Raw genomic sequence first — 89,989 nt, 5'->3', positions numbered from 1 at the left:
CCCACCCCGCGCGAGCTGGCCGCCTGGCTGGCGCTGCACGATGCGCCGGACGCCGCCCCGGCCGTTGCGCCCGATGGCGCCGGTGCGTCCGCGTTGTTGCACCTGGGCGGCGCGCCTGGCGCGCCCATGGTGTTCCTGGTGCACGATATCGGCGGGCGCGCCAGCGCCTATGCCAGCATGGCGGCAGCGCTGGTGCGCCATGGTTACGCCGTCGCCGCGCTGCAACTGACCGGGCACGAGGCGCACATGCCGGACAGTTTCGAGGCCTTGCTGGCGCGCGCGCTGGCGGCCATCCGGCAGCGCCAGCCAGCCGGACCGTATCGCCTGGCCGGGCATTCCTACGGCGGGGTGCTGGCCGCGCACCTGGCGGGACGGCTCGAAGCGCTCGGCGAGCGCGTGGCTTTCCTGGGCGTGCTCGATACCGTGCCGCCGCCGCCCGGCGAGGCGCCGCTGGCGGCGGCCGCCGATCCGCTCGAGCGCTGCATGTATATCGCCGCCGCCTGTGCCCAGGCGGCCGGCGCGCGCGCGCCGTCGTTCGAGCGGGCCGATTTTGCGGCGCTGCCCGATAGTAGCGGGCGCTGGCGTGCGATTGCCGATGCCCTGGCGCCGCTGGAGCTGTGGCCTGGCGTCGATGCGGTGGCCGAACTGGCGGCGCTGGACCGCGCCTTCGCGCTGCTGGCCCGCCTGCCGGCGCCATCGCTGCCGCTGCTGCGCACTGCGCCGGAAGTCTGGAATTGCGCCGCCCATGCCGACGATTTCGCACCCGCCTGGGCTGCCAGCAGCGTGCAGCCGGTGTGCTCGCATCGCTGCGCCGGCGACCATGTGTCGATGCTGGAAGGGGCCAGTGGCGCGGCGCTGGGCGCGGCGCTGGCGGCGGCGATCGCGCGCGGCGACAATATTGTTGAGTTATCAGGGAGCATCGATTGAATACTATCCATTCTGGCCTGGCGCCGCTGGCCGACGACCAGCGGCCCTTGCTGTTTTGCCTGCCTTTTGCCGGTGGCGGGAGCGGCGTTTTCCGGCAGTGGCCGGCCGCGCTGGAGGACCTGGTGCAGGTTTGTCCGCTGCTGTTGCCGGGGCGTGAAGCGCGCATGGGCGAGCCGGCGGTGGGACAGATGGAGGCGCTGGTGCCGACGCTGGCGAGCGCCCTGGCGGCGCTCTTGCGACCACCCGGGGCATTGCATGCGCGGCGCTGGTCGATCTATGGCCACAGCATGGGCGCGGCGATTGCCTGGGAGCTGGCGCTGCGGCTCGAACGCGAACCGGGCATGGCGCCGCCCGACTGGCTGATCGTCAGCGGACGCGGCACGCCCGGGCTGGCGCGCCAGCGTGCGCCCCTGCATCAGCTCGATGACGCGGCGTTTCGTCTGGCGCTGGGACAGATGGGTGGCACGCCGCCCGAAGTGCTGGCCGAAGACGAACTGATGGCCTTGCTGTTGCCGATGCTGCGCGCCGATTTTCGCCTGATTGAAACCTGGCAGCCGTCAGCCGGTGCGCTGGCACGCACGCGCATCCTGGCGGTGGGCGCCGATGACGATATCGAGTCGGTGCGGGCGCGGCTGGAGGGCTGGCATGGCCGCAGCGAGCGCGGCGCGCGCATCGTCGAGCTGCGCGGCGACCATTTTTCCATCGTCCGCCAGCCCGCCGCCTTGCTGGCGCTGATACGCGACGCGCTCGCTTGCCCGCCATGAGCGGGCCGCTCGACATCGACATTGAGCTGATCGCCCTCGACCAGTTGCCGGCGGCCGATGTCGCGCGCGCGCTGGCCGCGCTGCCGGCGCAGGAGCAGGCGCGCGCGGCGCGCTACCAGCGTGCGGCGGACCGCGCCGCCTTTGCCAGTTGCCGCATGGCCGTGCGCCGCCGGCTGGGGCAACTGGCCGGCATGGCGCCATCGGCGGTGCCGATCGTGGCCGACCGCCTGGGCAAGCCGCGCTGCGCGCTCGACGGCCTGCCGCATTTTTCGATTTCGCACAGCACCGGCCTGACGGGCATGGCCGCCGTTGGCTGGTGTCGGCAGGAGCTGGGCATCGATATCGAACGCGTGGCCTCGCCCGGCGGCGATGACGAGGGGCTGGCGCGGCTGATCCTGTCGGCGCCGGAACAGGCCGCGTACCTGGCGTTGCCGGCGCCACGGCGCAACGACTACCTGATGCGCCAGTTTAATGCCAGGGAAGCGGTGCTGAAAGCCATGGGCTGCGGCATGCACGTCGAGCCGCATCTGCTGCGGCCGGCGGGCGCCGGTTTTTTGGCGCCGGCCTGGGACGAGCGGCCGGCGCAGCAGTGGCAAGTCCGCCAGCAGGACCTGGCCGAGCACTGGCTGCTGTGCGCCGCAGCGCAGGCGCCGGCGTTGCGGCTGCACCTGACCTGGATTACTGGAATGCCACTTCGGCAAAGCTCCTGAGCTTGCGGCTGTGCAGCCGGTCCACGCCCTGGCGGCGCAGCAATTCCACGGCGCGGATGCCGATGCGCAAGTGCTGGTCGACCCGTTCGCGATAAAAATGATTGGCCATGCCGGGCAGCTTGATTTCGCCGTGCAGCGGCTTGTCGCTCACGCACAGCAAGGTGCCGTACGGCACGCGGAAACGGAAACCGTTGGCGGCAATCGTGGCGCTTTCCATGTCGAGCGCAATCGCGCGGCTCTGGCTGAAGCGGCGCTCGGGCGTGCGCTGCGGCAGCAGTTCCCAGTTGCGGTTGTCGGTGCTGGCCACGGTGCCGGTGCGCATGATGTGTTTCAGGTCCAGCCCCGTCAATTGGGTGATTTCGGCCACCGCCGTTTGCAGCGCCTGCTGGATTTCGGCCAGTGGCGGGATCGGCACCCACAGCGGCAAGTCTTCGTCGAGCACATGGTCTTCGCGCACATAGGCGTGCGCCAGCACGTAGTCGCCCAGGCTTTGCGTGGTGCGCAGGCCGGCGCAGTGGCCCAGCATCAGCCAGGCGTGCGGGCGCAGCACGGCGATATGGTCGGTGATGGTTTTCGCATTGGCCGGGCCGACGCCGATATTGACCATGGTGATGCCGCTGCCGTCGGCGCGCAGCAAGTGGTAGGCCGGCATCTGCGGCAGGCGCGGCGGCGCGGCGCCCAGGGCGTCTTCCACGGCCACCGACTGTCCCACGCGGCGCGTGACCACATTGCCCGGTTCCACAAACGCGATATAGCCGTCCTCGTCCGATGGGGCGCCGGCGTCGGGCGCGCGCCGCATCATGGCGTGGCCGAGGCGGATGAATTCGTCGATATAGAACTGGTAATTGGTAAACAACACGAAGTTCTGGAAGTGTTGCGGCGAGGTGCCGCTGTAGTGGCGCAAACGCTGCAGCGAATAGTCGACGCGCGGCGCCGTAAACAAGGCCAGCGGCTGGGCTTCGCCATGCGCCGGTTCATGGGTGCCGTTGGCGATGCCGTCGTCCATTGCCGACAGGTCGGGCAGGTCGAACAGATCGCGCATGGCCAGGCGCCGGCCGGCATCCATATTGCCTTCGATATGGTCGTGTTCGGCAAACGAGAAATGCACGGGAATCGGCTGCGCGCTGACACCCACTTCGAGGGTGACTTTCTGGCCGTTGTTATGGTTTTTCAGCAGCAGCGTGAACTGGTCGAGATAGTAATCGGCGAACAGGTCGGGACGCGTCAACGTGGTTTCAAACACGCCGGGGCCGGCGACAAAGCCGTAGGCTAGCGGCGAATCGGCGCGCGCCACGGTTTCGGTCTGGATGCGCACGAAGGGGTAGCAGCCGCGCACCCGTTCCTGCAGGTTTTCGCCGGCGACAAAGCGCTGCAGCGCGTCGCGCAAATGATCGATGCTGGCGCGGTAGATGGCTTGCACCTGTTCCAAAGCCAGGCGGGGGTCGTCAAAACGGGCGGAGGCGATAAAGGGGGGCGTATGCAAGCGGTGCTCCTGTGAGGTTGGTACATGGCATTGTAAGGCAGGCACCGCATTTGCGGGATGCGGCAAAGGCTTAAAAACGGCGGGCCGCAGACGCGGTGCCCAAGTTGGAGCCTTGAGCCGCAGCATGTGTTGCTGGTGTGCGTATCGTTCAGGGTTTAGAGTCGAGCGTCGAATTAATCTCTTTGAAGTTCTTTAGTCATCAACACATAAGGCACGCCATACATGTCGGGTAAATGGCGTACTACTTCAAACCCGGCACGTTGATACAGGTACTGAGCAGCTATCATTACCGGCGTGGTGTGCAGTGCGATCACATCGGCCTTGTCACGTTCGGCACGGCGAATACATGCGTTCAGCAAAGCGTGGCCTGCGCCATGGCCGCGAGCTTTGGGAGCGACAGACATGAACCGTACCATTGGCCATTGAGGAGCAAAAAAGTCAGGCTTAGGTTGATGCGGGCCGACGTACCCTACGGCGCCTACTATTTCCCCATCCAGTTCAGCCACGACAATTTCGGTGTAACTGGCGTTTTCGGTAAGAGCTCCAAGTCGCGGGGCTAGTTGATCCCATCCCGGTGTGACGGGCGCTAGCTCGTACCAGGCATCTCGCACTACTTGGTCAACAGCTAGCTTGTCAGTATCAGCGTATTTTCTAATTGTAATGTTCATGGAATGGATCGAGAAAAATCTTGCTTTGACAGTAAGACTGGATTGAACAATGTCGGCTTTTGGCCGGCCCCCCCCCCCCCGCCGTTCGGCCCAGCATAGCAGGTTGTCAGATGGAAAATCCAGCGCGTCCCACGCCAGGCTGGATTCGCCCCATTGCAGTCATTCAGTTTGCCAGTAGTCGACTGCTGCGGGAGGCGCTCATTAAATCGGGTTTTATCGGACTAGTGCCAAGCGGTAAAAGCGGTCCGCTCCACTTTCTGGTAGTGGGTCCGGGCCACGAACCCATCCCAAAGACTCATACAGGTGAACCGCAGCTCCCATGTCGCCCCAAGTTTCGAGTTGCAGTTGAGTGAAGTGATGGATAACGGCCTGTGCTATTGCCGCGCTCAGCAGCGTTCGGCCGATGCCCTGTCCTTGCATGCTCGCATCGACGTGGAAGCCGAACAGCTTGGCGACAGACCCCTCCATGCGCTGAATTGCAAGGCAGCCGACCAGTTTGCCATCTACCTCTGCCACCAATTCGATTTCGTTCGGGGTGTTGGCCAGGCCAAGCGCACCAATGGCAGCATCCAGGGTGTCAAAATCCGCGATTAAACCGAAAGAAGCTAATGATTTCTGTACTACCGCCTTGGCAACAGAATTATCGATGGGAAGAGCTTTACGGATTGACATTGCTACCTCTTGAGTAATTCAGAGCAATGATTCTATGCGAGAGCTTCGCGTCAGCCGAGTAAGCGCCATTCTTCCCATCCATCACGGACCGTCTGGTATTGGCCGATTGCTGTCAATTGTACTCGACGAAAAACTGGCGCCTGCCGACCTGGCCGCTGTTGTTCCGAAGCGGCCATTCGACTCACCTAACCTTGGAGTCGAGAGGCTATTGTTCGTACACTGCGTCGCATAAACAGACCACGCAGTAATTTTAGTACGACCCAGTTTGCAACGAGTAAAGGTACTACAAGAAGTGAAAAACTGCGAAGGGACGTCCATAGCGTCCAATACGCACCCGCCCAGATACATAGCCAAGTCAGCAACAACAAGATGAACGACCAGTTTCGTCCTAACTCTCGAGTAGCCTGGTGAATCACGTCCGCCTGAAGCGGTCGTGGCAAAGAGTCCAACTCTCGACAACGACATAGGAGAGGGATGCGTGCAGGGAACGGCTTCTGACGCATCAACGTATCCAGTTGCGCTTGTTCAATGATGGCGTCGCCCAACGCATTTGCCTGGTCTTTCGGTAACATGACTCTCCAATCTTGAGTTCGTTTCGTTAAAGCGGGCGTTCATACAATTGAAGCGGGAATTCAAGTTCCGCTGCTGGCCGAAGACTGCCTATTCCTCTTTCGGTACTGGGGAGCGTAGCATTGGTTCAATATCGTCACCAGAAAGCAGGTCAGACATATCTTCTGGCGATAGCCTCTTCATTTTTGCCTCCAGCTTTCTGTCATGGCTTCGGTCATCAGGGTCCCAATTTTTATGGGCTTTGCGAGCATACTGCTGGACGAAGCGCCCCATTTCGGCTGCTAGTGGAGATTTTGTACGCTTGGGGAGCATAAGTTTAGGTCAGTTTTAGGCTGGACTCAAGCGCCGGCTACAACACGCTACCCCAAATGCTTACAACGACTGTCAGGCAGTACGATCAGTGAAGGTCTGGGGCCAATGATATAGTGGCGGGAATGTATACACTGAAAGAAACTGCCATGAAAAACGATGCTGCCGTTCGCCCGCAGGCAAGCCAGGCACCTGCCAGGCTCAGCAAAGGGGACTTCGTCACCGCGCTGCGCAAACTGCTGCAAGAAGCGGGAAAGGCCGGCGAAACCAGCGTGGACGTACGCGCTGCGACCCTGCATACCGACGTTGGCGTTTATCCGGCGCGCGGCCACTCGATGCCGACCTGTTGCACCGTGATGTATGAAGAGATGCAGCCGGGTGACGAGATACTGCTGACGCCAGCTGGCGGCAAGGGACCTACGCTGCTGGTACGGTATAAATTCCCACGCTGAAAATCGCTGTCTTCCGCCTGTACGCCCTGGCCGAGTTGGCGCTACCGTTGCCGGTTCAGCTGTCCGGGCTGCGGTGGGCCTTGCGCCCCCCAATCAACAGCAGATCCTGGGCGCCATCCTGCGCCAGTTCGATGATATCGCCGGTCTCGGGGGACACCAGGCGGGTTTTGCCGGTCGGCACCAGCCGGGTGGCGCCGATGTCCGGCATGACCATCGTCCAGTCCTTGCCGTCGAAGCGCAGTTCGTAGCGGTTGGCGAAACGTCCCTCGAAGCGGTCGAGCTGGTAGATGCCGAGGTGGCGTGTGGCCGTTGCCAGGTCCAGCGGCGCCGTATGGGCCAGGCGAGGTTTGAAGTCTGGCCAGCCGTAGGCGGACGCCACTGCCTTGACGATCTCGCCGCCAAGATAGCTGCCGTTGTCGCCGTCGGTCATGACGACGACGCCGTTGCCGCTGTCGAGATACATCGCGTAGGTGCTCTTGAAGCCGGTGTTGCCGCCGGCATGCATGAAGCGTTTGTGCTCGCCATCGCCGACCACGAACAAGCCCTGCGCATAATTGTTCAGCGCCGGCGTCAGCAGGTCGCGCGCCTCGGTGGCGCTCAGAAAGGCCGTACCGGTTTTCCACGACTGCTGGACAGCGATGGCGAAGCGCGCCAGGTCGCTGGCCGTGGTCCACAGCCCGGCGGCCGCCAGTTCCGGATAGACGAAGGCTCCGCCTTCGACTTCGCTGCCATCGGCGTAGTGGCCGTGCGCGCGGTTGTGTTCTGCCGCCGGCAATGGCTGCGCGAATGTGCTGCGCCGCATCCCCAGCGGTTGCAGCACTTGCTGGCGCATCAACTCCGCAAAAGGCGTGTGCAGACATTGCTGCATGGCCACTTGGGCGATGGTGTAGCCGCCGCCGGAATAGGCATAAGCGGCGCCCGGGATGGTCTGGATGGCGACCGCCGGCGTGAGCGACGGCGGCTCGCCCTTGATGACCTGAAGGTCCGTAGGGATCGCCTGCGACGGTGGATAGCCGGGAAAGCCGGACACGGTCGCCCCTGCGCTGTGATTGAGCAAATTGCGCAAGGTCACCGGATGCCCGGGGCTTTGCTGTCCGGCGGGCAGGGTCCACGGCTGCAGGCAGGCGTCCACCGGAACATCGAGCTGGAGCTTGTTGCTGCGCGCCAGACGCTGCGCCAGCGCGCCGGTCACGCCCTTGCTGATGGAGGCGGCCTGATACAGCGTGTCGGTGTCGGTGTCGGTCGCAGGTGCGGACGGTTGCCGGTACACACCGGCCCAAACGATCTTGCTGTCGCCGATGACCGCCAGGCTGACGCTGGAGACCTGATAGCGGCGCAGGCGCTGCCCGATATCGAAGGTCTGCGCCGGCTCGCCTGCGATGTCCACCCGCTGCCGCAGCCCGCCGGCGATACGCCCGGCCATGTCGGGCTCGCCCGCGTGGGCGGGGCTGCTACCTGCCGCCACCCCCAGCAAGGCTCCCAGGCATAGCGCGCGGCCTGAAGCATGGACTGGCAATAGCCATGGACGAAAGCGCATAAGTTTCCCTTCACTGATTCGATGGGCTAATGTTATCGAGCATTGCACGAGGCTCCCTGGATTTGCGACGAACAGTGGAAAGCTTGGTCCAGGCTGTTTGTTTTCACCAAAATCGCTACGCGGCGCCAGTATTCCCAACAAAAACAGATGGGTAACAGATTCTCAACCGTAACCGCTGGCGTGAGTGATCGCTTTTTGCCTGTTGCTTTGAAAAGCTACTGGGTAATGCATATTTCAATGCAGAAAATGTACAGGAAAGTTGTATGCAGTGGTCATGCTGGGCTCGCTTAAATCACCGTAAGTTTCATGCCCGGTCCTGGCGGAAGCAGCTTTTTTGCCCAGTACGTGAGCGCTCACGTGACCTGGGCTCTAATAACGGCGTGGGCGTTTCCGCTCGTCCGGAAACTAAATTGGGGGCGGTGTGGTATCTGGCCGCAATTTTGTCGTGGCCGCATCGGCCGGATTGGCAGGTGCCATGTCCTCCGCCGCCGCGAGGTCGGCGACGCGCTGCGGTGCGCGCGGCACCGTGGCGGTGACACATTGGTTCAGCGGGCCTTGCTCGGTGGCGCGCCGGTAGCATACAGTCAGCAGTTCCTTGGGCGACGATGGCGCTGGCAGGGTAGCTATGTAAATCGTCGTCGCGTCGCCCCAGGAACACGAATAATTGCCAGGGATACGGACGCATTTTCCAGTCAGGAGGCCTGCTTCCTCCTCTCTCGAGGCCGGTGCGTCGGGCTTGCGCGCCGCTGCGGGCAGACGAGTCAGCAGGGTGCGCAACATCGGTCGGCCATCGATCAGCGCGACGTGGAAACCAGCCCTGCGCAGCAGCGTAATCAGGCCTGGTCCTAAGGGGCCGTCGGCGAAGTGGTCGGCGCCGATGGCGTAGAACGGCAGGCGCTCGGTCGCAAGTACCGCCGGAAGTTGTGCGACCCAGGCGCGGTTGCGCTCGGCGATCAAGAAGTGGTGCTTGATCAACTCGTCGCCAGACCAGCGTCGTTCGGCGTGCGCCATGTCCGGCCTGGCCGTGCCGGTCGCTGGTGCCAACCCGAGCGTATCTCGGATGTCGTCCAGGCTGGCGCGGTAGAGGGCATCGATGTAGCGGTAGAGTCCGCGCAGGCCGCTCTCCGGTTGCAGCATCGGCACCGCAACAGCCTGCGGCCGCCAGCCGTCGAGTAAGCTTCGGATCAGGGTGCTGCGCTCCGCCGGCGCCAGCGCGCAATAGGCATTGTAAAACGTCGCCGTATCGTCAATCGAGCGCCATGGGCGCGGCTTCTCGATCATCAGGCGTCCCGATTGCGAAGGTAGCGGGTTGACTGTCGTCGCGTTTTTGGCGGGGCTGCCGGCGGGCTGCTCATAGACCCGTCCAGACCACGCTTGCAGCAGCAGTTCGAATCGCATAAAGCGGCCCAGGTGCTCGATCTCCGTGTTCAGCGGCATGACACGCTCCAACACAGGGTCTGGGTGAGCGCGCAGGGCAGCGTTCAGCTCCATATCCATCGCGCCCTCATCTGGCCCTTCGACCGCACAGTGTCGTTGCTGGTAATCGTAGTCGAGCCGCGCACTGGCGGCACGTTCGAGCAACAATTCCGAAGCGGCCGCGAAGGCTTCACGAATTGGCCCATTAAAATACGGATCTTTTTGCATCGGCGTGCCGATATGGCTTTCTGGCAAAAAAAAGGCCAGCTTGCCATCCTTTTCGACGGCCAACAGGCGAGCGCCAGGCTCCGCTTGCGCGGCCCCGGCTGGCGCGCCGCAGACGGCGCCCGCCAGCGTAAAAACGCCCAGCATTGCACGGAAAAACGATGTGGGCAGGCTCAGGAGCGACATTGAGTTTCCTATCATTCGTGGTGGCATGCTCTTGTCCTCCATGCTTCATGCTGGCGCGCAGCGGATCGAGCAACTACTCGAGATCAGTTCAGCGCGCATGCCCGGAGTCAACGGCCAGCTGCGTCCATACGCTTCCAGCGCTGTACGTTCCAGCATGACGCGGATACGGAACAACTGCTCCTTGGTCTCGATCGGAACAGGCAACTCATTGGGCATCACCGGAGCGCTGGCGATTTCCCGCACCACGCCCCGGGAAATACCGAAGGTCTGAAAGGGAAAGGCGTCATACATGACAACCACGCGCGCGCCGGGCTTGACCATTCATCAATTATCGAAATATGGGATCAGGAGTGAGGTTAATTAATAGAAAACATTTTTTAAAAATATATCACAGTGGAAATATTAAATTTATTGCTTTTGTAACGTTGTGTTTCGTAAAGATTATATTGCAAGGTTCTTCGGATGGTCCCACACGGCCAGACGCTGTATCGATGGATTGCTTTGCACTGGAAGAGACATGCAGGCAGTTGATACAACAACGCGTCATCTTGCGGTCATGATCATGGGCTATCCTCGCTCCTCATTCCCGATGTGTGACCGCTCCGCTTGCCGCCCCTTCCGGGCGGTTTTTTTGGTTCTGTCGCATAAAAGTGGTAACTTTCGCAACTCAAATTCAAGGAAGCGTGCTCGCTCATGAAAAACCTCAAACTCGGCGCACGCCTGACCCTGGGCTTCGGCCTGCTGGTCGCCATTATCCTGCTCACCACGGCGCTCAGCCTGACGCGCCTGTCGAACCTGAACGACGGTGCGCACCACATCACCGACAACCTCTATCCCAATGTGCAGGCAGCGGGAACCCTGTCGTACACGGTGATGGATATCGCCCGCATCACGCGTAATTTGATCCTGCTCAACGACGACAAACAGATGGCGAGCAACAAGGCCGCGCTGGAGAAGGACCGGGAGGTCATCAATAACTTGACCGACTTGCTCGAAAAACTGGTCGATTCCAACAAAGAGCGGGAGTTGCAAACGGCCGTCAAGAACACAGGGGTGGCCTATATGGCTTTCACCGACAAGGTTGTCGCGCTCGCCATGGCCAACAAGGCCGGCGAGGCGACGACCCTCTTGTACGGCCCCGAGTACGCCACGCAGGGCGCCTACCTCGCCGCGCTGAAGGACATGACAACTTTCCAGGAAGAAAGCATCAAGCAGGGTGGAGTCCAGGCCACGGCCGTCTACCAGCAGGGTGCGATGACCGTAGTCGCTTTTGCGGTGCTGGCGGTCCTCGCCAGCATCGTTGGCTGCTACCTGATCACCCGCTCCATCACCAAACCCCTGCGCCAGGCCGTCAATGTGGCGGACCGGGTTGCCGAGGGCGACCTGAGCGTGCCGATCGTGGTCGACTCCCGCGACGAAGTCGGCCAGTTGCTGACCTCGCTGCAGCACATGCAGCAGAGCCTCATCAAGACCGTCGCCAACGTGCGCAGCAACGCCGAAGGCGTCTCCTCCGCCAGCGTGCAGATCGCGCAGGGCAACCAGGACCTGTCCGGCCGCACCGAGTCTCAGGCCTCGGCGCTGGAAGAAACCGCCGCGTCGATGGAGCAACTCGGCTCAGCCGTCAAAAACAACGCCGACAACGCGCGGCAAGCCAACCAGCTGGCGCAAGCTGCGAGCACGGTCGCGATCCAGGGCGGCGAAGTCGTCGGCCAGGTGGTTGAAACCATGAAGGGTATCAACGACAGCTCCAGGAAGATCTCCGACATCATCGCCGTGATCGACGGCATTGCGTTCCAGACCAACATCCTGGCGTTGAACGCGGCGGTGGAGGCCGCTCGCGCCGGCGAACAGGGCCGCGGCTTTGCCGTGGTGGCGAGCGAGGTGCGCAGCCTGGCCGGACGTTCGTCGGATGCCGCCAAGGAAATCACGTCGCTGATCTCCGCCAGCGTGGAACGTGTCGAACGGGGCTCTGTGCTGGTCGACAAGGCCGGTGCCACCATTGCGGAAGTGGTGGGCTCGATCCGCCGCGTGACCGACATCATGGGCGAAATCAGCGCCGCCAGCAGCGAGCAGAGTTCGGGCGTGGCGCAGGTCGGTGAAGCCGTCACGCAGATGGACCATGCCACCCAGCAGAACGCCGCGCTGGTGGAGGAAATGGCTGCAGCTGCCAACAACCTCAAGAGCCAGGCCGAAGACATGGTCCAGGCCGTGGCCTTCTTCAAGCTGACGCCGGGCAGCCACACAGCCGCTGCCGCTCCGGTGCGCCGGCCTGTGGTGTCCGCACCGGTGCGCAGCAGCCCCACCCCCGCCCCCGCCGCATCCGGCCTGGCCAAACCGCGCGTCGCCGCAGCACCGGCCAGCAAGATCGCCCCGCTCCGGAAAGCGCCCGCCGCCACCAGCAAACTGCCAGCGCCGGGCAAGCCCGCGAAGAAGGACAGCGACGGCGATTCCGGCGAATGGGAAACGTTCTAGGCGCTTTCGGCATGGAGGCGACATTCGATCCCGGCCAGGAAAGTTCTGCCGGGTTTGCCGGCCCAACCTGTCGTCAGCATCAGCGAATTTTCTGGCGATAGCTGGCATTTGTCCGCTGATTATTCACCAGGGGCCACTTGTTTTGCTTTTCATTGCCCTGCCGCCGTGCTGGTTTGACCAGCTTGCTGCGTAGTGGGAAGCGCAAGGCGGGCGGGGCGCAAACCTCGGCAGGCTTGACGAATCCAATTAGAATTGCTATTCTATTTGCCATGGTCAGACTAGCCAAGTTCAACGAAAATCATTTTATCGACAGCGCCATCACGGTGGCCGCCCAATGCGGCGTGGCGGCCGTGTCGATGTCGGCCATCGCGGTCAAGGCCGGCGCGCCGATCGGCTCCGTGTATCATCGCTTCGATTCGCGCAACGCCATTCTGGCGCGTGCCTGGCTGCGCGTGAAAAGCGACTTTCGCGAGGAGGTCGCCAGCCTGTGGGGCGAGGGCGACACCTGGGCCGGCGTGCATGGCCTGCTGGACTGGTGCCGCCGCAAGCCCGTCTACGCGCGCTTTTTGTTGCAATGCGAGGACAGCCCCGATTTCAACGGCAGCCTGGACGAGCAATTGCAGGCCGCGCTGGAGCAGGAGCAGGCCGCGCTCGACGCCTGTTTTGCGCGCTGCGCCGCCGCCATGCCCGGCGCCGCCGGCAGCGACACTGAAGTTGACCACCTGGTGCTCAAGTTCGTGCTGATCGACGCGCCGGTGGCCGTCGTCAAACCCTACCTGACGCAGGAACGCGCGATACCGGCCAGCGTCGACGCCATGCTGCGCGCCTCGCACGACGCCGTGCGCGGCTGGGCCGCCCGCACCACACATTAATCAATATAAAGAATCCATACCATGCGCTATTCCACCCAGCTTGAACACGGCAAGAAAATTCCCCTGCATGACGAAGAAGGTTTCGCCGGCATGCGCGCGGCCGGCCGCATCGCCGCCGACACGCTCGACTACATTACGCCTTTTGTGAAACCCGGCATCTCGACGGCCAGGCTCGACGCCCTGTGCGAGGAATTCATGCGCGCTGCCGGCGCCATTCCCGCCACCATCGACTACCACGGCTACAAGCACGCCAGCTGCATTTCGGTCAATCATGTGGTCACGCACGGCATTCCGTCCGAGACCAAGATCCTGAAAGTGGGCGATATCCTCAATATCGATGTCACGCCGAAATTCCATGAATGGCACGGCGACACCAGCCGTACCTTCAAGGTCGGCGCCGTGTCGATCCTGGCCAACCGCCTGGTCAACACCGCCTATGAGGCGATGATGGTCGGCATTCACACCGTGCGTCCGGGCGCGACCCTGGGCGACGTTGGCGCGGCCATCGAAGCGGTGGCCAGGGCGCAGGGTTTTTCGTCGGTGCGCGACTTTTGCGGCCATGGCGTGGGCAAGGTCTTTCACGACACGCCGCAAGTGCTGCATTACGGTAAAGCCGGCACTGGCATCGTGCTGGAGCCTGGCATGATCTTCACCATCGAGCCGATGATCAATGTCGGCAGCTACCAGGTGAAAGTGCTGCCCGACAAATGGACCACCGTCACCAAGGACCGCTCGCTGTCGGCCCAGTTCGAACACTCGCTGGCCGTGACGGAAACCGGTTTTGAAATCTTTACCTTGTCGGCCTTGCCAGGCGCCCAGCCCTGATGCTCAGGGCTTGCCCTGCGCCACCGCCTTGACGGCGCGTTCTTCGCCCATGGCGGCGGCGATTTTCCAGCGCTGCATGGCGCTGGCGTGGTCGGGGCGTTTCAAGCCCGCGCCTTCCCAGTCCATCAGCCCCAGGTGATAGATGTCGCCGGCGCTGCCCTTGTCGGCGGCCATGGTGAACCATTTGCGCGCTTCCTTGTGGTTCACTGGCGTGCCTTTGCCCATCAGGTTGTACAGGCCCAGCAGGTGCATCGCTTCCGTATTGCCTTTTTTCGCAGATTGCTTCAGCAGCGCCAGCGCGCGCGGCATATTGCGCGGTTCCTGCCAGCCTTCGGCCAGCATCACGCCCTTGGCCGCCAGCGCATAGCTGTCGTTCTTGGCCAGCGCGCGCGTGATCCACGGCTTGGCGTCGGCGTGCCTGGCCTGGCGTTCCTGCGCCGTGGGAGCAAGCCGGTCCGGTTTTTTCGGCAAGCCTTCGCCCATCAGTGTCATCCAGCCGTACAGGCCGTAGGCGTCGGCATTGCCCTTTTTGACCAGCACGTCGAGCATGGCCAGCGCCGGCACTTTTTCGCCGTTCTCATACAGCTTCAAGGCCTTGGCCGCGCTGGCGTCCTGCGGCACGCTGGCCACATGCGGCGCCACTGGCGTGGACGCAATGGCCGGCACAGGCGCCGTGCTGGCGCGCTGGCGTACCGGCAAGCCATAGCCGGCGCCCAGCGCCACGGCCATGGCCGGCGCCAGCACCAGGGTATAGGCCAGCTGGTGGCGGCGGCCCCTGCCGGCGATTGACATTGCCCGTTCGGCCGGCTGGTCGCCGCCCAAGGCCTCGGCCAGCACTGTCTTGACCTGGTGCTTGAACAGCAGCCAGGCGGCGCCGCTGGCCAGCAGGCCGGCCGCTGCAGCCATGCCGCGGCCAAAGAAAAACCAGACACCGATGGTGGCAACGAGCGCGGCCAGGGCACCTTTCCACCAGAACTGCTTGGCCAGCCGCGTGTACACCTGGCGCAGCGCGCCCAGCACGCAGGTGCGCACATTGCTGGCGTAGTCGGCCGAGACTACTCCGGCGTGGGCGTGATTGGTCTCGCCGCTGAGTACCGCTTCGATCACGTCGGCGTTCAGTTCGGACGCGGCCACGTCGCGCAGCGGCGCGAGCAGCCCTTGTATATCGGCCGAAAACAGGCCATCGTCCGCGCTGCCGGCCAGCGCGTCGCTGAGTGCCTTGAGGTCGCCGCGCAGCAGTTTTTCGACGATATCGTCGAGGGTGAGCCAGCGCAAATCATTGCCGTAGGCCACCAGGTGATGCGCCTGGCCATTGCAGGCCGCGTCCAGGCGCACGATGTGCAGTTTGCCTGCATACAGGGCGTCGACTTCCTGCGGCAAGTCGTCGTCGTCGGTGCTCACTTTTGCAAGCAGAAGGCTGCTGGCGATTGCCGCCAGTGAGCGCACGCCCTCCTTGTCGGCGATGCGGCGCGCGTCGTCCGGCGCCTGCGTGGGCAGGCTGACGCTGTAGGCGGGCGCCACATGGACGTCGACCCAGGCCGCGTTGCCGACCTGGCCGGAACCGTCGCAAGGGTTGCAGCGCAAGTCGCCCGCGCCGCTGCAGGTGCGGCAAGTGACGTTGCCGCTGGCGCGGCAGGTGCCGCAATTGACATTGCCATTGCCATGGCAGGTGTTGCAAATGACCTTGCCGTAGCTGCAATGGTGGCAATTGCGCTGCACGTTGCGGTATTGCGTGCGCGTTTCCGTGTGGTAGCTGGTGCGCGAGCTGCCGTTCTCGTAGACGGTAGTGGGTACTTCCACCGTCACGTAGTCGGTCACCTGTTCGGTGACGGACCCGCTGCCGCTGCAATACGAGCACGCTACCTTGCCGCTGCCGTAGCAGCCATAGGCGTCGCAGCTGACGGTGCGCCGGCCGTGGCATTTCCAGCAGGTTTCGGTGGTGCCGCCATGACAGGTGGTGCAGTTGACGCGGCCGCGGCCGGCGCAGCTGTTGCAGCTGTCCAGGTGCCACTGTTTGACGGCGTGGCCCAGGTACAGGCCGTCCGGCACGCCATCGCAGGCGTGGCCGGCGCTGTTGAGTGCATGGGACAATTTGCCTGCCGCGCGGCGCAGCCGGTCCCGGGTCTGCGCTTGCGCCAATGGCGTCACGTCAATGCTGGCGCAGCAGTGATCGCTCGCTGATGGCGTGAAGTAGCCGTTGATATGGCGCTGTTCCAGGCGCGCGTCGAGCGTGTAATTGGCCTGCAGCGAAAAGTCCTGCAGTACGTCGTCTTCGGCCAGCGGCGTGATGTCCTGCGGTTCGAAGCGGGTCTTGTCCTGCACCAGGCTGCGCAGTTTGCCCAGTACGGTGGGCGCGCTGGCGCCGCCGCTTGCATCGCCGTTCGTCGCCGAAGCTGGGGTCATGCGACCATCCTTTTGCTGATTGAAAGAGGTTCTGATTTTAGCATTGATGCCAGGCGGCTCATCGTGCCTCCTTGCGGCTGGCCAACGGCAACTGGGCGCCCGTGCGAAAATGCGTGCTCTTGAACCGAGGAGTCGCCATGCAGGCCAGGCATTATCTGTTTCCCGTGATCGCCGTACTGATCTGGGCCATCAATACCATCGTCAGCAAGATGGCCGTCGGCGTGATCGATCCGGCCGCCATTTCGTTTTTCCGCTGGCTGCTGGCCGGCGTGCTGCTGGCGCTGGCCTTCGGCCGCCCGGTATGGAAGCAGCGCGCCCTTGTCCAGCCTTACCTGGGAAAATTGTTTGTGCTGGGTATGCTGGGCATGGTGCTGTACCAGTGCCTGGCGTATATCGCCGCGCAGACCACCTCGGCCACGAACATGGGCATCCTGGCGTCGATGATGCCACTGCTGGCGGTGGGCCTGTCGGTCATGCTGTTGAACGAGGCGGCCACCGTGGGTGGCGTGTTTGGCGGCCTGGTGTCGCTGCTGGGCCTGGCGTACCTGCTCAGCCATGGCGATCCGCTGGCGCTGCTGGCGCATGGCGCCGCCGTCGGCGATGGCTTGATGCTGCTCGCCTGCCTGGCGTATGCCGGCTATGGCGTACTGCTCAAGCGCTGGAAAATTCCGCTCAATAACTGGCATTCGCTGCTGGTGCAGGTGTGGTGCGCCGTGCCAGTGCTGTTCATCTATTACCTGAGCCAGTCGGCACCGCCTGTGTCCAAAGCCGGCCTACCGCTGGTGTTGTTTGCCGGCATCCCTGCCTCCATCGTCGCGCCGTTTTTGTGGATGCATGGGCTGGCTAAACTGGGCCCGAGCCGCGCCACCACCCTGATGAATCTGCTGCCAGTGTTTACCGTGATCATCGCCATGCTGTTTCTCGGTGAAACCCTGCACGCCTACGATGTGATCGGCGGCGGCGTCACCTTGCTGGGCGTGCTGATGGTGCAACTGCTCAAGCAACCGTTGCGGGCCAAGGCCAGGCAGGCATGATATTTTGCCATGCTGGTATTTTTGCCAGGAGCGAACCATGAACACCAGGATCAGCGTCGAAACCTTGCTGAGCGAACTCGAAGCGTTCGGCATCGCCAACGATGCGGCGCAGTCGGAACGGGGCAGCCGCATGCTCAATATCACGCGCGATACGGGCGAACTGCTGGCGGTGCTGATACAGGCGCGCGGCGCGCGGCGGCTGCTGGAAATCGGCACCTCGAATGGCTACTCCACCTTGTGGCTGGCGCGCGCGGCGCAAGCCTTGCAAGGCACGGTGGTGACGGTCGAGCAGGCCGGCGACAAATTCGCCATGGCGCAGGCGAACTTTGTGCGGGCGCAATTGGCTGGCGTGATCGAACAGAAACTCGGTGATGCTGGCGACGTGCTGCGCGCAGCGCAAGACGGCGCCTGGGATTTTATTTTCCTCGATTCGGCGCGTAGCCAGTACCAGGCGTGGTGGCCGCAGCTGGACCGGGTGCTGGCGCCGGGCGGCGTGCTGGTAATCGACAACGCCACCTCGCACTACGAGGAGATGGCGGCGTTTCTTGACGGCATACGGCTTGACACGCGTTATACCACTTGCCTGGTGCCGGTCGGCAAGGGCGAATTTATCGCCGTCAAGGCACGCAACTGATCAGACGATGGTTGCTTTCAGCGTGTGCAGCAACTCCAGCGCCGCATGGGCATGCTGCGGCGGCGACACGAGGGCAAGCTGCAGCGCCAGTTCCTCGCCTTCGGCCAGCACGCGATAGGCCACGCCGGCCAGGCGCAGCGCGCGAAACGAGTCGGCCAGCAGCGCCGCACCGGTGCCGGCGGCCACCTGCGCCAGCAGTACATGATGGTCCACGGGTTCGCGCAGAAACACGGGATCGTAGCCGTGGCGCTGGAATACCTGCTGGCAATGATCAAAGAAGGCGCTCTGGCGCGCCCGCTCGAACCAGTAGACGGGGACGTCCTGCAGGTCCGCCAGCCTCACGGTGCGCTTGCGCGCCAGCGCGTGGCCGGATGGCAAGGCCACCATCATGCGCTGGCGCAGCATCGGCCGCACCGCCAGTTCAAAGGTATTGGCGGGCAAGGCCACCAGCGCCGCGTCGAGCTTGCCCTTGCGTACGGCCGTCACCAGTGCCGGCGATGGCCCCGCCTGCAAGTGCAGCCGGGTCGCCGGACGCAGTGTGGCCAGTTGCGCCAGCAGCGGGCGGAACAGGCCCGCTTCGACCGAACTTGTCAATCCCAGGCGCAACCGCGGCGCTGCGCTGCCGCGTAACAGCGAGCGCTCGGCCTTGTCCAGCAAGGCCAGGATCTGCAGCGCCTGCGGCAGCAGGGTCGCGCCGGCATCGGTCAGCGCCACGCCGTGGGTATCGCGCTCGAACAGGCGCACGCCCAATCTGTCTTCCAGCGTCTTGATGGCACGCGACAGCGGCGGCTGCGTCATGTGCAATTGCTGCGCCGCCTGGCGAAAGTTCAGGCAGCGGGCTACCGTACAAAACAGGGTCAAGGCGTGGCTGTCCAGGGTTCTCATACCATAAAGGTATCACGAAATCGGACATTCCCGGCCTGGCCAGGCCGGTGCACACTGCTGCTACCCAACCATCTCTGGAGTATCAACATGCAACAAAGAAAAATCGGTTTGAGTGGCTTGAGCACTGCGGCGCTGGGCCTGGGCTGCATGGGCATGTCCGAATTCTATGGCACCACCGACGACGCGCAGTCGCTGGCCACGCTGGAGGCGGCCTGCGACGCCGGCATGACGTTGTTCGATACGGCCGACACCTATGGCTTTGGCCATAACGAACAATTGCTGAGCCGCTTTTTGCAAGGCCGGCGTTCGCGCGTGCTGGTGGCCACCAAGTGCGGCCTGGCGCGCGAGCCGGGAAGTTATGCGCGCCGCGTCGACAACAGCGCCGCCTATATCCGCCAGGCCTGCGAGGCGTCGTTGAAGCGGCTCGGCGTCGACACCATCGATCTGTATTACCTGCACAGGGTCAACCTCGACACGCCTCTGGAAGAGTCGATGGGCGCGCTGGCGCAGTTGCGCCAGGAAGGCAAGATCGGCGCGATCGGCCTGTGCGAAGTCGGGCCCGGCACGTTGCTGCGCGCCGCCGCGATCGCGCCGGTGGCCGCCGTGCAAAGCGAATACTCGCTGTGGACGCGCGAACCGGAGCAGGGCGTGCTGGCCGCCTGCCGCCAGGTGGGCACGAGCTTTGTTGCCTACAGTCCACTGGGGCGCGGCTTTCTGACGGGTGCCATCGAGGATGTTGCCAAGCTCGATGCCAATGATTTTCGCCGTTTCAATCCGCGCTTTGCGGATGAAAATGTGTCGCGCAACCTGGCCATCGTGGCGCTCGTGCGGCAACTGGCGCAGCAGAAAGGTTGCAGCCCCGCCCAGCTGGCGCTGGCCTGGTTGCTGGCGCAGGGCGACGATATCATTGCGATACCGGGCACCAGGCGTATTGCTTATCTGCGCGACAACCTCGGCGCGCTGGAGCTGCGCTTGAGCACGGACGAGCTGGCCGTCATCGCGCAGGCATTCCCGCCGGGGCTGGCTGCGGGCGCGCGCTATACCGACGAGGGAATGAAGGGCGTGGACGCCTGATGGCTGCTCAGTGTTCGTTAGCGAACGTATACGGATCTTTTGATAAGGAAAAATGCAGGACGATCTGCTAGCATCAATCTGGTCCCCATGTACTACGGGAAACCAGGCAAAGGCGGAAAACCCTTGTTAGATGACGATGCGATTTTTGATATTGAGCTGAAATTATTGTTGGAAGCAATATTGCTGCGGTATCAGCATGACTTCCGCGATTACTCGGTGGCCTCGCTGCGCCGGCGCATGCGCCAGGCGCTCGGGCGTTTCGCTTGTGCGAGCTTGTCGCAGTTGCAGGAGCGCATCTTGCGCGAACCGGCCCTGTTCCTGCAGATGCTGCAGTTCTTTACGGTGCAGGTCAGCGAGATGTTCCGTGACCCGGCATATTTTCGCGCGCTGCGCGAAAAAGTCGTGCCGCTGCTGCACACCTACCCCTCGATCAAGATCTGGGTAGCCGGCTGCAGCAGTGGCGAGGAAGTGTGGTCGCTGGCCATCCTGCTGGAGGAAGAAGGTTTGCTGGAACGCACCATGATTTACGCCACCGATATCAATGTCGAGGCGCTGGCCGCCGCCGAGGCCGGCATTTATGCGGTCGACCGCATCGCCCAGTTCAGCGACAATTACCGGCAGGCGGGCGGCAAGCGTTCCTTGTCCGGCTATTATACGGCCGCTTACAAGGGCGCCATTTTTGAGCGCCGGCTGCGTCGCCATTTCGTGTTTGCCGACCACAGCCTGGCGACCGATACGGTGTTTTCCGAGGTGCACATGGTCTCTTGCCGCAATGTGATGATTTACTTTAACAAGGAGTTGCAGGACCGCGCGCTGGGCCTGTTTCACGAAGCGCTGGTCAACCGGGGCTTCCTGGGCCTGGGCATGAAGGAAAGCCTGCATTTCAGCCGGCACGCGGGCAACTTCCGCGAGTTGTGCCAGGCCGAAAAAATCTTCCAGCGGGCCTGAACCATGCAGCATCGCGCCCCGTTGACCGAGATCGCCGCCCCGCCCGAAGGGCTGCGCCTGATCGCCATCGGCGCCTCGGCCGGCGGCGTCGAAGCGCTGGGCTTGCTGTTATGCGCCTTGCCTGCCAGCTGCCGCGCCAGCGTGGTGGTGGTGCTGCACCTGGCGCCCGGGCGTTCGAGCCGCTTGCCGCTGCTGTACGCAGCGCGCTGCCTGCTGCCGATCCGCGAAGCGCAGGACAAGGAACCGTTGCAGCCGGGCGTGGTGTACTTTGCCGCGCCCGACTACCATTTGCAGATCGAGCCTGACCGCAGCTTTTCGCTGTCGCTCGAAGCGCCCGTGTATTTTTCGCGCCCGTCCATCGATGTGCTGCTGGAAACGGCGGCCTGCGCCTACCGGCGCGAGATGCTGGCCATTATCCTGACGGGCGCTTCGGCCGATGGCGCGCAGGGGCTGGCAAAAGTGCGCCAGCTCGGTGGCGGCGCCTGGGTCCAGGATCCGGCGACGGCGTCGTCGCCCGCCATGCCGGCTGCCGCGCTCAGGCTGGCCGGCGCCGACCGCCTGCTCGATATCGGGCAACTGGCCGCCAGCCTGGCCCTGTTGACAAACTGAGCTGCACGCTTGCGCAGGTCCGGCGGTAAGGATGGCGCAGTACGTGTAAGATGATATGAAAATGCACATTACCGCGCCAGAGTTGAGTTTCCTGTATCGACATTCTTGTTTGTTATTTTTTTATTGAAACGCACGCTGCCGGCTGGCCGTCGCGATGCCTGAAGACTGATCCGTGACCGCACCTATCCATATTCTTGTCGTTGACGACATCGCGCAAAACCTGGTTGCCCTGGAGGCCGTGCTGGCCCGTCCCGGCATTGTTATCCTGAAGGCCAACTCGGGCGCCGAAGCGCTGGAGATGCTGCTGACCCACGAGGTGGCGCTGGCCCTGCTCGACGTGCAGATGCCGCAGATGGATGGCTTCGAGCTGGCCGAACTGATACGCGGCAGCGCGCGCACGCGCGATATCCCCCTGATCTTCCTGACGGCCGCCACGCGCGAGCCGAGCTACAGCTTTCGCGGCTACGAGGCGGGCGCCGTCGATTTCCTGTTCAAGCCGATCGATGTCATGGCCCTGCAAAGCAAGGTGCAGGTGCTGGTACAGCTGTATCAGCAAAAACGCGAACTGTCGTCCCAGCTTGCCGAACTCAAACATGCGCTGCACCTGAATGAACTGTTCACGGCCGTGCTCGGGCACGATTTGCGCACGCCGCTGTCGGTGGTGATGAATGGCGCCATGCTGTTGCCGATGATGAGCGAGCATCCCAGGGTCATCATCACGGCGCAGCGCATCGAGAGCAGCGCCAAGCGCATGGCGCGCATGGTCGACCAGTTGCTGGACCTGGCGCGCATACGCTCGGGCACCATGGAGCTGCGTCTGGGCGTGCACGACTACCAGGCACTGGCGCTGGCCATCGTCGACGAATTCGACATGCCGGGCCAGCCTGCGCGCATCGCGATGAGCCATGTCGGCGAGCTGCATGCCGAGTGCGACGCCGGGCTGTTGTCGCAAGTTATTTCCAACCTGCTGGCCAATGCGCTCACGCATGGCGAGCCTGGTGCGCCGGTGCGGCTGGAGCTCGATGGGCGCGCCGCCGACCATGTCGAACTGCGCGTGCTGAACCGGGGCGAACTCGACCCGTCGTTGCTGCCGGCCCTGTTCGAACCATTCCACCAGGGTGGTGAAAAGCGCAGGACGGGGCAGGGTCTGGGCCTGGGGCTGTACACGGTCAACATGTTTGTCAAGGCGCATGGCGGCACGGTGCAGGTCAGTTCCTCGGCCACCCAGGGCACGATCTTCACCTTGACCCTGCCGCGCCAGTGCGATGGCAAGGTGCGGGCGCTTGCCGACACTGTGGTGGCGGCGCCATGAACGACGCCCTGCATCCTTGCCTGCGGCACGGCGGCGGCGCCATGGGCGAGCGGGTGCGCCACTTCGACTGGTCCGCCACCAGCCTGGGCGCCATGGACGGCTGGCCGGCCAGCTTGCGCACCGGCGTCGACATCGTGCTCAATTCGCCGATGGCGATGGTGCTGATGTGGGGGCCGCGGCATGTGATGATCTACAACGATGAATATGCAAAGATTGCCGCCGGGCGTCATCCGGCCGCGCTGGGCGCCACCGTGTCCGAGGTGTGGCCCGACATATGGGACTGGTATGCGCGCATCCTGGCGGCGGGCCTGTGCGGCGAAGCCCAGGTGCACCGCCAGTGCATCTTGCCGTTGCTGCACCACGGCGTGCCGGTCGAGCATTATTTCGACCTGTTCCACACACCCGTGCACGGCGATGACGGCCAGGTCGGCGGCGTGCTGTGCACGGCGCTGGAACTGACGGCACGCCTGGAGGAAGGACGCCAGCTCAAGCTGGCCACGGCCGAACTGGGCGCCGCGCATGATGCGCTGCAGGCCGAAGCGGAAGCGGCGCGCGACGCCAACCGGCGCGTGGCCGAAGAGCGCGGCCTGTTGCGCGCCCTGTTCGAGCAGGCGCCCAGTTTCATGGCCGTGTTGCGCGGCCCGCAACATATTTTTGAGCTGGCCAACGAACATTACATCAGGCTGGTGGGGCGCAGCGAACTGCTGGGCAAGACAGTCGAAGAGGCCTTGCCGGAAGTGCGCGAGCAGGGCTTTATCGACCTGCTTGACGAGGTCTACCGCAGCGGCGTGCCGTTCGAGGGGCGCCAGTTGAAGGTAGACCTGAACACGGCCGACGGAAAACAGCGGCGGCGCCATCTCGACTTCGTCTACCAGCCGATCAAGGACGACGATGGGATGGTGGTCGGCATCCTGGTCGAAGGCAGCGATGTGACGGAACGCATCGAGGGCGACGAGCGGCTGCGCCTGGCCCAGCAGGCTGGCGGTATCGGCACTTTCGAGTGGTTTCCCGAAACGGGCAAGATGGACGTGTCGCCGACCTTCCGCCGCATCTGGGGCATCGCCGACGATGAGCCGGTGACGCAGCAATTGCTGGTGGGCCTGGTCGACCTGCGCGACCAGGATAAAGTCGGCCCCAGCCGCCTGCAGCAGTCGCAAAATCCGCTCGAATACGTGGAATACCGCGTGCGCCGCCCGCTTGACGGCCAGGTGCGCTGGATCGCGCGCCAGGGTGAAGTGCTCGAAGGCCCGTCGCCTGGGCAACGCCGCTATGTCGGCGTGTCGTTCGATGTGACCGAGCGGCGCCTGATCGAAAATGAGCTGCACGCCAGCCAGGAGCGCATGGCCGCGATCTTCGGCCAGGCTGCGGTCGGCCTGTCGGAACTGGGCCTCGATGGCAGCTTCCAGCGTGTCAACGGCGCCCTGTGCACGATGCTGGGCCGCTCGTCCGAAGAGCTGCTGAGCATGAACATGAACGAGATCATGCACCCGGACGATGTGCCGGGCAACACCCTGCTGTTCCGGCGGCTGGTGGAAACGGGTGAATCGTTCAGCCTGGAAAAACGCTATCTGAAACCGGACGGCATGCAGGTCTGGGTGTCGAGCAATGTCAGTCGCCTGGTCGATGAGAACGGTCAAACCCGCTCCCTGATCGCCGTCAAGACCGATATCACCGAGCGGCGGCGGATGGAAAAAGCGCTGCACGAATTGAACGAAACGCTCGAGCACCGGGTCGAACAGGAAGTGAGCGAGCGCACCAAGGCCGAAGACGCCCTGCGCCAGGCGCAAAAAATGGAAGCGGTCGGGCAGTTGACGGGCGGTATCGCGCACGACTTCAACAATGTGCTGCAAATTATCTCCGGCAATCTGCACCTGTTGCACCATTTGTCCGGCAACGATGGCGTGATGCGCCAGCGGCTCGATACGGCGATTGCCGCCGTCGAGCGCGGCGCCAAGCTGTCGTCGCACTTGCTGGCCTTTGCCCGCCGCCAGCCCCTGCAGCCGGTGGTGGCCGATCTGTCGCGCGTGGTGCGCAATATGGACGCGCTGTTGCGGCGCGCGCTGGGCGAAGCGATCGATATCGTGCTGGTGGGCGGCGCCGGCCTGTGGAATACCCTGGTCGACCGTGGCCAGATCGAAAACGTGATCCTGAACCTTGCCATCAATGCGCGTGACGCCATGGACGGCGTGGGCAAGCTGACCATCGAATTGGGCAATGTGATACTCGACGAGCAGTACGTGCACAAGCTCGACGTGCCGGCCGGCCAGTACGTGATGCTGTCGGTGACCGATACCGGCAAGGGCATGAGCGGCCCGGTGCTGCAGCGCGCGTTCGAGCCGTTCTTTACCACCAAGCCCGAAGGGGCGGGCACGGGACTGGGCTTGTCGATGGCCTATGGTTTTGTCACGCAAAGCCGTGGCCATATCCGCATCTACAGCGAGCCGGGTCATGGTACGGGCGTCAAGATTTACCTGCCGCGCACCCTGATGGCGGAAGCGGCGGACGACGTGGAGTTGAGCGGCGTGGTCACGGGTGGCACGGAAACCGTGCTGGTGGTGGAAGACGATGTGGGCGTGCGCGCCACCGTGGTCGACATGCTGGGCAACCTGGGCTACAAGGTGCTCAAGGCCGAGGATGGAGAAAGCGCGCTGGCCGTGCTGCAAAGCGGCGCGCAGATCGATTTGCTGTTTACCGACGTAATCATGCCCGGCCCCGTGCGCAGCACCGACATGGTGCGCATGGCGCGCGACATGCAGCCCGATATCGCCGTGCTGTTTACGTCCGGCTATGCGCAGGACGTGATCGTGCACGAAGGCCGGCTCGATCCGGGCGTGGAGTTGCTGAGCAAGCCGTACCGGCGCGAAGAACTGGCGCGCAAGCTGCGCCATGTGCTGGCCAACCGCCAGCAGCAAATGCGGGCGCGCCAGCTCGACTGGTACGCCACGCCGGCGGCCACCAACGCGCAAACCGGCACGCCGGGACTCGATCTGGCGGGCCACGCGCCGGTGCCGCAGGCAGACGTGCCAGGCTCGCTGAAAATCCTGGTGGTGGAAGACAATCTCGATTCCCAGCTGATGGTGTGCGAACTGGTGGGCATGCTGGGCCATACGGTCAGCGGCGTGTCGGACGGCGAATCGGCATGGGAATTGCTCAAAGAACAAGACTTCGACATCCTGTTTACCGACGTCAGCTTGCCTGGCATGTCGGGCATCGCCCTGGCGCGCATGGTGCTGCGCGACAAACCTGGCATGCGCATCATCTTTTCCACCGGTTACGGCAAGGAATCGATGGACGAGCTGGGCTTTTCAGCCAGCGTGCTGCGCAAGCCCTACGACCTGCTGGAATTGCAGGCCGCGCTGGAACAAGCCTGAGCCGGGCGTTGCGTGCCCGGCTTCTCACCCCCTTTATCTTGAAAGACAAGCATGACTCCTGAATTGACCCTGCTGGGCTGGACCCTGGTGCTGGCGCTGGTGCAGATCCTGCTGCCCTCGTCGTTTCGCAACCGCGAAACGGGCACCCAATACAATATGAGCGCGCGCGACGAGGCCGGTCCGCCGGTGGGCAAGGTCACCGCCCGCCTGAAGCGGGCCCAGGCCAATCTGTTCGAAACCTTGCCGCTGTTCGCCGTCGCCGTGCTGATCGCTCATGTGGCAGGGATACATAACAAGCTCACCTTGTACGGCGCGGCGCTGTACCTGGGCGCGCGCGTGCTGTACTTGCCCCTGTATGCGTTCGGCATTCCCGTCGTGCGCACGCTCGTGTGGTGCGTCTCGGTACTCGGTTTGCTGATGCTGTTCTGGGCCATCCTGTTGGCTTCCTGAAGTTCTGCAAAGGCGGTGGTAGCCGTGCTATGGCAGCCGGGTGCGCGTGCCGCGCTTTCATATCGGCACCGTGCTGTCGATGGCGGGCGAGCAGGTCACCATCGAGTTTCCTGAAAATACCACCAGGACATTCATGGCCGAGTTCGTCGCACCCATATAGTGTGCGTTGTCGGACAGAGGGTGATGCGTCGTTTCGCTAAAATGCTCTCATTGCAGAATTTCTCGACTTGGGACTGGCATGAGCGACATGGTGGTAGTGCGCAAGGAAGGCCTGTATTGTGTGCCGGGCCAGTTTTATATCGACCCGTGGCGCCCGGTCGAGCGCGCCATCATCACGCATGCGCACGCCGACCATGCGCGCGCGGGCCATGGCCATTACCTGAGCGCGGCGTCTGGCGTGAAAGTGTTGCAGTCGCGCCTCGGTTGCGTCTCCATCCTTGGCCTGCAATATGGCGAACGCATCACCCGCAACGGCGTGACCGTCTCGCTGCATCCGGCCGGCCATGTGCTCGGGTCCAGCCAGGTACGCATGGAGCACGGCGGCGAAGTGTGGGTGGCCTCGGGCGACTACAAGCTCGAAAGCGACCCGACCTGTTTGCCGTTCGAACCGGTGCGCTGCCATACCTTCATTACCGAATCCACGTTTGGCTTGCCGATCTACCGCTGGCAACCGTCGCAGGAAATCTACGACGAAATCAATCAATGGTGGCGCAAGAACGCGGCCGAGGGGCGCACCAGCGTGCTGTTCTGCTATGCCTTCGGCAAGGCCCAGCGCATCCTGGCCGGGCTCGACCCCGCGATCGGTCCCATCGTCTGCCATGGCGCGGCGCAGGCACTGACCGAGGTCTACCGCGCCTGCGGCGTGGTGCTGCCGCCCACCATGATGGCGGGCGAGGTGCCGGACAAGGCGGCCTTGACGACGGCGATGGTCATCGCGCCGCCGTCGGCCGAGGGCTCGGCCTGGATGAAGCGCTTCGGCGACTACAGCGATGCGTTTGCCAGCGGCTGGATGCTGCTGCGCGGGGCGCGCCGCCGGCGCGGCGTTGATCGCGGCTTTGTCCTGTCCGACCACGCCGACTGGCCCGGGCTGATGCGCGCCATCAAGGCCACGCAAGCCGAGCGCGTGATCGTCACGCATGGCTCGGTTCCCGTCATGGTGCGCTGGCTGCAGCAGAACGGCTGGCAGGCGGGCGGCTTCGAGACCGAATATGGCGATGACGAAGCGGCCGATGCGCTGGTGGATGCGGCTGGAGCGCCCCATGCGTGAGTTTGCCCGTCTGTACGCCGAGCTCGACGAAACCACCTCCACCAGCCGCAAGCTCGCCGCCCTGCAGGCGTATTTTTCCAGCGCCGCGCCCGAAAATGCGGCCTGGGCCGTGTATTTTCTGGCCGGCGGCAAGCCGCGCCAGGCCGTGCCGATCAAATTGCTGCGCGAATACGCCACCGAAGCGGCCGTGCTCGATACCTGGCTGTTCGACGAGGCTTATCACGCGGTGGGCGATCTGGCCGAAACCATTGCCCTGATCCTGCCCGCGCCTGCTCACGTCAGCGATATCGGCCTGGCCGCATGGGTCGAGCAGCGCATCGCGCCCTTGCGCGGCGCGGCGCCCGAGACCATCCGCAGCGCCTTGCTAGGGTTTTGGGATGAACTGGAAACACGCGAACGCTTTCTGTTGACCAAGCTGATCGGCGGCGGCTTCCGGGTTGGTGTCTCGAAACTGCTGGTCACGCGCGCGCTGAGCGCCATCGCGGCGGTCGACAGCAAGCTGATCGCGCAGCGCCTGATGGGCTGGACCGATGGCAAGGTCAGCCCCACCGGCGCCGGTTTCTTGAAACTGATCAGCGAGGAGTCCGACGGCGAACATGCGTTGCGCGGCGGCCAGTCCTATCCGTTCTTCCTGGCTCACCCGCTGCAGGCAGCGCCGGAGACCCTGGGCGAGGTAAGCGACTGGCTTGTCGAATGGAAATACGATGGCATGCGGGCCCAGCTGCTGCGCCGCGACGGCGCCAGCTGGCTGTGGTCGCGCGGCGAGGAACTGATCACCGAACGCTTTCCCGAACTGGCGCGCCTGGCCTTGCCGGAAGGCTGCGTGATCGATGGCGAAATTGTGATCTGGCGGCCGGGCGACATGCCAGCGCCATTTGCCGACCTGCAAAAGCGCATGGGCCGCAAGACGGTATCAAGCAAGCTGCTGGCCGAATTGCCGGCGGCATTGGTCGCCTACGATGTGCTGGAACTCGACGGCGTCGATATCCGCCACCTGCCGCAGCACGAGCGGCGGGCACTGCTGGAAACGTTGATAGAAAAGATAGCCGACCCGGTGCTGCGCCTGTCGCCGCGCATCGCGGCCGGCAGCTGGGAAGACCTGGCGGCGATGCGCGAGGAGTCGCGCGCGCGCGGCGTGGAAGGCATGATGCTCAAGGCGGTATCGGCTGCCTATGGCGTGGGCCGCACCAAGGATGTGGGCACCTGGTGGAAATGGAAGATCGATCCTTTTTCCGTCGACGCCGTGCTGATCTACGCCCAGGCCGGCCATGGCCGGCGCGCTTCGCTGTACACCGACTATACCTTTGCCGTATGGGATGACGACGAGAACGGCCAGCGCAAACTGGTGCCGTTTGCCAAGGCCTATTCGGGCTTGAGCGACGTTGAAATCGGCAAGGTCGATGCCGTGATCCGCAAGACGACCATCGAAAAATTCGGCCCCGTGCGCAGCGTCAAGCCGACGCTGGTGTTCGAGATCGGCTTCGAGGGCATCGCCGCCTCAAACCGCCACAAGGCCGGCATCGCCGTGCGCTTTCCGCGCATCTTGCGTCAGCGCGACGACAAGGCGATAGTCGACGCCGATACGCTCGACACGCTGAAAGCCCTGTTGACGGGTACTCAATGAAAGTAATACCGTGAGCAAAAGCGCGCTGGCGCAGCGCATCGATGACTGGTTCGCGGCAAAAGGCTGGACCGTGTTTCCGTTCCAGCGCGCCGTCTGGCGCGCGGCGGCCAGTGGCCAGTCCGGCATGCTGCACGCCAGCACCGGTTCCGGCAAGACCTATGCCGTCTGGTTCGGCGCCTTGTTGCGCGCTGATCGATTGGTGCGCAACAGCCGCAAGCAGGGCTTGCGCGTGGTGTGGATCACACCGATGCGCGCCCTGGCGGCCGATACCGTGCGCGCGCTGCAGGCATCAGGCGAAGCGCTGGCCCCTGGCTGGCGCATCGAGGCGCGCACCGGCGACACCAGCGCGGCACAGCGCGCGCGCCAGTCGGCAGCCTGGCCAGATGTGCTGGTAACGACTCCCGAAAGCCTGTCGTTAATGCTCAGCCAGGCCGCTGCCCATGAACGCTTCAATCTGCTTGAAACGGTGATTGTCGACGAGTGGCACGAACTGCTGGGCAGCAAGCGCGGCGTGCAGGTGCAGCTGGCGCTGGCGCGCTTGCGGCGCTGGAATCCGGCATTGATTACCTGGGGCGTATCGGCTACCTTGGGCAACTTGCGGCAGGCGCAGGAGGTACTGCTCGGTGAACACAACGCCGGCGTGCTGGTCGAAGGCAAGGTGCGCAAGCGCATCGTGGTCGACAGTCTGATACCTTTGAGCCCGATGCGCTTTCCCTGGGGCGGCCATCTGGGCATCCAGATGCTGCAGCCCTTGATTGCGCAGATCGAGGCCAGCGCCAGCACTCTGGTGTTTACCAATACGCGCTCGCAGGCTGAAATCTGGTACCAGCACCTGATCGATGCGCGGCCGGACTGGGCCGGGCTGATTGCCCTGCACCATGGTTCCCTGGCGCGCGAGGTGCGCGAGTGGGTCGAGCGGAGCCTGAAATCAGGGACATTAAAGGCCGTGGTGTGCACCTCCAGCCTGGACCTTGGCGTGGATTTTTTGCCGGTCGAGCGGGTATTGCAGATCGGCAGCGCGAAGGGCATTGCGCGACTGGTGCAGCGTGCCGGGCGCAGCGGCCACGCGCCGGGGCGCGTCTCGCGCGTGACCCTGGTGCCGACCAACAGCCTGGAATTGCTGGAAGCGGCCGGCGCGCGCCAGGCGCTGGCGCAAGGCCAGCTCGAAGCGCGCCAGGTGCCCGACAAACCGCTCGATGTGCTGGTGCAGCATCTGGTGACGATCGCGCTCGGCGGCGGCTTCCGGTCGCCAGAGCTGTACCAGGAAGTGCGCACGGCCTGGTCGTACCGGCAATTGACGCTTGACGAATGGCAATGGGCGCTGGACTTTGTCGCACGCGGCGGGCAGAGCCTCACCGTGTATCCCGAATACCGGCGCGTGCTGCCGGACGAAGAGGAGGTGTATCGCGTGCCGGACGCGGCGCTGGCGCGGCGCCACCGCATGAGCATCGGCACGATTGTGTCCGAGTCGGCTATCCAGGTGAAATACATGAGCGGCGGCAAGATCGGCAGCATCGAGGAATCGTTTATTTCGCGCCTGAAGCAAGGCGACCATTTCCTGTTTGGCGGACGCATCCTTGAATTCGTGCGCGTGCACGAGATGACGGCCTATGTGCGGCGCGCCACCGGCAGCCGTGGCGCCGTGCCGCGCTGGCAGGGCGGCAAGATGCCGCTGTCGTCGGAACTGGCGCACGCCGTGCTCGACCAGTTGCAGCAGGCGCAGGAGGGCACGGCGACGGGACCGGAAATGCGCGCGCTGGCGCCCTTGCTGGCGATCCAGCAGAAATGGTCCAGCCTGCCAACGCGCGCCAGCCTGCTGGTCGAAACCTTGTCCAGCCGCGAAGGCCGGCATCTGTTTTTGTATCCGTTCGCCGGCCGCTCGGTGCACCTGGGCCTGGCATCCCTGCTGGCGTACCGGATTGCGCGCGTGCAGCCGGCCACCCTGTCGATCGCCGTCAACGATTACGGTTTTGAATTGCTGGGCGCCGACGACCTCGATTTTGCGCCGCTGTTTGCCTTTGGCACGGGCAACGCCGTTGCCCTGTTCAGCCTGGATAATCTGCTGGAAGACGTGCTGGCCAGCCTGAATGCGACCGAACTGTCGCAGCGGCGCTTTCGTGAAATCGCCCGCATTGCCGGCCTGGTATTCCAGGGCTATCCGGGCCAGCCGAAAAGCACGCGCCAGTTGCAGGCTTCGTCGTCGCTGTTCTTTGAAGTGTTTCGCAAGCATGACGCGGGCAATCTGCTGCTCACGCAGGCGCAGCGCGAAGTGCTGGAGCAGGAACTGGAACTGACGCGCTTGCGCGCCACCTTGCGCGAGCTGCATCAGCGCCAGTTGAGCGTGCACCCCTTGCAGCGCGCCTCGCCGTTTGCCTTCGGCCTGATGGTCGAGCGTTTCCGCGAAAAACTGACCACCGAAAAACTGTCGGACCGGGTGGCGCGCCTGGTGCGCGAACTGGAAAAAGCGGCAGCATGACGCATAGCATCGTTGCACTGGCCGGCGAAACGCTGTGGCTACTGGCCAGCAAGGCCATTTACTGGCCGGCGCGCAAGACCCTGATCGTGGCCGACATCCATTTCGGCAAGGCCACCGCGTTTCGCTCGCTCGGTGTGCCGGTGCCGCACGGCACGACGACTGAAAACTTGCAGGCATTGCAGCAATTGATCGAGGCTTATCCTTGCGAGGAAATCGTGTTTCTCGGCGATTTTTTGCACGCCAGGGCGGCCCATGCGCCCGCCACCCTGGCGGCCATGCAGCGCTGGCGCGCGCGCCATCCGGCTTTGCGCCTGTGCCTGGTGCGCGGCAACCACGACCTGCATGCGGGTGATCCGCCAGCCAGCCTGGGCATCGCCATGCTTGACGAACCGCATCGGATGGGGCCGTTTGCGCTATGCCATCACCCCGATCTGGAAACGGAAGGCTATGTGCTCGCCGGCCATGTGCACCCCGTGTTTCACTTGCGCGCCGCGCGCGAGACCTTGCGCCTGCCCTGCTTTTTGCTGGGGCCGCAGCGCGCCATCCTGCCGGCGTTTGGCGCGTTTACGGGCGGTCACGCGCTCAAGCCCTTGCCTGACGAACAGGTCTATGTAACAGCGGACTCGGCTGTTTTTCGCGTGCCGGGGCAGGGCCCAGATACCGCTCAGTGTCTGATACCATCGATCAAAAACCAATCGTAACTGCGCCACCGCAGTACGGAATGTTCCTACGTATTGGCTTGCCATACTCCTATTTTGAGTTGCCCGATCTCGCACTAAGATGACTGCTCCCATGCATAAGCGTGGTTTCACAACCGACGTTACTAACGATCAAGGAGATGAATCATGGCTACATCGAGTGACAACAAACCGGGTCAGCAAGGCGGCAAAGCCAGCGGCAGCAGCAGCAGCGGTAGCAGTAGTGGCGGCAACAAGCAAAGCGATACCAGCAAACGCGGGTTTGCCTCCATGGATCCGGAACAGCAGCGTGAAATCGCCAGCGAAGGCGGGCGCGCCGCGCATGAAAAAGGCACGGCGCACGAATTCACGTCGGAAGAAGCACGCCGCGCCGGCAGCCAGAGCCATAAAAACGATGGCAACCGGCAAAGCGCCAGTACTGCGCAAAATCCGGGCGGGCGCGACGACGCCAGCATGAAGCAGGACAATCCGAACAAGCAAAGCGGAAGTTCTGGCTCATCGGGCAGCGGCGGCAGCCGTGGCAGCTGACGCCGTGACGGCAGTTTGAGACCACAGGCGGCTTGCGGGCCGCCTGGTGTTTAATTGTGTAGGATAATTCCTGCACTTTGATCTGATGACTTCCTATGCCTGTCTTCGCCGCCGTGGACTATGCTGGAAAGGTTGCAATCATGCAGCACATCAATGACGGAGGTCGACATGGCACAGAACACTACACCGGAGCCGGCGGACAAGGCAGGCAATCGGCAAACTGCCGGAACGGACAGTGGCAACCGGCAAAGCCACGCCCAGGAAGGAGAACATTTCGTGCTGGTCGACAGTGAACAGGGACTCGATATCGGTGATGACCTGTTTTCCATCGGCGAGGTGCGGCGCGCTGACCGGCTGCCACGCCAGTACCAGGGCGGCAACGCCGGCCAGAGCCGGCAAAGCGCCGACGATGCACCCGATACCACGGGCAGCACTGGCGTGTGAATCCTCAGTTGATGCTCCAGGCCGCTTGCGCCAGCCGCAGTATGTGCTCGCGCACGTCGGCTGGCCACGTTGTTATTTGCTCCATGAAAGCCTCGCGCTGGCCTGCAAAGAGCGCGCGGCTCGCTTCCTCGAACCCCGTTTCATCGCCAGCGAGCGCACTCATCACACGGTAGGCCGTTTCACGTGCCTGCCGCTGTTCGTCGACCGCCTTGTTGTCGCGCTGCGCATGCTCCACCAGTTTGCGCAAGGCCACCGAAGCGCCACCAGGCTGCGTTGCCAGCCATTCCCAATGGCGCGGCAGCAAGGTGATTTCGCGCGCCACCACGCCCAGTCTGGGCCGGCCCGCCGTGCGTGGCGCGGCCGCTGCGATGGTCTCTGCCACTGGTTCGCGCTGCTGCGGCAAGCGCAGCAAGACCTCGGCCAGGCTGCCGTGCAGGTTCAGGTCGATCTGCTGGCCATTGTCATCATTGAAAATCAGGATTTGCGCGTCGGGTTCCAGGGTCACGAGTTCCTTGAGCGTCTGTGCCACGGCGTGCAGGCTGCCGGCGGCAACCTTGCGCTTGCCGGCAAAGGCGGTGAGGGGGGATGGGTGCATGCTGCCTCCTTGTAGTGTCAGGGTAGCAGCTTATTTTACCCGGGTTAAATTAAAAGTCAATAAAATCCGGGTAAAATTTTACAGATCGATGCGGCCGTGTTCGCCCAGGTCTTTCGGCGTGTCACCCGTGATGGCGGCCTTGGCCATTTCAAAGAACTGGCGCATCTTGCTCGCTTCGCTGTCCCAGTATTCGGCCGACTGGATGGTGACCTTGATCAGCGACAGGTGCGGATCGTCGAGCCCGCCAGGGAACCAGGCCTTGACGATGGGGTTCCACAGTTCTTCCGCCTTGGCGCGGTCCTTCAGCAATTCGGCGCGGCCGCAGACCGAGACATACAGGCTGTCGCTCGGCTCGGCAAAGCTGACGTTCACCTGGGGATTGTTCAGCAGGTCGCGCGTATAGGCAGCCTCGTCCGTAACGAAAAACCAGATCTGGCCTTCACTGTCGACTTGCTGCCGGGTCAGCGGGCGGCTGGTCAGCGTGCGCATGTCGTCGCTGGTGGTAAACATGCCGAATTTGACGCTGTTGATCTTCTCGCCAATGGTGGCGATCTGTTCGCTGGTGTAGGAAGTCATGCTGTGCTCCGTGTGTGGTTGTCCTGAACAACAGCATAGGCCGCACGCCACGCTTGCTCTGTTCGACAGCGTACTTTGCAGCCAGGTTGCCGCCGTCGCTCCATGTTTCAACATTGTTACAAAACGTTGTTGTCCTTGTGCCTATAGTATATTGACTTAATAAATGATAATCATTATCATTAATCAGATAATGTCTGTGGTCTGCCCCTAATGAAGGATGTGAATGAAGCAAGCTGACGTGTCGCGCAGCAACGCCAGCCGCGCTGTGTGGTTAAAGCAACTACATCAATGGCACTGGATCAGCTCGGCCTTGTGCCTGCTGGGCATGTTCCTGTTCGCCATCACCGGCCTGACCCTCAACCACGCCAGCCAGATCGAAGCCAAACCCGTCATTTCGCGCCAGAAAGCACAACTGCCGGCGCCGCTGGTCACGGAACTGGCCGCCTATGCCGCCAAGCATGACGGCGCCAATGCGCCCCTGCCGCAAGCGGCCGAGCGCTGGCTGAAACAGCAGTGGTCGGTGTATGCGGACGGTCGCCCGGCGGAATGGAGTCACGAGGAAGTCTACTTGCCGATGCCCAGGGCCGGCGGCGACGCCTGGGTGCGCATCGGCCTCGAAGACGGCGCCGCCGAATACGAATTGACCGACCGTGGCTGGATCTCCTGGCTCAACGATGTGCACAAGGGCCGCAACACGGGCGTGGCCTGGTTCTGGTTCATCGATATTTTTGCCGGGCTGTGCATCGTGTTTTGCCTGACCGGGCTGTTGATACTGAAATTTCATGCGGCCAACCGGCCGTTCACCTGGCCGATGGTCGGTCTCGGTATCCTGATTCCTTGCGCGATCGCGCTGCTGTTTATCCACTGATGTATTTTTTACTTTGACAGGCACACCATGAAATTACGCTACTCCCTTGCGCTCGGTCTTCCCCTGATCGGCACCTCGGCGATGGCGGCCGACCTGGCCCTCAAGCTTGAAATCCCGCAACTGAATGTGGCGGAATACCATCGTCCTTACGTGGCCGCCTGGCTGGAATCGGCTGACCAGAAAGTGGTGAGCAACCTGGCCGTGCTGTACGACGTGAAGAAGAAGGACAAGGCGGGCGAGAAGTGGCTCAAGGACATGCGTTCGTGGTGGCGCAAGAGCGGCCGCGACCTGGCCATGCCGGTCGATGGCGTGAGCGGCGCCACGCGTGCTCCAGGCGAACACAACCTGACTTTCCCAGGCTCGAAAGCCGTGCTCGACAAGCTGCCGGCCGGTGAATACCAGTTGGTGGTGGAAGCGGCGCGCGAAGCCGGCGGCCGCGAACTGGTGCGCGTGCCCTTCCAGTGGCCGCCGAAGTCGGCCCTGTCCGTTCCTGCCAAAGGCAAGGAAGAACTCGGCAACGTCGTCGTCCAACTCAAACCTTAAGGCGCTCCCATCATGTTGAAGCAATTGAACAAACCGCTGATCGCCCTGGCCCTGGCCGGCCTGGCCCTGAACGCCCACGCCCACCGTGGCTGGATGGTGCCGTCGAGCACGATGGTGGAAAGCAAGGACGCCTGGGTGACGGTGGACGCCGCCATCTCCGAAGGCCTGTTCGAGATCGACCACCAGCCGCTGCGTCTCGACGCCCTGGTCGTCAGCGGTCCTGGCGGCGCGATCGTGGCGCCGGCGAACGCCATCATGGGCCGCCTGCGCAGCGTGTTCGACGTCAAGATGGAAAAACCGGGCACATACAAGGCGGCCATCGTGTCGCAAAACGTGATGGCCAGCTACAAGGTCAACGGCGAGCAGAAGCGTTTCCGTGGCAACGAGGAAAGCTTCAAGAAAGACCTGCCGGCCGACGCGCAGGACGTCAAGGTCACGCGCACCGCTAGCCGCCTGGAAACGTTTTTCAGCAATGGCGAAACCAGCATGGACGTGTTCAAGCCGACCGGCGTGGGCCTGGAACTGGTGCCCGTGACGCATCCGAACGACCTGCGCACCGGCGAAAAAGCCACCTGGCGCTTCCTGATCGACGGTAAACCCGCTGCCAACCAGGCTTTCAGTCTGGTACCGGGTGGCGTGCGCTACCGTGGCGTGCTCGGCGAAATCCGCCAGAGCACCGACGCCAGGGGCGAAATCACGTTCACGCTGCCGGCCGCCGGCATGTACTACGTCAACAGCAGCTGGCCAGCGGCCACGCCACCGGTGGCCGGCCAGCCGCCAGCCATGCCCGAGCGCCGCATGACCTATGCGGCCACCGTGGAAGTGTTGCCGCAGTAAATGGTGCGCCGGGTACTGCTGCCGCTGCACCTCGATGATCGCACGCCGCCGCCAGGCGCCGCGATCCGGGATCTGCATGGCTTGACCATGGGCACCAGCTGGTCGGTGCGCCTGGTTGACAGCGCCATGCCGGGCCGCGCCGGCAGCGCCGACTTGCGGCAAGGCTTACAACAGCAGCTGGACCTGGTGGTGGCGCAGATGAGCCACTGGCAGGCGGACTCCGACCTGGGCCGTTTCAACCGCGCCGCGCCTGGCAGCTGGCAGCAACTGCCGGCCGCCTTTGGCGAGGTGCTCGATTTTGCGCTGCAGGTGTCGCAGGCCAGCGCCGGCGCGTACGACCCGTGCGCCGGCGCCCTGGTCAATGCCTGGGGGTTTGGTGCCGGGAATCGCCATGACCAGCCCGGCTTTCGGGCGCCCGATGCGGCAAGCGTGCGGCAATTATTGTCGCAAGATCGCCGCATCGAGTTCGATGTGGCCACGCGCCGCGTGCGCCAGAGCGGCAGCGTGCAGCTCGATCTGTCCTCCGTTGCCAAGGGCTATGCGGTGGACCGGCTGGCGCGCTACCTCGACAGCCAGGGCGTCGAACATTATCTGGTGGAAGTCGGCGGCGAACTGCGCGGCGCCGGCTGCAAGAGCGACGGCCAGCCGTGGTGGGTGATGCTCGAGCAGGTCGATGACGCCGACGCCGCCTTGCATCCGGCACAAATGATGCTGGCGCTGCATGGCCTGTCGGTCGCCACCTCGGGCGACTACCGCCGCTTCTTCCACGATGGCAGCGTGCGTTACGCCCATACCATCGATCCGCGCAGCGGCATGCCGATCAACAACCAGCTCGCCTCCGTCACGGTGGTGCATGCGCAGTGCATGGCGGCCGACGCCTGGTCCACCGCCCTGACCGTGCTCGGTAGCGAGGCCGGCATGGTGCTGGCCGAACAACAGGGCCTGGCGGCGCGCTTCGTGCGGCGCGACGGCCAGGCTTATCAAGAATACCTGAGCAGCGCCTTGCTGGCGTTGCTCGTCGATTGACGACTCCATGATGTTTACCCACGATACGACGCGGCTGTTGCTGCTGGCCGGCCTGTCTCTCAGTTATGCCGGCGTTTGCCTGGCGCCCTGGCTGCGCGCGCGCGCCAAACGCCGCGCCGCCGCTGCCCCCGGGGCCGCGCCGGGCGGCAGTCCGGCCTGGCTGGTGGCGTATGCCAGCCAGACCGGCAACGCCGAAGAGCTGGCCACGCAGACGGCGTACCATCTGCAACTGGCCGGCGTCGCCGTGCGCGTGTGCGCCCTGGATGAACTGACGGCGCAGGAGCTGCGGCAGGCCGAACGGGCGCTGTTTTTGCTCAGCACCTACGGCGAGGGCGATGCGCCCGACAACGCCGCCGCCTTTAGCGGTCGGCTGATGACGGGCGAACTGGCGCTGCAGCAACTGCATTACGGCGTGCTGGCCCTGGGCGACCGCGGCTACCGCCAGTTCTGCGGCTTCGGCCGCGCGTTCGATGCCTGGCTGGCCGGGCAGGGCGCAGCGAGCCTGTTCGAGCGTATCGAGGTCGACCGCAGCGCCAGCGCCGCCATTGCCGCATGGTTCCAGCAACTGAGCCACCTGGCAGGTACCAGCGATGCACCCGACTGGAGCGCGCCCGCGTTCGACGACTGGCGCTTGATGGCGCGGCGTCTGCTCAATCCCGGCAGCGCCGGCGGCCCCATCTATCACGTGGAACTGGCGCCCGCCAGCGGCGTTTTGCCGGACTGGCAGTCGGGCGACCTGGTGCAGCTGGCCGCGCCGGCCGACCGATCGACGCCGCGCGAGTATTCGATCGCCTCGATACCGCAGGACGGCCGCGTGCACTTGCTGGTGCGCCAGCACAGCCATTCCGACGGCAGCCTGGGCGTCGCTTCCGGCTGGCTGACGCAGGCAGTGCAGCCAGGTGAACTGGTGCAGCTGCGCGTGCGCCAGCATCGGCGTTTCCGCCTGGAAGACAATGCCGAACGGCCCTTGATTTTGATCGGCAACGGCAGCGGCATCGCCGGCCTGCGCGGCCACCTGAAAAGCCGGGTGCTGGCGGGCCAGCGGCGCAACTGGCTGATCTTCGGCGAGCGCAACGCGGCCCACGACGCGCATTACCTGGAAGAACTGCAACGCTGGCATGCCAGCGGCGAGCTGCCGCGCCTGGACCTGGTGTTTTCGCGTGACCAGGAACAGCGCCTGTATGTGCAGGACCGCCTGCGCGGCAATGCCGATGAAGTGCGGCAGTGGCTGGCGCAGGGCGCGGCCCTCTATATTTGCGGCAGCCTGGCCGGCATGGCCGGCGGCGTCGACCAGGCGCTCGAAGAGATGCTGGGCCGCCCGGGTCTCGATGCGCTGGCGCAAGAGGGGCGCTACCGCCGCGACGTGTATTGACGCGGCACGCTATTATCGTTGTTTCAACCGAGGAGGACAGCATGAGCGACACTATCGAGACGATTTCCATCAACCTGATCAATGGCGATGCGACCAGCCTGGCCGCCTACCGTGGCAAGGTGCTGCTGGTGGTCAACGTGGCTTCGGCCTGCGGCCTGACACCGCAATACGAAGGCCTGGAAAAACTCTACGAGGAAAAACAGGCCGAGGGCCTGGTGGTGCTGGGCTTTCCCGCCAATGAATTCGGCGCGCAGGAGCCGGGCAGCAACGAAGAGATCGCCGACTTTTGCACCAGCAAGTTCAGCGTGCGTTTCCCGATGTTCGAAAAAATCGTCGTCAAGGGGCCGGACCAGCATCCGCTGTACCGGCAACTGGTTGCCGCCCAGCCGCGCGCGCAGGAAAAGCCGGGCAGCGACTTTCGCGCCAGACTGGCCGGTTACGGCATCACGCAAGACAAGCCCGAGGATGTGCTGTGGAATTTCGAAAAGTTTTTGATCAGCAAGGATGGCAAGGTGGTGGGGCGCTACGCACCCGACACCACGCCGGACGACGCCATCCTTGCGGACGCCATCGCGCGCGAACTGCGCGCCTGAGTTGATCAGTCCTGCCTGGCGTGCTGGCCGACCGGTTCCAGCTCGCTGCTCACTTCCTGCAAGCCGCGCGCCAGGCTGGAAATGCTGGGGTTGTCGATGAACACGCAACGCTTGCCGGTGCGCTTGCAGTAATCCTTCACGCGCCAATAGGCGCTGTGGCTGATGCAGCCGGTCTGGCATATCACCAGGTCGGCCGCCGCCAGGCTCGAATCGAGCAGGTTGGCATTGTCTTCCAGGCCGCCATCATGGTGGGCGAACTGGGCGCCGACCCGTTCGATCAGCGCGCGGTAGGTGGCGACGTTGCCGCTGCGCCCACCGACGCACAGCACGCTCTGGTCGACCAGGCGGATCGGCATTTTCAGCTTGCCGCCGCTGGGCGCTTCCAGCTTGGGTGCCGGCGGCGGTGGCGCGGCCGCGACAGGTCGTTCCTGGGCCTGCTTCAATGCCGTGATTTGCAGCCGCAATTCTTTTTCGCGCTCATCCATTTGCGCCAGCCGAAGGGCCAGCCGGGTGCGTGACTCGAGCGCGGGGATGGCCGATTGCAACTGCGCCAGCTCGGCCCGCAAGCCGTCGATCACGCTGTCCTTGCCGATGGACTCGGCGCGCGTGCGCAGCAGCAGCGCTTCCTGGCGTTCCAGTTCGCCCGTTTTTTCCTGCAGCATGGCCTGGCTGCGTTGTTGTAGCTTGGACAGTTCCTGCGCCAGCCGTGCATTTTCTTCCTGCAAGGTGGACAATTTTCCCATGTCGGCGCGCACGCAGGCGCCGGCCTGGTGCTGGATCATGTGCAGGTCGCGGCACATCTGCTCTTCCAGTTCGGCATTGCAGCGCGGATGGGTCAGGCCGGCCCAGAAGGCGCCGGAAACGTCGCCGTTGGCCACCGCCGCGCGCCACAGTTGCGCCACTTGTTCCTTCGTTTTGGCGCCGCGAAAACGCAGGATCACAGGGGCGTAGCGGCGTTCCAGTTCCTTTTGCAGCGCTTCGGACAGGCGGTTGCGCGCGCCGCATTCGGTCACCGCGCCCACATGCACCTCGTAGTCGTCGGCCAGCACGCGGCCCCCCGTCATCTTGCCGACGAGTTTGCGCAAGTAACCGAGCGGCAAACCGACGCCGACCAGCGGGCAATGGCAGGTATGCGACAGCTCCCACAGGCGCCGGCGGCGCGAAGTGAGTGCGGCTGCATCGGCCTCGGCGGCGCAACAGTTGCTGATGACGGGCAATGAGGTGTCTTTGTCACACATGGCGGTTTCCTGTAGGGCTGGAGTGAGGAGCAGGGCGGCGCTTATTGCGCCAGCGGCAGGTGCTGTCTGGGGTTGACCAGGCGGTCCAGGCGTTCGAGCAAGGTCGCCCTGGACGGCTTGGGCAGGTTGATCTCGACCATCGACGCCCACTGCTGCGACAACTGCTGACAGGTGGCCCGCAGCACCGGCGCCAGGCCTGGCAGGCTGGACAGCACCCGCAGGTGGCGCTCGATCACCGACGCCAGTTTCGGACATGCCGCGTCGGCATGGTAGTGCGACATCAGGTGCAGCACGTTGGACAGCATCAGCTCGGGCTGTTGCTCATGGATCGCCAACATCGTGTCGATACGGTCGTTCGCCATCAAACGCTCCTGTGCGGTAGTGTCGCTGGCGGGCACGCCGGGAGCGCGCAACTGGCTTGCGGAAAAGGGAAGACGGGCGGGCCGGCTGCGGCTGGCTCAGGCGGTGAGGATCAGTTTGTTCAGTTGCGTAACGCGCAGGCGGTAAATCTTGCCGCTGTGTTCGATTTCGACTTCGCGGCCCTGCTGCAGCAGCGCTTCGCTGGTGATGCGGCGGGCCGGCTGCGCCATGCTGACGGGCTGGCGAACATGGGCGGTGGCGGCATCCTGGATCATGGCTGGTTTTGAGCTGTGCATGGGTGGCTTTCCTTGTCTTACTTGAGAATGATTCGTATTTGCATTATTGTTGAATGTGACCCGAAATGCAAGCCTTATTTACGCAAAAAAGGTGCTTTTTTGCGGATGAAAAAAGACCCGGCAGGAGCGCATTCTCCGGCCGGGTCAAGCCTGTGCGAAATGAATTAAACGGCCAGCAATTGCGGTGTGTCGAGGGCGGCGACGCTGGCGGCCTCGGCCTTGAGCTTGGCTGCGGCCAGTTGCTTGGCGCGCGAGCGCGACGGCGGCAGGCGGCGCAGGGTTTTCAGCGCTTCCGGATCCTTGATGCCGATGGTGCGCTGGTCCACCGAGATCAGGCCGATTTCATTGAAGGCCGACAAGGTACGGCTGACCGTTTCCAGTGTCAGGCCCAGGTAGCTGCCGATTTCATGACGCGTCATGCGCAGGTTGAACAGCTTGCTTGAATAACCCATCTGGGCGAAGCGCTCGGCCAGCGAGACGAGAAAGCGGGCCACGCGCGCTTCGGCGGAGAGCGCCCCCAGCATGCCGATCATCGCCTGTTCGCGCACCAGCTCGCGGCTCATCACGCCGTACATGACGTTTTCCAGTTCCAGGTGGACGCGGCCCAGGGCCGTGAGTTTTTTGAACGGCAGCAAGATCAGGTCGCAGTCGGACAGCGCCACCGCTTCCGACGAGTAATGGCGGGTGTGGATGCCGTCGACGCCGAGCATGTCGCCTTTCATGGGGAAACTGAGCACCTGTTCATTGCCGAACTCGTCGATCAGCACGGTTTTCAGGAAACCCGAGTTGACGATATACAGGGTGTCGAAGGGCTGGCCGATGGTGTGGATGCGCTGGCCAGTCTTGAACTGCACGTGCTGGAACAGCAGTTCGTCGGCGGCGACGGTGCAGGCGGTGGAAATATGCAGCAGATCGCAGACCTCCTTCAGGTTCGACCACAGCCGACCCTGGCGCTGGCGGCCCGCTTCCATGGAAGTTGCTGGCGGCATGGGCGAGGCGGCACGGGTTTCTGACGTTTGCGTGGACAGCATGTTCATCTCCTGGTGGCAGGTCGATCATATTGAATAACGAAATGCTCAGGGACTGCGCCATGTAGCGGCATGGTCCTGGCGGTTAGTGCTTGAAGCGCTGAAACTTGCTTGGTGATGAAATAACTTCCAGCAACTTGATGACTGGTTTCAGTATGCCAACACGCGTATGGAATTCATATCAGTCGAGGCTGAATATGGCAGTAGGAGCTAAGGAGAGAGGGGTAGGATTGTTCCTACTGTGATGCACCCGCGCGCGGCGCGCTGCTTCAGGTCTTGAACGGCGACAGCAGGCGGTGGGCGACGGCGTATTGCACCATTTCTGAAAGCGAACTCATGCCCATTTTTTGCATGATGCGCGTCTTGTGCGTGCTGACGGTCTTGACGCTCAGGTGCAGGTTGTTGGCGATTTCCGTGATCGACTTGCCGGCCACCAGCAGCGAGAACACTTCGAATTCGCGGTCCGACAATTGCTTGTGCAGCAGGCTTTCGTTCGGCATCATGATGTTGAGCACGAGTTGCTCGGCCACTTCGGCGCTGATATACGGGCGCCCCGAGGCCACTTTGTGGATTGCGCCGACCAGCTGGGTGCCGGCGCTTTCCTTGGTCAGGTAGCCTTGCGCGCCAGCGCGGATGGCGCGCACGGCGTATTGCTCTTCTTCATGCATGGTGAGGATCAGGATGGCCAGCTTGGGCGCTTCGCTGCGGATCTGGCGGATCAGGTCGACTCCGCTGCGCCCCGGCATCGACAGGTCGAGCAGCAGCAGGTCGAAGCCGCCCTGGCGCACCTGGTTCAGCACTTCGAAGCCGTCGATGGCTTCGCCGACGATGTCGATATCGGGCGCGCCGTCGAGTATGCGCTTCAGGCCTTCGCGCATGATGGTGTGGTCGTCGGCAATCACAATACGTATCATAGGGAGCGGTAGGTTGGGTCGTCGGAAAATTGTTATGAAACAGAAAAGGTTGTCATTTTAGCCGAAAAAGTCCGCGGCGCCAGCATTTGCCGACCGGATGGTCTATTGCGATGGTGGTTCCTTGATCAGCCGGTGCACCAGTACCGGCAAAGTCGAGTGCGACAGCACCTTGTTGGTGACGCTGCCCAGCAGCAACTGGCCCCAGCCGCTGCGGCCGTGCGAACCCATGAAGATCAGGTCGCAATGCTGGATCTGCGCCACTTCGACGATCTTCAGCGCGGGGCTGTCGGAAAATGCCGTCAGGCCTGTCGCCTCCAGGCCCCGCCTGGCGGCCTCGTCGAGGATGGGTTGCCAGTGGCCGCTGCCGGCCTTGCGCATGGCGATGCGGTATTCCTCTTCGCTGGGATAGCTGGGAGGAATGATTTCGATATAGACGGGGTACTGGTATTCGGGCGCCACATACAGCGCGAGTATGTCGGCGTGCATCTGGTCGGCGAAGGCGACGCCGGCGCAGGCGGTCAGGTTGGAAACGGCGGAACCGTCGGTGGTGATCAGAATTTTCTTATACATGACAGCTCCTTCTTAAATGAACCGCTGCGCGCAGCCTGCCTCATTGTAGGGCGGGTGGCATGATTGTATTCATGTAAAGACTTGATATTTATCAATAGTTGTGCAGCTTTAGTATAGACAAGATTGGCGGAAAAGCAGTCATTTGACGCTGACGGTGTGGCGCAAGGTGGTTGAAGGCAAGGTTTTCTCGCCCGATTGATGTTCTTGCCTGCGCGCCAATGGTATATTTCCAAATACAACACCTGACACAGATATTTTCATATGGAAAAGGGATTGTATGCCCGCTTTGCGGCGGGAAGCGCGTTTTGAGATTTACCAACAGGCCGGCGCCCTGCTACACTCGCACCATCGCAGCGGTATTGCCTCAAATCATCTTAATCGAGAAATTGTGGGTATCAGTCTGTAAAACGCACAGTTCAGGCGGAATTTTGACAAATTATGGAGAAGCAGGGATATGACCAACGCCGCTGATGATTTTGACGCCTTATTCGATGAAGTATCTTCTCAACGCACCGAGGCGCCCAAGGCTGCGCCCGCACCCCCGGCGCCATCGGCGGACATGGCGGATGACGATTTCGACGCCCTGTTCGACGCGGTATCGACCAGCGCAGCGCCAGCGCCGGCCGCGCCAGCGCCAGCCGCTGCACCAGCGGCGCCTGCCGCGCCAGCCGCTGGCGGCGCCGAGCCGGTCGACCAGGCCGACAAGCCGATGTTCGAACGCCTGGGCGGCATCGTGCGCCTGCTGCACGACTCGCTGCGCGAACTGGGCTACGACAAGGCGCTGACGGAAGCGTCGTCGCAGATCGTCGATGCCCAGGACCGCCTCGAATACGTCGCCACCCTGACCGAGCAGGCCGCCAACAAGGTTCTCAATACGCTCGATGAAGGCATGCCGGCGCAGGACGTGCTGTCGAAAAAGGCCAAGGACATGGACAGCCGCTGGACGGCACTGTTCGACGGCAAGCTCAGCCTCAATGAATTCAAGGCCCTGGCCGGCGACTCGCGCCAGTTCGCGCAGGCCGTGACGGAAGCGACCGAGGCAGAAAAAGCCCGCCTGCTGGAAATCATGATGGCCCAGGACTTCCAGGACATTACTGGCCAGCTGATCAAGAAAGTGGTGATTATCACCAAGACGGTGGAAAATGAGCTGGCGCAGTTGCTGCGCGACAACGCCCCTGCCGAAGTACGCGAGAAACTCGCGCAGAAGCACGAAGCGCCGTTGATGCAAGGACCTTCCGTGCCGTCGGTGGCGCTGGACCAGGATAATGTCGACGACCTTCTTGCCGATTTGGGATTCTAATGGACGATATGCTCAAGGATTTCGTCGTTGAGGCGATGGATCTTGCGGTGAATGTTGAAGAGCACTTGCTGCGTCTCGAACGCGATCCGGACAACAAGGAAACACTGAATGCGGTGTTTCGTTCTTTTCACACCATCAAGGGCGGCGCCGGTTTCATGGGCCTGCCTGCGCTGGTGGCGGCCTGCCATCTGACGGAAAACCTGTTCGACGCGCTGCGCACGGGCGCCGCCCCGGTCACGCCGATCGCCATTGAGGCGGCGCTGCAGGCGTCCGGCTTCGTGGCCGACCAGTTGACGGAGCTGGCCAATGGCGCCGCACCGGAAAGCCTGCCGGCCATGCCGGAAGAGCTGGAAGTGATCCTGACCAACGCCATCGAGGGCAAGAGCATGGATGCGCCCGCCGTCTCCGTGCCTGTGCCGGCGCCTGCGGTGGTTGTTGAAGCGGCCGTGGCGGCAGTTCCCGTCGCCGCTGCGCCTGCGGCCGCTGCAGTGATCGGCGCCGATGGCCTCGACTGGACCGCCCTGTATAACGCCGTGGTGCCGGCCGGCAGCCAGCTTGCTGTCGTCGCAACTTCGGCTGGCGCGCCTGCGCCTGTCGCCGCTGCCGTTGCGGCTGCACCGGTCGCCGCCGCCAAGCCTGCCGCCAGGGCCGTCGACAGTGTGGTGCGCGAAGAGCGCCCGGAGATGCGCCATGCCGCGCCGGTCAAGGAAGACAGTATCCGTGTCGACGCCGTCAAGCTCGACGCCTTGCTGGAAGTGGCCGGCGAATCGGTGCAGGCCGCCAATCAGGCTGCCGTGTTGCTGGAGCGCTTGCTGCAGTTCAAATTCGAAGGCCAGGCCGCCACCCTGATGGCGACCCTGGCGGAAACCCTGGAGCGCGCCTCGCGCTACTCGACCGAGCTGCAAAGGGCGACCTTGGCCACGCGCATGCAGCCGGTGGGACGCCTGTTCCAGAAATTCCCGCGCCTGGTGCGCGAACTGGCCAAGGACCTGGGCAAGGATGTGGAACTGACCATCGAAGGCGCGGAAACGGAAGTGGACCGCGTGGTGGTCGACAGCCTGTACGATCCGCTGGTGCACATGCTGCGCAACTCGCTTGACCATGGCGTCGAATCGCCCGAAGACCGGCTGGCCGCCGGCAAGCCTGCCAAATCCTATATTTCCCTGAAGGCCTGGCAGGAAGCGAACAGCGTGATGATTGTGCTGCAGGACGATGGCAAGGGCATGGACCCGGCTTTCCTGCGCAGCAAGGCGCAGCAAAAAGGCCTGATCAGCGAAAACGCGCAACTGAGCAACGACGAGTGTTTCCAGCTGGTCTTCCTGCCGGGTTTCTCGACCAAGGAAGTCGCCTCCAGCGTGTCGGGCCGCGGCGTCGGCATGGACGTGGTCAAGACGGCGGTGGAAAAAAACCGTGGCGCCATCCATATCGAGTCGTCGCTGGGCAAGGGCACGAAATTTGCCATCCGCCTGCCAATCGAGCTGTCGATCGTGCCGACCATGCTGGTATCGACCTCGGGCGCCGCGCTGGCGCTGCCGATGGCGGTGGTGCAGCGCGTGGTCGAGTTGCCGGAAACGTTCATGGAAGTGGGCGGTGCGCCGGTACTGAAAGACCAGGGCCGTCCGTTGCCGGTGCGTTCGCTGGCCGGCTCGCTCGGCTACGAGCCTTGCAGCGAGCGGGTCGGCATTGTGGTCGCCGCGCCGCAGCCGTATATCCTGGCGGTGGCGGCCGTCGATGGCACGGCCGATCTGGTGATCAAGCCGATGACGGCCATCACCGTCGAAGGCATCACGGGTACCGCCCGTTCGGCTGAAGGCGAACTGGTGCTGGTGGTGGGCCTGTCCTTCCTGATGGACGGCTGCCGCGGCAGCGTGCGCATGGCGGCCTGACCGTTTGCATGTTTCAAAAAAAGCCTGCGGCAGAGTTTTTGCCGCAGGCTTTTTTTATTGCACGCCGTCAACCGGGCGCAGGCTGCCGCCTTCCAGCCAGCGCTGCACGCGCAGCACCTCCCCGGCGCGGCCCGCTTCGTCCTTGGGCTGCGGCAAATAGATGTCGGGCATGATGCCGTCCAGGTCCACCTGCAGATGCGGCAAGCGGGTCGAGCGCGAGGTGGCGTAGGCCACATGGCGCAGGCCTGACGGCAGGGCTTGCAGGCGCAGATTCGAATAATCGAGCGCACCATTGCTGTTGCGCCCGATCAGCTTGACGCGAAAACTTTGCCGCGCTGCGAGCAGGAATTGTTCGCAGGAGCTGCTGCAATCGCGGTCGACCAGCACCGCCACCCGTGCCGGCTGTATTTTCTCTTTGGCAAAGTGTGCATAGCGGATGGGCGTATCCGCGATTTGCGCCACGAACTGGCCCGGCGGCACGCTGCGCATGCGCTCCATGGCCTTGGCCATGCTGATCGGGCAGCTGGCGTCACCTGGCGCATACAGCGCGCAGATGGTTTCCTGGTTGGCGATATTGGCCGGCGTGGACAGCCATTCTACGCCCATGGTGACGCTCTCGCCGGACGCGATCCATGGCAACAGCGAGGCATACGTGCTGTCGCTGCCGCCGTTGTTGCGCCTGACATCGATGATCCAGTTGCGCCGGCGTTGCAGGTCCTGGCGCTTGCTTGCCAGTAAATCAGCGATGGCGTTGGCGTACTGCGGGAAAAAACTGGGCAGCGTCAGCAGTGCGGTGTGCGACGACAGCAGTCGCAGCGATGGCGACCTGTCCGCCATGGCTGTCGCCAGTGTGGCGTTGCCAGTGGCTTTGTCCTGCCGCAACGCGCTGTCTGGCACGACCTGCAGATGGCCTTTGCGCCACTTGCCCAGATACTCGGACAGCGCCACATTGCAAGCGGCCTCATCGTTTGCGCCGGTCGCCGCCGCGCTGGCGCTGGCCAGCGCCTGGTCGAAATACGCTTGGCCCTTTTGCGCCAGGTGCTGGCGTGCGCCGGTATCGTTTTCCAGCAAAAAGTCGGGCAGGGCGCGCAAGTCCTGCAGGCAGGCCTCGCTGGGCGAGGCCGCCTGCGCATGGCTGGCGGCAAGGGTAGCGAGGATGGCTGTCGCAAAAAAATGTCGTTTCATCAATGCTATCTTCGTTGGAAATGTTATCAAAATACAATACACGAAAGTTGCTGAAACGCCTATGGCTTTGCAGGGGCGCCGTCATTGCTTCGGACGGGCTGACTGAAGGACCGGCCTGATGCCACAAGAACGATGTAATCGGCAATTTCCAGCTCAAATCCAACAAATGGGCCGAACTTTGTATCGCCAATCCCACGGATGGCCCGCTTTCGGTTCTGTGGCAGGCAAAATATGGCATAATCCATGTGGATCACCGTATGAATCTGGACTCACTTGATCACTTACTACAGGCAATGCGGCCTTGCCGCATAACTCATGATGAAGACGCTTTACGACAAACTCTGGGAATCCCACGTGGTGCGCGCCGAAGAAGACGGCACGACCATTCTGTATATCGACCGGCACCTGGTGCACGAAGTGACCAGCCCGCAAGCGTTCGACGGACTACGCGACGCCGGGCGCCAGCCGTGGCGCATTTCCGCCAACCTGGCCGTGGCCGACCATAACGTGCCCACCACCAGTCGGGCCGACGGCATTGCCGACCCGGTCTCGCGCCTGCAGGTCGAAACGCTGGACAAGAACGCCAAGCACTACGGCCTGACGTATTTCAACATGAACGACAAGCGCCAGGGCATCGTGCACGTGATCGGCCCCGAGCAGGGCGCGACCCTGCCCGGCATGACGGTCGTCTGCGGCGACTCGCACACCTCGACCCATGGTGCCTTCGGCGCGCTGGCGCACGGCATCGGCACCTCGGAAGTCGAGCACGTGCTGGCCACGCAAACCTTGCTGCAAAAGAAATCGAAATCGATGCTGGTGCAGGTCGACGGCGTGATGCCGGCCGGCGTGACGGCGAAGGACATTGTGCTGGCCATTATCGGCAAGATCGGCACGGCTGGCGGCACCGGCTACTGTATCGAGTTCGGCGGCGCGGCCATCCGCGCGCTGTCGATGGAAGGGCGCATGACGGTCTGTAACATGGCGATCGAAGCGGGTGCGCGCGCCGGCATCATCGGCGTCGACGACACCACCATCAACTACGTCAAGGGCCGCCCGTTTTCGCCGGCCGGCCCGCACTGGGACCGCGCGGTGGCCTACTGGCGCACCCTGCATTCGGACCCGGGCGCGCGCTTCGACCTGGTCGTCACCCTGAACGCGGCGGAAATCGAGCCGCAGGTCACCTGGGGCACCTCGCCTGAAATGGTGGTTGGCATCGACGGCCGCGTACCCGATCCCGACCAGGAAAAAGACAGCGTCAAACGCGACGCCATCGAAAAGGCGCTGGTCTACATGGCCTTGAAACCGAACACGCCGATCTCGGACATCCGCATCGACAAGGTCTTTATCGGTTCGTGCACCAATTCGCGCATCGAGGACTTGCGCGCGGCGGCCGCCGTGGTGCGCGGCAAGTACCGCGCCTCGAACGTGACCCTGGCGCTGGTGGTGCCGGGTTCGGGCCTGGTGAAGGACCAGGCCGAACGCGAAGGCCTGGACCGCATCTTCAAGGACGCCGGTTTCGAATGGCGCGAACCGGGCTGCTCGATGTGCCTGGCGATGAACGCCGACCGCCTGGAACCGGGCGAACGCTGCGCCTCGACCTCGAACCGCAACTTCGAAGGCCGGCAAGGGCAGGGTGGGCGTACCCACCTGGTGTCGCCGGCGATGGCGGCGGCGGCGGGGATTGCCGGTCACTTTGTCGACGTGCGCGGCTTGCGATGACTACCGGGGCCGGAACGGCTGGCGTACACTGGCTCCGGTCCCTTATTTGATATCACACTCATCATGAAAAAACTCTTCGCCCTCCTGATCGCCTCCCTCGTGCTCGCCGGCTGCAATACCGTGTCGGGCATCGGCCGCGATGTGCAGAAAGTCGGCCAGGTCGTCACCGGCGCCGGCGGAAAATAACCCTGTGGCGGGGTTGGCGCCTGGCGCCGCCCGTCCTACCGAGTACATACAGCATGGATAAATTTACGATTTACGAAGGCCTGGTCGCTCCGCTGGACCGCGCCAATGTCGATACCGACGCCATTATCCCGAAGCAATTCCTGAAGTCGATCCACCGCAGCGGCTTCGGCCCCAACCTGTTCGACGAATGGCGCTACCTCGACCATGGCGAGCCGGGCCAGGACAACAGCCGCCGTCCGCTGAACCCCGAGTTCGTGCTGAACCAGCCGCGCTACCAGGGCGCCTCGATCTTGCTGACGCGCAAAAATTTCGGCTGTGGCTCCTCGCGCGAACATGCGCCGTGGGCGCTCGATCAATATGGCTTTCGCGCCATTATCGCGCCGTCGTTTGCCGATATCTTCTTCAATAACAGCTACAAGAACGGCCTGCTGCCGATCGTCTTGTCGGAGACCCAGGTCGACCATCTGTTCAATGAAGTCAAGGCTTTCCCCGGTTATAAACTGGTGGTGGACCTGGAGCAGCAGCGGGTCTCGACCAGCAATGGCGCCGTATCGTATCCGTTCCAGATCGACGCCTTCCGCAAGTATTGCCTGATGAATGGCCTCGACGATATCGGTTTGACCCTGCGCCATGCCGACGATATCCACGCCTTCGAAGAACGCCATCTCACGAACCAGCCCTGGCTCGCCAACGTCATTTAATTCTATAAAAACATGAAAATTGCTATCCTGCCCGGCGACGGTATCGGTCCTGAAATCGTCGCCCAGGCCGTCAAGGTCCTGAATGTCCTCGGTGAATCGTTTGAGCTGGAAACGGCGCCCGTCGGTGGCGCCGGCTATGCCGCCCACGGCCACCCGCTGCCGGAAGGCACGCTGGCCCTGGCCAAGGCGGCCGATGCGGTGCTGTTCGGCGCTGTCGGCGACTACCAGTACGATAACCTGGAACGCCAGTTCCGCCCCGAGCAGGCGATTCTGGGCCTGCGCAAGAACCTGGGCCTGTTCGCCAACCTGCGTCCGGCGATTCTGTATCCGGAACTGGCGGGCGCTTCGACGCTGAAGCCGGAAGTGGTGTCGGGCCTGGATATTCTGATCATCCGCGAGCTGACCGGCGACATTTACTTTGGCCAGCCGCGTGGCGTGCGCGAGTGCCCGGACGGTCCCTTCAAGGGCCAGCGCGAAGGCTTCGACACCATGCGCTATGCGGAAGGTGAAATCCGCCGCATCGCCCATGTCGCCTTCCAGGCCGCGCAAAAGCGCGACAAGCGCCTGACCAGCGTCGACAAGGCCAATGTGCTGGAAACGTTCCAGTTCTGGAAAGACATCGTCACCGACGTGCACAAGGAATATCCCGATGTCGCGCTCGACCATATGTATGTCGACAACGCCGCCATGCAACTGGTACGGGCACCGAAGAAATTCGACGTGATGGTCACCGGCAACATGTTCGGCGACATCCTGTCGGACGCGGCCGCCATGCTGACCGGTTCGATCGGCATGCTGCCGTCCGCTTCGCTCGACGCCAACAACAAGGGTCTGTACGAACCGTCGCACGGCTCGGCGCCCGACATCGCCGGCAAGGGCATCGCCAATCCGCTGGCCACCATCCTGTCGGCGGCCATGATGCTGCGTTATTCCCTGAACCGCGCAGAGCAGGCCGACCGCATCGAAGCGGCCGTGAAAAGCGTGCTGGCGCAAGGCTTGCGCACGGCCGATATCCACGAAGCGGGCACCACGCTGGTCGGTACCGAGGCGATGGGTGACGCGGTTGTGAAAGCACTGGGATAAATATTTCAATGACGGCGCAGGCCGTCTCTTCTGAGGAAATGGTAATGAAATTAGTAGGCTTGGTAGGTTGGCGCGGCATGGTCGGTTCGGTCCTGATGCAGCGCATGCAGGAAGAGGGCGATTTCGCCCATATCGAACCGGTGTTTTTCACCACTTCGAACACGGGCGGCGCGGCGCCGGCGATGGCGAAGAATGAGACCATCCTCAAGGATGCCAACAGCATCGCCGAACTGTCCAAGTGCGACATCATCATTTCCTGCCAGGGCGGCGACTACACCAGCGCGGTCTTCCCGCAGCTGCGCGCTGCCGGCTGGGACGGCTACTGGATCGATGCGGCCTCGACCTTGCGCATGGAAAAAGACGCCGTCATCGTGCTCGACCCGGTCAACCTGCACGTCATCAAGGATGCGCTGGGCAAGGGCGTGAAGAACTATATCGGCGGCAACTGCACCGTCTCGTGCATGATGATGGGCCTGGGCGGCCTGTTCCAGCACGACCTGATCGACTGGATGACGTCGATGACCTACCAGGCGGCCTCGGGCGGCGGCGCGCAGCATATGCGCGAACTGCTGACGCAATTTGGCACCATCAACAGCTCCGTCAAGGCGCTGCTGGAAAACCCGGCCTCCGCCATCCTGGAAATCGACCGTCAGGTGCTGGCCACCCAGCACGGCTATTCAGCTGACGAGATCAAGCAGTTCGGCGCGCCGCTGGCCGGCAACCTGATCCCGTGGATCGACAAGGACCTGGGCAACGGCCAGTCGAAGGAAGAATGGAAAGCGGGCGCGGAAACCAACAAGATCCTCGGCCGCGGTGCTGACTTCGGCAGCAAGGAAATTGCCGTCGATGGCCTGTGCGTGCGCATCGGCGCCATGCGCTGCCACTCGCAGGCGCTGACCATCAAGCTCAAGAAAGACGTGCCGCTCGACGAGATCAACGACATTATCGCCAGCAACAACGAATGGGTGAAACTGGTGAGTAACACGCGCGAAGCATCGGTGCGCGACCTGTCGCCGGCGGCCGTCACGGGCAGCCTGACCATTCCCGTGGGCCGCGTGCGCAAGATGAGCATGGGCGGCGACTACCTGTCGGCGTTTACCGTTGGCGACCAGTTGCTGTGGGGCGCGGCCGAACCGCTGCGCCGCATGCTGCGCATCTTGCTTGATGCTTGATCGATATTAAAGTCGCTGCATGAATGAGCCGGGGATGGATTTCCGGCTTTTTTTTCGTCCATGCCCGTGGGTGGCTCAACCATGCGGCGCTTGCATAGCTCAGGGCATGATGATATGTTGATACCTCTGGAAAAGTAACTGTTTTCCCATGTCAACCAAGATGCCACCAATTATGCCTGTAAAACCTCGCCCCCGAGTCGCCTCCCTCGCCATCAAAACACTCAGCAGCGCGGTCGCTTGCGCGGTGTTATTGTCACCGGCGGCATACGCGGCCGAGCTGGGCAAGATTACGGTGCTGTCCGCCGTGGGCCAGCCGCTGCGCGCGGAAGTCGAACTGAGCGCCGTCAAGCCTGGCGAAACCACGGCCTTGCTGGCCAAGCTGGCGCCGCCCGAGGCCTACCGCCGGGCCGTGGTCGAGTTCAATCCCGCTTTGGGCGCCCTGACGTTTGCCATCGAGACCCGTACCGGCACGCCGTATATCCGCATCAGCTCGGCGCAGCCGGTGACCGAACCGCTGGTCAATCTGCTGATCGAACTGAGCGGCAAGGGCGGCGTGCAGACCCGCGAATACGCCTTTGTACTCGATACCCCGGAAGCGCGCCAGACGCACGGCGCGCAAGTGGCCGCGCCGGTGCAGCCAGACAAGGGGCCGGGCAATGTCGCTGCGCCAGCCCGGCCTGCTGTCGAGGGCAAGAAGACGGCCGACTATCGCGTCAAGCGCGGCGACACCCTGAGCCGTATCGCCAGCGAACTCAAGCCCTCGGGCGTGTCGCTCGACATGATGCTCGTCGCCCTCTACCGCGCCAATCCCGACGCTTTCCAGGGCCAGAACATGAACCGCATGCAGGCCGGCCGCATTCTGGCCGTGCCGTCGAACGAGACCGTGCGCGGGCTCGATGGCGCCGAAGCCAAGGGCGTGGTGACGGCGCACGCCATCGATTTCGAGGCTTACCGCAACAAGCTGGCCGGACAGGTGGCGCGCAGCACGCCCGCGCGCGCCGCGCAGGCCACGCAAAGCACCGGCGGCAAGATCGGCGCCACCCGTGTCGAGGAAAAGCCGACTGCGGTGAGCGAAGCGCAGGACAAGCTGAAACTGTCGAAAGCCGCACCGGCGGCCAAGGTGGCCGGCAACAGCGCCGTGGCCAGCGAGGAAGAAAAAATCGCCAAGGCGAAACAGGTGGAAGAAGCGGCCTCGCGCGTGAAAGAGCTGGAGAAGAACGTCAGCGACCTGGAACAGCTGATGGCCGTGAAGAACAAGGCCATGGCCGACAAGAGCGCGCCGTCGCCGGCCAAGGCCGGCGAGGTCGCCACCAGTGCGCCGGCAACGCAGCCGGTTGCACCGCAAGCGCCGGTGCCCAAGGCCAAGCCAGTGCCGCTGGCCAGGAAGCCTTCGCCGCTGGAACCGACGTTCGCCGACACTATCAGCGAGCACATGGGCGCCATCGGCATCACCCTGGCCGCCCTGTTTGCGGCCGCCGCTGCCCTGGTGATCGCACGGCGCAGGAAAGACACGCCGCCGCCACATGAATATATCGCGCCGGTGCTGCCACCGGACGAGCCGTCTGTTGATGCCGACCAGCCACCAGCGCTGGCGCCGGAAGACCGGCCATCCGAAGCGGCCAGCCATCTGTTTGGCGCCGGCGCCGCTGCCGCTGGCGTGGCGGCGGTCACCGCCGGCACGGCGCTGGCGGCCAATGAAGTCGATCCGGTGGCCGAGGCCGATGTATATATCGCCTATGGCCGCGATGGACAGGCCGAAGATATCCTCAAGGAAGCCCTGCGCGCCCATCCCGAGCGCCATGCGGCACGCTTGAAATTGCTGGAAATCTATTCGGCGCGCAGGGATGTGGCCGCCTTCGAAGACCAGGCCAGCGAACTGTACAGCCAGACCCGTGGCCACGGCGACGAGTGGCCGCAAGCAGCCGCCATGGGCGCGGCGCTCGATCCGACCAATCCCTTGTATGGCGACGCCGACGTCGATGCGGTGGTGAGCCTGAGCAAGCCGCCCGAGGAAGCGCCGCATGGCCAGCGCGTGGACGACTTGCCGCTCGATCAGGACGCCTTCGACATCGAGCTGCCGCCAGCGGCGCCTGCGCCAGCCGCCGCAACTGCCATGCCGGCGCGCGAGGAGCGTCACCCGCTCGACTTCGACCTTGACAGCCTCGACTTCGAACCGGTGTCGACCAGCGAGCCCATCGTCATGCCGCCTGCTGCGCCGCCAGCGGCCAGGGCGGACGGCAAGGATGCGGCGCAGTACGACGCCAGCATGGACTTCGGCCTGGACCTGGAGCCGCCTGGCGGTCCTGCCAATGGCCTCGGTCCTGGCCTGACGCCGCTGCCCGATCCCCTGAAGAATGTCGGGCTGGACGATTTTGACCTGGAAACGCCAGCCACGCCCGAGACTCCTGTCACACCGGCAACGCCCGCCAAGCCCGTGACGCCGCCCGCAGCGGCGGCGCCGGCGGAAACGCCGCCGGCGCCGCAGGAATTCGACCTGACCGGCATCGATCTGGACCTGGACGAAGACAAGATGGCCAATCCGGCGCTCAATGCGGGCGTGGACGACCCGCTGTCGGCCATCCATATGGAAATGGATACCAAGCTGGACCTGGCGATTGCTTATCAGGAAATCGGCGACAAGGAAGGCGCGCGCGAGTTGATCGATGAAGTGATCAAGGGTGGCAGCGCGGAACAGGTGACCAAGGCCAACACCATGAAGGCATTGTTAAGTTAATTCCGTACGCCGGTATAATGCGGCGATGCAAAATACTAACGAAGCAACGCCATTGAAGCGCATTGTCCTGGGTCTGCAGTATGACGGGCTGGCCTGGCATGGCTACCAGAAACAGGAAAGCGGCCTGACGGTGCAGGACCAGCTGGAAAATGCGCTGGAGAAATTTGCCCGCGTGCGCCTGGCCACCACCTGCGCCGGGCGCACCGATACCGGCGTGCATGCGCTGGAGCAAGTCGTGCATTTCGATACCACCTTGCAGCGCGACATCCACTCCTGGGTGCGCGGCGTCAATGCCTTCCTGCCCGCCTCGATCGCCGTGCGCTGGGCCAGGCAATTGCCGGGCGACCCGACGCTCAATGATTTCTTTCACGCCCGCTTCAGCGCCCGCGCCCGCACCTATCACTATGTGCTGTACAACAATCCGACCCGCTCGCCGCTGGTGGAGGGGCGTGCCGGTTTCTTTTTCCGCCCGCTCGACATCGAACTGATGCGGCAGGCGGTGCAGCCCTTGCTGGGCTGGCACGACTTCACGGCCTTTCGCGCCGCCCAGTGCCAGGCCAAGTCACCCGTCAAGCTGATGCATGAGATTCGCATCGAACGGCGTGGCGATATGGTCATCTTTACCATTACCGCCAATGCCTTTCTGCATCATATGGTGCGCAACCTGGTCGGCTCGCTGGTGTATATCGGCAGCGGCCGTGAACCGCCGCAATGGCTCGCCTGCCTGCTGGAAAGCAAGGACCGCCACGCGGCCGCGCCGACCTTCATGCCGGACGGCCTGTATCTGGCGAAAATCGATTACGACCCAGAATGGGACTTGCCGCAGGACGCCAGCAGCGCCTTGCCCTGGTTTTAAAAAGGATTTATCGTCATGCCACGCACCCGTATCAAGATTTGCGGACTGACCCGCATCGAAGACGTCCAGGCCGTCGTGGCTGCTGGCGCCGATGCGATCGGCTTCGTGTTTTATCCGCACAGCCCGCGCTACGTCACGCCGCAACAGGCGGCCGGCCTGATCGCCGCCATGCCGCCGTATGTGGCGACCGTAGGCCTGTTCGTCAATGCCAGCGTGGAAGAGGTGCAATCGATCGCGGCGGTGGCGCGCTTGTCGCTGCTGCAGTTTCACGGCGACGAGACGCCCGAGCACAGCGCGGCCATCGCGGCCGCCGTCCATACGCCGTTCGTGCAGGTGTTCCGGGTCAAGCCTGACACAAGCGCGGAAGATTTGCTAGAATACGAACAGCGCTATCGCGCCGCCAGTCCCTTGTTTTCCAGCCTCTTGCTCGATACCTATGTGGACGCCTACGGCGGCGCAGGAAAGGTATTTGATTGGTCTCTCGTTCCAGAAGAACTCGCGCCTCGGGTCGTTTTGAGTGGTGGCTTGAGCGTACACAACGCGACTGACGCAGTGGTGCGCGTGCGCCCTTACGCCGTCGACATCAGCAGTGGTGTCGAAGCGTCCAAGGGCATCAAGGACGCATCCCGGGTCCGCGCGTTTGTCGCTGCGGTGCAGGATGCCGATACCATCATTGCCAGAGGAAATACCCCATGAAACCATTCAATACCAGCGGCGCTGCGCCGTTGTTCCACGCCGCCGATTACGCTTTTCCTGACGCGCGCGGCCACTTCGGCCCCTACGGCGGCGCTTTCGTTGCCGAAACGCTGACCCACGCACTGGCCGAACTGAAGGACGCCTACGCGCGCTACAGTGCCGACCCGGAATTTCTCGAAGAGTTCCGCTACGAGCTCAAGCATTTCGTTGGCCGCCCGTCGCCGATCTACCACGCCAGGCGCTGGTCCGAAATCGCCGGCGGCGCGCAGATCTATTTCAAGCGCGAAGACCTGAACCACACGGGCGCGCACAAGATCAACAACGTGATCGGCCAGGCCCTGCTGGCCAGGCGCATGGGCAAACCGCGCATCATCGCCGAAACCGGCGCCGGCCAGCACGGCGTGGCTACCGCCACCATCTGCGCGCGCTTCGGCCTCGAATGCGTGGTCTACATGGGCAGCGAGGACGTCAAGCGCCAGGCGCAGAACGTCTACCGCATGAAACTGCTGGGCGCCACCGTCGTTCCGGTCGAGTCCGGTTCCAAGACCCTGAAAGACGCGCTCAATGAAGCCATGCGCGACTGGGTCACGAATATCGAAAACACTTTTTACATTATCGGCACCGTGGCCGGCCCGCACCCGTACCCGATGATGGTGCGCGACTTCCAGTCCGTGATCGGCGAAGAGTGCCTGGTGCAGATGCCGGAAATGACGGGCCGCCAGCCCGACTATGTGCTGGCCTGTATCGGCGGCGGCTCGAACGCCATGGGGATCTTCTATCCCTATGTCGACCAGAAGGACGTGCAACTGATCGGCGTGGAAGCGGCCGGCGAAGGCCTGGAAACGGGCAGGCACTCGGCCTCGCTGACGGCCGGCTATCCAGGCGTGTTGCACGGCAACCGTACCTATCTGCTGCAGGATGGCAATGGGCAAATTATCGAGACGCATTCCGTCTCGGCCGGCCTCGACTATCCTGGCGTCGGTCCCGAACATTCCTGGTTGAAAGATTCGGGCCGCGCGCAATATGTCTCGATCACCGACGACGAAGCGCTGCAAGCGTTCCACGACTGCTGCCATATCGAAGGCATCATCCCGGCGCTGGAGTCGGCGCACGCACTGGCCTACGCGGCCAAACTGGCGGCAACCTTGCCAAAAGATAAGATTGTACTGGCCAACCTGTCGGGCCGCGGCGACAAGGACATGCATACGGTGGCCGAGCGCATGGGTTTGAATTTTTCATAACCCCAGGCAGAAACCGGGGTCGGACCCTCAGGGACTCGGCGTCCCCGTCCGACCCCGGCATTTGCTGTTGGGTTTTGAAAACTATTCCATTTATCTAGCATCAAGAAAGAATCCCATGTCCCGTATCGCCGCCACCTTTGCCTCCTTAAAATCCCACAACAAAACCGCCCTGGTCACCTTTATCACCGCCGGCGACCCCGGCCCTGACGCCACCGTGCCGCTGATGCACGCGCTGGTCGACGGCGGCGCCGATGTGCTCGAACTGGGCGTGCCGTTTTCCGACCCGATGGCCGAAGGCCCGGTGATCCAGCGCGCCTGCGAGCGCGCCCTGGCATTCAATGTCGGCATCCACGACGTATTTGAATACGTGCGCCAGTTCCGTGTCACCAACGCGCACACGCCGGTGGTCCTGATGGGTTACGCCAACCCGATCGAACGCATCGGCAGCGCCGCCTTTATTGCCGCCTCGAAAGAAGCTGGCGCCGATGGCGCCATCGTGGTCGACTATCCGCCGGAAGAGTGCGAAGAATTTGCCAGCGCCATGCGCGCAGGTGGCCTCGACCTGATATTCCTGCTGGCGCCCACCTCGACCGAAGAGCGCATCGCCCAGGTGGCCAAGGTCGGTGGCGGCTTCAGCTATTACGTGTCGCTGAAAGGCGTGACGGGCGCCGGCAATATCGATACCGCGCAAGTGGCCGAGCGCCTCGCCGCCATCCGCCAGCACGTGAAACTGCCGATCGGCGTCGGTTTCGGCATCCGCGATGCGGCCACCGCGCGCGCCGTGGCCGAGGTGGCCGACGCCGTGGTGATCGGCAGCCGCATTATCCAGGAGATTGAAAATGCCCCTGCCGGCGGCGAAGCCGAGGCGGTGCGCAGCTTTACGGCCGGCATCCGTGCCGCGCTCGATGCCTGACAATATTGCTTTAAAAGTAATGCGTTAATATGGCAAAGTTCGACAGCCCGGCGATAAACGGCTACACTTCGGCCACTGAATTGGCTGATATTGTGCAATAGATAAAACAAGGGGCGCCGCAAGACGTGGCGCCCATCATCGTTCGCCGGGGGCGTCCACCGACGCACCGACACGACATTCTTGCCCGACAAGGGTAACAGGAGAAAAATATGAGTTGGTTGGAAAAACTGCTGCCACCGCGCATACAGCGCTCTGATGCTGCCGCGCGCAAGACCATGCCGGAAGGCCTGTGGGTCAAATGCCCGTCGTGCGAAGCCGTGCTGTACCGGACGGACCTGGAATCGAACCTGCACGTCTGCCCGAAATGCGACCATCACATGCGCATCCGCGCGCGTGAACGCCTCGACAGCCTGCTCGACGCGGGCGGGCGCTATGAAATCGGCCAGGAAATCCTGCCGGTCGATACCCTGAAATTCAAGGACAGCAAGAAGTATCCTGACCGCCTGAAGTCCGCCATGGAAGCGACCGGCGAGACCGACGCCATGGTCGTCATGGGCGGGGCCATCATGAGCTTGCCGGTGGTGGTGGCGTGCTTTGAATTCGAATTTATGGGCGGCTCGATGGGTTCCGTGGTCGGCGAGCGCTTCGTGCGCGGCGCGCAGATCGCGCTGGAGCAGAAAGTGCCGTTCATTTGCATTACCGCCACCGGTGGCGCGCGCATGCAGGAAGGCTTGCTGTCGCTGATGCAGATGGCGAAAACCACCGCCATGCTGACCAAGCTGTCGGAAAAGAAATTGCCTTTCATTAGCGTGCTGACCGACCCGACCATGGGCGGCGTGTCCGCTTCCTTCGCCTTTATGGGCGACGTGGTGATTGCCGAGCCGAAAGCGCTGATCGGCTTTGCCGGCCCGCGCGTGATTGAAAACACCGTGCGCGAAAAGCTGCCGGAAGGCTTCCAGCGCGCCGAGTTCCTCGTCACCAAGGGCGCCGTCGACATGATCGTCGACCGCCGCAAGATGCGCGAAGAAATCGCCCATTTGCTGGCGCTGTTGCAGAATCAGGCTGTGGAAGTATTGGCTTAATAGCCAACCCCGTCAATGCTGGGGTCAGTCCCGACGGGACTGACCCCGATGTTGTTTTGGCTTACCTGTCTTTCCCGCTTCGCGCACTCTAATCAAGAAGTCTCCCATGCAAAACCTCCCCACCACTTTGCCAGACTGGCTCGCCATGCTGGAAACCCGGCATTCGGAAACGCAGATCAATATGGGCCTGGACCGCGTGCAGGCCGTCAAGGCGCGCCTGCAGCTCGCCTTTGCCTGTCCCGTGATCATGGTGGCCGGCACCAACGGCAAGGGCTCGACCTGCGCCATGCTGGAGTCCGTATTGTTGCGTGCAGGATACAAAGTGGGCCTGTATATCAAGCCGCACTTTCTCGACTTTAACGAGCGCGCCCGGGTGCTGGGCGAGATGGCCAGCGACGAACAGCTGGTCGCCAGTTTTAACGCCGTCGAAGCGGTGCGCGCCAACACGCCGCTGACCTATTTTGAATTCACCACGCTGGCCATCCTGCATCTGTTGTCGCACGCTGGCCTCGACGTGGCCATCCTGGAAGTGGGCTTGGGCGGGCGCCTGGACGCCGTCAATGTGATCGACGCCGATGTGGCCATCGTCACCAGCGTCGATATCGACCATACCGATTACCTGGGCGACACGCGCGAGGCGATCGGCTTTGAAAAGGCCGGCATCTTCCGGCCGGGCAAGGCGGCCATCTGCAGCGATCCGGTGCCGCCGCAGTCGCTGATCGAGCATGCGGCGGCGATCGGCGCCGACCTGTGGCTGATGGGCCGCGACTTCAATTACTCGGGCGACAAGCAGCAGTGGAACTATGGCGGGCGCGAGCAGCGCCGCAATTCGCTGGCTTACCCGAGCCTGCGCGGCGCCAACCAGATCCTCAACGCCGCCGCCGTGCTGGCGGCGCTGGAAGTGCTCAAGCTCAAACTGCCGGTCGGCGCGCAGGAAGTGCGCACCGGTCTCGTCACGGTGGAATTGCCGGGCCGCTTCCAGGTCTTGCCGGGTCGCCCCAGCGTGATCCTCGACGTGGCGCACAACCCGCATGCGGCCTCGGCGCTGAACCAGAATCTGGGCAATATGGGCTTTCACCCGTACACCTATGCCGTGTTCGGTTCCATGCATGACAAGGATATCGACGGCGTGCTCGCTGCCATGAGCGAACACGTCGACCACTGGTGCCTGGCGGGCCTGCCTTCGCCACGCGCGGCAACGGCTTCCGAGTTGGCGGACAAGGTACAGATCATGCTGGAAGGCAAGTCCGATAGCGCTGACCATACGGTATCCGTATTCGATGATCCGGCACAAGCTTTTGCAAATGCAATGAGCCGGGCCGGTGAGAATGATAGAATTGTGGTCTTTGGTTCCTTCCTCACCGTTGCCGGCGTGATGAAGGCCAGGAAATCCTCACTTCACTGAAACGCACTCGACTGAAAATGACGCATGGGCTTGTTCTCGAAACTGTTTAAAAACAAGCAAGAATCCTCTGGCGAAGACAGCGGCTTTTATGTTCCTGGCGAAGCACAGTCGCCGACCCGCAAGCGCGCCGCCAACACCTCCGGCGGTGGCGGCAGCCGCCGTGGCGGCAGGGATGCGCCCGATCCTGCCTTGCCGGAAAAAAAGCGCGCACGCCGCCGCCTGATCGGCGCCATTGCGCTGGCCCTGGGCGTGGCCGTCGGCTTGCCGATGCTGCTCGATTCCGAACCGAAGTCGCCTGCCAACGATATCGCCATCGATATTCCGTCGAAGGAAAAAGTCGCTGTGGTCCCGGTCCCGGTCCCGGTCCCGGTCCCCGCGCAGGCGGTACCGGCGCAAGGCTCGGCCAACACTGGCCTGGACCAGTCCGAGGAAATCGTCGATACGCCCTTGCCGGCCAAATCGAAGCCGGTACCGATGCCCACGCCGGTCTCCCCGGTACCGGCCACCGTGGTGGCCGCCGCCGAGCCGGTCAAGCCGACCTATGTCGAGCCGAAACCGGTCAAGGTCGAGCCGAAGCCGGTCAAGGTCGAGCCCAAGGTCGAGCCCAAACACGAGCCCAAGGTCGAGCCCAAGGTCGAAGCCAGGCCGGAACCGAAACATGAGCTCAAGCCGGAACCGAGGCCTGAGCCGAAACCGGTCAAGGTGGAAAAGGCGAATGACGATGCGGCGCGCGCGCTGGCCATCCTGGAAGGCAAGCCTGCAGCCAGGGCGGAGGCCAAGGCAGAGGAAAAATCTGCCGATAGCGATGGCGGCAAGTTCGTGGTGCAGGTCGCCGCGCTGGCGACGCAGGACAAGGTCGATGAACTGCAGGCAAAATTGCGCGATGCGGGCATCCATTCCTATACGCAAAAAGTATCGAGTCCCGGCGGCCAGCGCATCCGCGTGCGCGTGGGGCCGTTCGGTAGCCGCGACGAAGCTGAAAAAACCCGCGCCAAGCTGCAGAAGATCGGCCTGGGCGGTAGCCTGGTGCCGGCGTGAGCAGTGTGATGCAGGTGGGCTGACGGCGTGACGATCTTCGATTACCTGGTGCTGTTCGTGCTGGCCACGTCGGTCCTGATCAGCATGATGCGCGGCCTGATCAAGGAAATCCTGTCGCTGGTGAGCTGGGTGGTGGCGTTTGTGGCCGCCAATGCCTACGGCGCGACCCTGGCCAAGTTCTTGCCGGCCGTGATTCCGGGCGAGGCCGTGCGCTTGCTGCTGGCCTTCGTGATCCTGTTTATCGGCGTGCGCATCTTGATGGGCTTGCTGGGCATGACGGTTGATGCGCTGGTCAAGGTGACGGGGCTGAGCCTGGTTGACCGCATGCTGGGCAGCCTGTTCGGCGCGGCGCGGGGGCTTGTAATTGTGCTGACCACCGTCATCTTGTGCGGCATGACCTCGATCCCGCAACAACCGTTCTGGAAGAACGCCATGCTCAGTGCGCTCGCGGAACAGGGCGCGCGCACCATCAAGCCTTTTCTGCCTGCCGCTTACGCGCAGCACGTGAAATTTTGATCTTTTTAAATCAGTAGCACAGTTACAGGAGCACACCATGTGTGGCATCGTCGGCGTCGTTTCCCATCAACCTGTCAATCAATTGCTCTATGATGCATTGTTGCTCTTGCAACATCGCGGTCAGGACGCGGCAGGGATTGCGACCAATCACAGTAGTATGTTTTCCATGCACAAGGCCAACGGTCTGGTGCGCGACGTCTTCCGCACGCGCAACATGCGTTCGCTGCAAGGCAATTCCGGCATCGGCCACTGCCGCTATCCGACCGCCGGTTCGTCCAGCGAAGAGGAAGCGCAGCCTTTCTATGTCAATGCGCCGTTCGGCATTACCCTTGCGCACAATGGCAACCTGACCAACTGGGAACAGCTCAAGCAGGAGATGTTCAAGAACGACCGCCGCCACATCAATACCGATTCCGACTCGGAAGTGCTGCTGAACGTGCTGGCGCATGAAATCCACCAGGCCACCACCGGCCTGCTGCTGGACCCGGAAGCCATCTTCAAAGCCGTGACCGTGCTGAACCGCCGCGTCAAGGGCGGTTACGCCGCCGTCGCGCAGATCGCCGGCGTGGGCTTGCTGGCCTTCCGCGATCCGCATGGCATCCGTCCGCTGTGCCTGGGCATCAATGAAACCGAGCAGGGCGCCGAGTACCTGATCGCTTCCGAATCGGTGGCGCTCGAAGGCATGGGCTTTCGCTTCGTGCGCGATATCGCGCCGGGCGAAGCCGTGTTTATCGACGCCGACAAGCAATTGCACAGCCAGCAGTGTGCGGACAACGCCAGCCTCAACCCTTGCGTCTTCGAATTCGTCTACCTGGCCCGTCCCGACTCCGTCATCGACGGCGCCTCGGTGTACGCCACGCGCCTGAAAATGGGCGAATACCTGGCTGAAAAAATCCGTCGCGAACTGCCCGAAGGCGGCATCGACGTGGTCATGCCGATTCCCGATTCTTCCCGTCCGGCCGCCATCCAGCTGGCCCTGGCGCTGAACATCGAGTATCGCGAAGGCTTCATCAAGAACCGTTACATCGGCCGCACTTTCATCATGCCGGGCCAAGCGGCGCGCAAGAAGTCCGTGCGCCAGAAGCTCAACGCAATTCCTTCCGAATTCAAGGACAAGGTCGTGCTGCTGGTCGATGATTCCATCGTGCGCGGCACCACCAGCCGCGAAATCGTGCAGATGGCGCGCGAAGCGGGCGCCAAGAAAGTGATCTTCGCTTCGGCCGCGCCACCGGTGATCTATCCGAACGTGTACGGCATCGACATGCCGACCCGCGACGAGCTGATCGCCTATGGCCGCACCACCGAAGAGGTATGCCGGGAAATCACGGCCGATTACCTGGTCTACCAGGATATCGACGACCTGAAGCAGGCCATTGCCGACGTCAACCCGGCCCTGACCAGCTTTGAAGCCTCGTGTTTCGATGGCGTCTATGTCACGGGCGACGTGTCGCAGGACTACCTGGACCGATTGGAATATGCGCGCCACAACCCGAAGGCCGCCGCGCCCGAAGACACGCCGCGTTCCCAGCTGAACCTGAACCTGGCGACAACGGAAGCATAAGTAACCTGCCCGGCCTGCGCCGGGCTTTTTTTTCTCTGCGATCATGAACGACAAAAAAAACTACGGCTTTACCACCACCATCCTGCATAGCGACCGCCGCAAGGGCATCGAACACGGCTCGCTGCACAAACCCGTGCATACCTCGGTCGCATTCGGCTACACTGACGCGCGCCAGCTGGCCTCGGTGTTCCAGGGCAAGGAGCCGGGCTTCCGTTATGGCCGGCAGGGCAATCCGACCGTCTCCGCGCTGGAAGACAAGGTCAACCAGATGGAAGACGGCGTCGGCACCCTGTGCTTTGCCACCGGCATGGGTGCCATCGGCGCGGTCGTGCAGTCCTTGCTGCGCGCGGGCGACCATGTGGTGTCGTCGGCCTTTTTGTTTGGCAATACCAACAGCCTGTGGCAGACGGTGACCAACCAGGGCATGGCCGTGTCGTTTGTCGATGCCACCGATGTGGCCAACGTGGCGGCCGCCATCACGCCGGACACGCGCATCGTGTTTGTCGAAACCATCGCCAATCCGCGCACGCAGATCGCCGACCTGGCGAGAATCGGCGCGTTGTGCCGCGAAAAAGGCATTTTGTATATCGTCGACAACACCATGACCACGCCGTATCTGTTCCGCCCGAAAGCGGTCGGTGCCGGCCTGGTGGTCAATGCGCTGACCAAGTCGATCGGCGGCCACGGCCATGCCTTGGGCGGCAGCCTGACCGATACGGGCGTGTTCGACTGGACGCGGTACCCGAATATTGTCGAGAACTATAAAAAAGCGGCGCCCAAACAATGGGCTCTCGCGCAGATCCGCGCCAAGGCCTTGCGCGACTTCGGCGCCTCGCTGGGGCCGGAAGCGGCCCACCATCTCGCCGTCGGCGCCGAAACCATGGCCTTGCGCATGGAGCGCACCTGCTCGAACGCCCTGGCGCTGGCCACCATGCTGGCCGCCGATCCGCGCGTGGCGGCCGTGCATTACCCGGGCCTGGCCTCGCACCCGCAGCATGCGCTGGCAAGCGAGTTGTTCCGCAGCTATGGTTCTTTGTTCAGCTTTGAACTGAAAGACGGGATCGATTGCTTCGATTTCCTCAATCGCCTGAACTTGGCCATTCCTGCGAGCAACCTCGGCGACACGCGCACCCTGGTGATTCCGGTGGCGCACACCATCTTCTACGAGATGGGGGCCGAGCGGCGTGCCAGCATGGGCATCGCCGAGTCGCTGATCCGTGTTTCCGTCGGTATCGAGGACGAAGCCGACTTGCTCGACGACTTTCAGGGTGCGCTGGACGCGTAAGCGCTTCGGCAATAAAAAAGGGCCGCGACAGCATGGCTGTAGCGGCCCTTTTTACATGCAATCAATTAGTGCCAGCTGCGCATCAGGCCGACCGCCAGGCCTTCGAGGGCAAACTCGTCTTCCGGCGTCACGGTAATGACCTTGAAGTCCGGGTTTTCCGGGAACAGTTCGATCAGGGTGCCGGTTTTTTTGTAGCGCTTGACGGTGACTTCGTCGCCGATGCGGGCGACGACGATCTGGCCGTTCTTGGCGCTGTCGATTTTTTTCACGGCCAGCAAGTCGCCGTCCATGATGCCGGCGTCGCGCATCGACCAGCCGCGCACCTTGAGCAAAAAGTCGGGCTTGGCGGAGAACAGGGCCGGGTCGACGTTGTAGCTCGCTTCCAGGTTTTCCTGCGCCAGGATCGGCGAGCCGGCGGCCACGCGGCCGATCAGGGGCAACGACATCAGCAGCGCGGCAGGTACTTTCGGCAGCGCCTGCCCGGCCGCCGCCGCACTCGCCGCACCGATCAGGCGTATGCCGCGCGAGGTGCCCGGTGAAATCTCGATGGCGCCTTTGCGGGCCAGGGCCTGCAAATGCTCTTCGGCCGCATTGGCCGATTTGAAACCCAATTCATTGGCGATTTCGGCGCGGGTCGGAGGAAAACCCGTGTTCTCAATCGCGTCCTTGATCAGGTTCAGGATTTGTTCTTGTCGTGCTGTCAGCTTGATCATGGATGGTGGGTGCATAGTGAAATGCTGTCTATATGAACAGTCTGTATTTTTGTACAGTATCGCCGACTATGCAAGCGACTTTCGGCATTTTCGATCGATTTCGATGGAAAAAATCGCCTGGCGTGCAAAAAGGGGGCTTCAGCCGCCGCGTCAGGCGCTGGCAGGCAAGCAAAGCTTGAACGGATCGCAAAAGGCGGTTATAATCTTCGGCTGACCTTCCCACACCCGTCTTGACGCCGGGGTGGGCGATTATCAATCCGACCTGAAGGAGTTTGCATGCGTCATTATGAAATAGTCTTTATCGTCCATCCGGACCAAAGCGAGCAAGTGCCCGCGATGATCGAACGCTACAAAGCCAGCGTAACCACCCGCGGCGGTTCGGTACACCGCGTGGAAGATTGGGGCCGCCGTCAAATGGCTTACTCGATCCAGAAACTGCCTAAAGCACACTACATCTGCCTGAACATCGAATGCGACAACGAGACCCTGGTCGAGCTGGAAACTGCATTCAAATTCAATGATGCCGTGTTGCGTCACCTGACCGTTAAAATGAAGAAAGCTGAAACAGCTCCTTCGCCGATGATGAAATCGGTACAGCGTGAAGATGCGGCGAAAAGCCACCGCACCGAAGCACCAGCCGCCGCTCCAGCCGCCGCAGCAGCCTGATAGTCCAGGATCGTGCGCTGAACCAGTTACAAGTTACCGCCATCATTGCCGAGCGTGAAATATTGCGCTACACCCCGGCAGGGTTGCCGATCGTGAATGCAGTATTGCAACACAGTTCGCAGCAGATGGAAGCCGGTATTGCCCGTTTGACCGAGTTTGAACTTGCCGCGCTGGCCGCTGGCGAAATTTCAGGCCGGTTCAGCCAGGCAAGCTTGGGCGGGGTCTATCAGTTCACGGGTTTCCTGGCCAGGAAAAGCCGCAACAGCAAGAGTTTGGTGTTTCACATCATTGATTTTAGTGCAGTCATTTCTGACTAGCGCATTTTAGATACAGGAGCCTCACATGGCATTCGGTAAAAAGTTCGACAAAAATAAGCTCAAGCTTAAAGAAAAACGCAAACAGCAAAACCCACTGTTCAAACGCAAGAAGTTCTGCCGCTTCACCGCAGCACACGTTGAGCAAGTTGACTACAAAGACGTTGACACGCTGAAAGACTTCGTCCAGGAAAACGGCAAGATCATGCCAGCACGCCTGACCGGTACCAAAGCGCACTACCAGCGCCAGGTTGACACCGCAATCAAGCGCGCTCGCTTCCTCGCGCTGCTGCCATACACCGATCTGCACCACGCTTAATCGGTCAGATATTCCTGGAGAAGAACTATGCAAATCATTCTGTTAGAAAAAGTTGTCAACGTCGGTAACCTCGGCGAAGTCGTCAAAGTCAAGGACGGTTACGCACGTAACTTCCTGATCCCGCAACGCCTGGCCCGTCGTGCTACCGCTACGGCGATCGCCGAATTCGAAGTCAAGCGCGCTGAACTGGAAAAAGCTGCTGCTGCCAAACTGGCCGCATCGCAAGCCCAGGGCGAAAAACTGAGCGGTCTGACCGTTCAAGTTGCTCAAAAAGCTGGTGTCGATGGCCGTCTGTTCGGTTCCGTCACCAACTTCGACATCGCTGAAGCGCTGAGCAAGCAAGGTTTTGCTGTTGAAAAAGCACAAATCCGCATGCCTGCCGGCCCGCTGAAAGTTGTTGGCGAGCACAACGTTTCGGTTGCCCTGCATACCGACGTGGTGGTGGAAGTGGTGATTGCTGTCGTGCCAGACGCACACGCGTAAATCGTTTGCAGGCCCCGGCCTGCAGGCATTGCCGCAATACGAAAAGCCGGGTTCGCCCGGCTTTTTTGTGGCCTTTTTTTCGCTCATTTTCAGCCCTTTATTTTTGCCCGCACGCCGAAGCGGGTATAATTCGCGCCATGAACGCCCCCTCAGATCCACAACTGGATTCCCTCCGCATACCGCCGCATTCGATCGAAGCAGAACAATCCGTCATCGGTGGCCTGCTGCGCGATAATGCCGCGTATGACCGCATTGCCGATTTCATGCATGCGGATGACTTCTATCGCTATGACCATCGCATCATCTTCGAGCAAATCGTCAAGATGGTGAACGCCTCCAGGCCGGCCGATGTCATTACTGTTTTTGAAACCCTGACCCAGCTCGGCAAGGCCGAGGATGTGGGCGGACTCGCTTACCTGAACGCGATGGCGCAAAACACGCCATCGGCCGCCAATATCCGGCGCTACGCCGAGATCGTGCGCGACCGCGGCGTGCTGCGCAAACTCATCACCGTGGCCGACGATATTTCGGGCACGGCCTTCAGCCCGCAAGGCAAGGAAGTCAAGCAGATGCTTGACGAGGCCGAATCGAAGATCTTCGCGATTGCTGAAGAAGGCGCGCGCGGCGCCCAGGGCTGGACCGCGATCCAGCCGCTGCTGACGCAGGTGGTCGAGCGCATCGACGAGCTCTACAGCCGCGACAACCAGAGTGAAATCACCGGCGTGCCGACCGGTTTCATCGACCTCGACCGCATGACCTCGGGGCTGCAGCCCGGTGATTTGGTCATCGTCGCCGGCCGCCCGTCGATGGGCAAGACGGCGTTTTCCGTCAATATCGGCGAGAACGTGGCCATCGACAGCGGCTTGCCGGTGGCCGTGTTCTCGATGGAGATGGGTGGCGCCCAGCTGGCCATGCGTATGCTCGGCTCGGTCGGCCAGCTCGACCAGCACCGCCTGCGCACGGGACGGCTGAACGACGAAGACTGGCCGCGCCTGACCAATGCGATCCAGAAGATGAACGACGCGCAGTTGTACATCGACGAAACGCCGGCCTTGAATTCGATCGAATTGCGTGCCCGCTCGCGCCGCCTGTCGCGCCAGTGCGGCAAGCTTGGCCTGATCATCGTCGACTACTTGCAACTGATGTCGGCCAATTCGCCCGGCGACAACCGCGCCACCGAGATTTCCGAGATTTCACGCGGCCTGAAAGGGCTGGCAAAAGAACTCGGTTGCCCGGTGATCGCGCTGTCCCAGCTGAACCGCTCGCTGGAGCAGCGCCCGAACAAGCGTCCGGTGATGTCTGACTTGCGCGAATCGGGCGCGATCGAGCAGGATGCCGACGTGATCCTGTTCATTTACCGCGACGAGGTCTACAACCCCGATTCGCCCGACAAGGGCACGGCCGAGATCATTATCGGCAAACAGCGTAACGGGCCGATCGGCAGCATCCGCCTTACCTTCATGGGACAGTACACCAAATTTGGCAATTACAGTGGTGGCCTGGCGCTTTACCAGGGCGATTAGCACAGCAGCACTGGCATTCCATCGGCCGCCCCCCAGCCAACGGCGGGGCGGCATTCTGCAGTAAATAACACGACTCAATGCTTAACGGAGAATGACATGTTTGGACGCTTGATGCCCACAGAGGGCAAGTTTTTTGAATTGTTTAACCAGCACGCGGAACTGTGCGTCAAGGGCGCCAAAGAGATGCTGGGCCTGATGACCAATTTCGACGACCTGGAAAACCGCGTGCATGCCATCGAGAGCATCGAAAAACAGGCCGACAAGGTGACCTACGCCACCGTCGAAATGCTGCACAAGACCTTCATCACGCCGATCGACCGCGACGACATCCACCAGCTGATCACGCGCCAGGACGATATCCTCGATCTGCTGGAAGACGCGGCCCAGACCGTTTCCCTGTATGACCTGAAAGCCGTCACGCCGGAAGCCAAGCGCCTGGCCGAACTGGTGCTGGCCTGCACCGAAAAAGTGCGCGACGCCGTCGCCCTGCTGCACAATATGGACAACTCGCGCAAGATCGTCGCCATCTGCGAAGAGATCGACCGCCTCGAATCCGACGCCGACCACGTGATGCGCGCCGCCATGTCCAAATTGTTCCGCGACGAGCCGGACGTGCGCAACCTGATCAAGATGAAGGCGATCTACGAGCTGCTGGAAACCGTAACCGACCGTTGCGAAGATGTGTCCAATATTATCGAAGGCATCATCGTCGAAAACGCGTAAGCGTTGGGCATGTCCTGAACCAGAATCAGAAAAGAACCTAATAATGACCATACAAATCAGCATTTACGTGCTAGGCCTGTTGATCGCCCTGGCGCTGCTGTTTGACTTCATGAATGGCTTCCACGATGCCGCCAACGCGATCGCCACGGTGGTTTCGACGGGCGTATTGAAACCGCAGACTGCGGTTGCCATGGCCGCCACCTTCAACTTTGTCGCCATTTTCGTGTTTCACCAGCTGACCGTGGCCGCCACGGTAGGCAAGGGCACCATCGATCCGACGGTGATCGACCAGTACGTGATCTTCGGCGCGCTGATGGGCGCCATCTTCTGGAACCTGTTTACGTGGTACTACGGCATTCCGTCGTCATCCTCGCACGCGCTGATCGGCGGCCTGGTGGGCGCGGCTGTCGCCAAGTCCGGCACCGGCGCGCTGGTCGCGGCAGGCCTGTGGAAAACCGTTGCCTTTATCGTCATCGCACCCGTGCTCGGCTTTGTGTTCGGCTCGATCATGATGCTGATCGTGTCGTGGATTTTTGTGCGCTCGACGCCGCGCAAGGTCGACAAATGGTTCCGCCGCCTGCAACTGGCCTCGGCCGCCGCCTACAGCCTGGGCCACGGCGGCAATGACGCCCAGAAAACCATCGGCATCATCTGGATGCTGCTGATCGCCGCCGGTTATTCCAGCGCGGCCGACGCCATGCCGCCGCTGTGGGTCATTATCTCGTGCTACACGGCGATCAGCTTCGGCACCCTGTTCGGTGGCTGGCGCATCGTCAAGACCATGGGCCAGAAGATCACCAAGCTGAAACCGGTGGGCGGCTTTTGCGCCGAAACCGGCGGCGCCATCACCCTGTTCGTGTCGACCGCGCTCGGCATTCCTGTGTCGACCACGCACACCATCACCGGCGCCATCGTCGGCGTCGGCTCGGCGCAGAAGATGTCGGCCGTGCGCTGGGGCGTGGCGGGCAATATCGTGTGGGCCTGGATCTTCACGATTCCAGCCTCGGCGTTTGTCGCCGCAGTGGCTTGGTGGATCGGCCACCACATCATGTAATGGCGTATCGATACCATTGAAAAGGGAGCCGTTCAGGCTCCCTTTTTTTATCCCCCGTTCTGCGCCGGTCTTGCGCGCCGGCGCGCATAGCCGATGCGCAGCCCCACCAGCAGCGCCAGGAACACGAAGGGGGAGGCACCCATCACGGCAAGGGTGGCGCCGTAGCCGCAAGCGCCTTCGGACGCGCTGCCGAACTAGGAGCAGGGCAGCACTTCGAGCGCCACGAAGCCGAGCACGGCGGTCGCCAGGCCGGCAAGCAGGGCCTGGCCGGCGATGGTCAGCAGATTTTTCATGAGGGTCGCGCCTGCAGAGTGGACAAGAAAAAGGAGCCGCAGCTCCTTTCGTAGCGCATCTTACTGGCCGCGTGGTCCCTTGTCACCACCTTGATGTTCCTTCAGGCCGTCATTCTGGCGGATCGCGCCTTTGTCCTGCTCGGCCTGCTGGCGGCTTTTGTTCGCTTCATGCTGGGCTTGCTGATCTTCGCGCTGCTGCTGTTCGCGCGCTTTTTCGCTTTGCTGGGTCATGGTGCTCTCCTTGGGTAATGAAGGTTCATCATGCACATTGTTGGCGCAGCAGACTGTTCGCTGTCCAACACAGCACCATCCTGATTGGCATGAAAAACATTGACGCTATAAAAATAGAGTACTAAAATTTCTTAGTGCTTAAATTTCATAGCGCATTTCTGAAAGTTTGATCATGGATAACATCGCTGGAGCGCCAGTGGAGGGCCGTAATTTTTTTGGTCGCGAACTTGAAGTCATGCGTTTGACTGACATTTTGGCGAATGACGATATTCTGTTGCTTGGACCACGGCGCATCGGAAAAACTTCCATCGGGCGTGCTGTCATGCAAAAGGTGCGTGCTGATGGCTGGCGCAGCGTCGAAATCAATGTCGCCTCCTGCATTGATGAACGAGCTTTTCTTGAAAAACTTGATAGTGCACTGAGGCCAGAACTGGCCTCCCTCGGTGCGAAAGTGACCAGCACCATTTCTGCCGCACTTGCCAGCGTTGCAAGTCGCATCAAGTCCATCAAGCTTTCCGTTCCCTGTGCCGCCGGTGTAGGAGTGGAAATTGCCGAAGGGGCGACGGAGGAGTGGACCAAGGTGGGTTGTGAAGTTTTGCAATTGATTGCACAGGTGGAGCAACGGTGGCTGATCTACATCGATGAGCTGCCTATCATGCTGTTCAATATCATGCGTAGCGATCCTGTCACCGGCGTGCAGCGGGTGCGTCGTTTTCTTGACTGGTTCCGCAACGATGTGCGTGGTTTGCCAGGCGCGCAGAGTGTGCGATGGCTCGTTTCCGGTTCGATCGGGCTTGATACATTGGTACAGCAGCATGGCATGGCCGATACCATCAATAGCTTGAGCCATCAGGGACTGCCGGCATTTAAAGATGAAGTGGCCGTCGGCATGCTGATGGCGCTGGCTGGCCGCTATCAGATGGCATTCCATGAAGACGATGCGCGCAGCATGGTGGACGCCATCAAATGGTCGCAGCCTTACTATCTGCAAACGGCCTTTCACCATTTGCGCAGTCTGATGGTGGCTAACCCCGGCATTGGCGCCGGCACGTTGATCGACGCTGCGATAGAGACGATGGTGCAGCCCGGCAGTGACAATGACTTTCATCACTGGATAACCAGACTGGAACAGCAGCTGGACCGAGCCAGTGCCGGGCATGCGATCGCCCTGCTCAATTTCGCTGCCAACGATCCGCTTGGCGTGAGGCCAGAGGCATTGCTGAACATAATCGAAGAGCGTCTGCCCAGTGTGCTGCCTGAAGACGCGCGGCGCATCTTTATCAACCTGCGCGACATACTCGAACGCGATGCGTACTGGTGGCCTGATGAAAAATCGGGTAACAAACGCTACCGGTTCCGGCTGGAACCGTTGCGCCGCTGGTGGATGAGAAGGAATACGCTGTAATGAGTATGACTTCCCACTACAATCCCGACTGGCTCAGCGATGACGCCTTACTGGCCAATTTTGTTGCTCGTCAACACGATTTTACGTTCCTGCGAGATGAGTTATCGCACGCTTCCCTGGAAGGTAACGTTCAGCACTATTTGCTGGTCGGCGTACGGGGGGCTGGCAAGACCACCTTGCTGAAAAGGCTGGCCGTTGCCATTCGTCGCGATACTGACTTGAACGCGCATTTGATTGCGTTGTCATTCCCCGAAGAGATGTATCAGGTCAAAAATCTGGCCGACTTCTGGTGGGCTGCTTGCGATGCGCTTGCTGACGAACTCGATTTTTTGAAGCGCGAGGGGGAGGCAGATGACTTGATGGCGGCGATTGCAACCGCACGCCGCAACGACGACCGGAATAATCCGGTATCCGATGTCGCCTTCAAATTATTGCAGCAAACGTGCGCGCGGCTCAAACTGCGCCCTGTGATGCTGGTCGATAACCTCGACATGGTATTTCAGCGTATCGACAAGAACGGCCGCAAACTCAATGATCCGCATGCGCCCGCCTATTGGGCCTTGCGCGAAGCACTCTCGACCAGCACCTCCCCGATTGTCATTGGCGGCTCCGTACGCCTGTCGGCACCCTTCAAGGATTACGACAAGGCCTTTTATGATTTCTTCCTGCCCAAGCGCCTGGGCAAGTTGAGTCTGGATGAGGCGCGTCTGGTGCTTGATCGGCTTTCCGAAGCGCAGCGCTTGCCTGACTTGCAGGAGCGCCTGCGTGCGCGCCCTGGCCGCATCGAGGCCCTGTTTGAACTGACAGGTGGCAATCCGCGCGCGCTGGGACTCATTTTTGAGCTATTGCGCAGTGGTCCAAACAGCCGCGCGGTGGAAGATTTTGAGCGCCTGATGGATATCACCACGCCGTACTACAAGGCACGGATAGAAGATTTGTCGGAGCAAGCGCAAGTCATCATGCATGCGCTGGCCGTGTACGGCATCGCCGCCGCCGATGGCTTGCGATTTGGTCATACGGCTGCCGAAATCGGCGGTCACTCCGGCTTGCCGACCACCACCGTTTCCGCCCAATTGGCGATACTTGAAAATGAAGGACTGGTGGAAAAGTCCGCCGATCACGGCCGTACCCAATACCGGATTGCGGAGCAGTTATTTCGACTATGGTTGCAGATGCGCGGTACGCGGCGGATTCGTCAGAATGTTATTGGGCTGACCAAGTTTTTTGAGGCTATGTACGATGCCAACGAGTTGCGTGAGAAGTTGAAGGAGGATTGTGGAGCAAGTGCGTTGGCTGATGCTAAATTTGCGTTTGCAGTGGCAGCCATGCAAGAGGCCGCTTCTCATCGCGGTGAGTTAGAAGCTTTCGGCACCGATCGCTTGCAATCGCACGTAAGAAATCATGGGGGGAATCTGGACGAGTATCTCCCGTCGGTTGATGTTTATCCTTCAGCATCTTTAGATGCGCTGCCTTCACTAGTTTTTTCGGCTAAATTTTTGATTGAAAAAGGTATTCTTGCTTGCAGAAGTGGTAATTTTTCTGAGGCTGAAAATGCATTTAGACAGGCTACGATTAGCAACGAAAGAGACCCTAAGGCATGGATATATCTTGCCAATTTACTATCCGGCAGTTTGAATCGCTATGAAGAAGCTGAATTTGCATATCGTAAAGCCATAGAAATTGACTCGGTTGATTTCCCGTGGTTATTGTTTGGAATGTTGTTGGATTTGTATTTGCAGCGTTTTGATGAGGCGGAGAAAATATATCGCAAGGCAATTGAAAGCATGCCGTTAGCTGCCGATCCATGGCTTGCGCTAGGTGCTATGCTTACAAAGCAATCAAGTCGTTATGAGGAAGCAGAAGCCGCCTTGCGCAAGGCAATTGAACTCAACCCTTCCAATGTGCGGTCTTGGCTTGCAATTGGTGATTGGAATGAGAAGTTACAGCTTTACGAAGAAGCGGAAGCAAGTTATCGAAAGGCGAAAGAACTCGACGAATCTAGTGTAGAGCCATTAATCTCGCTAGGTTGTCTTTTAATACTACATTTTAGTCGGCTTGAAGAAGCAGAGATCATTTTCCGCGACGCAGTGAGGCTCGCTCCCAACGAGGCGACTACTTGGAATTTGCTGGGGCTGGTACTCGAAATGATGGGGCGTGATCAAAACGCATTATCAGCATATGATCAAGGCGCGATATTGCATTCTAACCAGATCCCCGAATGGAAGGAACGTCGTGCCGAGATACGCCTGCGGTTGAGACTGAAAGAGGTTTGTCAATCGATACATGCTGGTGAAATGGGTGCTGTAAAGAAATTTCTGTCTCATGTGTTAGAGGATGCTGAAGACATAGCTGAAGTATTGATCAGTAAAAATTTCGTCGAAGGTTTTTTGGTGCCACTGTTGTCCCAGCCAAATACCGCAGTGTTAATTCTCTTTGAGATGCGGCAGTCGGGTTATGAGCAACATGCAAAACCCTTGATTCTCGCCTTCGAAGCAGCGATTGAGGGGCGTGCCGATATGCTAGCTGAACTTGAACCCGAAGTGCAGGGCGCGACAAGACGCATGTTTGATCGTTTGACTGCAACGCAAGCAAAGCCAAATACACCGGCTTAAGCCAGGTTGACCGTCATCCCCTCGGCCGCCAGGAATACCTGCAACGCGCCCAGCCGCCCGGCAAAGCGCGCCATCACGTCGGCAAACACGGCCTCCAACTGATCGTCGCTGCGGGTCGGTTCGTGGTGGGTGCAGTACAGTTGCTTGGCGCCGCAGCGCAGGGCCAGTTCAAAGGCGGCGTCAAAAGTGCCATGACCCCAGCCGCGCTTGGCTGCATATTCGTCGCGCGTGTACGAGCAGTCCATGATCAGGGCGTCGACGCCGTGAATGGCCGCGTCGATGGCCGCCTGGCGCGCATCGATCGATGACTGGCGCGCCGCATGTGCGCAGGTGCCGGCGGCATGCGGATTGTCGAACGGCTCATGGTCGCCGCTGAAGAACAGCGCGGCGCCGCCCGATTCGATGCGGTAGCCGAGGTTGATCACCGGATGGTTCATTTCGGCATTCGTCACCACCGCGTCGGCCACCGCCATGCGCTCGCCCACAGCCACGGTGCGGTAGTCGATCTCGGCCGCCATGGCCGCTTCGCTGACGGGAAAATAATTGTTCTGCAACTGCGTGGCCATCACGTGTTCGATGCCGTTACCAAACGCGTCTGCCGCACCATACAGGCGCACATGGCTGCCGTGCATGAACAGCGGCGCGAACATGGGCAGGCCGTGGATATGGTCCCAATGGCTGTGGGTGATCAGGATGTGCGCCGCGACCGGGCCCCGCGGCAGTGCGCTGGCCAGGGCAAAGATGCCGCTGCCGCCGTCGAGTATCAGCAGGGCGCCGCCTGCCGTGCGCACTTCGATGCAGGTCGTGTTGCCGCCGTAGCGCACCGTGTGCGGGCCGGGAGAGGGGATCGAACCGCGCACTCCCCTGAAGGTGAATTTCATCGCTGCCTTGTTATACTGAAACGATTGTTGATTCTATTCTAATTGCCCGGGCCGTAACGGCATTTTTTTTCCAGATGTTGTGTTTCAGAAATCTATTTCAAGTTATTGCTATTTTGTAATGTACAGATGCCGCTTGCCAACGGTACACTTGTGGCTGTTGCCACTTACCTCTTCCCTATCATGCTGCAGCTGCATCCCGAGCAAATCGCCCAGCGGCTCGACCAGCTGACCGAACTGAGCGTCGAACTGGGCCGTGGCGCGGCGGCAGGCATGCTGCATGGCGGCGATATCACGCCCCTGCTGGAACGGATTGTGCTCGTTGCCAAGGACATGACGGGCGCCGATGGTGGCACCTTGTACCGCCCCGGCGTGGACGGGCGCAGCCTGGAGTTTCATATCAGTATCAACGACAGCCTGGGGCTGCGCCAGGGCGCCAGCGCCGGCGTGGCCGTCGGCGTGCCCGGCGTGGCGCTGTGGCTGGAAGATGGCGCGCCGAATCTTGGCTCGGTGGCGGCGTATGCGGCGCACCGCCGCGTTTCCGTCAATATCGACGATGTGTACCAGTCGGGCGACTTCAATTTCTCGGGCATGCGCGCCTTTGACGGCCATTATGGCTACCGTTCGACGTCGTTCCTGACGGTGCCGATGAGCGACCATGAGGGCGAGCTGATCGGCGTGCTGCAGCTGATCAATGCGCAGGATCGCGAGACTGGGGCGGTCATCGCGTTTTCCGCCACCGACCAGCGCTTTATCGAGGCGCTGGCGGCGCAGGCGGCCGTGGCGCTGACCAATCAGCTGCTGCTGCGCCAGCTCGAAGAATTGCTGGAGTCGCTGGTCAACCTGATCAATATCGGCATCGATGAAAAGTCGCCCTACACTGGCCGCCACTGCCAGTTCGTGCCTGAACTGACCATGATGCTGGCCGATGCCGTGCATGCCACGGACCACGGTCCCATGGCCGGTTTCCAGCTCAGCGAGAATGAACGCAAGCAGCTGTGGCTGGCGGGGCTGTTGCACGATTGCGGCAAGATCACCACCCCCGTGCATGTGGTCGACAAGGCCACCAAGCTCGAAACCATCTACGACCGCATCGACCTGATCGACACGCGCTTCGAAGTGCTGCTGCGCGACGCCGAAATTGCCGCCTTGAAGGCGCAACTGGCGTCGCCGGCGCAAGCCGGGGAGATCGTGCTGTCCTTGCAAGCTCAGCAAGCGCTGCTGCGCGAAGAGCGCGACTTTTTGCGCCATGCCAATATCGGCGGCGAAGGCATGTCGCCGGCGGAGCAGGAGCGCGTGCGTGCCATCGCGACGCGGCGCTGGATCGGACCCGACGGGGTGGAGCGCGATTTCCTTGACGCCAACGAACTGGAAAATCTCACCATCCGCTTCGGCACCCTGACCGATGTGGAGCGCAAGATCATCAACAACCATATCGCGGTGTCGATCCGCATGCTCGAAGCGCTGCCCTGGCCCAAGCATCTGCAAAAGGTGCCCGAATATGCGGGCGGCCACCATGAACGCATGGATGGCAAGGGCTATCCGCGCGGCCTCACACGCGAGCAGATGTCGGTGCCGGCGCGGCTGATGGCGATCGCCGATATTTTCGAAGCGCTGACAGCCTGCGACCGGCCCTATAAAAAGGGCAAGTCGCTGTCCGAGTCGCTGCGCATTCTGGGACAGTTCAGCCTGAACGGCCATATCGACCCCGACCTGTTTGACGTGTTTATTCGCAGCAAGGTGTACCTGGCATTTGCCCACAAGCATATGCAGCCCGACCAGATCGACGCCGTCGACGAGGCCGCCATTCCCGGCTACGTGCCCTGATGCGCTGGCGTTCAGGCTTGTCGAAGCATGGCGCGCGCCTGTTGCTCGGCGCGCTGCTGACCTTGGTGGCCGCCTGCGCCAGCATCGGTTTGTTCGGTGGCGATACGGTTGGCCGGCTCGACGCCATGCTGGGCGACATGCGCATGCGCTTTGAAGCGCCGCAGCTCGACAAGCGCATCGTGATCGTCGATATCGATGAAAAAAGCCTGAACCAGATCGGCCGCTTTCCCTGGGGCCGCGACGTGCAGGCACGCCTTGTCACTCAGCTCACAAGCCACTATGGCGTGGCGGCGGTCGGCTTCGATATTTCGTTTCCCGAGCCCGACACCAGTTCCGGCTACGGCGTGCTCGACAGCCTGGCCAAGGGCGAGCTGGCCGGCGTGCCGGGCCTGCGCAGCCAGCTCGAACGGCTCAAACCCCAGATGGACTACGACGCCCTGTTTGCCGAGGCGATGCGCGGCCAGCCGGTGGTGCTCGGCTATAGCGTGTCGGACCGGCAAAAGAAGGGTGTCTTGCCCAGGCCGGCTTTCACAGTGGACGACCTGAATGGGCGCACGCTAACGGCGTTTACCGCGCCCGGCTATGAAGCCAATCTGGCGCAATTGCAACAGGCGGCGCAAGGCGCCGGCATCTTCACGGCCCTGACCGACAGCGACGGCGTGCTGCGCTCGTCGACCCTGCTGCAGCGTATTGGCGACGGCTATTATCCGTCGCTGTCCCTGGCCACCGCCAGCGCCTACCTGAAGGCGCGCGCGATTGCGCCCGTGTTCAGCCAGGCTGCGGATGCGATGTCCGAGGCCGAGCGCGAGCATGGCGGCCTGGACCGCATTGCCATGTTTACGCCGCGCGGGCGGCTGTCGATCCCGGTGGGCGAAGCCCTGACCACCACCATCGAGTTTCGCGGCAAGGGCGGCCCGGACGGCGGCGCCTTCCGCTATGTGTCGGCGGCCGATGTCCTGATGGGAGCGGTGCCGGCGGACGTGCTGCACGGCGCCATCGTGCTGGTGGGCACCACTGCCGCCGGCCTGAACGATATTCGCGCCACGCCCGTCAACGCCGAGTTTCCCGGTGTGGAAGTACACGCCAACCTGATCAAGTCGATACTCGACGGCCATTTCAAGTCGCGTCCCGACTACGCGCTGGCGATCGAGTTCGGCCAGGTGGTGCTGGTGGGCCTGCTGCTCGGCGGCGCGCTGGCGCTGGCCACGCCGGCGGCGGCCGTCTTGCTGGCCGGTGGCGCGCTGGCCGGCGCGCTGGGCCTGAACTGGTGGCTGTATCAGCACTTTGACGCGGTACTGGACAGCGCCGTGCTGCTGCTGATGATCACGGCGCTGTTCGTCGCCAACCTGGCCTGGGGTTACTTTTTCGAAGTGCGCAAGGGCAGGGCGCTGGTGTCGCGCTTTGGCCAGTACGTGGCGCCTGAACTGGTGGCGCAGATGGCCGACAATCCCGACCGCTACAGCATGGATGGCGAAAGCCGCGAACTGACGGTGCTGTTTGCCGACGTGCGCGGCTTTACGGCCATTTCGGAGCAGATGACGCCGCAAGAGCTGCGCGAGTATATCAACCTGTACCTGACGGCCATGTCGGAAGATATCCGTGACAGCCACGGCGGCACGCTGGATAAATATATCGGCGATGCCGTGATGGCGTTCTGGGGCGCCCCGGTGGCGTTTGCCGATCATGCGGGCCGCGCCGTGTCCAGCGCCCTGCTGATGCAGAAGAGCGCAGCGCGCCTGAACACTGACTTTCAGGCGCGCGGCTGGCCGCCGCTGCAGATCGGCATTGGCCTCAACAGTGGCCTGATGCATGTGGGCGACATGGGTTCGCGCATTCGCCGCGCCTATACCGTGATGGGCGACGCCGTCAATCTGGGCGCGCGCCTGGAAGGCATTACCAAGGTGTATGGCGTGGGCATTGCCGTGAGCGAATTTACGCGCGCGCAGGCGCCGCAATTCGCTTACCGCGAACTGGACCGCGTGCGCGTCAAGGGCAAGACCGAACCGGTGGCCATTTTCGAGCCGCGCGGCTTGCTCGCAGAAGCCGACGCCGGGGAACTGGCGCTGCTGGACAATTGGTCGCGCGTCCTGGGGCTGTTGCGTGCACGCGACTGGGATGGCGCCGAGGCAATCTTGCTGAACCTGCCAGACGATGGGCTGCGCCGGCTGTATTGCGCGCGCCTGCGCCAGTATCGCAGCGATCCCCCTGGCAAGGACTGGGATGGCGTGACCAACTTCGAGACAAAATAACCATCGGTAGCATAGAAATTTCTGACTGGAAATCAGAATCCGTCTAAACTTTGCTTTTAATCAATTGATGGTCCAGCCGCGCCTGGCTGGCCATGCAACCACAAGAATTCTCACACATGAATGATCGTCTGGTGCGCCTGCTTGCAGGTTCCGCGCTGTTGCTGTGCGCGGCATGCGCAAACGCCCAATCTCCGCAAGCCGCTGCCGACGCCGGTACGCCCGACGCTGGTATTCCACGTTTCGATATCACCCGTTACGAGGTCAGTGGCGACACCTTGCTCGGCGCGCCACTGGTGCAGGCACTGGTGGCGCCGTTTGCCGGCCGGCAGCGCGACTTTGGCGATATCCAGCAGGCCGTCGAGGCGCTGGAAAACGCTTACCGCGAGCGCGGCTATACGATGGTGCTGGTGGGCTTGCCGGAGCAGGAGCTCGACCAGGGTGCCGTTCGCCTGAACGTGGTGCAGACCCAGGTCGGCAAGGTCGTCATTTCCGGCAACCAGTATGTGGACGAGGCCAATGTGCGCCGCGCGCTGCCGGCCCTGGTCGAGGGCCAGACGCCGAACATGCCGGCGCTGGGCGAAAGCCTGAAGCTGGCCAATGAAAACCCGGCCCGCAAGCTCGAAGTCAAGCTGGCCGGCGGCGAGGCCGAAGGCACGGTCGACGCCGGCATCACGGTGGTCGATGAACGCGCCTGGAAAGCCACGCTCAACGTCGACAATACCGGCAGCAAGGACTCCGGCAAAACCCATGCCGGCGTGGTGCTGCAGCACGCCAACCTGTGGGGGCGCGACCATGTGGCCAGCTTGCAATACACCACGTCGGTTGAACACAGCAGGCAGGTCGGCGTGTATGGCGTTGGCTACCACGTGCCGCTGTATGCGCTCGGCGACTCGGTGGATGTGTTTGCCAGTTATTCCAACGTCGATTCGGGCACGGTGTCGGCCGGCATCGTCGACCTGGCCGTCAGCGGCCGCGGCGCCACCGCCGGCGTGCACTACAACCAGAATTTCGGCAAGCGCGACGACTATGAACCAAAGCTGGTCTATGGCCTGGATTTCAAGGCCTACCGCAACAGCCTGCGCTTCTTCGGCACGGAACTGGGCACGGACGTGACCGTGCATCCCGTCAGCATCGCCTATATCGGTACCTGGAGTTTACCGCGCGGCGAGGCCAGCGCGGGGGTGACGTTGGCGCGTAATATTCCTGGTGGCAACAATGGCAATCAGCGCGACTTCACCCTGGCGCGTGCCGGCGCCAAGGCCGGCTACAGCACCGTGCGCGTCAGTGGCAGCTACAGCCAGGTGCTGGAGCAGGACTGGCAATGGCGCGCGCTGTTCAACGGCCAGTACACGGCCGATGCGCTGGTGCCGGGCGAGCAGTTCGGCGTTGGCGGCGCGGCCACCGTGCGCGGTTTTCTCGAACGCGAAGTGGCCAATGACAGTGGCGCGAATCTGAACCTGGAACTGTACACACCGAACTGGTGCGGCGAGGGCAGCTACCAGTGCCGCGCGCTGGCCTTCTACGACACGGGCTGGGTGCGCCGCAATCATGCGCTGCCCGCCGAAATCAACAGCATGGCGATCGGTTCGGCGGGCCTGGGCCTGCGTATCTTGCTGAGCCGCTACGCCAATCTACAGCTCGATTACGCCCATGTGGTCAACCCCGGCCAGACGGGGCGCCGCGACGCCAACCGCCTGCATTTCAGAGTTGCGCTGTCGTACTGATGTACTGTACTGAGCCCCAAGGATAAAACATCATGACCAAACCAAAACCGTTGCGCACCCTGGCCGCTGGCCGATCCTTCGAGCCGCCGCTGCGCCGCACCGCGCTGGCCCTCTTGATTGCCGCCTGTTTCAATGCTGCCCACGCCAATCCGGTCTTGCCGCAAGTGGTGCATGGTCAGGCCACGTTCAATCAGCAGGGCAATCTGTTTACGATCACCAACACGCCCAATACCATCATCAACTGGCAGAGTTTTTCCGTCAATCCGGGCGAGATCACGCGCTTTCTCCAGCAAAACGCCGGCAGTAGCGTGCTCAACCGCATTACGGGACAAGACCCCAGCAAGATCCTCGGTTCCCTGCAGTCGAATGGCAAAGTGTTCCTGATCAATCCGAATGGCGTGCTGTTCGGCCGCGATGCGAAGGTCGATGTGGCAGGCCTGGTGGCGTCGAGCCTGGCGCTGTCGAACCAGGATTTCCTGGCTGGCAAGATGAACTTCAATGCCGGCGACAAGGCCGGGGCCGTCATCAACCAGGGCTCGATCAACGCCGGCAGCGGCGGGCAGATATTGCTGATCGCGCCTAACGTGGAAAACAGCGGCATCCTCACCGCGCCCAATGGCGATGTGCTGCTGGCCGCCGGTCACAGCGTGCAACTGGCCGACGCGGCCAATCCTGACTTGCGCGTGGTGTTGTCGGCGCCCACCGACCAGGCCATCAATATCGGCCAGGTGGTGGCGCAGGGCGGGCGCATCGGCATGCTGGGTGCGCTGCTGAACCAGCGCGGCGTGCTCAACGCCAACAGCGCGGTGGTCGGCGAGAACGGCAAGATCGTGCTCAAAGCCACGGGCAAGACGCTGCTGGAAAACGGCAGCATGACCAGCGCCACCAGTGCGGCGGGCAAGGGCGGCGAGATCACGGTATTGGGTGAGCAGGTCGGCATGCAGGGCAATGCCAGGGTCGACGCCAGCGGCGCCCTTGGCGGCGGCACGGTCTTGCTGGGCGGCGACTACCAGGGCAAGAACCCGGCGATTGCCAATGCGCGCCAGGTGGCTGTCGGCAAGGACGCCACCATTGCCGCGGACGCCATTCAAAGCGGCGACGGCGGCAAGGTCATCGTGTGGGGCAATGAGACGGCGCGCGTGTTCGGCAGCATTTCGGCGCGCGGCGGCGCGGCCTCGGGCAATGGCGGCCTGGTGGAAACCTCGGGCCACTACCTTGCCGTCGACGGCATCCGTGTCGATACCGGTGCGCGGCGCGGCAAGGCCGGCAACTGGCTGCTTGATCCCTACGATATCGAGATCGTCGACAGCAACTGCGTCTACAACAACAGCTTCAGTAATTGTGGCGTCAGCTACAATCCTGACACTGGCATCAACATCACGATCCCCTACTACGGCAACTTCTACGGCCAGTTGCAAAACGTGGACCAGTTCGACGATGCGCCGTCGGCGGGCACCGCCTATATCGGCGCTGGCACGATTTCCTCTGCCACCACCCCCGTCACCTTGCAGGCGACGCACCGCATCAGCTTCAACCGCCCCATCAATATGGCCAGCGACGGCGTGAGCATCACTGCGACTGCCGGCGAGCGCATCGATGTCAACGCGCCGATTACCACCCGGGGCGGTGCGGTGACCTTGTCGGCCAATGACGCGAGCAGCGGCCACGCCGCCAGCGCCACCGGCGTTGTCAATCTGAATGCGGCGATCAGCACCAATGGCGGCACCACCAACCTGTCGGGCGCCAGCGTGACCGGCGCCGGCACCGTCAACGCCGGTGGCGGCAACTTGACCTTGCGCGCCAATGACAGCAGCGGCGGCATCAGCTTGAGCGGCAGCGCCGACGGCAATCAACTGACCGGCGGCACGCTGCGGTTGGAAGCGGACAATATCAGTTATGGCAGCTACATCCGAGGCAAGAGCGTCACGCTGACGCCGATGACTTTCGGGCGCCCGATTACACTGGGCGTGGTCGGCGACAAGCCGACCGACAGCCTGGGGTTGACCAATGCCGAATTATTCCAGGTCGTCGCCAATACGCTGACCGTCGGCGGCAGCAGTGCCGGCACCATCAATCAAACCGGCGCGCTGAGCATCAGCGATTACGTCACCAATCTCGAGTTGAGTAGCGGCGTCGGCATCAATCTGAACAGTTTTTTCACCGTGCTGCATAACCTGAAGCTGAACGTTGGCGGCGATGGTGGCGGCGGCGACAATCTGATCACCTCGATCAACCCGCTCAATGTCAGTGGCGAGTTTTCCCTCGAAAGGGGCAACTGGGTCCAGAATAGCGCCAGCCTGCCGCCGTTTTCGGCCAACAGCTTCAGGATAGACGGCGGCAGCTTCTTGCGCGTCAAGGGCGGCAATGGCGACCTGGTCACGCCGTACCAGATCGCCGACGTGTATGGCCTGCAAGGTATAGCCACGCAAACCTACAACAAGAATTACATTCTGGCGGCCAATATCGACGCCAGCGGCACGGCCAACTGGAACCGGGGCAGCGGGCGCACCGGTTTCGCGCCGCTGTTCGATGGTGACGGCGCACCGTATGCAGGCACGTTCGACGGCGCTGGTCACAGCATCAGCGGCCTGACCATCAACGGCGGCGACAGCCCCTCGTCTTTTGGCAGCGGCTTGTTTGCAAGTTTGCAGGGTGGCACCATCCGCAACCTGACCATGGTGGGTGGCAGCGTGGCCGGTGGCAAGAACGTGGGCGCGGTGGTGGGCAACAATGTCGGCGGCACGATCAGCAACGTGAGCAGCAGCATGGCGGTCAGCGGCAACATCTATGTCGGTGGCCTGGTGGGCGCCAACAGAGGGGTGATCCGCAACGCCAGTGCCAGCGGCACTGTGACGGGCTTCGCTTCCGGCAATATGAACGGTTCGTACGTGGGCGGTCTGGTCGGCTCCAACCTCGGCATTGACGACGGCAGTGAGCAGCGCGGCACCATCACGGTGGCGCGCGCCACTGGCGACGTCAACGCCTCCGGCAGCCGGGTCGGAGGCCTGGTCGGCAATAACGATGGCGATATTTCGCAAGCGTACGCCACCGGCGCCGTGGGCGGCGCGGCCAGTGTCGGCGGCCTGGTCGGACGTAATGGCGGCGCCATCGCCGACGCCTATGCAACCGGCACCGTTGGCCTGGCCAGTCCGGTCGACGAGATCCTGTCCCGACAGAACATCGGCGGCGTGATCGGCTGGAGCGTGGCGGGCAGCAGCGCCCGCCGGCTGTATTTCAGCGGTAGCGTGTCGGGCAGTGATTTTGCATCGGATACGGTGGGCGCCGTGGTCGGGCGCGCCGATGCGGGCGCCGTTGTGGGGGCGGCCTATTTCAATGCCGATACGGCCGGCACGCCTTTCGACCGGGGTGGAGCCAGCGGGCGCAATGCTCAGGACATGCAGAAGCAAAGCAGCTTCGGCGGCTTCAATTTTGACGACAATCCCGTCTGGCGCATTTACGAGGGCCATACCACGCCGCTGTTGAAGGCGTTCCTGACGCCCTTGCAGGTGAGCGCCAGCGGCGCGGCCAGCAGGGTCTACGATGGCCAGGTGGCAGGCGTCGGTCCGCTCAGCTATGCCGGCCTGCTCAATGGCGACGTGGCTGCCAGCGGCACGGCCAGTTACGGCGAAGCTCGCAATGTCGGCACTTATGCGCTGGGCGGCCTGTGGTCGACCCAATACGATATCAGCTATGCCGGTACCACCAGCGTGGCCATCACGCCGCGCCCCCTGAGCGTGATCCTCGGCGGCAGCAAGGTGTATGACGGCCAGCTTGGCTTTGCCAATGCGACCCTCAGCCTGGACAACGCCGTCGGCGGCGACACCCTGGGCGTGACCGGCACCGCGCAATTCGTCGACAAGAACGCCGGCACCGCCAAGGCCGTCAATCTCACCGGCCTGGCCTTGTCGGGTAACGAGCTGGGCAACTACAGTCTGGCGGCGACCGGCAGCGGTACGGCAGAGATCAGCCGCGCCAGGGTGAGCCTTGGCAGCGTGAGCGTGGCCAATAAAACTTACGACGGCAACACCAACGCCAGCCTCAGCGGCAGCCTGACCGGCGTGATCGGCGGCGACCAGGTCCAGCTGTCGGGCGCCTCGGCCAGTTTCACCGACAAGAACGTGGGCGCGGCCAAGGACGTCAACTACAGCGTGACGGGCAGCAACCTCAGTGGCAACGACGCCGGCAACTATGTGCTCAATACCGCCGAAGGCAGGACCAGTGCCGCCATTACGGCGCGCACGCTCAATCTTGGCTTTACTGGTGTTAACAAAACCTACGATGGCGGCACGGCAGCGACCGTGACGGTCACCGATGATCGCGTCAAGGATGACGTGCTGACGGCGTCGGTTGATGCCGTGTTTGGCGACAAGAATGCGGGCAGCCGCAAACCCATCACGGTGACGGGAGCCAGCCTTGCGGGCACGGATGCGGCCAACTACGCGCTGGGCAATACCGGCGGCACGGCAATAGCCGATATCACGCAGCGGACCCTGAACCTGGCGTTTGCCGGTGCCAGCAAGACCTACGACGGCGGCAAGGCAGCAGTGGTGACGATCAGCGATGACCGTGTAAAGGACGACGTGCTGACGGCGAATGCCACCAGTACGTTTTCCGACAAGAATGCCGGTACGGGTAAAACCATTACCGTGAAGGACGCCGCCCTGTCCGGTGCGGATGCGGCCAACTATACGTTGGGCAATACCGGCGGCACGGCCACGGCCGATATCACGCAGCGCACCCTGAACCTGGCGTTTGCCGGTGCCAGCAAGACCTACGACGGCGGCAAGGCAGCAGTGGTGACGATCAGCGACGACCGTGTAAAGGACGACGTGCTGACGGCGAATGCCAGCAGTGCGTTTTCCGACAAGAATGCCGGTACGGGTAAAACCATTACCGTGAAGGACGCCGCCCTGTCCGGTGCGGATGCGGCCAACTATACGTTGGGCAATACCGGCGGCACGGCCACGGCCGATATCACGCAGCGCACCCTGAATCTGGCGTTTGCCGGTGCCAGCAAGACCTACGACGGCGGCAAGGCAGCAGTGGTGACGATCAGCGATGACCGTGTAAAGGACGACGTGCTGACGGCGAAGGCCACCAGTGCGTTTTCCGACAAGAATGCCGGTACGGGTAAAACCATTACCGTGAAGGACGCCGCCCTGTCCGGTGCGGATGCGGCCAACTATGTATTGAGTTCGACCAGCGGCGCCACCACTGCCACGATTACCCAGCGCGCGTTGGCGCTGGGCTTTGCGGCCGCCGGCAAGACCTATGACGGCAATAACGCCGCCACGGTTCTTGTTAGCGACAACCGCGTGACCGGTGACGTGCTGACAGCAAGTGCGAACGCAGCGTTTGCCGACAAGAATGCAGGTACCAATAAAGTCGTAACGGTGCAGAACGCGAGCCTGTCCGGCGTGGATGCGGCCAACTATGTACTGGGTTCGACCACCGGCGCCACCACTGCGACGATTACCCAGCGCGCGTTGGCGCTGGGCTTTGCGGCCGCCGGCAAGACCTATGACGGCGGCACCGCCGCCACGGTTCTTGTGACCGACAACCGCGTCGCTGGCGACGTTCTGACAGCAAGTGCGAACGCAGCGTTTGCCGATAAAAACGCCGGTGCCAACAAGGGCGTGACGGTGCAGAACGCCAGCCTGTCCGGCGTGGATGCGGCCAACTATGTGCTGGGTTCGACCAGCGGCGCCACCACTGCCACCATTGCGCAGCGCGAACTGGCATTGGGTTTTGCGGC

At 62.5% G+C, this 89,989-nt stretch carries 78 protein-coding genes; 58 read left to right on the top strand and 20 right to left on the bottom strand.

The annotated features are described in order from the left end of the window. The 3 genes from CD932_RS03605 to CD932_RS03595 all read left to right on the top strand — a co-directional run. The coding region (locus CD932_RS03605) for an alpha/beta fold hydrolase (protein WP_141213162.1) at positions 1 to 927 on the top strand (927 nt) is incomplete at its 5' end. Further along, positions 924 to 1,691 (top strand): thioesterase II family protein, encoded by a 768-nt coding sequence (locus CD932_RS03600; protein WP_176460864.1) that lies wholly within the window; start codon positions 924 to 926, stop codon positions 1,689 to 1,691. The genes CD932_RS03605 and CD932_RS03600, both read left to right, overlap by 4 nt. After that, entirely contained in the window at positions 1,688 to 2,401 is a 714-nt protein-coding gene (locus CD932_RS03595) for a 4'-phosphopantetheinyl transferase superfamily protein (protein ID WP_094441435.1), read from the top strand. The genes CD932_RS03600 and CD932_RS03595 overlap by 4 nt, the downstream gene beginning before the upstream one ends. Here CD932_RS03595 and CD932_RS03590 read toward each other — a convergent pair. The 3 genes from CD932_RS03590 to CD932_RS03580 form a co-directional block, all read right to left on the bottom strand. Further along, positions 2,370 to 3,884 carry an AMP nucleosidase gene (locus CD932_RS03590; protein WP_094441434.1) on the bottom strand — a complete coding sequence of 505 codons (1,515 nt, stop codon included), beginning with the start codon at positions 3,882 to 3,884 and terminating at the stop codon, positions 2,370 to 2,372. The genes CD932_RS03595 and CD932_RS03590 overlap by 32 nt on opposite strands. A 173-nt stretch (positions 3,885 to 4,057) precedes the next feature. Beyond that, the gene (locus CD932_RS03585; RefSeq protein ID WP_094441433.1) at positions 4,058 to 4,552 is read right to left on the bottom strand and encodes a GNAT family N-acetyltransferase; all 495 of its coding nucleotides are present in this window, start codon (positions 4,550 to 4,552) and stop codon (positions 4,058 to 4,060) included. A gap of 213 nt (positions 4,553 to 4,765) precedes the next feature. After that, a complete protein-coding gene (locus CD932_RS03580) occupies positions 4,766 to 5,224 on the bottom strand; it encodes a GNAT family N-acetyltransferase (RefSeq protein ID WP_094441432.1) in 459 nt (152 codons plus the stop codon). A 1,028-nt stretch (positions 5,225 to 6,252) separates the two neighbouring features. On the opposite strand from CD932_RS03580, the gene CD932_RS03570 reads away from it, so the two are divergent. After that, complete coding sequence (locus CD932_RS03570; protein ID WP_094443431.1) at positions 6,253 to 6,555, top strand: HNH endonuclease; 303 nt, start codon at positions 6,253 to 6,255, stop codon at positions 6,553 to 6,555. A 55-nt stretch (positions 6,556 to 6,610) separates the two neighbouring features. On the opposite strand, the gene CD932_RS03565 is transcribed toward CD932_RS03570, so the two are convergent. The 3 genes from CD932_RS03565 to CD932_RS03555 all read right to left on the bottom strand — a co-directional run bounded on the left by CD932_RS03565 (position 6,611) and on the right by CD932_RS03555 (position 10,240). Beyond that, complete coding sequence (locus CD932_RS03565) at positions 6,611 to 8,092, bottom strand: serine hydrolase (RefSeq protein ID WP_094441430.1); 1,482 nt, start codon at positions 8,090 to 8,092, stop codon at positions 6,611 to 6,613. Positions 8,093 to 8,497: 405 nt separating this feature from the next. Further along, positions 8,498 to 9,919: a hypothetical protein gene (locus CD932_RS03560; RefSeq protein WP_094441429.1), complete on the bottom strand. Its 1,422-nt coding sequence runs from the start codon at positions 9,917 to 9,919 to the stop codon at positions 8,498 to 8,500. Between the two features lie 45 nt (positions 9,920 to 9,964). Continuing rightward, positions 9,965 to 10,240, bottom strand: a complete 276-nt coding sequence (locus tag CD932_RS03555) for a hypothetical protein (RefSeq protein WP_141213160.1) — start codon at positions 10,238 to 10,240, stop codon at positions 9,965 to 9,967. 372 nt (positions 10,241 to 10,612) lie between these two features. Between CD932_RS03555 and CD932_RS29630 the strand changes: the two genes are divergently transcribed. From CD932_RS29630 to map, 3 genes are all read left to right on the top strand, one after another. After that, positions 10,613 to 12,391, top strand: coding sequence for a methyl-accepting chemotaxis protein (locus tag CD932_RS29630; protein ID WP_094441427.1), 1,779 nt, complete (start codon positions 10,613 to 10,615; stop codon positions 12,389 to 12,391). 269 nt (positions 12,392 to 12,660) lie between these two features. Then, a complete protein-coding gene (locus CD932_RS03545) occupies positions 12,661 to 13,263 on the top strand; it encodes a TetR/AcrR family transcriptional regulator (RefSeq protein WP_094441426.1) in 603 nt (200 codons plus the stop codon). 21 nt (positions 13,264 to 13,284) lie between these two features. Continuing rightward, positions 13,285 to 14,088 (top strand): type I methionyl aminopeptidase, encoded by an 804-nt coding sequence (map, locus tag CD932_RS03540; protein WP_094441425.1) that lies wholly within the window; start codon positions 13,285 to 13,287, stop codon positions 14,086 to 14,088. A gap of 3 nt (positions 14,089 to 14,091) precedes the next feature. On the opposite strand, the gene CD932_RS03535 is transcribed toward map, so the two are convergent. After that, positions 14,092 to 16,491 carry an SEL1-like repeat protein gene (locus CD932_RS03535; RefSeq protein WP_094441424.1) on the bottom strand — a complete coding sequence of 800 codons (2,400 nt, stop codon included), beginning with the start codon at positions 16,489 to 16,491 and terminating at the stop codon, positions 14,092 to 14,094. Positions 16,492 to 16,628: 137 nt separating this feature from the next. Here CD932_RS03535 and CD932_RS03530 point away from each other — a divergent pair, with 137 nt between their 5' ends. Together CD932_RS03530 and CD932_RS03525 are read left to right on the top strand one after the other, a co-directional pair. After that, positions 16,629 to 17,525 carry a DMT family transporter gene (locus CD932_RS03530; RefSeq protein ID WP_094441423.1) on the top strand — a complete coding sequence of 299 codons (897 nt, stop codon included), beginning with the start codon at positions 16,629 to 16,631 and terminating at the stop codon, positions 17,523 to 17,525. A 37-nt stretch (positions 17,526 to 17,562) separates the two neighbouring features. Further along, complete coding sequence (locus tag CD932_RS03525; protein WP_217907228.1) at positions 17,563 to 18,159, top strand: O-methyltransferase; 597 nt, start codon at positions 17,563 to 17,565, stop codon at positions 18,157 to 18,159. On the opposite strand, the gene CD932_RS03520 is transcribed toward CD932_RS03525, so the two are convergent. After that, complete coding sequence (locus CD932_RS03520) at positions 18,160 to 19,044, bottom strand: LysR family transcriptional regulator (RefSeq protein ID WP_254926443.1); 885 nt, start codon at positions 19,042 to 19,044, stop codon at positions 18,160 to 18,162. Positions 19,045 to 19,131: 87 nt separating this feature from the next. On the opposite strand from CD932_RS03520, the gene CD932_RS03515 reads away from it, so the two are divergent. The 12 genes from CD932_RS03515 to CD932_RS03460 all read left to right on the top strand — a co-directional run bounded on the left by CD932_RS03515 (position 19,132) and on the right by CD932_RS03460 (position 33,845). Further along, on the top strand, positions 19,132 to 20,118 hold the full coding sequence (locus CD932_RS03515) for an aldo/keto reductase (protein WP_094441421.1): 987 nt from the start codon (positions 19,132 to 19,134) through the stop codon (positions 20,116 to 20,118). Positions 20,119 to 20,241: 123 nt separating this feature from the next. Beyond that, positions 20,242 to 21,066, top strand: coding sequence for a protein-glutamate O-methyltransferase CheR (locus CD932_RS03510; RefSeq protein WP_254926442.1), 825 nt, complete (start codon positions 20,242 to 20,244; stop codon positions 21,064 to 21,066). Between the two features lie 3 nt (positions 21,067 to 21,069). Beyond that, positions 21,070 to 21,675: a chemotaxis protein CheB gene (locus CD932_RS03505; protein WP_094441419.1), complete on the top strand. Its 606-nt coding sequence runs from the start codon at positions 21,070 to 21,072 to the stop codon at positions 21,673 to 21,675. Positions 21,676 to 21,847: 172 nt separating this feature from the next. Then, positions 21,848 to 22,987, top strand: a complete 1,140-nt coding sequence (locus CD932_RS03500; RefSeq protein ID WP_094441418.1) for a hybrid sensor histidine kinase/response regulator — start codon at positions 21,848 to 21,850, stop codon at positions 22,985 to 22,987. After that, positions 22,984 to 26,358: a PAS domain S-box protein gene (locus tag CD932_RS03495; RefSeq protein WP_094441417.1), complete on the top strand. Its 3,375-nt coding sequence runs from the start codon at positions 22,984 to 22,986 to the stop codon at positions 26,356 to 26,358. The genes CD932_RS03500 and CD932_RS03495 overlap by 4 nt, the downstream gene beginning before the upstream one ends. Before the next feature lie 51 nt (positions 26,359 to 26,409). Then, positions 26,410 to 26,808, top strand: coding sequence for an MAPEG family protein (locus tag CD932_RS03490; protein WP_094441416.1), 399 nt, complete (start codon positions 26,410 to 26,412; stop codon positions 26,806 to 26,808). Positions 26,809 to 27,046: 238 nt separating this feature from the next. Next, positions 27,047 to 28,075 carry a ligase-associated DNA damage response exonuclease gene (locus CD932_RS03485; RefSeq protein ID WP_094441415.1) on the top strand — a complete coding sequence of 343 codons (1,029 nt, stop codon included), beginning with the start codon at positions 27,047 to 27,049 and terminating at the stop codon, positions 28,073 to 28,075. Further along, positions 28,068 to 29,699, top strand: coding sequence for an ATP-dependent DNA ligase (locus CD932_RS03480; protein ID WP_094443429.1), 1,632 nt, complete (start codon positions 28,068 to 28,070; stop codon positions 29,697 to 29,699). The genes CD932_RS03485 and CD932_RS03480 overlap by 8 nt, the downstream gene beginning before the upstream one ends. Before the next feature lie 10 nt (positions 29,700 to 29,709). Then, the gene (locus tag CD932_RS03475; RefSeq protein ID WP_094441414.1) at positions 29,710 to 32,175 is read left to right on the top strand and encodes a ligase-associated DNA damage response DEXH box helicase; all 2,466 of its coding nucleotides are present in this window, start codon (positions 29,710 to 29,712) and stop codon (positions 32,173 to 32,175) included. Continuing rightward, positions 32,172 to 32,876 (top strand): ligase-associated DNA damage response endonuclease PdeM, encoded by a 705-nt coding sequence (pdeM, locus tag CD932_RS03470; RefSeq protein ID WP_094441413.1) that lies wholly within the window; start codon positions 32,172 to 32,174, stop codon positions 32,874 to 32,876. Before CD932_RS03475 ends, pdeM begins: the two co-directional genes overlap by 4 nt. A gap of 144 nt (positions 32,877 to 33,020) precedes the next feature. Further along, entirely contained in the window at positions 33,021 to 33,401 is a 381-nt protein-coding gene (locus CD932_RS03465) for a KGG domain-containing protein (RefSeq protein WP_094441412.1), read from the top strand. Between the two features lie 168 nt (positions 33,402 to 33,569). Continuing rightward, entirely contained in the window at positions 33,570 to 33,845 is a 276-nt protein-coding gene (locus tag CD932_RS03460) for a hypothetical protein (protein ID WP_141213159.1), read from the top strand. Between the two features lie 4 nt (positions 33,846 to 33,849). Here the strand turns inward: CD932_RS03460 and CD932_RS03455 are convergent, their stop codons facing one another. Beyond that, entirely contained in the window at positions 33,850 to 34,440 is a 591-nt protein-coding gene (locus tag CD932_RS03455) for a DUF2239 family protein (RefSeq protein WP_094441410.1), read from the bottom strand. Between the two features lie 78 nt (positions 34,441 to 34,518). Next, the gene (locus CD932_RS03450; protein WP_094441409.1) at positions 34,519 to 35,016 is read right to left on the bottom strand and encodes a pyridoxamine 5'-phosphate oxidase family protein; all 498 of its coding nucleotides are present in this window, start codon (positions 35,014 to 35,016) and stop codon (positions 34,519 to 34,521) included. Between the two features lie 223 nt (positions 35,017 to 35,239). Between CD932_RS03450 and CD932_RS03445 the strand changes: the two genes are divergently transcribed. Genes CD932_RS03445 through CD932_RS03420 form a run of 6 tightly spaced genes read left to right on the top strand, consistent with a single transcriptional unit; the run spans position 35,240 to position 40,255 of the window. Further along, positions 35,240 to 35,884 (top strand): PepSY-associated TM helix domain-containing protein, encoded by a 645-nt coding sequence (locus tag CD932_RS03445; RefSeq protein WP_094441408.1) that lies wholly within the window; start codon positions 35,240 to 35,242, stop codon positions 35,882 to 35,884. 27 nt (positions 35,885 to 35,911) lie between these two features. Further along, the gene (locus CD932_RS03440; RefSeq protein ID WP_094441407.1) at positions 35,912 to 36,427 is read left to right on the top strand and encodes a DUF2271 domain-containing protein; all 516 of its coding nucleotides are present in this window, start codon (positions 35,912 to 35,914) and stop codon (positions 36,425 to 36,427) included. 12 nt (positions 36,428 to 36,439) lie between these two features. Beyond that, positions 36,440 to 37,264: a DUF4198 domain-containing protein gene (locus CD932_RS03435; protein WP_094441406.1), complete on the top strand. Its 825-nt coding sequence runs from the start codon at positions 36,440 to 36,442 to the stop codon at positions 37,262 to 37,264. A 3-nt stretch (positions 37,265 to 37,267) separates the two neighbouring features. After that, the gene (locus CD932_RS03430) at positions 37,268 to 38,290 is read left to right on the top strand and encodes an FAD:protein FMN transferase (protein WP_094443428.1); all 1,023 of its coding nucleotides are present in this window, start codon (positions 37,268 to 37,270) and stop codon (positions 38,288 to 38,290) included. Positions 38,291 to 38,297: 7 nt separating this feature from the next. Continuing rightward, on the top strand, positions 38,298 to 39,662 hold the full coding sequence (locus CD932_RS03425) for a sulfite reductase subunit alpha (protein WP_094441405.1): 1,365 nt from the start codon (positions 38,298 to 38,300) through the stop codon (positions 39,660 to 39,662). Positions 39,663 to 39,703: 41 nt separating this feature from the next. Beyond that, positions 39,704 to 40,255, top strand: coding sequence for a glutathione peroxidase (locus CD932_RS03420; protein ID WP_094441404.1), 552 nt, complete (start codon positions 39,704 to 39,706; stop codon positions 40,253 to 40,255). A gap of 5 nt (positions 40,256 to 40,260) precedes the next feature. Here CD932_RS03420 and CD932_RS03415 read toward each other — a convergent pair whose 3' ends face one another. The 6 genes from CD932_RS03415 to CD932_RS03390 all read right to left on the bottom strand — a co-directional run bounded on the left by CD932_RS03415 (position 40,261) and on the right by CD932_RS03390 (position 44,661). After that, a complete protein-coding gene (locus tag CD932_RS03415; protein WP_094441403.1) occupies positions 40,261 to 41,493 on the bottom strand; it encodes a DUF2325 domain-containing protein in 1,233 nt (410 codons plus the stop codon). 41 nt (positions 41,494 to 41,534) lie between these two features. After that, positions 41,535 to 41,855 (bottom strand): hypothetical protein, encoded by a 321-nt coding sequence (locus CD932_RS03410; protein WP_094441402.1) that lies wholly within the window; start codon positions 41,853 to 41,855, stop codon positions 41,535 to 41,537. Positions 41,856 to 41,951: 96 nt separating this feature from the next. Continuing rightward, positions 41,952 to 42,149 carry a hemin uptake protein HemP gene (gene hemP / locus CD932_RS03405; protein WP_094441401.1) on the bottom strand — a complete coding sequence of 66 codons (198 nt, stop codon included), beginning with the start codon at positions 42,147 to 42,149 and terminating at the stop codon, positions 41,952 to 41,954. A 164-nt stretch (positions 42,150 to 42,313) separates the two neighbouring features. Continuing rightward, positions 42,314 to 43,120, bottom strand: coding sequence for a Crp/Fnr family transcriptional regulator (locus CD932_RS03400; protein WP_094443427.1), 807 nt, complete (start codon positions 43,118 to 43,120; stop codon positions 42,314 to 42,316). A gap of 326 nt (positions 43,121 to 43,446) precedes the next feature. After that, entirely contained in the window at positions 43,447 to 44,091 is a 645-nt protein-coding gene (locus CD932_RS03395) for a response regulator transcription factor (protein WP_070221113.1), read from the bottom strand. A 102-nt stretch (positions 44,092 to 44,193) separates the two neighbouring features. Continuing rightward, positions 44,194 to 44,661, bottom strand: a complete 468-nt coding sequence (locus tag CD932_RS03390; protein WP_094441400.1) for a universal stress protein — start codon at positions 44,659 to 44,661, stop codon at positions 44,194 to 44,196. Positions 44,662 to 45,115: 454 nt separating this feature from the next. Between CD932_RS03390 and CD932_RS03385 the strand changes: the two genes are divergently transcribed. Both CD932_RS03385 and CD932_RS03380 read left to right on the top strand, forming a co-directional pair. Further along, on the top strand, positions 45,116 to 45,961 hold the full coding sequence (locus CD932_RS03385; protein ID WP_094441399.1) for a protein phosphatase CheZ: 846 nt from the start codon (positions 45,116 to 45,118) through the stop codon (positions 45,959 to 45,961). Next, positions 45,961 to 47,847, top strand: a complete 1,887-nt coding sequence (locus CD932_RS03380; RefSeq protein ID WP_094441398.1) for a chemotaxis protein CheA — start codon at positions 45,961 to 45,963, stop codon at positions 47,845 to 47,847. Before CD932_RS03385 ends, CD932_RS03380 begins: the two co-directional genes overlap by 1 nt. Before the next feature lie 54 nt (positions 47,848 to 47,901). Here the strand turns inward: CD932_RS03380 and CD932_RS03375 are convergent, their stop codons facing one another. Beyond that, positions 47,902 to 49,032, bottom strand: a complete 1,131-nt coding sequence (locus tag CD932_RS03375) for a S41 family peptidase (RefSeq protein WP_094441397.1) — start codon at positions 49,030 to 49,032, stop codon at positions 47,902 to 47,904. Positions 49,033 to 49,347: 315 nt separating this feature from the next. Between CD932_RS03375 and leuC the strand changes: the two genes are divergently transcribed. From leuC to CD932_RS03300, 16 genes are all read left to right on the top strand, one after another. Next, positions 49,348 to 50,751: a 3-isopropylmalate dehydratase large subunit gene (gene leuC, locus CD932_RS03370; protein ID WP_094441396.1), complete on the top strand. Its 1,404-nt coding sequence runs from the start codon at positions 49,348 to 49,350 to the stop codon at positions 50,749 to 50,751. A 63-nt stretch (positions 50,752 to 50,814) separates the two neighbouring features. Beyond that, on the top strand, positions 50,815 to 50,937 hold the full coding sequence (locus CD932_RS28020; RefSeq protein WP_141213158.1) for an entericidin A/B family lipoprotein: 123 nt from the start codon (positions 50,815 to 50,817) through the stop codon (positions 50,935 to 50,937). A gap of 53 nt (positions 50,938 to 50,990) precedes the next feature. After that, positions 50,991 to 51,638 (top strand): 3-isopropylmalate dehydratase small subunit, encoded by a 648-nt coding sequence (gene leuD, locus CD932_RS03365; protein WP_094441395.1) that lies wholly within the window; start codon positions 50,991 to 50,993, stop codon positions 51,636 to 51,638. 12 nt (positions 51,639 to 51,650) lie between these two features. Next, the gene (gene leuB, locus CD932_RS03360) at positions 51,651 to 52,721 is read left to right on the top strand and encodes a 3-isopropylmalate dehydrogenase (protein WP_094441394.1); all 1,071 of its coding nucleotides are present in this window, start codon (positions 51,651 to 51,653) and stop codon (positions 52,719 to 52,721) included. A 44-nt stretch (positions 52,722 to 52,765) separates the two neighbouring features. Beyond that, positions 52,766 to 53,893 (top strand): aspartate-semialdehyde dehydrogenase, encoded by a 1,128-nt coding sequence (gene asd, locus CD932_RS03355; protein ID WP_094441393.1) that lies wholly within the window; start codon positions 52,766 to 52,768, stop codon positions 53,891 to 53,893. Positions 53,894 to 54,137: 244 nt separating this feature from the next. Beyond that, positions 54,138 to 56,627, top strand: coding sequence for a FimV/HubP family polar landmark protein (locus CD932_RS03350; RefSeq protein WP_254926441.1), 2,490 nt, complete (start codon positions 54,138 to 54,140; stop codon positions 56,625 to 56,627). A 25-nt stretch (positions 56,628 to 56,652) separates the two neighbouring features. Beyond that, the gene (gene truA, locus CD932_RS03345; protein ID WP_176460863.1) at positions 56,653 to 57,483 is read left to right on the top strand and encodes a tRNA pseudouridine(38-40) synthase TruA; all 831 of its coding nucleotides are present in this window, start codon (positions 56,653 to 56,655) and stop codon (positions 57,481 to 57,483) included. Between the two features lie 15 nt (positions 57,484 to 57,498). Continuing rightward, the gene (locus tag CD932_RS03340) at positions 57,499 to 58,179 is read left to right on the top strand and encodes a phosphoribosylanthranilate isomerase (protein ID WP_094441390.1); all 681 of its coding nucleotides are present in this window, start codon (positions 57,499 to 57,501) and stop codon (positions 58,177 to 58,179) included. Next, positions 58,176 to 59,420 (top strand): tryptophan synthase subunit beta, encoded by a 1,245-nt coding sequence (gene trpB / locus CD932_RS03335; protein WP_094441389.1) that lies wholly within the window; start codon positions 58,176 to 58,178, stop codon positions 59,418 to 59,420. The genes CD932_RS03340 and trpB overlap by 4 nt, the downstream gene beginning before the upstream one ends. 115 nt (positions 59,421 to 59,535) lie before the next feature. Continuing rightward, complete coding sequence (gene trpA, locus CD932_RS03330; protein WP_094441388.1) at positions 59,536 to 60,333, top strand: tryptophan synthase subunit alpha; 798 nt, start codon at positions 59,536 to 59,538, stop codon at positions 60,331 to 60,333. Positions 60,334 to 60,542: 209 nt separating this feature from the next. Beyond that, a complete protein-coding gene (accD, locus tag CD932_RS03325) occupies positions 60,543 to 61,415 on the top strand; it encodes an acetyl-CoA carboxylase, carboxyltransferase subunit beta (protein ID WP_094441387.1) in 873 nt (290 codons plus the stop codon). Between the two features lie 106 nt (positions 61,416 to 61,521). Beyond that, positions 61,522 to 62,820 carry a bifunctional tetrahydrofolate synthase/dihydrofolate synthase gene (gene folC / locus CD932_RS03320; protein WP_094441386.1) on the top strand — a complete coding sequence of 433 codons (1,299 nt, stop codon included), beginning with the start codon at positions 61,522 to 61,524 and terminating at the stop codon, positions 62,818 to 62,820. Positions 62,821 to 62,844: 24 nt separating this feature from the next. Continuing rightward, positions 62,845 to 63,858, top strand: coding sequence for an SPOR domain-containing protein (locus CD932_RS03315; protein WP_094441385.1), 1,014 nt, complete (start codon positions 62,845 to 62,847; stop codon positions 63,856 to 63,858). A 27-nt stretch (positions 63,859 to 63,885) separates the two neighbouring features. After that, positions 63,886 to 64,374: a CvpA family protein gene (locus CD932_RS03310; RefSeq protein WP_094441384.1), complete on the top strand. Its 489-nt coding sequence runs from the start codon at positions 63,886 to 63,888 to the stop codon at positions 64,372 to 64,374. 37 nt (positions 64,375 to 64,411) lie between these two features. Next, positions 64,412 to 65,935 carry an amidophosphoribosyltransferase gene (gene purF, locus CD932_RS03305; protein WP_094441383.1) on the top strand — a complete coding sequence of 508 codons (1,524 nt, stop codon included), beginning with the start codon at positions 64,412 to 64,414 and terminating at the stop codon, positions 65,933 to 65,935. 43 nt (positions 65,936 to 65,978) lie between these two features. Beyond that, positions 65,979 to 67,220 carry a cystathionine gamma-synthase family protein gene (locus tag CD932_RS03300; protein WP_094441382.1) on the top strand — a complete coding sequence of 414 codons (1,242 nt, stop codon included), beginning with the start codon at positions 65,979 to 65,981 and terminating at the stop codon, positions 67,218 to 67,220. Between the two features lie 65 nt (positions 67,221 to 67,285). Here the strand turns inward: CD932_RS03300 and lexA are convergent, their stop codons facing one another. Then, on the bottom strand, positions 67,286 to 67,933 hold the full coding sequence (lexA, locus tag CD932_RS03295; RefSeq protein ID WP_094441381.1) for a transcriptional repressor LexA: 648 nt from the start codon (positions 67,931 to 67,933) through the stop codon (positions 67,286 to 67,288). A gap of 276 nt (positions 67,934 to 68,209) precedes the next feature. On the opposite strand from lexA, the gene rpsF reads away from it, so the two are divergent. The 7 genes from rpsF to CD932_RS03260 all read left to right on the top strand — a co-directional run bounded on the left by rpsF (position 68,210) and on the right by CD932_RS03260 (position 73,015). Beyond that, positions 68,210 to 68,599, top strand: coding sequence for a 30S ribosomal protein S6 (rpsF, locus tag CD932_RS03290; protein ID WP_034750499.1), 390 nt, complete (start codon positions 68,210 to 68,212; stop codon positions 68,597 to 68,599). A 17-nt stretch (positions 68,600 to 68,616) separates the two neighbouring features. Next, entirely contained in the window at positions 68,617 to 68,916 is a 300-nt protein-coding gene (priB, locus tag CD932_RS03285; protein ID WP_094441380.1) for a primosomal replication protein N, read from the top strand. A gap of 25 nt (positions 68,917 to 68,941) precedes the next feature. After that, entirely contained in the window at positions 68,942 to 69,232 is a 291-nt protein-coding gene (gene rpsR, locus CD932_RS03280; RefSeq protein WP_010400024.1) for a 30S ribosomal protein S18, read from the top strand. Between the two features lie 27 nt (positions 69,233 to 69,259). Beyond that, positions 69,260 to 69,715: a 50S ribosomal protein L9 gene (rplI, locus tag CD932_RS03275; protein WP_094441379.1), complete on the top strand. Its 456-nt coding sequence runs from the start codon at positions 69,260 to 69,262 to the stop codon at positions 69,713 to 69,715. Positions 69,716 to 69,852: 137 nt separating this feature from the next. Continuing rightward, entirely contained in the window at positions 69,853 to 71,238 is a 1,386-nt protein-coding gene (locus tag CD932_RS03270) for a replicative DNA helicase (protein ID WP_094441378.1), read from the top strand. Positions 71,239 to 71,334: 96 nt separating this feature from the next. Further along, positions 71,335 to 71,961, top strand: coding sequence for a DUF47 domain-containing protein (locus tag CD932_RS03265; RefSeq protein ID WP_065310472.1), 627 nt, complete (start codon positions 71,335 to 71,337; stop codon positions 71,959 to 71,961). Positions 71,962 to 72,001: 40 nt separating this feature from the next. Next, positions 72,002 to 73,015 (top strand): inorganic phosphate transporter, encoded by a 1,014-nt coding sequence (locus CD932_RS03260; RefSeq protein ID WP_094443426.1) that lies wholly within the window; start codon positions 72,002 to 72,004, stop codon positions 73,013 to 73,015. Between the two features lie 353 nt (positions 73,016 to 73,368). Here CD932_RS03260 and CD932_RS28675 read toward each other — a convergent pair whose 3' ends face one another. Beyond that, the gene (locus CD932_RS28675) at positions 73,369 to 73,539 is read right to left on the bottom strand and encodes a hypothetical protein (RefSeq protein WP_176460862.1); all 171 of its coding nucleotides are present in this window, start codon (positions 73,537 to 73,539) and stop codon (positions 73,369 to 73,371) included. Positions 73,540 to 73,711: 172 nt separating this feature from the next. Here CD932_RS28675 and CD932_RS03250 point away from each other — a divergent pair, with 172 nt between their 5' ends. Both CD932_RS03250 and CD932_RS03245 read left to right on the top strand, forming a co-directional pair. Then, positions 73,712 to 74,944: an ATP-binding protein gene (locus CD932_RS03250; RefSeq protein ID WP_141213157.1), complete on the top strand. Its 1,233-nt coding sequence runs from the start codon at positions 73,712 to 73,714 to the stop codon at positions 74,942 to 74,944. Continuing rightward, positions 74,944 to 77,556 (top strand): tetratricopeptide repeat protein, encoded by a 2,613-nt coding sequence (locus CD932_RS03245; RefSeq protein ID WP_094441375.1) that lies wholly within the window; start codon positions 74,944 to 74,946, stop codon positions 77,554 to 77,556. The genes CD932_RS03250 and CD932_RS03245 overlap by 1 nt, the downstream gene beginning before the upstream one ends. Here CD932_RS03245 and CD932_RS03240 read toward each other — a convergent pair. Continuing rightward, positions 77,553 to 78,437: an MBL fold metallo-hydrolase gene (locus CD932_RS03240; RefSeq protein ID WP_094441374.1), complete on the bottom strand. Its 885-nt coding sequence runs from the start codon at positions 78,435 to 78,437 to the stop codon at positions 77,553 to 77,555. The genes CD932_RS03245 and CD932_RS03240 overlap by 4 nt on opposite strands. A 180-nt stretch (positions 78,438 to 78,617) precedes the next feature. On the opposite strand from CD932_RS03240, the gene CD932_RS03235 reads away from it, so the two are divergent. The 4 genes from CD932_RS03235 to CD932_RS28015 form a co-directional block, all read left to right on the top strand. Further along, positions 78,618 to 80,261, top strand: a complete 1,644-nt coding sequence (locus tag CD932_RS03235; RefSeq protein ID WP_094441373.1) for an HD domain-containing phosphohydrolase — start codon at positions 78,618 to 78,620, stop codon at positions 80,259 to 80,261. Continuing rightward, positions 80,261 to 82,510 (top strand): CHASE2 domain-containing protein, encoded by a 2,250-nt coding sequence (locus tag CD932_RS03230; protein ID WP_094441372.1) that lies wholly within the window; start codon positions 80,261 to 80,263, stop codon positions 82,508 to 82,510. The genes CD932_RS03235 and CD932_RS03230 overlap by 1 nt, the downstream gene beginning before the upstream one ends. Positions 82,511 to 82,626: 116 nt before the next feature. After that, the gene (locus tag CD932_RS03225; RefSeq protein ID WP_094441371.1) at positions 82,627 to 84,234 is read left to right on the top strand and encodes a ShlB/FhaC/HecB family hemolysin secretion/activation protein; all 1,608 of its coding nucleotides are present in this window, start codon (positions 82,627 to 82,629) and stop codon (positions 84,232 to 84,234) included. Positions 84,235 to 84,266: 32 nt separating this feature from the next. After that, a partial coding sequence (locus CD932_RS28015; protein WP_141213156.1) for a YDG domain-containing protein occupies positions 84,267 to 89,989 on the top strand: 5,723 nt, incomplete at its 3' end.

Origin of the sequence: Janthinobacterium sp. PC23-8, from assembly GCF_002250505.1 — a bacterium.
In the GTDB taxonomy this organism is placed as follows: Bacteria; Pseudomonadota; Gammaproteobacteria; order Burkholderiales; family Burkholderiaceae_D; genus Janthinobacterium.
Note: the sequence above shows the minus strand (reverse complement) of the source record. Positions and strands in the feature narration are given on the sequence as shown.

Bases quoted from the DNA above. Each gene is read 5' to 3' on its own strand.
- CD932_RS03595 (WP_094441435.1), top strand. From the start codon at position 1,688: ATGAGCGGGCCGCTCGACATCGACATTGAGCTGATCGCCCTCGACCAG.
- CD932_RS03585 (WP_094441433.1), bottom strand. From the start codon at position 4,552: ATGAACATTACAATTAGAAAATACGCTGATACTGACAAGCTAGCTGTT.
- CD932_RS03580 (WP_094441432.1), bottom strand. From the start codon at position 5,224: ATGTCAATCCGTAAAGCTCTTCCCATCGATAATTCTGTTGCCAAGGCG.
- CD932_RS03570 (WP_094443431.1), top strand. From the start codon at position 6,253: ATGAAAAACGATGCTGCCGTTCGCCCGCAGGCAAGCCAGGCACCTGCC.
- CD932_RS03565 (WP_094441430.1), bottom strand. From the start codon at position 8,092: ATGCGCTTTCGTCCATGGCTATTGCCAGTCCATGCTTCAGGCCGCGCG.
- CD932_RS03560 (WP_094441429.1), bottom strand. From the start codon at position 9,919: ATGTCGCTCCTGAGCCTGCCCACATCGTTTTTCCGTGCAATGCTGGGC.
- CD932_RS03555 (WP_141213160.1), bottom strand. From the start codon at position 10,240: ATGGTCAAGCCCGGCGCGCGCGTGGTTGTCATGTATGACGCCTTTCCC.
- CD932_RS29630 (WP_094441427.1), top strand. From the start codon at position 10,613: ATGAAAAACCTCAAACTCGGCGCACGCCTGACCCTGGGCTTCGGCCTG.
- CD932_RS03545 (WP_094441426.1), top strand. From the start codon at position 12,661: ATGGTCAGACTAGCCAAGTTCAACGAAAATCATTTTATCGACAGCGCC.
- map (WP_094441425.1), top strand. From the start codon at position 13,285: ATGCGCTATTCCACCCAGCTTGAACACGGCAAGAAAATTCCCCTGCAT.
- CD932_RS03535 (WP_094441424.1), bottom strand. From the start codon at position 16,491: ATGACCCCAGCTTCGGCGACGAACGGCGATGCAAGCGGCGGCGCCAGC.
- CD932_RS03530 (WP_094441423.1), top strand. From the start codon at position 16,629: ATGCAGGCCAGGCATTATCTGTTTCCCGTGATCGCCGTACTGATCTGG.
- CD932_RS03525 (WP_217907228.1), top strand. From the start codon at position 17,563: ATGAACACCAGGATCAGCGTCGAAACCTTGCTGAGCGAACTCGAAGCG.
- CD932_RS03520 (WP_254926443.1), bottom strand. From the start codon at position 19,044: ATGAGAACCCTGGACAGCCACGCCTTGACCCTGTTTTGTACGGTAGCC.
- CD932_RS03515 (WP_094441421.1), top strand. From the start codon at position 19,132: ATGCAACAAAGAAAAATCGGTTTGAGTGGCTTGAGCACTGCGGCGCTG.
- CD932_RS03505 (WP_094441419.1), top strand. From the start codon at position 21,070: ATGCAGCATCGCGCCCCGTTGACCGAGATCGCCGCCCCGCCCGAAGGG.
- CD932_RS03495 (WP_094441417.1), top strand. From the start codon at position 22,984: ATGAACGACGCCCTGCATCCTTGCCTGCGGCACGGCGGCGGCGCCATG.
- CD932_RS03490 (WP_094441416.1), top strand. From the start codon at position 26,410: ATGACTCCTGAATTGACCCTGCTGGGCTGGACCCTGGTGCTGGCGCTG.
- CD932_RS03485 (WP_094441415.1), top strand. From the start codon at position 27,047: ATGAGCGACATGGTGGTAGTGCGCAAGGAAGGCCTGTATTGTGTGCCG.
- CD932_RS03480 (WP_094443429.1), top strand. From the start codon at position 28,068: ATGCGTGAGTTTGCCCGTCTGTACGCCGAGCTCGACGAAACCACCTCC.
- pdeM (WP_094441413.1), top strand. From the start codon at position 32,172: ATGACGCATAGCATCGTTGCACTGGCCGGCGAAACGCTGTGGCTACTG.
- CD932_RS03465 (WP_094441412.1), top strand. From the start codon at position 33,021: ATGGCTACATCGAGTGACAACAAACCGGGTCAGCAAGGCGGCAAAGCC.
- CD932_RS03460 (WP_141213159.1), top strand. From the start codon at position 33,570: ATGGCACAGAACACTACACCGGAGCCGGCGGACAAGGCAGGCAATCGG.
- CD932_RS03455 (WP_094441410.1), bottom strand. From the start codon at position 34,440: ATGCACCCATCCCCCCTCACCGCCTTTGCCGGCAAGCGCAAGGTTGCC.
- CD932_RS03450 (WP_094441409.1), bottom strand. From the start codon at position 35,016: ATGACTTCCTACACCAGCGAACAGATCGCCACCATTGGCGAGAAGATC.
- CD932_RS03445 (WP_094441408.1), top strand. From the start codon at position 35,240: ATGAAGCAAGCTGACGTGTCGCGCAGCAACGCCAGCCGCGCTGTGTGG.
- CD932_RS03440 (WP_094441407.1), top strand. From the start codon at position 35,912: ATGAAATTACGCTACTCCCTTGCGCTCGGTCTTCCCCTGATCGGCACC.
- CD932_RS03435 (WP_094441406.1), top strand. From the start codon at position 36,440: ATGTTGAAGCAATTGAACAAACCGCTGATCGCCCTGGCCCTGGCCGGC.
- CD932_RS03425 (WP_094441405.1), top strand. From the start codon at position 38,298: ATGATGTTTACCCACGATACGACGCGGCTGTTGCTGCTGGCCGGCCTG.
- CD932_RS03420 (WP_094441404.1), top strand. From the start codon at position 39,704: ATGAGCGACACTATCGAGACGATTTCCATCAACCTGATCAATGGCGAT.
- CD932_RS03415 (WP_094441403.1), bottom strand. From the start codon at position 41,493: ATGTGTGACAAAGACACCTCATTGCCCGTCATCAGCAACTGTTGCGCC.
- CD932_RS03410 (WP_094441402.1), bottom strand. From the start codon at position 41,855: ATGGCGAACGACCGTATCGACACGATGTTGGCGATCCATGAGCAACAG.
- hemP (WP_094441401.1), bottom strand. From the start codon at position 42,149: ATGCACAGCTCAAAACCAGCCATGATCCAGGATGCCGCCACCGCCCAT.
- CD932_RS03400 (WP_094443427.1), bottom strand. From the start codon at position 43,120: ATGGAAGCGGGCCGCCAGCGCCAGGGTCGGCTGTGGTCGAACCTGAAG.
- CD932_RS03395 (WP_070221113.1), bottom strand. From the start codon at position 44,091: ATGATACGTATTGTGATTGCCGACGACCACACCATCATGCGCGAAGGC.
- CD932_RS03390 (WP_094441400.1), bottom strand. From the start codon at position 44,661: ATGTATAAGAAAATTCTGATCACCACCGACGGTTCCGCCGTTTCCAAC.
- CD932_RS03385 (WP_094441399.1), top strand. From the start codon at position 45,116: ATGACCAACGCCGCTGATGATTTTGACGCCTTATTCGATGAAGTATCT.
- CD932_RS03380 (WP_094441398.1), top strand. From the start codon at position 45,961: ATGGACGATATGCTCAAGGATTTCGTCGTTGAGGCGATGGATCTTGCG.
- CD932_RS03375 (WP_094441397.1), bottom strand. From the start codon at position 49,032: ATGAAACGACATTTTTTTGCGACAGCCATCCTCGCTACCCTTGCCGCC.
- leuC (WP_094441396.1), top strand. From the start codon at position 49,348: ATGATGAAGACGCTTTACGACAAACTCTGGGAATCCCACGTGGTGCGC.
- CD932_RS28020 (WP_141213158.1), top strand. From the start codon at position 50,815: ATGAAAAAACTCTTCGCCCTCCTGATCGCCTCCCTCGTGCTCGCCGGC.
- leuD (WP_094441395.1), top strand. From the start codon at position 50,991: ATGGATAAATTTACGATTTACGAAGGCCTGGTCGCTCCGCTGGACCGC.
- leuB (WP_094441394.1), top strand. From the start codon at position 51,651: ATGAAAATTGCTATCCTGCCCGGCGACGGTATCGGTCCTGAAATCGTC.
- asd (WP_094441393.1), top strand. From the start codon at position 52,766: ATGAAATTAGTAGGCTTGGTAGGTTGGCGCGGCATGGTCGGTTCGGTC.
- truA (WP_176460863.1), top strand. From the start codon at position 56,653: ATGCAAAATACTAACGAAGCAACGCCATTGAAGCGCATTGTCCTGGGT.
- CD932_RS03340 (WP_094441390.1), top strand. From the start codon at position 57,499: ATGCCACGCACCCGTATCAAGATTTGCGGACTGACCCGCATCGAAGAC.
- trpB (WP_094441389.1), top strand. From the start codon at position 58,176: ATGAAACCATTCAATACCAGCGGCGCTGCGCCGTTGTTCCACGCCGCC.
- trpA (WP_094441388.1), top strand. From the start codon at position 59,536: ATGTCCCGTATCGCCGCCACCTTTGCCTCCTTAAAATCCCACAACAAA.
- accD (WP_094441387.1), top strand. From the start codon at position 60,543: ATGAGTTGGTTGGAAAAACTGCTGCCACCGCGCATACAGCGCTCTGAT.
- folC (WP_094441386.1), top strand. From the start codon at position 61,522: ATGCAAAACCTCCCCACCACTTTGCCAGACTGGCTCGCCATGCTGGAA.
- CD932_RS03315 (WP_094441385.1), top strand. From the start codon at position 62,845: ATGGGCTTGTTCTCGAAACTGTTTAAAAACAAGCAAGAATCCTCTGGC.
- purF (WP_094441383.1), top strand. From the start codon at position 64,412: ATGTGTGGCATCGTCGGCGTCGTTTCCCATCAACCTGTCAATCAATTG.
- CD932_RS03300 (WP_094441382.1), top strand. From the start codon at position 65,979: ATGAACGACAAAAAAAACTACGGCTTTACCACCACCATCCTGCATAGC.
- lexA (WP_094441381.1), bottom strand. From the start codon at position 67,933: ATGATCAAGCTGACAGCACGACAAGAACAAATCCTGAACCTGATCAAG.
- rpsF (WP_034750499.1), top strand. From the start codon at position 68,210: ATGCGTCATTATGAAATAGTCTTTATCGTCCATCCGGACCAAAGCGAG.
- rpsR (WP_010400024.1), top strand. From the start codon at position 68,942: ATGGCATTCGGTAAAAAGTTCGACAAAAATAAGCTCAAGCTTAAAGAA.
- rplI (WP_094441379.1), top strand. From the start codon at position 69,260: ATGCAAATCATTCTGTTAGAAAAAGTTGTCAACGTCGGTAACCTCGGC.
- CD932_RS03270 (WP_094441378.1), top strand. From the start codon at position 69,853: ATGAACGCCCCCTCAGATCCACAACTGGATTCCCTCCGCATACCGCCG.
- CD932_RS03265 (WP_065310472.1), top strand. From the start codon at position 71,335: ATGTTTGGACGCTTGATGCCCACAGAGGGCAAGTTTTTTGAATTGTTT.
- CD932_RS28675 (WP_176460862.1), bottom strand. From the start codon at position 73,539: ATGACCCAGCAAAGCGAAAAAGCGCGCGAACAGCAGCAGCGCGAAGAT.
- CD932_RS03250 (WP_141213157.1), top strand. From the start codon at position 73,712: ATGGATAACATCGCTGGAGCGCCAGTGGAGGGCCGTAATTTTTTTGGT.
- CD932_RS03245 (WP_094441375.1), top strand. From the start codon at position 74,944: ATGAGTATGACTTCCCACTACAATCCCGACTGGCTCAGCGATGACGCC.
- CD932_RS03240 (WP_094441374.1), bottom strand. From the start codon at position 78,437: ATGAAATTCACCTTCAGGGGAGTGCGCGGTTCGATCCCCTCTCCCGGC.
- CD932_RS03235 (WP_094441373.1), top strand. From the start codon at position 78,618: ATGCTGCAGCTGCATCCCGAGCAAATCGCCCAGCGGCTCGACCAGCTG.
- CD932_RS03230 (WP_094441372.1), top strand. From the start codon at position 80,261: ATGCGCTGGCGTTCAGGCTTGTCGAAGCATGGCGCGCGCCTGTTGCTC.
- CD932_RS03225 (WP_094441371.1), top strand. From the start codon at position 82,627: ATGAATGATCGTCTGGTGCGCCTGCTTGCAGGTTCCGCGCTGTTGCTG.